The organism is Pseudomonas sp. App30 (genome assembly GCF_047947025.1).
In the GTDB taxonomy this organism is placed as follows: Bacteria; Pseudomonadota; Gammaproteobacteria; order Pseudomonadales; family Pseudomonadaceae; genus Aquipseudomonas.
The window spans coordinates 3,947,104-4,059,843 of sequence record NZ_CP133165.1 but is presented as its reverse complement, the minus strand read 5'-3'; the positions used below and the strand labels follow the sequence as shown (position 1 = coordinate 4,059,843).

Genomic DNA, 112,740 nt, shown 5'->3' with positions numbered 1-112,740 from the left:
AGCGGAAATTGCTCAGCTTTTAACCAGTTATCGTACAGAAGGTTTTCAGTGCACCTTTATGGTGCCTTAAGGATTGCTAGCGCTTCAAAACAGTGCGGCAAATCGGCGCATTTTGCCGAAAACAGGCCGAAATGCTTGGGTTTGGGGCAAAAAACCCATCTCGGGGCACTGGCATGCAAATTGCTCCCTTGTGAGGCAGGTTGCCTTGGCAGACTATTCGCGCCCGGCATCACCCAAATTACAGGGCTAACCACTACCAGCCCTTATTCACCCCGGAGGACAACATGTCGAAGTCGGTTCAACTCATCAAAGATCATGACGTCAAGTGGATTGATCTGCGCTTCACGGACACCAAGGGCACCCAGCACCACGTCACCATGCCAGCCCGTGACGCGCTGGAAGACGACTTCTTCGAAGTCGGCAAGATGTTCGACGGTTCCTCCATCGCTGGTTGGAAAGGCATCGAAGCCTCCGACATGATCCTGCTGCCGGACGACGAAACTGCCGTCCTGGACCCGTTCACCGAAGAGCCGACCCTGATCCTGGTCTGCGACATCATCGAACCTTCGACCATGCAAGGCTACGATCGCGACCCGCGCGCCATCGCCCACCGCGCCGAAGAATACCTGAAGTCGACCGGTATCGGTGACACCGTGTTCGCCGGCCCAGAGCCAGAATTCTTCATCTTCGACGAAGTGAAGTTCAAGTCCGACATCTCCGGTTCCATGTTCAAGATCTACTCGGAACAAGGTTCGTGGATGTCCGACCAGGACGTGGAAGGCGGTAACAAAGGCCACCGTCCAGGCGTGAAAGGCGGCTACTTCCCAGTTCCTCCGTTCGACCACGACCACGAAATCCGTACCGCCATGTGCAACGCACTGGAAGAGATGGGCCAGGTCGTTGAAGTTCACCACCACGAAGTGGCAACTGCTGGCCAGAACGAAATCGGCGTCAAGTTCAACACCCTGGTGAAGAAGGCCGACGAAGTCCAGACCCTGAAGTACGTTGTGCACAACGTTGCCGACGCCTACGGCCGTACCGCTACCTTCATGCCTAAGCCACTGTACGGCGACAACGGCTCGGGTATGCACGTACACATGTCCATCGCCAAAGATGGCAAGAACACCTTCGCTGGCGAAGGCTATGCCGGCCTGTCCGACACCGCCCTGTACTTCATCGGCGGTATCATCAAGCACGGTAAGGCCCTGAACGGCTTCACCAACCCGGCGACCAACTCGTACAAGCGTCTGGTCCCAGGCTTCGAAGCTCCAGTCATGCTGGCCTACTCGGCTCGCAACCGTTCGGCTTCGATCCGTATTCCTTACGTCAACAGCCCACGCGGCCGTCGTATCGAAGCACGCTTCCCGGATCCGGCTGCCAACCCATACCTGGCCTTCGCAGCACTGCTGATGGCCGGCCTGGACGGTATCCAGAACAAAATCCACCCTGGCGACGCCGCTGACAAAAACCTGTACGACCTGCCGCCTGAAGAGGCGAAAGAGATCCCACAAGTTTGCGGCAGCCTGAAAGAAGCCCTGGAAGAGCTGGACAAAGGTCGTGCGTTCCTGACCAAAGGCGGCGTTTTCAGCGACGACTTCATCGACGCTTACATCGCCCTGAAAAGCGAAGAAGAAATCAAGGTGCGCACCTTCGTGCACCCACTGGAATACGAGCTGTACTACAGCTGCTGATCCAGTGACGCTGGCGCAAGCCGCGTGATTTGAAAAAGGCCTCCTTCGGGAGGCTTTTTTTATGCCCGCCGGAACCCCCTGGCCGCTAGAATCGGCCCCTACCGTTCGTCACCAATAACAACATGAGTACGACAATGCGTAGAACCCTGCTGCTCACCGCCACCCTGTTCTCCAGCGCTGCCTTCGCCGCGCCGCCCGCCACCCTCGCGCCGCTGCTGGACAGCGTGCAACAACGCCTGGACATCGCCCCCAAGGTCGCCCTGACCAAATGGGACAACCACAAGCCGGTGCTCGACGCCCCGCGCGAGCGCGACGTGATCGCCGGCGCTGGCAAGCTGGCCGCCGAGTACAAGGTGGATGGCGCCCTGGCCGAACAGTTCTTCGCCGCGCAGATCGAGGCCAACAAGCTGGTGCAGTACGGCCTGCTGACCCAGTGGAACGCCAAAGGCGCCGCGCCTGATACGCCACGGGTAGACCTGGCCAAGGAGATCCGCCCGCAGCTGGACGTGCTGCAGAAGCAGCTGCTGGAGCGCCTGGCGGCGTTCGCGCCGTCGCGCGCCGACCCGCAGTGCCCACGCTGGGTGGCCAGCGCCATCGAGGCGCGCAAGGCTGATGCGCTGCAGCGCACGGCGCTGGTGCGGGCCACCGGCGAGTTGTGCGCCAGCCCTTCCTGACGCGCCCGTAGCAGCGGCCGCAGGCCGCGTCACAGGCACCGCTGGATGACAGGCAAACCCCAGCGCCCTCGGACGCAGCCTTCGGCAGCTGCTACGTGAGCCCGGCACGTTGCTACAAAGCCGAAACCATCCGTCGGCCATTCTGTTCTATGCTGGCACCTGGGCCGCAAGGCCGTTCCTTCCATGAACCGACAGGATGCGTTCATGCGCTCATGCCTTATCTGGGTACTGGTGCTGATGGCGTTGCCCGCTTTCGCGCAGATCTACAAATACACCGACGCCGAAGGCAACACCGCTTACTCCAACCAGCCGCCCGACGGCACCCGCTCGCAGACCGTGGAACTGCCACCGCTCAACAGCGTGGAACCGCAGGCCCCCATTGCGCCCATGGTGCCGGTGCCGCGCAGCCCTCGCAGCAACCAGCCCCAGCACGCCTACAACACCTTGCAGCTCACCGACATCCCCAGCGACGAAGCGCTGCGCGCCAACAACGGCACCTTCACCGTGGGCGTGCTGATCGACCCGCGCCTGCGCGACATCCACCGCTTGCGCCTGCTGCTCGACGACCAGCCCTACGGCCAGCCCACCAACGTGCCACGCCTGCAACTGGTGAACATCGACCGCGGCGACCACAGCCTGGCCGTGCAAGTGCTGTTCAATGACAAGGTGGTGCAGCAAAGCCCCACGGTCACCTTCACCCTGCAGCGCTACCACCTGCCACCCGCCGGAAAACGCCCATGAACCGCCTGCTGTCGGGCCTTGCATTGCTGGTGCTGAGCGCATCGGCCATGGCCCAGGTCTACACCTACATCGATGCCCAGGGTAACCGCGTCTACACCGACAAGCCCCACGCCAACGCCACCGTGGTGGACGTGCGGCCCAGCAACAGCATGAGCGCCACCCCGGTGCTGCCCACCCCGGCGCGCAAGCTGGCCAGGAAGCAGCCCGTGAGCCACTACGACATGCTGCGTATCCTCATTCCGGAACCGGACGCCAGCATCCATGACGCTTCCGGCAACATGATCGTGACCATCACCAGCGACCCGCCGCTGATGGCTAACCACGGCTACCGCCTGCTGATGGACGGCAACGTGGTCGCCGGCCCCGCGGTAAGCCCGGTGTTCGCGCTGAAGAACGTCGACCGCGGCACGCACCAGCTTGCAGCGGAGATCATCGACAACCATGAAACCGTGATCGAACGCACCCCGGCCCAGCCGTTCCACATGCAACGCATCTCGCTGATCCAGAAGCGCCGCAACAACCCCTGCAAGACCGAGGACTACGGCGTGCGCCCCGAATGCCCGCTCGCCGACAAGCCCGCCGACGACGAAGACAGCGAATGACACATCCAGCCGCTATAGTTTCCGCATCCGCTCTATTTTGGTGCGAATAGAACCGGTAAAGTCGGACGAACATCCCATTTTGGGTCAATCCTGAACGAGACCCTGCCCGCTGCGTCATTTAATGAGCAGTGAAAGCGCCATTTTCCGCCGGCCGCGCTTCTTTTCGGAGCTTTGGTTTAGTTCTTGCATTTTAAGGTGTATCAGCGGATTACCAGCCCGCGCCGCCAAGGACCCGCGCTCCTGCGGCAATGGGCCAAAAGAGGTCAACGACAGCTAATGACCATCAGTGATGCACTGCACCGACTGCTTCTGGACAACCTGACCACTGCCACCATCCTGCTCAACGCCGAGCTGCGCCTGGAGTACATGAACCCGGCCGCGGAAATGCTCCTGGCCATCAGCGGCCAGCGCAGCCATGGGCAGTTCATCAGCGAGCTGTTCACCGAGTCGGCCGAGGCCCTCAACTCCCTGCGCCAGGCCGTGGAACAGGCCCACCCGTTCACCAAGCGCGAGGCCATGCTCACCGCGCTCACCGGCCAGACCCTGACCGTGGACTACGCGGTAACGCCGATTCTCAACAACGGCCAGACCCTGCTGCTGCTCGAAGTGCACCCCCGTGACCGGCTGCTGCGCATCACCAAGGAAGAGGCCCAGCTGTCCAAGCAGGAAACCACCAAGATGCTGGTGCGCGGCCTGGCCCACGAGATCAAGAACCCGCTGGGCGGCATCCGTGGCGCCGCGCAGCTGCTGGCCCGGGAGCTGCCCGAGGAGAGCCTGAAGGACTACACCAACGTCATCATTGAAGAGGCCGACCGCCTGCGCAACCTGGTGGACCGCATGCTCGGTTCCAACAAGCTGCCGTCGCTGGCCATGACCAACGTGCACGAGGTGCTGGAGCGCGTGTCCAGCCTGGTGGAAGCAGAAGCCCAGGGCGGCATCACCCTGGTGCGCGACTACGACCCCAGCATTCCCGACGTGTTGATCGACCGCGAGCAGATGATCCAGGCCGTGCTCAATATCGTGCGCAACGCCATGCAGGCCATCAGCGGCCAGAACGAGTTGCGCCTGGGCCGCATCAGCCTGCGCACGCGCACCATGCGCCAGTTCACCATTGGCCACACCCGCCACCGGCTGGTGACCAAAATCGAAATTACCGACAACGGACCCGGTATACCGGCCGAGCTCCAGGAGACCATCTTCTACCCGATGGTCAGCGGGCGCCCGGACGGTACAGGCCTTGGCCTTGCCATTACCCAGAACATCATCAGCCAGCACCAGGGGCTGATCGAGTGTGAAAGCCACCCCGGCCACACCACTTTCTCGATCTTCCTGCCGCTGGAACAAGGAGCCGCTTCGTCATGAGTCGTAGTGAAACTGTCTGGATCGTCGATGACGACCGTTCCATCCGTTGGGTGCTGGAAAAGGCCTTGCAGCAGGAAGGCATGACCACCCAGAGCTTCGACAGTGCCGATGGCGTCATGAGCCGCCTGGCCCGCCAGCAGCCGGACGTGATCATCTCCGACATCCGCATGCCCGGCGCCAGTGGCCTGGACCTGCTGGCGCGCATCCGCGAATCGCACCCGCGCCTGCCGGTCATCATCATGACCGCCCATTCGGACCTGGACAGCGCCGTGGCGTCGTACCAGGGCGGTGCGTTCGAATACCTGCCCAAGCCGTTCGACGTGGACGAGGCCGTGGCCCTGGTCAAGCGCGCCAACCAGCACGCCCAGGAGCAACAAGGCCTGACCGAAGTGCCGACGCTGACCCGCACGCCGGAAATCATCGGCGAAGCGCCGGCCATGCAGGAAGTCTTCCGCGCCATCGGCCGCCTCAGCCATTCCAACATCACCGTGCTGATCAACGGTGAGTCGGGTACGGGTAAAGAGCTGGTCGCCCACGCCCTGCACCGTCACAGCCCGCGCGCGGCCTCGCCGTTCATTGCCCTGAACATGGCCGCCATTCCCAAGGACCTGATGGAATCCGAGCTGTTCGGCCATGAGAAAGGCGCGTTCACCGGCGCTGCCAACCTGCGCCGCGGCCGCTTCGAGCAGGCCGACGGCGGCACGCTGTTCCTCGACGAGATCGGCGACATGCCGGCCGACACCCAGACCCGCCTGCTGCGCGTGCTGGCCGACGGCGAGTTCTACCGCGTGGGCGGCCACACCCCGGTGAAGGTCGACGTGCGCATCATCGCCGCCACCCACCAGAACCTGGAAACCCTGGTACACGCCGGCAAGTTCCGCGAGGACTTGTTCCACCGCCTGAACGTGATCCGCATCCACATTCCGCGCCTGTCGGACCGCCGTGAAGACATCCCGACCCTGGCCAAGCACTTCCTCAGCCGCGCCGCCCAGGAGCTGGCCGTGGAGCCCAAGCTGCTGAAGGCCGAGACCGAGGAATACCTGAAGAACCTGCCGTGGCCCGGCAACGTGCGCCAGCTGGAGAACACCTGCCGCTGGATCACCGTGATGGCCTCGGGCCGTGAAGTGCACATCGGCGACCTGCCACCCGAGCTGCTGAGCCTGCCGCAGGACGCAGCGCCGGTGACCAACTGGGAGCAGGCCCTGCGCCAATGGGCCGACCAGGCCCTGGCCCGTGGCCAGTCCAGCCTGCTGGACAGCGCCGTGCCGAGCTTCGAGCGCATCATGATCGAGACCGCCCTCAAGCACACCGCCGGCCGCCGCCGCGACGCCGCCGTGCTGCTGGGCTGGGGCCGCAACACCTTGACCCGCAAGATCAAGGAACTGGGCATGAAGGTGGATGGCGGCGACGAGGACGAAGGCGACGACGCCTGACCCACCCCGTTACAGCAAAAAAAACCGCCAGCGACCCTGGCGGTTTTTTTTTACCCGTAGCAGCTGCCGAAGGCTGCGTCCCCAGCCAACCCGGTATTGCGCCCGGACGCAGCCTTCGGCAGCTGCTACGGGGTTGTGCATGGTGGCCCTGGCGTGCACCGCCGCAAGGCGTTTTTGCCCTTGGATCCAGCAAAAATGGCCTGAAAAACACCTCGCCGAAAATTGCCATTCATCGCCAAACCCGCGAAATACAAGGCTTGCGGCCGCCGGATCACAAATTCGCAACATCATGAGCGCATTTTTTCAAAAGCTGGCACGCGCTCTGCAATGTAGTAAGTGCAGGAACAGAAACACACGCCCAGTTTTGGGGTCCTTGGTACAGGCAGGCCGGGGAACCCTTCTTTACAGCCGGGACGCGCAGCACTCGACGAGGGTTGCGGTCCCACACCCGTTTTGGGGACCTTGGTACAGGCAGGCCGGGGATTCCCCTTCTTTACAACGGGGCGCGCAGCACTCGACGAGCGTTGCGCCCCCTCCCGTTTTGGGGACCTTGGTACAGGCAGGCCGGGGATTCCCTCTTTTATTCCTCCCGGAGGCTGAGCTTCAGCCTCCAGCGCCCATCCTCTTCTTCCCCACTGATATCACCGTGCAAGGGCCGCGCCGCCACCACGTTCAACAACAGGCCGTTCTCGCCTGGCTGGGTGCGCCAGTTGGCCTTCTTGCCGTTGATATCCACCTGGCCGTTGCGGGTCAGGCCGTGAGCCTCGAATTGCACCACCAGCGCCCCGTCCACCGTGGTGGTCTGCACCTTGGGTTCGCCCGTGAACCAGAACACCAGCGCCGCCGGTTGTGGCTCGATTTTCACCAGTTCCAGCACTTCGGGGTTGGTGAGCTTGCCGATCATCAGCCCCACCATCAGGCCGATAATCGCCAACGAGAACATCACCCGCGGGAACAGGCTCGGACGCGGGTCCGGTTCAGGGGTAGAATGCTGCCCGTCTTTCAGTTCGGAGCCGTGCATGTTTCACGTCATCCTTTTTCAACCAGAGATACCGCCCAATACAGGCAACATTATACGGCTGTGCGCCAACAGTGGCTGCCACCTGCACTTGATCGAACCGATCGGCTTCGAGCTCGATGACAAGCGCCTGCGCCGCGCCGGCCTGGACTACCACGAGTACGCCACGCTCAAGCGCCACGCCGACCTTGCCAGCTGCCTGGAAAGCCTGGGCAACCCGCGGCTGTTCGCGTTCACCACCAAGGGCTCCAAGCCGTTCCACGAGGTGAGCTTCGCCGACGGCGACGCCTTCCTGTTCGGCCCGGAAAGCCGCGGCCTGCCGCCCGAGGTGCTGGACCCGCTGGGCAGCGACCAACGCCTGCGCCTGCCGATGCGTGAAGGCTGCCGCAGCCTGAACCTGTCGAACACCGTGGCCATCGCGGTGTACGAGGCGTGGCGCCAGTTGGGCTTCGCCTGACCTTGTAGCCACAAAAAAGCGCCCCGAGGGGCGCTTTTTCGTTGCGGCAAGCCTTACTGCAGCGAAGGCTTCGGCGCGTCGCCGGCTTCCTGCATGCGTTGCAGCTCTTGCGCGTACAGGGCGTCGAAGTTGACCGGGGCCAGCATCAGCGCCGGGAACGAGCCACGAACAACCAGGCTGTCCAGGGTTTCGCGCGCGTACGGGAACAGGATGTTCGGACAGAAGGCACCCAGGGTGTGGCTCAGGGAGGCGTCGTCCAGGTTCTTGATCAGGAAGATACCGGCCTGCTGCACTTCAGCGATGAAGGCCACTTCCTCGCCGTTCTTGACGGTGACCGACAGGGTCAGCACGACCTCGTGGAAACCTTCTTCCAGCGCCTTCTGGCGAGTGTTCAGGTCCAGGGCAACGCTTGGCTCCCACTGCTGGCGGAAGATGGCCGGGCTTTTCGGCGCTTCGAACGACAGGTCACGCACGTAGATGCGCTGCAGGGAGAATTGCGGGGCGTTGGCTTCGTCGTTTGCCGCGCCGTTGTTCGGTTGATCAGTCATCGCAGATCCTTCTTACATTAAGGTCGTAACGTGGTTTGAATTCAGGCCTTGAGCAGCGCGTCGAGCTTGCCGGCGCGCTCCAGTGCGTACAGGTCGTCACAGCCGCCGACGTGCTGCTCGCCGATCCAGATTTGCGGGACCGAGGTGCGCCCGGCCTTCTGGGCCATGGCGGCGCGCACTTGTGGCTGGCCGTCGACGCGGATTTCTTCGAAGGCAACGCCCTTGCTTTCCAGCAGGGCCTTGGCCCGCATGCAGTAGGGGCACCAATCGCTGGAGTAGACGACGACGTGGCTCATTTCACTTTACCAGTGGAAGATTGTCAGCGCGCCAGCTGGAAACACCACCTGACAGTTTGGCCGCGGTATAGCCCGCCTTCAGCAGCTCGCGCGCGGTAGTGCCGGCGTGCTGGCCCAGGCTGTCGACGATGATCAGGGTCTTGCCCTTGTGCTTTTCCAGCTCGGCCATGCGCGAGGCCAGCTTGTCCTGGGGAATGTTCAGGGCGCCGACGATGTGGCCGCTGGCGTAGTCTTTCTTGGCGCGGATGTCGATGACCACGGCCTGCTCGGCATTGACCAGTGCAGTCAGTTCACGCGGGCTCAGGCTCTTGCCGCCACGGCTGGCTTCCAGCGCGAGCAGCATGATCAGCAGGATGGCGAAAGCGCCGACGAGCAGATAGTGATTTGTGGCGAATTGAAGCAGGTGATCGGCCATCAGCAGGTTCCAGGGCGTTAAAATGTCGGCCAGTATACACAGCCGTCAAAGTCGGCCAAAGCCCGCCGGGCGCAACCTTCACGGAACCGCCGGCGCAAGGGCCTTGTCTGTGCTTCATAAGTGCGATTGATGAAGGTTATTCGCAAGCCTTGGCGTCTATGCCCTAAAATACGCTTCTCCTTTTCCATCTGACATAGCCGCGAGTGGATCTATGACAACCACGCCTAAACCTTTGGTCCTGATCATCCTGGATGGTTTCGGTCACAGCGAAAGCCACGAATACAATGCTGTCTATTCGGCGAAGAAGCCCACGCTGGACCGCCTGACCCAGACCATGCCCAATGGCCTGATCTCCGGTTCCGGCATGGACGTGGGCCTGCCCGACGGTCAGATGGGCAACTCCGAGGTCGGCCACATGAACCTGGGCGCCGGCCGCGTGGTGTATCAGGACTTCACCCGCGTGACCAAGGCCATTCGTGACGGCGAGTTCTTCGAGAACCCGACCATCTGCGCCGCCGTGGACAAGGCCGTCGGCGCCGGCAAGGCCGTGCACATCCTGGGCCTGCTGTCGGACGGCGGCGTGCACAGCCACCAGGACCACATCGTGGCCATGGCCGAGCTGGCCGCCCAGCGTGGCGCCGAGAAGATCTACCTGCACGCCTTCCTCGACGGCCGCGACACCCCGCCCAAAAGCGCCGAGGCGCCGCTGGAGCTGATGGACAAGACCTTCGCCCGCCTGGGCAAGGGCCGCACGGCCACCATTATCGGCCGCTACTTCGCCATGGACCGCGACAACCGCTGGGACCGCGTCAGCGCGGCCTATGAGCTGATTGTCGACGGCACCAGCGAATACACCGCCGCCACCGCCGTGGACGGCCTCAACGCTGCCTACGAGCGCGGCGAGAACGACGAATTCGTCAAGGCCACGCGCATTGGCGACCAGGTGCAGGTGGAGGACGGCGACGCCGTGGTGTTCATGAACTTCCGCGCCGACCGCGCCCGGGAGATCACCCGCGTGTTCGTCGAAGACAACTTCGCCGACTTCCCGCGCAAGCGCCAGCCCAAGCTGGCCGGCTTCGTGGGCCTGACCCAGTACTCGGTGAAAATCCCGGCCCCGGCCGCCTTCGCCGCCGGCAGCCTGCACAACGTGCTGGGCGAATACCTGGCCAACAACGGCAAGACCCAGCTGCGCATCGCCGAGACCGAGAAGTACGCCCACGTGACGTTCTTCTTCTCCGGCGGCCGCGAAGAGCCGTTCCCGGGCGAAGAACGCATCCTGATCCCGTCGCCGAAGGTCGCCACCTACGACCTGCAGCCGGAAATGAGCGCCCCCGAGGTTACCGACAAGATCGTCGACGCCATCGAACACCAGCGCTTCGACGTGATCGTGGTCAACTACGCCAACGGCGACATGGTCGGCCACAGCGGCATCATGGAAGCCGCGGTGAAGGCCGTGGAATGCCTGGACACCTGCGTGGGCCGCATCGTCGAAGCCCTGGACAAGGTCGGCGGCGAAGCGCTGATCACCGCCGACCACGGCAACTGCGAGCAGATGGAAGACGAGTCCACCGGCCAGGCGCACACCGCGCACACCACGGAGCCGGTGCCGTTCATCTACGTCGGCAAACGCAAGGTGCACGTGCGCGAAGGCGGCGTGCTGGCCGACGTGGCGCCGACCATGCTGCACCTGCTGAACATGGCCAAGCCTGAGGAAATGACTGGCCACTCGATTCTGGTAGACGACTAAGCTCACTGCGCGGGGGCCGGTGCCAGCGCCCTGCCCCCGCGCCCTGGATGAAACGACCGGCAGTTGCCGCACGGACGTTTTTTTTGCAAGCCGCGGCGGGCATACTAGGCCCGTCTCCACACTGGTATCGCCCACCCCCATGCTTCGTGCACTGATAGCCCTAGCCCTAGCCGGCCTGCTGAGTACGGCCTACGCCGACGACCGTGAGCAAACCCAACAGCAGTTGGACGCCACCAAGCAGGACATCGCCGAGCTGAAAAAACAACTCAGCCAGGTACAGGAACAAAAGAACGGCGTGCAGAAAGACCTGCGCGGAACTGAAACGCAGATGGGCAAGCTGGAGAAGCAGGTGGAGGCCCTGCAAACGGAACTAAAAAAGACCCAAGGCGAGCTGGATCGCCTAGCCCAGCAAAAAGATCAACTCCAGCAAAGCAAGACTGAACAACAGCGCCTGATCGCCATCCAGGCCCGCGCTGCCTACCAGGGCGGCCGCCAGGAATACCTCAAGCTGTTGCTCAACCAGCAGAATCCGGAGAAATTCGCCCGGACGCTGACCTATTACGACTACATGAGCACCGCGCGCATGGCGCAGCTCAAGCAGTTCAACGAGACCCTGCGCCAGCTGGCCAATGTCGAACAGGACATCGCCGGCCAGCAGGCGGCGTTGCTGGCCCAGCAAAGCAGCCTGGACAGCCAGCGCCAGGACCTGGACAAGGTCCGCAAGGAGCGCCAGGCCGCCCTGGCCAAGCTCAACGACAGCTACAAGCAGCAGGACCAGAAGCTTTCCGCGCGCCAGCAGGACCAGGAAGACCTGGCCAAGGTGCTCAAGACCATCGAGGAAACCCTGGCCCGCCAGGCCCGCGAAGCCGAGGAAGCACGGCAGAAAGCCCTGCTGGCGGCCCAGGAGGCCGAGAAGCAGCGCCAGCGTGAAAACGCCCAGGCCAAGGCCGATGACGCGCCAAAACGTGCCAAAACCACGCCGGGTGCACTAGTCTCCAGTGGCGGCGCCAGCTACGGCGGGCCGTTTGCTGCAGGCCGGGGCAAACTTCCGTGGCCTGTCGATGGTCGATTGTTGGCACGCTTTGGTGAAACTCGCGGTGATGACGCCCGCACCAAGTGGGATGGTGTCATGATCAGTGCACCGGCCGGCACCCAGGTGCATGCCGTGCATGGCGGCCGCGTGGTGTTCGCCGATTGGCTGCGCGGTGCCGGGCTGCTGGTGATTCTCGACCACGGCGATGGCTACCTGACGTTGTACGGGCATAACCAGAGCCTGCTCAAGGGCGCCGGGGATGTCGTGAAGGCCGGCGAGGCTATCTCGACGGTTGGCAATAGTGGTGGGCAGGACACCTCGGCATTGTATTTTGCCGTTCGCCAGCAAGGTCGCCCCAGCGATCCTTCGCAATGGTGCCGCGGCTGAAGTCGGCACCACAACAAGGGCGTCAAGGCCGTCGTGAATGACGGCGCGCCAATGCCCCGAAAGGCGCAAAACCAGAATCAGGAGTTCGTTCGTCATGCTGCACTTGCCCCGCCTTACCTCGCTGGCCCTGACGATCGCCGTGGTGATCGGCGCCCCCCTCGCCCGTGCGGCGGAGCCTGCGCACCTGGCCGCCACCACCACGACCGCCCCGGCACCCGCCGCGGCCGCCGCCGACCCGGCCAAGGCACCGCTGCCGCTGGACGAGTTGCGCACCTTCGCCGAGGTGATGGACCGCATCAAGGCCGCCTACGTGGAGCCGGTGGACGACAAGACCCTGCTGGAAAACGCCATCAAGGGCATGCTCAGCAACCTTGACCCGCACTCTGCCTACCTGGGCCCGGAAGACTTCCAGGAGCTGCAGGAAAGCACCAGCGGCGAATTCGGCGGCCTGGGCATTGAAGTGGGCGCAGAAGACGGCGTGATCAAGGTGGTCTCGCCCATCGACGACACCCCGGCCACTCGCGCCGGCATCGAGGCCGGCGACCTGATCGTGAAGATCAACGGCCAGCCCACCCGCGGCCAGTCCATGACCGAGGCCGTGGACAAGATGCGCGGCAAGATCGGCGAGAAAATCACCCTGACCCTGGTGCGCAACGGCGGCAACCCGTTCGACGTGACCCTGGCCCGCGCTGTCATCCAGGTCAAGAGCGTGAAGGCGCAGCTGCTCGAAGACGGCTACGGCTACATCCGCATCACCCAATTCCAGGTCAAGACCGGCGAGGAAGTCTCCAAGGCCCTGGCCAAGCTGCGCAAGGACAACGGCAAGAAGCTCAACGGCCTGGTGCTGGACCTGCGCAACAACCCCGGCGGCGTGCTGCAGGCGGCCGTGGAAGTGGTGGACCACTTCATCAGCAGCGGCCTGATCGTGTACACCAAGGGCCGCATCGCCAACTCCGAACTGCGCTTCTCGGCCACCGGCCACGACGAAAGCGACGGCGTGCCGCTGGTGGTGCTGATCAACGGCGGCAGTGCCTCGGCCTCGGAAATCGTCGCCGGCGCCCTGCAGGACCACAAGCGTGGCGTGCTGATGGGCACCGACAGCTTCGGCAAGGGCTCGGTGCAGACCGTGCTGCCGCTCAACAATGACCGCGCGCTGAAGATCACCACGGCGCTGTACTACACGCCCAACGGCCGTTCCATTCAGGCCCAGGGCATCGTGCCTGACGTGACCGTGCGCCAGGGCAAGGTCACCAACGACACCGCCGACAACGAGAACTTCAAGGAAGCCGACCTGCAGGGTCACCTGGGCAACGGCAACGGCGGCAAGGATCGCCCGTCCGGCCAGGCGCCGATCGGCAAGCAGAAGGCCCGCCCGCAGGACGGCGACTTCCAGTTGAGCCAGGCGCTGTCGCTGCTCAAGGGCCTGAGCGTCACCCGTAACAAGTGATGCCTCTACGCGCTGTATTCCTCGCCCTGTTGTGCTGCCTGTCCGGCCTGGCCCACGCCACGCCGGGCAGCAGCGACGCCAAGCCCCGCAAGGCCTACTTCACGCTGATCATCGACGACCTGGGGCAGAACCTGCCCCGGGACCGTCGCGCCCTGGCGCTGCCCGGCCCGGTCACCCTGGCGGTGATGCCCGACACCCCGCACGCCGCCGACTTCGCCCGCGAGGCGCACAAGGCCGGCAAGACGGTGATCGTGCACATGCCCATGGACCCGGCCACCGGGCCGTTCGCCTGGCACCCCGACCTGCCCATGGACGAACTGCGCACGCGCCTGCAGGCGGCGCTCAAGGCCGTGCCCTACGCCGCCGGCATGAACAACCACGAAGGCAGCAAGATGACCTCGCAGCCCGAGGCCATGGCCATGCTCATGGGCGAGCTGCAGCAGCGCAACCTGTTCTTCGTCGACAGCCGCACCAGCGCCGCCACCGTGGCCGCGGCCAAGGCCCAGGAGATCGGCCTGGCGCACGTGTCGCGGGACGTCTTCCTGGATGACGTGCGCACCCCCGAGGCCGTGGCCAAGCAGCTGCACACGGCCATTGCCCATGCGCAGAAGTTCGGCTCGGTGGTAGTGATCGGCCACCCTTACCCGGTGACCATGGACGTGCTGGCCCGCGAGCTGCCCGACCTCAAGGGCCAGGGCATCGACTGGATTCCGGTGCGGCAGATGATTGCCGTGCGCTCGAACCGGGCGATGCCGGCGCATGGCAAGGGGGGCACCTATACCCCGGCTCCAGCGCCAGCGCCAGCGCCAGCACCCGCTCCAACACCCGTCCCGTAGCAGCAACTGTCTTGTGGGAGCTGGCTTGCCAGCGAGCTTTTAAGGCCCCAACAGCTCGCTGGCAAGCCAGCTCCCACAGGATGTAGCAGCTGCCGAAGGCTGCGTCCCGGGGCACCGCAATGATGGGCACGGACGCAGCCTTCGGCAGCTGCTACGGGGCGGGGTTAAAGGTAACGGGACATGATGTCGTCGACGATGCCTTCGCTGCGCATCTGGTCCAGCGCCTTCTGCAGGCGCGCCACCACCTCGTCCGGGGTGTCCTTGTTCAGCGCCAGGTACAGCTGCGCGCTGTTGAAGCGCAACACCGTCTTGAGCCCGCTCACCCCTTCCAGCCGCGCCAGGTAGCGCCCGGCCGGGTCACCGGTGGCCCACACGTCGATCTCGCCATCCAGCAGCTTCTGGGCGTTGTCCTGGTCACGCAGGGCGATCACCGGGTGCATGCCCTCGCGGGTCAGGGTCTCGGCGATAGCGTCGCCCTTGTACGCGCCTATCTTCAGGCGCCGGGCCTGGGCCAGGCTGTCGAGCTTGAGCTTGCTGTCGGCACGCGCCAGCAGAATCCAGTCGTCAGGCCCGATGGGGCCCACCCACTTGAACGCCTGCTCGCGCTCGGGCAGCCGCGCGGTGACGAACACGCCGTAGCCAGGGCTTTGCATGGTCAGCTTGTAGATGCGGTCCCAGGGGAAACGCAGGGTCATGCTGTAGGGGATTTCGGCGCGCTTGAACATCTCGCGCACCACGTCGGCGGCGATGCCCTGGATGTTCTCTTCCCGGGCGAAGTTCTTGCCGTTGGCGGCCATGTTGTACGGCGGGAAATTCTCGGTCAGCAGCACCATGGAGTAGTCGGCTGGCACCTCGGCGCGGGCGCCCAGGGCAAACGACAGGCTGACACTGGCGAGAAAGGCGAATGCAAAACGCTTCATGAGAGTCGAGCCCCAAATCCATGGCTGTCGAATACAACACTAAGGCAATTTGCCATTACCCACAAATCGTTAAACCTGTGGGAGCTGGCTTGCCAGCTCCCACAGCCTGTATCAGCGGACGACGATGCCCTGCTTGGCCATGAACGCCTTCGCTTCCGGCACGGTGTATTCGCCGAAGTGGAAGATGCTGGCCGCCAGCACGGCGCTGGCGTGGCCTTCAAGCACGCCGTCGGCCAGGTGCTGCAGGTTGCCGACGCCGCCCGAAGCAATCACCGGGATGCCCAGCGCGTCGCTGATGGCGCGGGTGACGCCCAGGTCGAAGCCGTTCTTCATGCCGTCCTGGTCCATGCTGGTCAGCAGGATCTCGCCGGCGCCCAGGCCTTCCATCTTCATCGCCCACTCCACCGCGTCCAGCCCGGTAGGCTTGCGGCCGCCGTGGGTGAAGATCTCCCAGCGCGGGGTCTCGCCCGGGCCGGAGACCTTCTTGGCGTCGATGGCCACCACGATGCACTGGGAACCGAAGTGCTGCGCGGCTTCACCGACGAACTCGGGGTTGAACACGGCCGCGGTGTTGATCGACACCTTGTCGGCACCGGCGTTGAGCAGGTTGCGAATGTCTTGCACGGTGCGCACGCCGCCGCCCACGGTCAGCGGGATGAACACCTGGCTGGCCATGCGCTCGACGGTGTGCAGGGTGGTATCACGGCCATCGACGCTGGCAGTGATGTCCAGGAAGGTGATTTCGTCCGCGCCCTGCTCGTCGTAGCGACGGGCGATTTCCACCGGGTCACCGGCGTCGCGGATGTTCTCGAACTTCACGCCCTTGACCACGCGGCCGTTGTCCACGTCCAGGCAAGGGATGATGCGTTTGGCCAGCGCCATGGGTCAGTCCTCAGCCTTTGTAGGAATCGCAGAACGCCTGGGCTTCGGCGACGTCCAGGGTGCCTTCGTAGATGGCACGGCCAGTGATGGCGCCAATGATGCCAGGGGCCTTGGCGTCCAGCAGGGCCTTGATGTCACCCAGGTTGTGGATACCGCCGGAGGCGATGACCGGGATCTTGGTGGCCGCGGCCAGGGCAGCGGTGAACGGCACGTTGCAGCCCTGCATCATGCCGTCCTTGGCGATGTCGGTGTAGACGATGGCGCTGACGCCGTCGGCTTCGAAGCGCTTGGCCAGGTCGATGACCTGCACGCTGCTGACTTCAGCCCAGCCGTCGGTGGCGACGAAACCATCCTTGGCGTCCAGGCCGACGATGACCTTGCCCGGGAAGGCCTTGCAGGCCTCGGCCACGAACTCGGGCTCTTTCACGGCCTTGGTGCCGATGATCACGTAGCTGACGCCGGCCTTCACGTAGTGCTCGATGGTTTCCAGCGAGCGGATGCCGCCGCCGATCTGGATCGGCAGGTTGGGGTAGCGCTTGGCGATGGCGGTGACCACTTCGCCGTTGACCGGCTGGCCTTCGAAGGCGCCGTTCAGGTCGACCAGATGCAGACGGCGGCAGCCGCCCTCCACCCACTTGGCAGCCATGCTCACCGGGTCATCGGAGAACACCGTGGAATCTTCCATGCGGCCCTGGCGCAGACGTACGCAGGCACCGTCTTTGAGATCGATAGCGGGGATAATCAGCATCTGGCAAACCTTCAATTCGATTTTTCAGCGATGCTCGAGATCAGTTTTTCTCGAGCGCCCACAGGTCGCTTTCAATGCTCTCGAAACGCTCCTTGAGGTGCGCCTGAACATCGAAAATCGCCCTGTTGTAATAGTGCGGAGCAATTTCACGGGTAAACAGCTCAAGAATCTCCGCCGCCTCGAACGACCCCAGGTCCAGTTCGAAACGGTCCTCCATGAAGCGCTTGATCTTCGTGGTGGCTTCGTTTTCCTGCTCGGGGGTGAGCGTGAGGATCGGCGGCTTCTTCTTGCTCATTACCAGCGGCCGTCCCAGGCGGCGAAGTTCTGCAGCAGCTGCAGGCCATGGGTATGGCTCTTCTCCGGGTGGAACTGCACGGCAAAGCGCGAACCTTCGGCCAGCGCGGCGGCGAAATCGACGCCGTAGTGCCCACGGCCCACTACCTGGCCAGCCTTGGCGGCGGCGATGTAGTAGCTGTGCACGAAGTAGAAGCGCGCCAGGTCCGGAATGTTGTGCCACAGCGGGTGGTCGACGCTCTGGGTGACTTCGTTCCAGCCCATGTGCGGCACCTTCAGGTGCGCGCCGTCTTCGTGCAGGTCCTTGCCGAAGAACTTCACGTTGCCGGGGAACAGGCCGATGCAGTCGACGCCGTCGTTCTCTTCGCTGTGGTCCAGCAGGGCCTGCATGCCCACGCAGATGCCCAGGAACGGGCGGTCCAGGCTGACTTCACGCACCAGGGCGTCGAAGCCCAGGCGCTTGATCTCGGCCATGCAGTCGCGAATCGCGCCCACGCCGGGGAACACCACGCGGTCAGCTTCGCGGATCACCGCGGCGTCGCTGGTGATCAGGACCTTGCCGGCACCCACGTGCTCCAGGGCCTTGGCCACCGAGTGCAGGTTGCCCATGCCATAGTCGATAACCGCTACCGTCTGCATTACAGGCAACCTTTGGTGGAAGGCATTTGCCCGGCCATGCGCTCGTCCAGGGTGATGGCCATGCGCAGTGCGCGGCCGAACGCCTTGAACACGGTCTCGATCTGGTGGTGGGTGTTGTGCCCACGCAGGTTGTCGATGTGCAGGGTGACGTTGGCGTGGTTGACGAAGCCCTGGAAGAATTCCTGGAACAGGTCAACGTCGAAGCCGCCGACTGAGGCGCGGGTGTAGGGCACGTGCATCTGCAGGCCTGGGCGGCCGGAGAAGTCGATGACCACGCGCGACAGCGCTTCGTCCAACGGCACGTAGGCGTGGCCGTAGCGGAAGATGCCTTTCTTGTCGCCGATGGCCTGGTTGAACGCCTGGCCCAGGGTGATACCCACGTCCTCGACGGTATGGTGGTCGTCGATATGCAGGTCGCCCTTGCACTCGATGTCCAGGTCGATCAGCCCGTGACGGGCGATCTGATCGAGCATGTGTTCAAGGAAGGGTACCCCGATATCGAATCGGGCCTTTCCGGTGCCATCCAGGTTGATCGAGGCTTTGATCTGGGTTTCCAGAGTGTTGCGCTCGACGGACGCCTTACGTTCGGCCATCACCAGCTCCGCAAAATCATTGGGCGAAAAAGGCAGACATTATAGGCCGGGCGGGCGCCAAACAGAAACAAAAGGCTGACATGAACTGACCGGTGCGTTTGTGGGAGCTGGCTTGCCAGCGAGCTTTTCAGGCTTTAAAAGCTCGCTGGCAAGCCAGCTCCCACAGGTTCAGGCTCCCTTCAGGGGGCCTGAAGATGTATCAGTGGAACAGCACGGCGGTTTTCTGCAGGGTCACGATCACGCCCCATGCCAGTGGAATACCCACCACCAGCCAGGCCAGCACGGCCAGCGGCTTGCTGCCCGGCGCGGCTTTCCACTCCAGCACGGTGCTGGCGTCGGCGCCCTTGTCATGGCCCAGCGCCTGCTCGGCGGCCAACTGCGCTTCAGTCATGAAGTGCTTGTCGGCCACCGGCCGCACCAGTGCGTTGCAGAGGAAACCCAGCACCAGCAGGCCGGCGAGGATGTACAGGGTGATGTCGTAGGCCGCGGCGCGCTCCACGCCGATGCTCAGCTGGTACTCGCGCAGGTAGTTCACCAGCACCGGGCCCAGCACGCCGGCAGCGGCCCAGGCGGTCAGCAGGCGGCCGTGGATGGCACCGACCATTTGCGTGCCGAACAGGTCGGCCAGGTACGCCGGCACGGTGGCGAAACCGCCGCCGTACATGGACAGCACCACGCAGAACGCTGCCACGAACAGGGCGATGTTGCCCAGGTGGCCGAGGTTCGGCACCAGCGCGTACAGCGCCACGCCCAGGGCAAAGAACACGAAGTAGGTGTTCTTGCGGCCAATGAAGTCCGAGCACGAGGCCCAGAAGAAGCGCCCGCCAATGTTGAACAGGCTGAGCAGGCCGGTGAAACCGGCGGCAATGGCGCCGATCTGGGCCAGTTGCGCCGCGCTGAGCTGGCTGAAGGTCAGGTCCAGGCCCAGCAGCTTGCCGCCGAACACTTCCTGCAACAGCGGCGAGGCCATGCCGAGGATGCCGATGCCGGCGGACACGTTCAGGCACAGCACCAGCCACACCAGGGCGAACTGCGGGGTTTTCCACGCCACGCTGACGTGCACATGGCGGTGGGTGATCATCGCGTTGCTGGCTTTCTTGACCGGTGCGGTCCAGCCTTCGGGCTTCCAGCCGGTAGGCGGCACGCGGTACGACAGCGCACCGCCGAGCATGAACACGAAGTAGATCGCCGCCATGGCCACGAAGCTCTGCCACACGCCGACGCTGCCAGGGGTAGCGAAGTGGCTCATCAGTGCCGCCGCCAGGGGCGCGCCCACCATGGCGCCGCCGCCGAAGCCCATGATCGCCATGCCGGTGGCCATGCCGCGCTTGTCCGGGAACCACTTGATCAGGGTCGATACCGGCGAGATATAGCCCAGGCCCAGGCCAATACCGCCGATTACCCCGGAGCCCAGCCACATCAGCGCGATTTGGTGGGTGTACACGCCCAGCGCCGAAATCAGCAGGCCGCCGCACCAGCAGATGGCCGACACGGTGCCGGCCTTGCGTGGCCCGGCGTGTTCCAGCCAACCGCCCCAGATAGCCGCCGAGCAGCCCAGGAAGATGAAGAACAGGGTGTAGATCCAGCCGAGCATGGAGATCGGCCAGTCACAGGTGGACGAGAACACCTGGTCGAAAAAGCCCATGTCGGCCGGGCAGGCGGTGGCCGCCGTGATGCCGATGGCCTTGGACAGTGGCAGCCAGAACACCGAGAAGCCATAGGCCATGCCGATGCACAGGTGAATGGCCAGGGCGGCCGGTGGCACCAGCCAGCGGTTGAACCCCGGCTTGGCGATGATGCGTTCCTTGGAGAAGAACGCCGGCCGTTCGGCCGCGACTCCCCCAGCAGTAATGGTGCTGCTCATTGTTGTACCCCTTTGATTTTTTTATGGTCCACGGCCCTCTTGGCCGCCCACGACCTTGAAGCACGCTGGCGTTCGATCGTTTTATCGGCAGCTGCAGGTTTTTCGCGACAAAAAGCCGCAACCTGACCGGTGAACGGCGAAAGATTACCATCGGATGGTTACAGTAGAAGCAATCTGATATCGCTTTTTGCGCCGAAACTGCGCTGCTCGTTCAGCCAGCCGGGTGTAGAAATATGCTGAAACAGGTACGCCCGGCGGCAAATCCCCACTTGCCCACTCGGTTACCCTGCCGCCTGGCCCGTGGCGCTATACTCGCGGGCTAAATTTGAATTCGACACTACAAGGACTCGCCCATGAAAGCGTTCGGCAAAATCCTGGGGCTGTGTATTCTCGGGCTGTTGCTGATCATTGTGGCGCTCGGTTTCGCCGTGACCCACTTCTTCGATCCCAACGACTACAAAGACGAGATCCGCAAGCTGGCCCGCGACAAGGCCCACGTCGAGCTGACCCTCAATGGCGACATCGGCTGGAGCCTGTTCCCCTGGCTGGGCCTGGAACTGCACGACGCCAGCATCGCCACCTTGCAGAACCCCACCACGCCGTTCGCCGACCTGCAGATGCTGGGCCTGTCGGTGCGCGTGCTGCCGCTGCTGCGCCGTGAAGTGCAGATGAGCGACGTGCGCGTGGAAGGCCTGAGCCTGACCCTGACCCGCGACGAAAACGGCCACGGCAACTGGCAGGACATCGGCAAGCCGCTGCCCAAGGCGCCTGCGCCCGGCGAGGTGGTGAACCCCAACATCGCCAACCCCGCCGCCGACACCCAGGGCGCCCCGGACAAGGCCGACCGCCCGGTGAAACTGGACATCGACAGCCTCACCGTGAACAACGCCCGCGTGCATTACAGCGACGCCAAGAGCGGCCGCGAGCTGAGCGCCGAGAGCATCCAGCTGAGCACCGGCGCGGTGCATGACGGCATCGACATTCCGGTCAAGCTCACCGCCTTCCTGGGCACCAACCAGCCCAACCTGCGCGCACGCACCGAAATCAATGGCGAGCTGCGCATGGAGCGCGCGCTCAAGCGCTACCAGTTCAGCGACATGAAAGTGGCCGGCGAAGCCAGCGGCGACCCGCTGCAAGGCAAGACCGTGACCTATTCGGCCCAAGGCAACCTGAACGTCGACATGGGCGCCAACGTGGCCGACTGGAGCAACCTGAAGCTGTCGTTCAACCAACTGCGTGCGCTGGGCGAGCTGAACGCCCGCGACCTGGGCACCGAGCCCAAGGTCAGCGGCGGCATTTCCATCGCCCAGATGGACCTGCGCGCGTTCATGGACGGCCTCAACCAGACCCTGCCGGCCATGGCCGATGGCAGCCTGACCCAATTCGAGATGGTCACCCGCCTGGAAGGCACGCCCAACAGCTTGGCGCTGAACAACCTGGCGGTGAAGCTGGACGGCAGCAGCCTGGTCGGCAACCTGGCGGTGACCGACTTCGCCAAACAAGCCATCACCGTGCAGCTCAAGGGCGACACGTTCAACGCCGACCGCTACCTGAAACCCACCAGTGCCGAAGCCTCCAGCGCCGGCGCAGCGCGCGACGCCGAGGTCAAGACCACCGAGGCCACGGCCATCGGTGGTGGCGGCGACAGCCCACTGCCCAGCGCCCCCACCCAGGGCGCCTGGAGCAACGACACGCTGTTGCCAGTGGAACGCCTGCGCAAGCTTGAGCTGTCCGCCGACCTGAGCTTCGGCCAGCTCACCCTGCACCAGTGGCCCATCGACGACGCCAGCCTCAAGGCCCAGGGCCAGGGCGGCCTGATTACCCTGGAAAACCTGTCCGGCGGGCTCTACGACGGCACCTTCAGCACCAAGGGCAGCCTCGACGTGCGCCCGGACAAACCGCTGGTGGCGCTGCAGACCCAGCTGAACAAGGTGCCGGTGGAGCACTTCATCAAGGGCAAGGACGGCAAGGCCGCCCCCGTGCGCGGCCTGATGACCCTCAACAGCAACCTGACCGGCACCGGCAACAGCCAGAAGGCACTGATCGACAGCCTCAACGGCACCGCCAACTTCGCCCTCACCGACGGCGTGCTGGTCAACGCCAACCTGGAACAGCAGGTGTGCCAGGGCATCGCCACCCTCAACCGCAAGGAACTGAGCAGCATCCCGCGCGGCAAGGACACGCCCTTCCAGGAACTCAAGGGCAGCGTGGTGGTGCGCAACGGCGTGGCCAGCAACCAGGACCTGAAGGTGCGCATCCCCGGCATTACCGTGAACGGCGACGGCGACATCGACCTGCGCGTGCTGGGCATGGACTACAAGGTGGGCGTGGTGGTGGACGGCGACAAGAGCGACATGCCCGACCCGGCTTGCCAGGTCAACGAACGTTTCGCCGGCATTGAATGGCCACTGCGCTGCCGCGGCCCGATCGAACTGGGGGCCAAGGCCTGCCGTATCGACCGCGAAGGCATGGGCAAGGTAGCTGCCAAGGTTGCCGGCGACAGGATCACCGAAAAACTGGAAGAAAAATTCGGCGACAAGGTCAGCCCCGAGCTGAAAAACACGCTGAAAGGTCTGTTCAAACGATGAACCCAGAGCAATTTTCCACCGCAGTACTGGAATGGTTCGACCGCAACGGCCGTCACGACCTGCCCTGGCAACAGGGCATCACCCCCTACCGGGTGTGGGTGTCGGAGATCATGCTGCAGCAGACCCAGGTCAGCACCGTGCTGAACTACTTCGACCGCTTCATGGCCTCGCTGCCCACGGTCCAGGCACTGGCCGAGGCGCCCGAAGACGAAGTGCTGCACCTGTGGACCGGGCTGGGCTACTACACCCGCGCGCGCAACCTGCAGAAGACCGCGAAGATCGTCGTCGAGCAGTACGGCGGCGAATTCCCCCGCGACGTTGAAAAACTGACCGACCTGCCCGGCATCGGCCTGTCCACTGCCGGCGCCATCGCCAGCATCAGCATGGGCCTGCGCGCGCCTATCCTGGACGGCAACGTCAAGCGCGTGCTGGCGCGCTACACCGCGCAAGAGGGCTACCCGGGCGAACCCAAGGTGGCCAGGCAGCTGTGGGCCAACGCCGAGCGCTACACCCCGCACACCCGGGTGAACAACTACACCCAGGCGATGATGGACCTGGGCGCCACCCTGTGCACCCGCACCAAGCCCAGCTGCCTGCTGTGCCCACTGGAAAAGGGCTGCCAGGCGCACATGCTGGGCCTGGAGATTCGCTACCCGGTGCCCAAGCCGAAGAAGGCCGTGCCGCTCAAGCACACGCTGATGCCCCTGCTGATGAACCGCGAGGGCGCCATCCTGCTTTACCGCAGGCCGTCCAGCGGCCTGTGGGGCGGGCTGTGGAGCCTCCCCGAGCTGGACCGCTACGAGGACATCGAGCACCTCACCGCCCAGCACGCCCTGGTGATGGCGGCGCCCAAGGCCCTGGAGCCGTTGACGCACACCTTCAGCCATTTCCAACTCGCCATCGCGCCGTGGCTGGTGCACGTCGAAGAGTCGGCCCACCACGTGGCCGAGGCCGACTGGCTCTGGTATAACCTCGCCACCCCGCCGCGCCTGGGCCTTGCCGCCCCGGTGAAGAAGCTGCTCAAACGCGCGGCCGATGCCTTGAATGCAGGAGAGTTGTCATGACCCGCACCGTAATGTGCCGCAAGTACAAAGAAGAGCTGCCAGGCCTTGAGCGCCCGCCCTACCCGGGTGCCAAGGGCCAGGACATCTTCGAACACGTTTCGCAGAAGGCCTGGGCCGACTGGCAGAAGCACCAGACGCTGCTGATCAACGAAAAGCGCCTGAACATGATGAACGCCGAAGACCGCAAATACCTGCAGGGCGAAATGGACAAGTTCTTCAGCGGGGAGGATTACGCCCAGGCCGAAGGCTACGTGCCGCCGAGCGAATGAGCCCGGAAATACGTAAGCGGAGGAATTAATTAAAAATTTTTTGCGATCGTGCTTGACGCAAGGTCGAAAAAGCCTTTTAATGCGCCCCGTTGCCCAGATAGCTCAGTCGGTAGAGCAGAGGATTGAAAATCCTCGTGTCGGCGGTTCGACTCCGTCTCTGGGCACCACCTTCCGCTTTCAGGTGGTGTACGCAGTACCTGAAAGCCACAAGAAACCCGCCTAGTGCGGGTTTTTTGTTGTCTGCGATTCTTCGATCTCGTATAAATGCCGACACACGGTGGGCGGCACCAGGCCCCGTTCTGGGCTAAGATTGCCGCTGTTTGGCCCTTTGCCATTACCGCTCCGCATTGGCTGCTGATGGACCCCAAACATGAGGCAGGATCGCCTGCCCTCATCAAACGACCACTGGTGGGCGCCCAAAGGACTGTCAGGCATGAAACATCGCATCTTCCACTCTACCGACCTCCCCGAACGCTTGCCCTCGCTGGCCGAGGAACTGGGCGTCACCCTCGACCGGCTGAAAGCGGTTTACCAATGGGGCATGAGCAACAACGTGCTGTTCGCCGAGGGCGAGGGTGAGCAGGCGCGCTACAGCATCTGCTCGGTGAATATCGAGACCACCATCGACGACCCCCTGGCCAAGCGCCTGTACCAGCGCCTGCGGCAGGACATCCCCACCACCCTGGTGCCGCGCTACGGCAAGAACTGGGCGACCCTCAAGGACCGCTGGCTGCGGGTGTGGGAGCAGACCTACAACATCATCATCAACAAGATCCCCAGCCACAACGTGCGCCTGGCCTGGCTGCGTCTAGGGGGTGCGAAGATCGGCAAGGGCTCGACCATCTGGCGCAACACCGAAGTGCTGGGCGTGGAAAACCTGGTCATCGGCAACGACAGCGTGATTGCCTGGCACTGCCAGATCGACGCGCGCGCCGGGCTGATCATCGGCGACCACGTGGCCATCGCCTCCCACGTGCTGATCATCGCCGGCAGCCATGACCTTACCGCCCCCGAGTTCTGGTCGGTGTCGGGGCCCATCCACATCGACGACTACGCCTGGATCGCCACCCGCGCCCTGATCGGCCACAGCGTGCGCATCGGCCGCGGCGCCGTGGTGACGGCCAACACCCTGGTGGCGAAGAATATCGCGCCCTACAAGATCGTCGGCGGCAGCGGCGCCAAGCCCATGGGCGAGCGCCCCCACGACCTGAACTACAAGGTAGGCGGCAAGGGCCTGTTCACCCTGATGTACTAATGTTTGGCAGCACTCCCCGTCTTCGGCTGGTATCGTGCACCGCCTGTGCAACCGAACGACGAGGAATTGACCATGAGCACCCAGGAAAAAATGACCGGGGACCTGTTTGAAGTAGACAAGCGCTTGTCGCTCAAGCCCGTCACCGATTTCAACAGCTACCTGCGCGCCGCCTTTGGCGACGGCACGTGCACCTGCGTGCGTTGCCTGGCCAGCAGTGGCGATGAAACCGGCTACGAGTTCCAGCACACCTTCAACCTCGAAGGCCAGGCGCTGAACCGCCGCTACGCGCTGACTGCCGGCAGCGACGTGCTGCTGGTGCTGAAAAAGGCCTGGCTGTCGTACACCAAGACCGAGCTGGGCAACGGCGCGATCCTGGACCTGGCCGCCATCAAGGGCTTCGTCGAGCCAGAGCTGCACAAGCGCCTGGTACCGCTGTTCCTGGCCAGCGGCCTGGTGAAGGACATCGACGGCAACCTGCACATCCAGCCCCAGGCTGCCTGATACCCCCACGCCTTTGTGGGAGCTGGCTCGCCAGCGAGCTTTTCGGGCCTCAACAGCTCGCTGGCAAGCCAGCTCCCACAGGACCTGGCGCTGCTTCCGGTTACGGTTGTGCGCTTGCGTGGTGCGCGCCGGCACGCCAGTATTCGCGTTCTGCCCAGTAACAGAACCAATACAATAATGAACCTGCTGAAACGCATCTGGCTCGACCACACCCTCAAGCGCGCCCTGCGCCAACACCGTTGCCGCGTAGACTGCGGCACCCGCGGCCTGCGCGGCAAGGTGAAGCTCACCCTGGAACGCCACGTAAAGCTGCACACGGTGAAAGTCTTCTCGAAGGAGCTGCGCATCGGCGCCTTCACCGACATCGTCAGCAATACCGAGCTGCGCGACGTCAGCAGCATTGGCCGCTACTGCTCCATCGGCACCAATTGCGTCATCGGCCAGAACCGCAAGCAGCACCCCATGCACTGGCTGTCCACCAACGTCGCGCTCATCGACCAACGCCTGGAGGCGCTGCCGTCGCCGCCGGCGCACTGGGACGTGACACCCACCACCATTGGCCATGACGTGTGGGTGGGGCGCGACGTGATCATCATGGAGGGCATCAGCATCGGCACCGGCGCGGTGATCGGCGCCCAGTCCCTGGTGACCCGCGACGTACCGCCCTACGCCATCGTCGCCGGCTCACCGGCGAAAATGATCCGCTTCCGCTTCGAAGAGCCACTGCGCGAGCAGTTGCTGGCAAGCCGCTGGTGGGAGCACGACCAGGCCGAGCTGGCGCAACTGCCCACCGAAGACCCGGAGGCGTTCCTGGCGGCGCTGGCCAGGCTGCCCCACAAGCCGCTCAGCGACGCGACGGTGCAGGTCAGCACTTCGCCGCTGCGGGTGTCGCGCTAGCCCCACGCGCGTGGGGATGGGTGCGGGTTACAGGCCTGGGAAGCGGTCGCCGACCTGGGCGGTGGCGTACCAGGCGATGATCGCTTCCATGCCAGGCTCGCCCTCGGCGACGGTCCAGGGCATGTAGTCCTCTTCGGGGATCGGCGTGTACTCGCCGTCCTTCACTTCGAAAATCACCGCGCCCTCGTCCAGCGACAACACCGCGTGCCAGACGCCGGCCGGGGTCTCGACCATCTTCGTCTCTTCGCCCAGCACCACGCGGTCGGTCACCTCGCCCGCGTCATTGAAATGCAGCACCACGAAACGCCCACGCAGCGAGTGCAACAGCTCGAAGGTGTGCGGGTGGCGGTGGGCGCGCACGTAGGTGCCCGGCTCCATGGCCACGGCCAGGCGCTGGGTGGGGTCGACCAATTGCGGGTGCATGTTGTGGTGGGCGCGCAGGCGTGGGGACTGCTGGGCGCGGGCAGTGAGCTCGTCGAGGAGCGCGGTGTTGATCTGCTTCATGGGGCTGGGCACGGTTCGAGTTGAAAGGCCCAGTATGCCTGCCGGTTAGTGAAATTCTCCTGAACGCCGCCCACAAAAAAGCCGCTGCCATTGCTGGCAGCGGCTTTTTTGTGGGCCTTGGACGCGGCCTTTGGCCGCTGCTACGGGTTACCTGTAGCAGCGGCCGCAGGCCGCGTCAGCAAGCACCGCACATCACTTGCCGAACGCCGCCTGGCCTTGCGGCAGGGCCTTGCGACGACGGTCAACCAGCAGGCCGGCCGCAACCACGGCAATGGTCAGCAGGCCGGTGGCAACGATCTCGATGCGGTGGTCGACACGAATGGCCATCACGGTCAGCACGCCCACGATGAACACGATCACCGCCCAGGTCAGCACCGGGAACGCCCACATCTTGAACTCGACCTTCTCGCCCTTCTGCTCACGCTGCTTGCGCATGCGCAGTTGCGACACGGCAATCACCAGGTACACCAGCAGCGCGATGGCGCCGGAGCTGGCCAGCAGGAAGTCGAACACTTCAGCCGGGGCAACGTAGTTAGCGAACACGGCCAGGAAGGCAGCAGCGGTGGACAGCAGCACGGCCCAGTACGGGGTGCCGCCTTTGCTGGTGCGCTGGGCCATCTTCGGCGCGTCGCCACGCTTGCTCAGCGAGTAGAGCATGCGCGAGGAGGTGTACAGCGCCGAGTTCAGGCAGCTGGTCACGGCAACCAGCACCACCACGTCAACGATCATCTTGGCGTTGGGGATACCGATCAGGTTCAGCACGGTCTGGTACGAACCGATGGCCGGCAGGCTTGGGTTGTTCCACGGCACCAGGGCCACGACCAGGAAGATCGACACGAGGTAGAACAGGAAGATCCGCCAGATCACCGAGTTGGTGGCCTTGGTGATCTGCTTGCCCGGATCCTTCGATTCGGCAGCGGCGATGGTGACGATCTCGGTACCCATGAACGAGAACATGGTGGTCAGCATGGCTGCAACCACGGCGCCCAGGCCGTTGGGCATGAAGCCTACGGTGTCGACGATGTGGCTGACACCGCTGACCTGGCTGCCCGGCACGAAACCGAACACGGCAGCAGCGCCCAGGATGATGAAGGCGATGATGGCGATTACCTTGATCAGCGCGAACCAGAACTCGAATTCACCGTAGTTCTTCACGTTGAGCAGGTTGGTACCGGTCAGCACCAGGGTAATCAGCAAGGTGAACACCCACACGGCGATGTCCGGGAACCAGGCATGCAGGATGCCGGCGGCGGCGTTGGCCTCCAGCGGGATTACCAGTACCCAGAACCACCAGTACAGCCAGCCGATGGTGAAACCGGCCCAGTGGCCGATGGCGCGGTCAGCGTAGGTGGAGAACGAACCGGTGTCTGGTTGCGCGATGGCCATCTCGGCCAGCATGCGCATTACCAGCACTACCAGCGTACCGGCAGCAGCGTAGGCCAGCAGCACGGCAGGGCCGGCCTCGGCGATCGCGTGGCCGGAACCCACGAACAAGCCGGCGCCGATAACGCCGGCGATGGACAGCATGGTGACGTGACGCTGTTTGAGCCCCGACCCGAGGTCGTTGTGGTTGTGCTTATTGCTCATAAAACTACCTATGCAAAGAATAGCGTTCGGTCCAGCAATTGGCGTTACACCTACCCGTGTTGTGGGAATGCAACATGCCGTTGAGGATTTTTGACGCAAATATTGCGCCAAAACCTTTCACCGGTGATGCCAAAGCGCTAGGACGGCCTTTTGAGCCCTATTGGTCAAGCCCTTGATCAAAATGACATTTCGGTACACCTGTAACCAAGGGTTACCGGCCTACACAATAACAGGACGAAATGTCGCACCAAAAACTGACTTCGGTAACACCAATGCACAATTTAAGTGCAACCAAAGGTGCAACCTGGCATGGCCTTTTACGACAAAAACGTGCAACCAACGGACGTCACTGGGCACAGTGCACACCGGTCGGTTTAATGAATGGTTACTTTCCATTGGCGGCCAAAACTGGCACCATCGCGCCTTTTTTCACGCGCACCCGCTTGCGCGCGGGCCCCATGGGCGTTGGTCGGCGACATGCCGCTACAGCCATGCGACACCCCGTGCCCGTGCCCACTGCCATAACGGCGGCGCCATGCTAGTTTGGCGCACCGCTTCAGGGCGGGAACGCAACCGTATAGATGAGGACCGCACATGGCCCAGGCCACGCCCGCGCTGGAAATCCGCAACCTGCACAAACGTTACGGACAGCTTGAGGTGCTCAAGGGCGTTTCGCTGAGCGCCCAGGAAGGCGCCGTGATCTCGATCCTGGGCTCGTCCGGCTCGGGCAAGTCGACCCTGCTGCGCTGCACCAACCTGCTGGAGAACCCCCATGAGGGGCAGATCTTCGTGGCCGGTGAAGAGCTCAAGCTCAAAGCTGCACGCAACGGCGAGCTGGTGGCGGCCGACAACCGCCAGATCAACCGCATGCGCAGGGAAATCGGCTTCGTGTTCCAGAACTTCAACCTCTGGCCGCACATGACCGTGCTCGACAACATCATCGAGGCGCCGCGCCGCGTGCTGGGCCAGAGCAAGGCCGAGGCCATTGAAGTGGCCGAGGCGCTGCTAGCCAAGGTCGGCATCGCCGACAAGCGCCACGTGTACCCCAACCAGCTGTCCGGCGGCCAGCAGCAGCGCGCGGCCATCGCGCGCACCCTGGCCATGCAGCCTAAAGTAATCCTGTTCGACGAGCCCACCTCGGCGCTGGACCCCGAAATGGTCCAGGAAGTGCTGACCGTCATCCGCAACCTGGCCGAAGAAGGCCGTACCATGTTGCTGGTCACCCACGAGATGAGCTTCGCCCGCCAGGTGTCCAGCGAAGTGGTGTTCCTGCACCAGGGCCTGGTGGAAGAACAAGGCACACCTGATCAAGTATTCGACAACCCAGTGTCGGCACGCTGCAAACAATTCATGTCCAGCAACCGTTAACGGAGCATCACGCATGCAGACTTACAAAAAATTGATCCTGGCCGTTGCCGCCAGCCTGGCGATGAGCGCCAACGTGATGGCCGACACCCTGAAGATGGGCATCGAAGCCGCCTACCCTCCCTTCAACAGCAAGGACGCCAGCGGCAACGTCGTGGGCTTCGACGCCGACATCGGCAAGGCCCTGTGCGCCAAGATGAAGGTCGAGTGCGAAATCGTCACCTCCGACTGGGACGGCATCATCCCAGCCCTGAACGCCAAGAAGTTCGACTTCCTGATCTCGTCCATGTCCATCACCGACGAACGCAAGCAGGCCGTTGACTTCACCGACCCCTACTACACCAACAAACTGCAGTTCATCGCCGCCAAGAACGTCGACTTCAAGGTGGACAAGGACGCGCTGAAAGACAAGATCATCGGCACCCAGCGCTCCACCCTGTCGGGCACCTGGCTGGAAGACAACATGCCGGACGTGCAGGTGAAACTGTACGACACCCAGGAAAACGCCTACCTGGACCTGACCTCGGGCCGCCTGGACGGCATTCTGGCCGACAAGTACGCCAACTACGAGTGGCTGAAATCGCCAGCCGGCAAGGACTACGAGTTCAAGGGCGAGCCTGTGGAGCAGAGCGACAAGATCGGCATCGCCGTGCGCAAGGGCGACGCCCTGCGTGAGAAACTGAACGCCGCCCTGAAGGAAATCAAGGCCGACGGCACCTACAAGAAGATCAACGACAAGTACTTCCCGTTCAGCATCGAATGACCTGCCCGACTGCCGCCGCGCCCGGTGCGCGGCGGCTGGTCCTCAAAAAAGCCTGCCCATGAACATTGATCTCCACGGATTCGGCCCGGCCCTGGCGGCTGGCGCGCTGATGACTGTCAAACTCGCGCTGTCGGCCCTGTGCCTGGGCCTGGTCCTGGGCCTGCTCGGCGCGCTCGCCAAGACCTCGCCCTACAAGGCGCTGCAAGCGCTGGGCGGCACCTATTCCACCATCGTGCGCGGCGTGCCCGAACTGCTGTGGGTACTGCTGCTGTACTTCGGCACCGTCAACATGATGGCCGCGCTGGGCGGCTGGCTGGGCATGCCCGAGCTGACCCTGAGCCCCTTCGCCGCCGGCGTCATCGCCCTGGGCCTGTGCTTTGGCTCGTACGCCACGGAAGTGTTCCGCGGCGCCATCATCGCCATCCCCAAGGGCCACCGCGAGGCCGGCCAGGCCCTGGGCCTGTCCAAGCTGCGCATCTTCACCCGCTTGATCCTGCCGCAAATGTGGCGCATCGCCCTGCCGGGCCTGGGCAACCTGTTCATGATCCTGATGAAGGACACCGCCCTGGTCTCGGTCATCGGCCTTGAAGAGATCATGCGCAACGCCCAGAACGCCGTCACCGACACCAAGCTGGCGTTCAACTTCTACATGGTGGCCGCGGTGATGTACCTGGGCCTGACCGTGCTGGCCATGATCGGCATGCACTTCATGGAAAAATACGCCGCACGCGGCTTCACGAGGGCCGCGCAATGAACTGGGAAGTAATCATCAAGTGGCTGCCCAAGCTCACCCAGGGCGCCACCGTGACCCTGGAGCTGGTGGCCATCGCCGTGCTGGCCGGGCTGATACTGGCCGTGCCGCTGGGCATCGCCCGCAGCTCGCGCAAGTGGTACGTCAGCGCCCTGCCCTACGGCTACATCTTCTTCTTCCGCGGCACGCCGCTGCTGGTGCAGCTGTTCCTGGTGTACTACGGCGCCGCGCAGTTCGACGCCGTGCGCCACAGCGCCCTGTGGCCCTACCTGCGTGACCCATTCTGGTGCGCCGCCGCCACCATGACCCTGCACACCGCCGCCTACATCGCCGAGATCCTGCGGGGCGCCATCCAGGCCATCCCCAAGGGCGAGATCGAAGCCGCGCGCGCCCTGGGCATGTCGCGCACCAAGGCGCTGCTGTTCATCATGCTGCCGCGCGCCGTGCGCATCGGCCTGCCGGCCTACAGCAACGAAGTGATCCTGATGCTCAAGGCCAGCGCCCTGGCCAGCACCGTCACCCTGCTGGACCTGACCGGCATGGCGCGCACCATCATCGCCCGCACCTACCTGCCGGTGGAAATCTTCTTCGCCGCCGGCGTACTGTACCTGCTGATCTCGTTCGTGCTGGTGCAAGGCTTCAAAGGCCTGGAGCGCTGGTTGCGCGTGGACGCCTGCCAAGGCCGGTAACCGCTACCCAATCCCCGTAGCAGCGGCCGCCAGGCCGCGTCCGGCCCCACCACCGAAGACGCCGCCTGGCGGCAGCTGCTACGAGGGTTACACCCCATGAACCTTGCCACCCACTTCCAGGCCCTCGACGCCTTCCTGCTGGCCCACCAGCCCCTCTGGCGCCCCAAGCCCTTCACCCAGCTCACCCTGCCGTGGGAAACCGCCCACCCGCAACTGGCCAGCTGGCTACGCGAGCGCACCCTGGAACAGGCCGAAGCCGAGCACAACCACCCCGAACTGCTCGACGCCCCCGCGCCCTACCCCGCCATCGCCGCCCAGGCCGCGGCCCTCAGCGACCTGCCCACGCTAGCCACCGGCGCCCTGCAACCCTGCCACCCGCGCCTCAACGTCGACGTGCCCGGGCGCAAATGGCAACAAATCGAAGCCTTCGCCGACGCCCTCACCTTCCAGCGGCCCACCCATGGCTGGCTGGACTGGTGCGCCGGCAAAGGCCACCTGGGCCGCCGCCTGCTGCAGCCCACGCAAAGCCTCACCTGCTACGAATACGACCCCGCCCTGGTCGACGCCGGCCAGGCCCTGAGCCAGCACCACCAGCTCAACGCCGACCACCGCCTGCAAGACGTCATGGCCGCCGACTGCCACCTGCCTGCGAGCACAACTGCCGTAGCCCTGCACGCCTGCGGCGACCTGCACGTACGCCTGCTGCAACGCGCCGCCGCCGACGGCTGCCCGCAACTGGCCATCGCCCCCTGCTGCTACAACCGCACCGCCGCCGACCACTACCAGCCGCTGTCCAGCGCCGCAGCCACCAGCGCCCTGCGCCTGAGCCGCGACGACCTCGGCCTGCCCCTCAGCGAAACCGTCACCGCCGGCGCCCGCGTCCGCCGCCAGCGCGACCAGTCCATGGCCTGGCGCCTGGCCTTCGACCTGCTGCAACGCCAGGCAAGCGCGGCAAATGCCTACCTGCCCACCCCCTCGCTGCCCAGCGCCTGGCTAGCCAAACCCTTCCCAAACTACTGCCGCGAACTGGCACAGCTGAAAGGCGTCCCGCTGCCTGTGGACATCCCCTGGGCAACCGCCGAAGCCAACGGCTGGCATCGCCTGGCCCAAGTGCGCAACCTGGAGCTGGTGCGCAACCTGTTCCGCCGCCCGCTGGAGCTATGGCTTACCCTGGACCGCGCCCTGTTCCTGCAGGAAAACGGCTACCAGGTAAGGCTGGGCGTTTTCTGCACACCCCAGCTCACCCCCCGCAACCTCATGCTGCTGGCAGAACGCCCAGAATCGTTTCAAAACTAACACACAGCCTGTGGATAACTCTGTGGGCAGAATCCCCAGCAAGCTAAGAAATTCGCTGGATCCAACGAAGTTTTCCAACTGGTCATTTTTTGTTCATCATTTATTCCGCAGCAAAAACAGCCATTTGCGCAAAGAGTGCAAAATCGGCACCGCGCCGGGGGGCGTTTGGTCTGTTCACCGGGGGATTGTGCATAAGCGTTTTTGGCGGTGGCAGCAGTTGCCATGAAAATAGTGCAAATTGGGGGTTGCCTAGGGCCGACGAGTCGCTATAATCAGCGCCCTCACATGCCGGTATAGCTCAGATGGTAGAGCAACTGACTTGTAATCAGTAGGTCCCGGGTTCGATTCCTGGTGCCGGCACCATACGCAGTATCGAAGAAGGCTCACCGCAAGGTGGGCCTTTTTTGTTTCTCCATAGCCCCCATGCCACACCGGGGTAGCTAGCTTGCCAGCACGCTTATACTCAAGCGCCCGCCATTAGCACTTTGCCCAAGAAATATTTGCCTACATACCCTTCATTGACCCCCGTCCGAGGGTGTCTATCATGCGCGTGATCATCAGCCGGCCGGGCCTGACTCAAGCAAGGTGATCACGTGATCGAACCTCCAGAAACAAAAAAACCTGCCAAAAATGGCAGGTTTTTTCGATGTTTCGAGTGTCCTCGGGGGGAGGCTTACGCCCGCGTTCCCGTGGCTAGTGTAAAAACTATAAGGACGTAGGTAAGCGATGTCAACGCAAGTTACCGAGAGACTCAGATTCGCGTTATCTCCTATGCGCATGCAAACCTACGAGACCTCTGCCCGTGCTGCGGGAAGGGCTGCGGATGAAGCACTGGCACTTTACGCATGGAACGCCCGAATAGGTGGCGCCCTACTGACGCCACTGCATATGTGCGAAGTCGTGATCCGTAACGCAGTTGCGGACGCGCTCGAAGCTGTGCACGGCTCGCGCTGGCCGTGGAACCCCGGGTTCGAGCGCAGCCTTCCGCGCCCACTCGGCCCGGGGTACAACGCCGTTGCGGATCTACAAACCACCAGAGCCAGGGCAAAATCGACGGGAGACGTCATTGCGAATCTCAAATTCGTATTCTGGGAAAAAACGTTCACCAGCAGGCACGACACCAAAATCTGGGACCCGTACTTGAGGCAGGTTCTTCCTAACCTCGACGAGCGCGCATCCCTATCAACGCATCGCAAACAGATCTTTGACAACCTCAATCAAGTGCGGCTACTCCGCAACCGCATTGCTCACCACGAACCTATCTTCATGCGGAATTTGCTTGATGATTTCCAGACTATTCAGCGGCTGGTAGAGGCTCGGTGCCGTACTTCATCGGAGTGGATGCTCGCCCAGCAGCAGGTGCTGGAGCTGCTTGCAATGAAACCTTTTTAAGTTGAAGCCTGGGGCGCGGCAAACTACTTGCCGCGCAACATGAAACTCGCGGGTCGTTTAAATGGGGCTGCAAAGCAGCAACCTTACAGGCGCCACTACACGAAATCAGGCCGCTCGACGATTTTTGCCCACACACGTGGACCTCAAGTTGCAAGAGCCGCCAAGGCAGCAAGATGTGGCTAGAACTTGAGGGGTCACGCCCCTCGTAAGGCCGCATCCGGCAGCTAGTACGGTCACTACCCATGTGATGGATGCTCTTACACATATGGCGCTCCTGCGCCAGATACCGTACCTCGCTACCCTGCAGCAACCTATCCGCTTTGCCGAATCTTGCGCCAGCCTGTGCCCGTCGGGCACTTCTAGCACTGCTGCAGCCCTGATCGCACATGGCTTTGCGGCATCCCCCCCTCGTGACAATCGGCGTGACAAACGCCGATGTCTCCAGCAACAGCGATGTAGATGATGGTGCCGCAGACCAGGGAATGGACTGCACCTGACTGGCAGTCAGGCATGCCCCGGTCATCGCATTGCTGCTTACACCTGGCTCAGGATCTCACGGCACTGGTCTCGTCAGCCAATGCAGCCTCCACCCGCCCATCGATAACGGTGCTCAGGAGGCCAGATCATGAGATTCCCTCGCTCCCGGACGTAAGGAGCCGTCGGTCCCGCGCTAGAGGACATCCCCACAGGTCGCAGGGGCCTTGATCCCTGATAACACTCAGCATTCTTGGCGGGATGACGTGGGGCGAGAGCTGGAGAGCAGAAGATGAGATTAACGATATGGCATGGGTAGGGTCGCACAAGGCGGCCATTACAGCACGATCAGGGCGCACTGTGATCGGTGGGAGACGCTCGTAAAGTGGTGTCGCTCCACAGAGGGGGCCGGCATCAATGATGCCTGGGAGATTCATCGAAAGGTGATGGACGACTATGCAGCACACCTGCGCGATCTGGTTAGGCGAGGCAAGCACGCCGTCAACATCGCACAAAACAGGCTATTCAGCGTTAACAGAACCATGGCAGCGCTTCGCGTTTCGAAAAGCTTAGATCTGTTTATAGTATCGTTGTTTATTACGATGAGTACGAGCTTGCTGAGACATAGCCCGCCACCTTCAAAGAGTGGATATAAAGTTTATGCGCATCAATTAAAACACTTTATTGAAGCAACCAGCCACCAACCATGATACATGGCGAATACCGGAAGGTCATTACTTCACGCAAAACACTGATAAACAGGGGGCAGGGTGATAAAAAACGTAATATGTGATAACATCCAAATTGAAATACCATATTGTGTCAGCAAGGATTAATCAGAAATGATAGAGTGGCTAACCGGTAATAAAGAATGGTTCTTCTCGGGTCTGGGAATTTTCATAGTCACATGCTTCTTTAGTGGTGTAACTGCGATCGCAACTTTATGGCTTAAAGGCCGAGGGGAAAGAAAAAAACGTAAACGCCTTCAGCTGACTGAAAAAACTGTAAAATTTGAAATCCCTATGGCAGAAGGCGAGATAGACAACGATTTACTATCAGTCTCTTATGAAGGAAAACAGTACAAACACTTATGTCACTATACCCTTACGGCATTGAATGTCGGCTCTGTGGCAATTGATGGCCAGAAGTTACTACTATCTATTCCAAAAGAATCTGTCGTATTGGAACAGGTGGTGCGACCAACCAATTCTTTTGTCAAAATAGGCATTGAGCGGACAAGTGACACAAACGAATTCCTATACACCATTGACCGACTGGAGCATGGCGATAGAGTAGTGATAACTATACTGGCTGATCTGGCAGGTTTTGAGTCGATCCACTGCTCTCCTAGAGGCGTGGATAGCATTGACTATTCGCGAGAAAAATCTGAGACGACTACTGACCTTGATGTATTTATCTATTTTGTTGCCGCAATTATTCTTGCGGGCACCGTTCCGCTTATCGGCGGCATTCTGCAAGCGGTGGTGGTTATCGCTGGATCTTCGCTTTTCGTTAGAATTGCCAAACTATATATATCAAAGAAAAAATCCGATAGTGAAGCCCTGGTGATTAACGGCGGAATCAACATGTCAGATTCTGCCGTATTTCAAATAAATCAACCAGCAACCTCTACCAAAGAATAATCTTCAAACCAAACCAAGATCATGAAGAATCAAAGTACTATTGAAACTATCGATGCCAAAAAATCAAAAAACAACACCCAAAAAACCACAAAAGCGGTTTTGCTTTTTGAAATAGTGCTTGGTACAGCTTAGCCTGAAGGGTGCTGCTACTACCCGCCATTGCTTGCAGCGACACCATTGAAGCACACATGGCGCGCGTAACCAGTAGCGGCATCCTAGATCTAAACTAATCCCCTCAGCGTTCTCAGGCCAGGACTGAAATCAGCCGCGGGGAGAAAAGATTTTTCCCTTAAACATCATAGGTGGATACCCCCTGCCTGGGTGAAGCAATTGGAGGGGGTAGCTTCATACATAGTAGGTAAAAGAGCCCGAGAGACCAACAACTGCTGCATCGTAACTCGTAGAGGCGGAATTCTTGCCGACCGCCGGTCCTATAGGTGTCCAAAGGTGCCAGCGGTTTCGCGGCGGCTTGTAAGCCCTGCGTGTAGATTGCCTGGCCACTCGCGCCGCAGATTGTCGACCAAGGCCGGTTCGGCATACGTACCCCATCAACGTGAATATGACCTTGTAAGCCGGGCGGTTTCGTACGTCACCCTATCGGACTAGCGAGCGTCACGGTCAGCGGAGATGCTGCCTAGACAGGAGGACACACCGGCATTCAATGTAGAAGGTAACTGCCACATGTCTTGACAGGTTGACCTGATTTAACTGATTTCGCACCGTACAAAAAGATTACATCTGGACATCATTCCTACTGGCAATGTAATGTCACCCTAGAGTCATAGGTCCATTTCTACCATGACCAAACTTCATCAAAGTGGCATATTTTCAAGGAGATGTTGATGCCAAAAGTAGTAAGCATGATCAATTGGAAAGGTGGGGTTGGCAAAACCACACTGACGCTTCACCTTGCTGCTGGATTGGCCTTAAGGCATAGCAAAAAGGTCCTACTGATTGATCTTGACCCCCAATGCAATTTATCTTTTTTGGCAATCGGAGCTAGCCCTTACATAAGTCATACGTACAAGAAGAATCTTTCAACACTCAAAACAATATTTGATGGGTATTTTGATCGAAACCCTGCAGACACCGCCGATGTAATTCTAAAGCAACGAGTTCGTTCCAGTGCTGGAAAAGTGTTCACCAACGTAGACGTGATACTTTCTCATCAAGAGCTAACCCTGCTGGACATGAAGTTGGCGCGGGAAAAACGCTCAGGAAAAGATCACCGAGAGGAGACAAAATTTGAGATTGAGAAAATCTCAATTATAAAAACCGTTATTGACTCCGTATCAGAAGAATACGACTACGTTCTCATTGACTGCCCTCCGAATGTAAACTTAGTTACGCAGAGTGCTTTTTTTGCAAGCGACTACTACGTTGTTCCAGCAATTCCTGACTTCCTTTCGACAGTTGGCATTGCATTGATCAACCAATACATGGACCAATTCAATAAAGACTACCAATCCATGTGGACTTACTCCGGGCTACCAGGCTCCTATTCCAACACCAAGTTCGGGGGAATCATTTTCAATATGGTAGACGAGTATGGTGAGCGCCCCAAAAAGGGCCACACAAAAATTATAAACAATACAAAATCAGAGCTAGGCAGCAATTCAGTTTTCAAAAATTACATAACGGACGGAGATGGCATTTCTACTGCATCAGAAATGAATTTACCAGTATACGCATTCAAAGACCTCCCACGCGCCCAACAAAACGCATCTAAACAAGCTGACTACATGGGTGAAGTGGTCGACGAGTTTATCACTAGAATCGTGTAAGGTGAAATAATGAAATCTCATGAGCTTGCAAAAAATTTAGATAGTATTGCCGCACTGTTAAAATCTCTGCCTAACAGCGAAATCGCTCAAACAATAAAATTCTTGCAGCAGTTAGTTGATGACGACAAGGGATTAAAAAAAGATAGGAGCAAAGGGCGCGAAGCCTACACTGCTTTGCCAGATGGCGTAATCGAAAAGTTACACAACATGACGCTGCCCGAGGCAGAAAAATACTTAGAAACAGACGTAGCATTCGTGTCAACCGCAAGCATTCTACGACTTTCCAGCGCATTGGGAATTCAAACATCTAAACGCCAAAATCGTACCGCTGTTATTAACTCCATAATACGTCACTTAGAAGCAAAAAAAATGGGGTCGATAATAAGGAATGAAATCGACATCGAGAGTGAAATACCTGTTATTAAAGAGTAGTCGTGGCAAGTCAGGCAACTGAGACCTAGCCAACTTAGATGCCTGACTTCAATCTAGCAACCAGTGGTAATGCCAAATATTCGTCGCCAGCAGTGGATCATCAAACACCTGTCAACACAAACACTTAACACAATGTTTCTTCACCTCACAATTATATATTAACGAACCATTCCATTAAGTCCAGACTAAAACAAACTAAATAACCAGGTATAATTAATACGGAAATCCGTCCCTCAGCCATTCCAAAACCACATTACCATCTGCCCGCCCTCACTGCTGACACCCAATGAGACGACCGGAGCCCGCTCAGATTTCAAGCCTCACTTCCACGGGCTCGTAATCCGTGCCGGACTCGCGCAGTGGGTCACCCGCCCGGCCGCCTTACTGGGCACAGTCAGCAGACTGTCCGAAGGCATGCGTGTTCCGGTAAGCACGCTGGAGGCTTGGCCACCGCTAAGGAGGCCAAGGGATGTGGAAGTTAATCCGAAACGTACTGAGCTTCTTGTGTTTAGCAAACCGTGCTTTTCAAGCGTGGAACTACCTGCGAGACAGCATTGACGAACTGCTGTAAATAAGCGTTGGGTTCGCCTCGGCTGTTGGTCAGGGTGGACTCATTGAATATTGTTACTGTGCAGCAGTTCACAATCGCATTCCTCCATACCGAATGTCACACATAATCACGTGGCCCAAGTACTCAATACCGTTAATGAGATATTGACTCGTGTCGCCAATCTCGCAGTCTTAATTCAAGCCTAGTAAGGCAAGATTGATTGCTACAGCAAAGCATGCTCTGGGGCGAAACACCACCCTTCCTCGCGCGCCTAAGCGTGGGCCACAGGACCAAAAATTTTCGTACCACCCGCGGCACACAGGCATCATCTACTATAATCGCTGTTCAAATTGCAACCGCCTTAGTTGTATTACAGGACAAGCAGGTTGACCCTCGCGCAAATGGAAGTTCTGAAAAGACGCCTTGTTTGTCGTAAGCACTATCTCCCCCCTACACGACTCTATTTTCCAAGCACCCCGCTCCCAATACCGCAGCCTTTATCGTGCTTTGGAGCACCGTGGGATCGGCAAAGCCTGCAGTAGGTGGGAGGGCGAGTGACAGTCCGAGTACGGTAAGGCTCCAGTGCAGAATTCCACACACCTGACTGAATGACATCAAGCGACCAAGCAATCGGAATGAACATACTGATAGTCGAGACTCCGATGCTGATTCCCATACCAGTTTTTACCCCACATGGCCGATACAGAGACATGAGCGTAACGCATCACTGCAGGATGTAGTCGCCCCAAGCCTACGAATGAATCTAGTACATCGGCGCTTTTTTTCAAAAACGTCGAGGGGACAGATGGCCAACGTACGCACCACTTGACTACTTAGCAGGCATATTGCCATGCTGCACATATTTTTGTGCCAATGGCTCCTAAAATCCTCGGTCAATCATGAGAATATCGATGACTAGCCAAACAGCAAACAGAAATACCTTTAGTTCGAAAAAAATCATGGAATAGCAAAAACAAAACCATTAGCAGCGGCGTAACCATTTTGAGAAAACGGCTATAGCTTTCCCATCCACATATAACCACCATCAACAGCACATAGTCCAAGGACAGATTTATGATAACTGGCATATTGATCCGCAATTTTAAAACCTACCAAAACATAAATTTTATCCCCGTTTCTAATGGAAGCATGTTTACCGCAATTGTTGGCGAGAACGGTTCAGGGAAAAGTTCAGTCCTAGAGGCTCTAGATAGCTTTTTCAACAACATAGAATGGAACTTCAATCACAGTCTATCAAAGGGTTTCGCGGAAAGGGAACCTTATATTTGCCCGATATTCCTAATTGAAAAGTCCACAATAGAATCCGAAAAAGAAGAAGACATAATCACACTGGAAAAGGTCAGCCAATGTGCTTGGACGGCTAGCAGCCAAGCATTTAACTCTTCGTCGAAACCGGTCAGCGAATTCTGCGCGCACCGAGAAAACCTAACAAGTCAAGGCTATAATAGTGACACACATTATTTAGTGCCCTTCGGGATAATGAAATCATCCCCTACCGGCTCCTCCGCTGTATATTTTTCCATCTTTGAATCTTTAGCCTCCTTTGAGGCGCTACAGAAGAGCGCTCACTGGGAGCAGTTTATACAATCTCTAACAACCTATATCCATGAAAGCTATCAGTACATATATATACCATCAGAAATCAACTTCAAAGAATATACAAAAATAGAAAGCTCCACGGTACAAGCATTACTAGGAACAAAAATAGAAGAAATAGTAAGGAACATTGTAAACAAATCAACAGTGACCGACATCAATCAAAAACTTAACGCGTTTCTCATAGAAGTATCAAAAACACTGGAAAACTATGAATATAAAAAACCAGCAAAAAAGCAAAATCTATTTAATCAATCCCACTTAACAGAAAAAATCATAGAGGCTTTTTTTGATAGCAAGATACTCACAAAAAAAGTTGGAAAGGAAATTGTTCCGGTTAATAACTTGAGCTCAGGAGAAAAACGACAGGCGCTAATCGATATAGCAAAGGCATTTCTGTTAGAGGCAAAAAGACCTAGAAACCAACTCCTGATTCTTGCCATCGATGAACCAGAGCTATCCCTACACATCTCAGCCTGCTTTGAACAGTTTGAGAAATTAAAAGCAATCTCTCAGGCGGGGGTACAAACTCTTGTCACTACCCACTGGTACGGGTTCATGCCGGTTATATCAGATGGCGTGGCGATATATTGCCCGAAATCTGAGAATGAGCTAGTCATGATAGATTTAAGATGTTTCCGGGAAGACATAGCCAAACTGCGTAAATCTAGCCAAGGAAAACTTCCATCCGATCTTGAACTAAAAGGTCTGAACGACCTTGTGCAGTCAATGATCGCATCTATAACAGGTCGAGACTACAAATGGATCGTCTGCGAGGGCTCTGGCGACAAAATATACTTAGACTTCTATCTGGCACGAAATAAATTATTTATTCTTCCAGTAGGAGGCTCCAAACACGTAAAGAAAGTGTTCAGATATTTGGAAATGGCGCTCGAGGAAAATAGAGATGATATTAACGGCAAAGTATTTTTACTTCTAGATACCGATAAAGCCTTTGAAAAATATGATGCTAGCGAGGGCATCGAGCAGATAAGGATTAAACGTATCCACAACGACGAGCACCAACGAAAAACCATTTTAAAGCCAACAAGCAACACTGAGTTTTATCCTCCAACGGTAATTGAGGACACGTTAAGACCAAGTGATTTTTTACTAACTCTCCAACAGTTCGAAGAGCATCCGAAATATGGGGAATCAGTTTCTTCAATTTTGGAGTTTTTGTCGTTCACGGATGACAGTTTACCAGCCTCTCTAGCATTCGACCTTACCGGCACACAGCAACGAAGTGTGGAAGAGCTCTTCAACATGGCGGGATTTAAGGTCAATTTCGCGTTAAAATATGCCGAGCATGCAAATCATCAAATAATACCGTCCTGGATGTCAGAAATAGTCAATTATCTTTTTACGCCTAAAAGAAAGTCGCGCCAACCCAAATAATGACGGTTGTTTTGCGGAGAGCTTTTTATCTCTCCGCATCAGCCAAGCTCAGTCAACAATTTTTCGCAGTATTTATGGTAGCGCCGATTCAAAAGAAATACCGCATTTTTAATATATTGTTAATTCCAGATGCTATTTGCGTTCAGCTGTAGGAAGCATAGTCGACTCTATTCTTCTCCAACCACAGCCCCCATCACCCTAGCCCGCTCCTTCCCCGACATCCGATAAAACGCCACCAACAACCGCGCCTCTTCATCATCCTCGCTATAAAAATACGAAGCCGGCAGCCGCAGCACCGCAGCAATCTGCCTAACCATCTCCGGGTTCGGCACGTGCTTGTCCTTCTCATACTGATTCATCCGCGCGCTAGCCGACGCCGGTTCAATCCCCGCCTCGATCCCCAGCTGCTCCTGGGAGATCCCTGCCGCCTTCCGCGCTTCCTTCAACCGCTTGCTGAACGTGCTCATTTTTTAGCCGCGTAAAGGCTAAGAGATTCTTAGATTCACGTTGACCGCATACTAAGACTTCCTTAGTATTCGGCAGAATCTGTGCTTTCTTGAGGGAAAGGACGCCTGGGCGCAGTCATGATGGAAGGCTGCGTCATTGCCTTTTTAGGCGAGAAGCGAGGCGGTTTGATGCCGGGCTTCCGCAAGGATTAGCTGCTGTGAATATCGATAAGTACCTACGCAAGCTGCAAAACGAGCTTCAGCAGTTCATCGGTTCTGGCGAGCCGGTGGAGGATGAGTTGCTTCAGGATTGGCAGACGATGCTGGGCATCGTGATCCTTGAAGTGGAGGCGTTAAGAGGGGCATTTCAGGGCGCGGCCGACGTGCATGATGGGATGGCGCTGATGGCCAAACTGTTGGATTCGGCGCATACGGATCAGCTGCCGGCGGACGAGGTTCGGTGCCTGATTGAACCCTTGCGGGAGCGGTTGGGTGCGGTGATTGAGGACGCTCGGCAGGCGCTTTAGGTCAGCGATTTGGCTGTGGATAACTTGGTCGCGGTGGGTGGGCTAGGCGCCTGTGGAAAATCTCTAAACGCGTGTTGTGGATAGTTTTACCAACAACGCAAAGCCTCCTAAAAGCTAGACCGAAACCAAGTTATCCACATGTATAACTCATTGATGTTAATAGTTTTTTCTGCACCACCGCAGCGCTCTTTTCGCGGGCAGAGCTCGCTCCCACACCGAAAGTGGTGGCCAAACGGGCTGTGGATAACTACCCCAAACATCACGCCTTGAGCCGCCGCCTCAACCCCATCAGCACCCCCGTCATCCACCACAAATGCCCCGCCACCGCTCCCCCCACCACCACGACCAAACAGAACGCCACCCGCGCCGAGTCGTACACCGCATACGCCCCCAGCCCTCGCTCGCGCGCCACTCCAAACGCGTGCCAAACGATCTCCAGCACATCCGGCAGGAACACCAGCACCACCATCAATCCCATCGCCGCCAACGGCAGGCACCGGCCGAACAGGGCGGCCTCGACCACGGCCAAGGGCTCATGCCGATCGTGAATCGGCACACTCAACCGAGTGGCGTGGTTGATCTCCTGGTACCAGGCGCCGTAGAGAATCGCTACCACGGCCATCAGCAGGCTGGCCGCCGAGATGGCGTCGCTCATGGCACGTACGCCGCCGGGGTGGCGCCCAGCTCTGCGCACAAGCGGTCGTAGGAGGATTTGGTGATTTCGTAGGTGGACACGCTGCCGCGCTTTTTGCTGACGGAGGCCAGGGTGCCGTCGAGGGTGGCGAGTTTTTTGTTGAGTTCTTCGATCACGTTGACGCTGCTCATGGTCACCAGGTACGGGCCGGTGGCGGTTTGGGCGGTGGCGGCTTCGAGTACCACTACCAGGGTGGCGTCGATGGCGTCGCGCAGCAGGTATTGGTATTTGGAGATGATGGAGCGCAGCAGGCCGCGGCTTTCGCTGGGGGTGGTCTGGAAGATTTTACTGACGGTCTGTTCGTCGGGGATGCGCCGGCCGAAGACGTTTTCCACCAGCAGGAAGAGACGGTATTCGTGGATGTCGGTGCCGCGCTTGAAGGCTCGCTGGCCGCGCATCATGCCCAGGTATTCCTGCAGGGCCGAGGTGGCGTAGCCGGCCATGGCGGTGGGAAGTGTGGCGGTGGGGGTGCCGATGATCTGAGCTATTTCGGTGAGTTCGGCGGGGGTTAGCGGCAGGTCGAATTCGATGCGCATGGGGTGGTTTCCTTTAGGTTCATGGAGGGAAAGCTGTGGGCTTTGTCGCGATGATCCGTAAGGGGATGCGCAGAAGAAGTAGGAAATTTCCGAAGCGGGTGAATGGTGGGGTTGGGGGGGTGTTTGAGGGCCAGCGCAGCCTGGCGGCAGCGGCTACGGGTTATTCGGCGACTACGCGGTTGCGGCCGCTGGCCTTGGCGCGGGGGACTGTCAGATATTTTGTGTACGAGCCGGTAACGGCCTGCCGTCAGGCAGGCCGTGCTCTTACCAGGTCGGCCTGATAAACCGATCACCGTACAGAATCGCGAATTGATTCATCGCACTCTTCCAATCCTGAGCCGCATTGCCCCAGTTTGCCGTGATATTTCGCAATCCCAGCCAGATAAGCTTCGTCGCCGCCTCGTCCGTAGGGAAGTGGCTTCGTGTCTTGATAATCTTGCGCAGCTGGGAGTTTATGCTCTCGATGGCGTTGGTGGTGTAGATCACCTTCCGTATGGCTGGTGGGAACACGAAGAACGGGATGACCCGGTCCCACGCCCGCCGCCAGGCTGCAACCACGGTGGGGTGTTGCTTGCCCCAAGGGCCGGCTTCAAAGTCGTTCAGCGCCTGCTCAGCTACCTCGGCGTTCAGCGCCTGGTAGATGGGTTTGAGCGCCTTGGTCAACTCGCGTCGCTTGTCCCAGGCCACGTAATCCAGGCTGTTGCGGATCAAGTGGACGATGCAGGTCTGCAGCGTCGTCTGCGGATAAACCGCCGCCAGCGCTTCTGGCATGCCCTTGAGCCCGTCGGTGACGGCGATCAGCACATCTTCCACGCCCCGCGTCTTGAGGTCGTTGAAGACCTTCATCCAGAACTTGGCGCCCTCGGTCGTCTCGATCCAGATACCCAGGATATCGCGGGTTCCGTCAGGCAAAACACCCAGCGCAAGGTAGACCGCCTTGTTGCGAACCAGTCCTTCTTCGCGGATTTTGACCCGCAGCGCATCGAAGAAAATAACCGGGTACATAGGCTCCAGGGGCCGCTGTTGCCACGCACCGATCTCAGCCATCACCTCGTCGGTTACCGAGCTGATGAAGTCAGGCGAAACGTCCGTGCCGTATTGCTCGGAGAGAAACGCACGGATTTCCCTGACCGTCATGCCACGGGCATACATGGCGATGATCTTGTCGTCGAAACCGGTGTAACGGCGCTCGTGCTTGGGAATCAGAATGGGGGCGAAAGTGCCGTCCCGGTCGCGCGGGATTTCCAGTCGGATGGGCCCATCACCGGTCAAGACCGTCTTGCCGGTTTTGCCGTTACGGTGATTGGTTTCATCCTCTGGGCGCTGCGCGCCCGGCGGATAGCCCAAGTGATGGCCGAGTTCGGCACTCAAAGCTCGTTCAATCAGGGCCTTCTTGAACGCCGCAGAGGCATCCTCGATAGCTTCGGCCGTCATTGGCCCGTCAGCGAACTGCTCCAGCAGCTCTTTCGGGATTTTTGGTAGCTCGCGGAGCGGGGTTTTCTTTTTGGTTGGCATGCATGCACCTCTTACTCATGTTATGCCCGAACACAAAATTTCTGACACTCCCTGGCGCGGTACAGCGCCCGGTCGCTACGCCCCATCGCCGCCTCCGCCCCACCATCCCCTTCGCGCAGGTCGCTGACGCCGATGCTCACTGTCAGCCCAATCACCTGCCCGCCATGCATCAACGGCGTTACCGCCAGCATTTCCTGCAAGCGCACGGCGAAGGCGCAGGCTTCGCGGCTGTGGGTGCCGCGTAGCAGCACGGCGAACTCTTCGCCGCCGATGCGCCCGGCGACGTCGGTCTTGCGCAGTTGGGCGCTGAGGATGCTGGCGAAGTGTTTCAGCGCCAGGTCGCCGGTGGCGTGGCCCCAGCGGTCGTTGATGTGTTTGAAGTGGTCGAGGTCGAGCATCAGCACGCAGGCGTTGTTTTGCTGGGCGTTGAGTTGTTGCATGAAGTGGCGGCGGTTGGGCAGTTGGGTAAGGAAGTCGATGCTGGCGTGGGCTTGCAGGTCGGCTTCCAGGCGCTTGCGCTCGGTGATGTCGGTGGTGGTGCCGATCATGCGCAGGGGGTTGCCGGCGGCGTCGCGGGCGACGACTTTGCCGCGGCTGTTGATCCATTTGTAGGTGCCGTCCTTGCAGCGGATGCGGTGTTCCACTTCGTAGGCGCTGGTGCGTTGCTGGAAGTGCGCCTGGATGGTGGCTTGCACGAAGGGCAAGTCGTCGGGGTGGACGCGGTTGTAGCTGTCGCGCAGGTGCGGGGTGAGTTCGTGGGGCTCGTAGCCCAGCAGGGCTTTCCAGCCGGCGGAGTAGTGGATCTGGTTGTTGGCGACGTCGCGGTCCCATACGCCGGTGCCGCTGTTGTCGATGGCCAGGGCCAGGCGGGCCAGTTGCTGGCGGGTGGCGGCTTCCTGCTGCTCGGCCAGCAGGGCGGCGGCGGCCAGTTGCACCAGGTCGTGCATCAGTTGCAGTTCACCGGGGTGCAGCTGCTGGCGGCCCAGCAGGATGAACGCGCCCAGGGGCTGGCCGGCGGCATCGAGGATGGGCGTGGTGCTGCGCGGCACTTCGGCGTCGCCGCGCGGCGCGGTGCCGCTGCTGGCGCGCAGCACGGGCTGGCCGTCGCGGGTGTGCATGAGCATGGCGCAGGCGACGGCGAACTGTCGTTGCGCCAAGCGCGTCAGGCCTTGGAAGCGCTCGTCTGCGGTCACGTCGGTCTGTGGGGGCTGTTCGCTATCAGCGTCCACGCTTGTCACCATGAAGAAGGCCTGGGGCCATCATCGCACAGGTTGGCGGGGGGCAACCGTCTGTCCGACGGGTGTGCTTGCCGTTGCGCCGGCTGGGGGTGGTAGAGTCCTGCGCATCAACTGCAAGGAGTTACCCGTGGCGAGCAAAACCTATATCGAGAGTTCCCTGTCGACCGGCGAACAGGTCGAGGCCATTTTCAAGCTGCACTGGCTGAGCTGGGTGAATGTGTGGTTCTGGGTGCTGCTGGCGGTGCTGACCGTGGGCATTTTGTCGCCGGTGGCCATCTACAAGTGGCTGAGCCTGCGCTGCCAGGAGAATGGCGTGACCAACAAGCGGGTTATCCACAAGCGCGGGATCATCAGCCGCACCACGGACGAGATGAAGCTGTCGTCGATCGAGACCGTGGACCTGGACCAGACGGTGATGGGCCGGTTGCTGGGCTTCGGCACGGTGCGCATCACCGGCCGCGGCATCAGCGACCTGGTGCTGAAAGGCATCGACGACCCGTTGCAGGTAAAACGCCAGATCGAAGGCGTCAGCAACCCCGTGCGTTAAACCCTCCCCCGTAGCAGCTGCCGAAGGCTGCGTCCAAGGCCAGCCCCCCATGCGCGGCGTATGGGACGCGGCCTGCGGCCGCTGCTACGGGGATGTGTAAATATAACGTGAATACGAATATGTTTTATTTACAATTTGTTACAATCCCTCTATCTTTCCGCACCCTCGTTCGCCCCTCTGCGGAAAACCCATGCTCACGTTCACCCCATCACGCCTGCATACCGCCCTGTTCTGTAGCACGTTCGTTACCTTGATGCCGCTGGCCCACGCGGCCGACATCACCTTGCCGTCCACGGCCGTGGACGCCGTTGCTGACGCCAAGACCCAGACCAAAGAGCTGCCGTCCTACAAGCTGACGGCGCCGTTGATCGACACCCCACGTTCGATCACGGTCATTCCGCAGGAAGTGATCAAGAAGAGTGGCGCCACCACCTTTACCGATGCCCTGCGCACGGTGCCGGGCATTACCTTCCTGGGCGGTGACGCGGCGGCCAACCCGTCGGCGGACCGGCCGGTGATTCGCGGCTTCGAGTCACGCAACTCGATCTTCGTGGACGGCATGCGCGACACCGGCGTGCAGAACCGCGAAACCTTCGATGTGGAGCGCATCAGCGTGATCAAGGGCCCGGACTCGGTGTACGCCGGGCGCGGCGCGGTGGGCGGCAGCATCGACATCGAGACCAAGACGCCGAAGCTGGTGGACTCGCTGGACGCCAGCGTTGGCGTGGGTACCGATTCCTACAAGCGCACCACCCTGGACGTGAACCGGGTGATCGACGACAGCACCGCCTTCCGCCTCAACGTGATGGGCCACGACGCCGACCAGCCGGGCCGCACCGATGTGTTCAGCAAGCGCTGGGGCATCGCGCCGTCCATCGCGTTCGGGCTGGGCCAGCCGACCACGGTCACGCTCAGCTATTACCACTTGTCCACCGACGACATGCCGGACTTCAGCGTGCCGTTCCACGCTGCCGGTGGCACCCCAGCGTCGGAGATCAGCCGCTCGCAGTTCTACGGCCTGAAAGACCGCGACTACCGCCGTGGCCAGACCGACACCGGCGAGATCCGCGTGGAGCACGAGCTGGACGACAACTGGAAGGTGAAGAACACCACCACCTACGGCCGCTCGACCCTGGATTACATCGCCACCAACCCGCAGTTCGTCAGCGCCACGTCCAACCAGTTGCAGCTGCAGGCCAAGAGCGGCAAGTACGCCACCAACACCCTGGCCAACCAGACCGAGCTGACCGGCCAGACCTCGCTGTTCGGCCTGGACAACACCGTGACCACCGGCATCGAGCTGAGCCACGAGAAGAGCCAGTACGAGGGCTACCTGGTGGCCGACAGCACCGGCAAGAACATCCGCACCGGCGGCAGCTGCGCGGTGGCCGGCAACTGCACGTCTATCGGCCAGTGGGACCCGGACATGGACTGGACCGGCACCTCGACGCTGAACGGTGACAGCTTCCCCGGCAAGCCCACCTATACCACCACCAACACGGCATCGGCCTACGCCTTCGACAGCCTGAAGCTGTCGGAACAATGGCTGCTGAACACCGGCGTGCGCCTGGATTACTACAACATCCAGGCCGAGCAGTCGGGCGCCGCCGACCTGCAGAACATCGCCAACCTGTTCAGCTACCAGGTGGGCCTGGTGTACAAGCCGGTCACCAACCTGAGCCTGTATACCTCTTACGGCACCTCGGCCAACCCGCCGGGCGCCAACGGTGGCCTGGGCGGTGGCAGCGACCAGCTGACCGCCACCAACAATGACCTGTCGCCGGAGCGCAGCCGCAACATCGAGGTGGGCGCCAAGTGGGACGTGCTGGACAGTCGCCTGTCGCTGACCTCGGCGGTTTTCCAGACCGACAAGACCAATGCCCGTGTCAGCGATGGCCTGGGCGGCATCGTCAACGCCGGTTCCCAGCGCGTGCGCGGCGTGGAGCTGGGCGCAGCGGGCGACCTGACCAGCAACTGGCGCGTATTCGGCGGCTATTCCTACCTGGACGCGGTAACCACCGACGCCGGCCCGTCCAACCCTACCGGCAACGGCCTGCCGATGGTGATGGTGCCCAAGCACAACGTCACGCTGTGGACCTACTACGACATCAACCCGGACTGGACCGTGGGCGCCGGCATGAAAGCCTCCAGCCTGACCTACGCCTCGGTCAGCGCGACGACGAAGAAATGGACCCCGGGCTACTCGGAATTCGACGCGATGACGTCCTACAAGATTTCCAAGTCCATGGACGTGCAGCTGAACCTGAAGAACCTGTTCGACCGCAAGTACTTTGCCTCCTCGTACCCCATCTACGCCACCTGGGCAGAGGGGCGTTCGGCGCAAGTGACGCTGAACTTCCACTACTGACCGCCGCTGTATGAAAACGCCACTCGCCTGAGTGGCGTTTTCATTTGTGCCTGGTGCAACTGGCCCTGCCCTGCCCGGTCTCTGTACTATGCGTGCTGTTTTGTGCGCCTTTGCTGCGTCAACCCCTCACTCATTCTGTTGGGTAACTGATCATGAAGCGTCTGCTTTCCCTGTTGTGTGTACTGGCTGGTTTCCACCTTTCCATCGCCATGGCCGATGCCCCTGCGTCGGCCCAGCAAACCACCCAGAGTTTCTACGCCTGGTACCTGAAGCGGCTCAGCGACGACAAGGTGCCGCTGGATGACAACCCGCAGCAGATGCAGCAGTACGTGGCCGACAGCCTGATCAAGTCGATCGACAAGCAGGCCAAGAGCGAGGACGGGCTGGACGAGGATTACTTCATCAAGTCCCAGGACTACGATGACTCCTGGCTGACCCATATCCAGGTCACCGAGACGGCCGCCAAGGGCGCGACCGCCCAGGAAAACGTGGTGCTGGGCACCACCCAGGACAACAGCCAGGTGCTGAAGGTGACGCTGGCCAAGGACAAGGACAGCTGGAAGATCACTGCGGTGGAGATTGTTCCTACCGAGCAGTGATGTGTCGGGTTGGCGGCGGTGCATGGGACGCGGCCTTTGGCCGCTGCTACGGGGCGGCGGGCCGTAGCAGCTGCCGCTAGGCGGCGTCTTGCGCAGGTGGTGTGTCAGGCGGGTCGCGGCGAGTGGGACGCGGCCTTTGGCCGCTGCTACGGGGCGGCGGGCCGTAGCAGCTGCCGCCAGGCGGCGTCTTGCGCAGGCGGTGTGCCAGGCGGGTCGCGGCGAGTGGGACGCGGCCTGCGGCCGCTGCTACGGGGGCGGTGTGTTAGGCGGGCTCAGTCTTCCTGGATCTGGTAGTGCTTGAACGACTTCACCACCGCGTCGAACGCCTGGCCATCGGCCTGCTGGTGCTGGGCATCGGTGCGCAGCCGCAGGGTGTAGTTGATGCCGTCGTCCGGGCCGGTGCTGCGGTATTCGACGATCACCCGGCGCACCGCCTGGCTGTCGCTCCACTGGGCCTGTTCGGCGGGCTGCGCGTCCAGCACCACGGGTGAGCGCTGCACGCCGCCCGGCTCCACTTCAGACAATTCGCTGTCCATCACCGCCCGGGTGCTGCCCAGCATGGCTGCGTCGTAACCGGCGTTGACGGTGATCTCGCGGTCGCCGCCCAAAGGGATCAGCACACCGTCATCCGTACCACTGCCCTGGTAGGCCGTGGGCACCCCAGGCATCACGCCAAAGCCGAAAGCAATATTTTGATACTCGATTTGGCCGTCGAGTTTCACCATACCGTCTACCATTTCCTGCTGGGCCGCGCTTAGGGCAATCATTTCCCCTGCACCTGCCGGCACTACCACGCCTACCATCAGGCTGGTGAACAAAGCCAGCGACGTGGCCCCCAAACGAAGATGCAAATGCAGCATGGCGCGGAACGTCCTGTGCGAATGAGGATCCGATAGTACCCCAGGCGCACCGAACACTGGCAATAGCCGCAGGGTAGAGCCCGTGCCATGAGCACCCGGCCACCGCCCGTCGAGCCGTGTATCGCGCGATTCATTTCGATGTAATGGAAGACCGGCAACAGATGACCGCCTCCCCTACCGCTCAAGATGTCGAACCCCACCCTGACGCCGCCCTGGTGTCCATTATCGCGCCTTGCTACAACGCGGAAAAATTCCTTGAAGCGTCGCTCAAGAGCATCTTCGAGCAGGACTACCCCAACTTCGAAGTCATCGTGGTGGACGACGGCTCCACCGACAACAGCGTGGCCATGCTCAAGGCGCTGCAGCAGACCTATGACTTCCAGTTGCACACCCAGCCCAACCAGGGCGTGAGCGCCGCGCTGAACACGGGCCTGCGCCATGCACGCGGCACCTACGTCGCCACCCCCGACCTGGACGACATCATGCTGCCCGACTCGGTGCGGGTGCGCGCTGATTACCTGGACGCCCACCCCGAAGTGGGGTGCGTGGGGGCGCTGATCATCTACATGGACAGCCAGGGCAATGACACCAAGCGCCAGCGCAGCATGCCGCTGCGCCGCCTGCACCTGGACGAGATCGTCAGCGGCGCCATCGTCATGGGCGCGCCGGTGTCGCTGTACCGCATGGCCGCCTTGAAGAAGGCCGGTTTCTACGACCCGGACATCAAGGTGCAGGATTTTCAGATCACCCTGCGGCTGGCCAGTGCCGGCTACGAAGTGCACCAGTTGCCCGTGCACGTGACCCGCTACCGACGCCACCCGCACAACCTGTCACGACGCTACCGGGTGTTGCTGGAAGCGGACCTGAAGGCGCTGGCGCCCTACTGTGCGCACCCGGGGTACCAGCAGGGGCGCACGGTGACGATCAACAAGGCGCTGAAATACGCCGTGGTGGCGAACAAGCGCGAGGCCTGGGGGCTGTTGTTGAGCATTCCCTTGCGGCAATGGAACAAAATTACGCTCCGGCGCTTGAAACGGCTGGTGTTCAGCCGCAACAAGCGTTGACCTGGCACGCGAACGAGTACGCGATGAAGTTTTTCAAGAAGCTCAAGGCTAACAAAGAGCGCAAGCGCATCCGCGCCCTGGACCCCATCCTGCAGGGCAACGAACGCCTGAAGCGCCGCTACCCGCGGTACACCATCGGCGTGGGCTCGTATGGCGAACCCGAAGTGGTCAAGTTCGGCAACGACACCACCTTCACGGTGGGCTCGTACTCTTCCATTGCCGAGGAAGTCACGGTGCTGCTGGGCGGCGGGCACCGTACCGACTGGGTCAGCAGCTTCCCCTTCCCGGCCTTCCTGCCGGGCCTGGAAGGCGCCGGCGAATACAATCCGTCCAAGGGCGACGTGGTGATCGGCAGCGACTGCTGGATCTGCCGCGGGGTCACCATTTTGTCCGGCGTGACCATCGGCCACGGTGCGGTGGTGGCGGCGGGCGCGATGGTGACCCGCGACGTGCCGCCCTACGCAGTGGTGGGCGGCAACCCGTGCAAGTTCATCCGCTGGCGCTTCGAAGAGCCTATTCGCGAGCGCCTGCTCGCCAGCGCCTGGTGGGACTGGCCGCTGGACGAGGTGAAGCAGGCAGCGCGCTACCTGTGCAGCAACGACATCGAAGCCTTCCTGGCCTACAGCGACAGCCGCCAGGCCCACAAACAACAAGCCCCGCTATAAGCGGGGCCTGTTGATCATGCGTTGCCAGCCAATCAGAAGATGTTGATTGGGTAGTCGACGAACACGCGTACTTCGTTACCGCTGACGTTGTAGGCGCTGACGTTGTCAGACACGCGCAGGATCGAGCTGCGCACGCGCAGGGTCAGGTCCTTCGCCGGGCCTTGCTGCACCACGTACTGCAGCTGGTTGAAGATTTCGCGCTCGGTACCACCGGTGGCGTCGCCCGCGGTGATGTTGTCGCCGCGCACGTAGGCGAACTTGTAGGTCAGGCCCGGCACGCCGTAGGCGCCGAAGTCCAGGCCGTAGGCCAGCTGCCACGAACGCTCGTCTTCACCGTTGAAGTCCGACCAGTAGGAGTTGGTCAGGTAGATGGACGTACCACCGTCGCCGACGCCGCCTTTACGCTGGTAGCCACCATAGCTGTAGCCAGTGCTGCCGGTGCTGCTCTGGTGCGCGACCATGAACGAGTGCGGGCCCACGGCGTAGGTGGCCGCCAGGCTCCAGATGGTGTTGGCGTCGCCGTCCAGGCCAGCCTTCGCGACCTGTTGCTTGTCGATCTCGGACTTGTAGCCGTTGAAGTCCAGGGTCAGGGACTGATCCTTCTGGATCGGCAGCACGTAGGTCATGCCCAGGTACTGCTTCTTCATCACGTTTTCGATGGTGGTGCCGTACAGCGACGCCTTGAAGTTGTCGTTGAAGGCATAGCTGCCCCCGTAGACGTTCAGGCTTTTCAGCTCGCCGCTGTCACGACCTTCGGCGCTCTTCTGCGCTTCTTCGGTGAAGTGACCGACGTTCAGCTCCAGGCCCTTGATCTCTTTCGAAGTGATCATGGTACCGGTGAAGCTTTCCGGCAGCAGGCGGCTGTTGTCGTAGCTCAGCACTGGCAGCGACGGCATCTGGTCGCCGTACTTCAGCACGGTGTTGGAGAAGCGGAACTTCACCGCGGCGCCGGCGCGAGCCAGGTCGCTGGCAGGCGAACCGTCGCTGCCCTGGCGGAAGAAGTCGATACCGCCAGCGCCGCTGCGGCTGTCGGATTGTTCCAGGTTCTTGGCGTACAGGCCAAAGGCGTCGACGCCCACGCCCACGGTGCCCTGGGTGAAGCCGGAAGTGAAGGTGCCAATGAAGGCCTGGCCCCACTCGGACTTGTCCTTGTTACCGTCTTTGTAATCACGATTGATATAGGCGTTGCGCACCAGCACCGACAGGTGGCTGTCTTCGACAAAGCCTTTTGCATCGTCTTGATCGCTGGCCATGGCCTGGGTGCTGCCGATCAGGCCAAGGGCGATCAGACCGATACTTTTGTTCAACATCTTGTTTTCCTTATTGCTGGTTAAGACGCCCCGCCCAGTAAGTTTTCCCCGACGCTAGACGCAAAGGCCCGCGTGCACGAATGCAACGCGGGCCTTATCGAATACTGGACAGGTGGCTGTTCGCCACAGGCGTTGGGCGGAATCCTAGCGGGGGGCCAGCGCAAGTGTCAATTTACAAGAAGTTCGGGGGTTATAACCAGATTTGCAACAGGAGGGGGAGGCTCCATGCCTCATGGCACTGCGTCGTCGTGACGACTTTGCAACTAGTGGTGGAAGGAGCCCAGCAGCGCTTCGAGTTCCGCCTGGCTGAGCAGGCCTGCCGGGTAGCGCTCGCTGAGCACCTGAAGGGGGTCTGCCTTTTGAATCTTGATACTGCCGTTGCATTTCAACCACTGCGCCACACGCTGCAGGGACTCTGCAGTGATAGACGATGGATGCGAAGCCGGCTCACTGACTGCGTTCATATCGACACCTTTTTCCCGGATCCGTGAGCGGCAAACTTACCCACGCTTTATGACAGTACGATTGACACGTACCGGCATTTAAGCCGTTGTATCCGATACAAAACCTGTGCCACGCAAGCCGGACATTTCCGCACAGATACAAAAAACCCGTCACATGACGGGTTCTTCATTTGACTCTTCGATCAGCCTTTAAACGGCGCCGGCTGTTGCTGAGTCAGGCAGTGAATATTGCCACCGCCCAGCAGCAGTTCGCGACCCGGTACCATGATCACCTCATGATCGGGGAAGATGCGCTGCAAGATGGCCTTGGCTTCGTCATCTTTGGGGTCGTCGAAGCTCGGCGCGATGATGCCGCCGTTGACGATCAGGAAGTTGACGTAGGAGCCTGCCAGGCGCACGGAAGGGTTGCGTTCCTGGGTACCAGCCACCGGATCGACGCCCGCGCATTCGTCTTCGGTTGCATACAAAGGGCCGGGGATCGGCATCTTGTGCACCACAAAGGTGCGGCCTTTGGCGTCCTTGGTGTGCTCCAGCACGCTCATGGCTGCGCGGCAGCGGCTGTAGTTGGGGTCATTGGAATCATCGGTCCAGGCCAGTAACACTTCGCCCGGGCGCACGTAACAGCAGAAGTTGTCGACGTGGCCGTCGGTTTCGTCGTTGTACAGGCCGTCGGGCAGCCAGACGATGGTGTCCACCGCCAGGTGGTCGCGCAGCACGCCCTCGATTTCCTCACGGGTGAGGTGCGGGTTGCGGTTGCGGTTGAGCAGGCATTCCTCGGTGGTCACCAGGGTGCCTTCGCCGTCCACATGGATGGAGCCGCCTTCGAGCACGAAGCCTTCGGTGTGGTAGCGGTTGCAGCGTTCGATCTCCAGCACCTTGCTGGCCAGCTGCTCGTCACGGTTCCACGGCGAGTACAGCCCGCCGTCGAAGCCGCCCCAGGCGTTGAAGCCCCAGTCCACGCCGCGCACTTCGCCCTGGTCGTTGATGACGAAGGTCGGGCCGGTGTCGCGCACCCAGGCGTCGTCGTTGCTGATTTCCACCACGCGGATGTTCGGCGCGTCCAGGCGTGCACGAGCGTTGTCGTACTGGCCGGCGGAGACGGCGACGGTCACCGGCTCGAAACGGGCGATGGCCTTGGCCAGGGCCACGTGGGCAGCCTGCACCGGCTTGCCGCCCAGGCGCCAGTTGTCCGGGCGCTCGGGCCAGACCATCCACACCTGGGTTTGCGGAGCCCATTCGGCAGGCATGTGGAAGCCGTCAGCGCGTGGGGTAGTGGTTAGCGTGGTCATGGCGGGTCAGACTCCTGGGCCCCTTCGGGGGCGTTCAGCAAATCGATAAATATCTGAATAAAGATAAAGTAAATTCAGGATTGTTGGAAGCTTGCGATTCTAAACCGAAAAATAATCGATATTAATCCGGATCAAAGGTCCTCAGACAATACTTTGTCCACGCAATCCACGAAGAAATCCACGCTCTGGCGGGTGGTGACCATCGGTGGCTTGATCTTGAGGATGTTCAGGTAGTCACCGGTAGGCTGCATAAAAATCCCCAGCTCGCGCAGGCGTTCGCACAGCTGCGCGGTTTCTTCGGTGGCCGGCTCCAGGGTCTCGCGGTTGCGCACCAGTTCCACTCCCAGATAGAAGCCCGAACCATGCACCGCGCCCACCAGTGGATGGCGTTCGATCAAGCCTTCCAGGCGCGCCTTGAAGTGGCCACCCACCACGCGGGCGTTGTCCCACAGGCCTTCCTCGGCCATCACATCCAGCACCGCCATGCCGACCTGGCAACTGACCGGGCTGCCGCCTGCGGAGGAGAAGAAGTAACCCTCGGCCTCCAGCGCCTCGGCGATTTCCCGGCGGGTGATTACCGCGCCCAAGGGGTGGCCGTTGCCCATGCCCTTGGCCATGGTGATGATGTCGGGCACCACGCCCTGCTCTTCGAAGCCCCAGAAATGCTCGCCCAGGCGCCCGTAGCCCACCTGCACTTCGTCGGCGATGCACACGCCGCCCAAGGCGCGTACCTTGGCGTAGACCTGTTGCAGGTAGCCCGGCGGCAGGGCGATGCCACCGGCATTGCCGTACACCGGCTCGCAGATGAATCCGGCGACCTGACGGTGCTCGGCGGTCAGCCTGGCGAGGGTTACATCGACATTGGCCACGTAGCTCGCCGCACTGCCCGCGCCGCGGAACGCACCACGGTAGGTATTGGGCGCGGTAACCGGGTGCACCCAATCGGGGCGCGTGCTCAAGGCCTGGGGGTTGTCGGCGATGGAGGTGGAAATGGCATCCGTGGCCACCGACCAGCCATGGTAGGCCTCGAGCACGCTGAGCATGTCGCGCCCACCGCTGGCGGCCCAGGCCAGGCGGATGGCCAGGTCGTTGGCCTCGGTGCCACTGTTCACCAGGAACACCCGGTCGAAGCCCTCGGGCGCCAGCGCCAGCAGCCGTTCGGAGAACTCGGCGATGGCGGCGTAGTGGAAGCGCGAGTTGGTGTTGAGCAGCGACCACTGCCGCGCGGCCACCTGGGCCATGCGCGGATGGCCGTGGCCCAGCACCGCGACGTTGTTGAGCATGTCCAGGTAAGAGCGGCCCTGCAGGTCGATCAGGTGGTTGCGCCAGCCGCGTTCGATCTGCGGCGGCGCCTGGTAATAATGCTTCTGCGAACGCGCGAAGCTGGCGTCACGGCGGGCCAGCAAGGCCTGGGGGTCAACCTGGGGTGGCGCATCGCAATCGAAGCCCAGCAACGGCCGCGGCGAGGGGCACAGCGCTTGCCAGGCCTGCGCGCGCGAGGGCGTGGCAAACAACGGCGGGCTGAGTTCCTCGGCGCTGCACAGCTGTACCAGCAGCATGCCGTTGGCCTGGCCCAAGGCCTGGCCACGGGCCAGGGGCGTGTCGGCAGCCAACTCGCTGTCCACGCCCCACAGGTGCAGGCTCACGCCTGCGCCCACCAGCCACAGCCCGGCGTCGGCCGCGCGGCGCAGCAAACCGGCGAACGGCGCCTGCACCGCGGTGCCGGCCGGCACGTGCAGTTCCACGTGCAGCGCGCAGGTGTCGGGCTCTTCGGCGCTGTCGATGCGGGTGCGCGACAGCCGGTACTGGCCGTACAGGGCGCTGGCCTGTGGATAGGCCATCAGCAGCCGCTCGTCGGCGCCGGGCTGCTGCCAGTTACCCTCGGTGAAGTGCTCGCTGAGCACGCCCAGGTCCACACGCTGGAACGCTGCGGGCTGCAGGCCGGGCAACAGCGGGGCGCAGCCACTCAGGTCGGGCAGCGTGGGCGCCAGCCCGACCGCTTGCAGGATGGCCGCCTCCATGAGGTCGAAGGGCACCGAGGTGGCGACGTCGAAGATCTGCCACTCATGGGCGATATTCTCGGCGATGTAGGCGTTGCCGGGGGCCACGCTCAACTGCTGTTCGCTGCTGAGCACCAGCACGGCCGCGCGGGCGACGATCATCGGCCACAGCGCCAGCCACTCGGCACGGGTCAGCGGGTTGTGAGCATGGTAGGCCTTGATGGCCGGCAAAATCGCGAAGGGGTCGCCGTCCACGTGGTGCAGCAGCGCCGAGCAGGTCACGCTCAGGTCGGCCACGCGCCAGGTGCGCACCAGGTCGCCGAAGTCGATCAGCCCGCTCAGGCGCCAATGGCGCTGGGCATCGCGGTGCCACACGCTGTTGTCGTCGGTAATGTCCAGGTGCACCGCCTGGCTGGGCAGCTCATCCTGCACCGCCAACAGCCGCTGCTCGGCCTGGGCCGCCGCTTCGGCCACCTGGCTGTGACGGTCCAGGTCGGCCAGCGACGGCAGCAGTTCGGCGATCAAGGCATGGGCGTGGCGCGGGTCCCATTGCAGGGTGCGAGCCAGCCCGGGGTGGTCGAAATCGGCCAGGGCCTGGTCGACGTGCGCGCACAACTGGCCGATTTCCGCCCGCAGCCCGGCACTAAAATGCCCCACGCGGGTCAATGGCTGGCCCTCGATGTACTCGAGCAGCCGCACTTGCAGCAACCGGCCATCGACCGCGGCGCTGAACAGGTCACGACCGTCGCGGGTCAGGCGCACCGCCGGCACGGGAACGCCCCTGGCCGCCAGGTGGGCCAGGGCGGCATGCTGGGCCTGCAGCTCGCTGGTTGCGTAATCGCCGTGACAGATCTTCAGCACGAAGCGTCCACTCCCGGTATCGACCAGGAAGTTAAGGTCCTGTTGGCTGCCTAATGGCGTCAATGCACCGTGCAGGCCGTAGTAGGCCTGCAACAGCCCCAGCGCCTGTGCGGCGCTGACAACGGGGCTGGGCTGGCTGGACCGGTGGAGCAACGTGGCGAGCGACATCAGGGCAACCTCTTGTAGTTTTAACCGTTTATAACGCCATTGCGCCTCGCGTTAAGCAAGCGCCTTGGAAAATTTGGCGGTTCATGGGCATTTGTGACTATTTGTCGATGAATCACGCTTGCACCGGGCAACCTCAGCCCACAAGCTATGCTGCAACCGCTCAATGTCAGTTTATGGAAGAAGGCAGATCGACATGCGAATTCTCATTACCGGAGGCGCCGGTTTCATTGGCTCGGCCCTCGTTCGCCATCTGATTGAAAACACTGGGCACGAAGTGCTCAACCTCGACAAGCTGACGTACGCCGGCAACCTGGAATCGCTGACCAGCATTGCCAGCAACAGCCGTTACGAATTCGTCCAGGCCGACATCGCCGACCAGGCTACCGTCAGCGCCGTGCTGGCGCGCTTCGAGCCCCATGCAATCATGCACCTGGCAGCCGAGTCCCATGTCGACCGTTCCATCGACGGCCCGTCGGACTTTATCCAGACTAACATCGTCGGCACCTACAGCCTGCTGGAGGCCACCCGCGCCTACTGGTCCAAGCTGCCGGCCGCCGAGAAGGAAGCCTTCCGCTTCCACCACATCTCCACCGACGAGGTGTACGGCGACCTGCACGGCGTCGACGACCTGTTCACGGAAACCACCCCGTACGCGCCCAGCTCGCCCTACTCGGCCAGCAAGGCGGCCTCCGACCACCTGGTCCGGGCCTGGCAGCGCACCTACGGGTTGCCGGTGCTGGTCACCAACTGCTCGAACAACTACGGGCCGTTCCACTTCCCGGAAAAGCTCATCCCGCTGGTCATCCTCAATGCCCTGAAAGGCAAGCCGCTGCCGGTGTACGGCGATGGCAAGCAGGTGCGCGACTGGCTGTACGTGGAAGACCACGCCCGCGCCCTGTTCAAGGTAGTGACCGAGGGCAAGGTCGGCGAGACCTACAACATCGGCGGCCACAACGAGCAGCAGAACATCGACGTGGTGCGCAGCATCTGCGCGCTGCTGGACGAACTGGCACCCAACCACCCGGCCGGCATCAGCCAGTACGCCGAGCTGATCACCTTCGTCAAGGACCGCCCGGGCCACGACCTGCGCTACGCCATCGACGCCAGCAAGATCGAACGCGAACTGGGCTGGGTGCCCGATGAAACCTTCCAGACCGGCCTGCGCAAGACCGTGCAGTGGTACCTGGACAACCAGGAATGGTGCCGTCGCGTCCAGGACGGCAGTTACCAGGGCGAACGCCTGGGCTCCACTGAACCAAAGGATCTGATCGCATGAGCAAGGGTATCGTACTGGCCGGTGGCTCCGGCACACGCCTGCACCCCATCACCCTGGGGGTTTCCAAGCAACTGCTGCCCATCTACGACAAGCCGATGATCTACTACCCGATCTCGGTGCTGATGCTGGCCGGCATCCGCGAGATCCTGCTGATCTCCACGCCCACCGACCTGCCGCAATACCGCCAGCTGCTGGGTGACGGCAGCCAGTTCGGCATCAGCATCAGCTACGCCGAGCAGCCTTCCCCGGACGGCCTGGCCCAGGCGTTCCTGATTGGCGAGGAGTTCATCGGCGACGACTCGGTGTGCCTGATCCTGGGCGACAACATCTTCCACGGCCAGCACTTCGGCGAGCAGCTGAAACGTGCTGCCAGCCAGCCCAAGGGCGCCACGGTATTCGGCTACTGGGTGAAAGACCCGGAACGCTTTGGCGTGATCGACTTCGACGAAGACGGCAAGGCGCTGTCCATCGAGGAAAAACCGGCGCAGCCCAAATCCAGCTATGCCGTGACCGGCCTGTACTTCTACGACAATGACGTGGTGCAGATCGCCAAGGACGTGAAACCGTCCCCACGCGGCGAACTGGAGATCACCGACGTCAACAACGCCTACCTGCAGCGCGGCGACCTGCGCGTGGAGCGTTTCGGCCGCGGCTTCGCCTGGCTGGACACCGGCACCCACGACAGCCTGCTGGAAGCCTCCCAGTACGTGCAGACCATCGAACACCGCCAGGGCCTGAAAGTGGCCTGCCTGGAGGAAATCGCCTACCAGAACGGCTGGATCGACCGTGAGCAACTGCTGGTGCGCGCCAAATACTTCGGCAAGACCGGCTACGGCCAATATCTGTACAGCATTGCAGGGGAAACCAGATGAATGTGATCGCCAGCGAAATACCCGAGGTCTTGATCATCGAGCCCAAGGTATTTGGTGACGAGCGCGGCTTTTTCTACGAGAGCTTCAACGCCAAGGCTTTCGAACAGGCCACCGGCATTACCGAAGCCTTCGTGCAGGACAACCACTCACGCTCGCAGAAGGGCGTGTTGCGCGGCCTGCATTACCAGATCGAAAACGCCCAGGGCAAGCTGGTGCGGGTCACCGCCGGTGAGGTACTGGACCTTGCCGTGGACATCCGCCGCAGCTCGCCTACCTTCGGCAAGTGGGTGGCCGTGCGCCTGAGCGCGCAGAACAGCCGCCAACTGTGGGTACCCAAGGGCTTCGCCCATGGGTTCGTGGTGCTCAGCGACTACGCCGAGTTCCTCTACAAGACCACTGACTACTACACCCCCTCCGCCGAGCGCTGCATTCGCTGGGACGACGAGACACTGGCCATCGACTGGGAACTGGACGGCATCGTCCCGCAGTTGTCGGCCAAGGACCAGCAAGGCAAATCCCTGCAAGAGGCTGACCTGTTCCCATGAGCCAGAAGATCCTCATCAGTGGCCAGTTCGGCCAGGTGTCGCGTGAATTGCAACAACGCCTGGGCCACCTGGGCGAGCTGCACGTGCTGGGCCGCGACAAGCTGGACCTGGCCCAGCCCGAAGCCATCCGCGAAGTGGTGCGCACGCTGCGCCCCACCCTGATCATCAACGCCGCCGCACACACGGCGGTGGACCAGGCGGAAACGGAAGAGGATCTGGCCTTCGCCATCAACGCCACCGCGCCCGGCATCTTCGCCGAAGAGGCCGCCGCGTTGGACATCCCGTTGATCCACTACTCCACCGACTACGTGTTCGATGGCCGCAAGGAAGGCGCCTACACCGAGGACGACGAGACCAACCCGCTGGGCGTCTACGGGCGCAGCAAGCTGGAAGGCGAGAAGGCCATTCGGTTCGTGGGCGGCAAGCACCTGATCCTGCGTACCAGCTGGGTGTATTCGCTGCACGGGCGCAACTTCCTGCTGACCATGCAGCGCCTGCTGCAAGAGAAGCCGGAGCTGCGCGTGGTGGCCGACCAGATCGGTGCGCCCACCTGGGCGGGCACCATCGCTGGCACCACCCAGACCCTCATCGAGCACTGGCTCAACGGCCAGGCCGGCCCGTGGGGCACCTACCACCTGACCGCCAAGGGTGAAACCTCGTGGTTCGGTTTCGCCCAGGAAATCGGCAAGCACCTGCTGGCGCAGGACAAGCCGTGCGCGACGCTGGAGCCTATTCCGTCCAGCGCCTACCCCACCCCTGCGGTGCGCCCGTTGAATTCGCGCCTGGACTGCAGCCGCCTGGAACAACAGTGGAACCTGCACCTGCCCAACTGGCGCGAAGCGCTGATTGAGTGCCTGGCTCCCCTGGCATGACGCATAATGCGCCGGACACCCTCCGGCGCATTTGTTCCTGACATGACTCCCTCGCTTCCCCGCCGCCCCCGTTGGCGCAGCCTCGCCTTGCTGGCCCTGTGCCTGGCCCCGCTGCTATGGCCGTTGCAGCACCTTGCCGAACGCTATTACCGCAGCGAACTGGCGAGCCAGAACCGGCAGACCCTGGACCTGTACGTGGCCAACCTGCTGGGCACCCTGCACCGCTACGAAACCTTGCCGCAGATCCTCGGCGACCTGCCGTCGCTGCGCGCCACCCTGGCCGAGCCAGGCAACCCGCAGGTGGTGGACCACGCCAACCGGCTGCTCAAGGACATCAGCGAACAGACCGGCGCCGAGGTGATGTACCTGCTGGACCCCAGCGGCAACACCCTGGCAGCGTCCAACTGGGAGAAGAAAGACAGCTTCGTGGGCCGCAACTTTGCCTTCAGGCCTTACTACAGCGACGCCATCGCCGGGCGCCTGGGCCGCTTCTTCGGCATGGGCACCACCTCGGGCAAGCGCGGCTACTTCTTCGCCGCCGCCGTGCACGAGGGCGACAAGGTAGTCGGCGCGCTGGTGGTCAAGGTCGACCTGGACCACACCGAAAACCTGTGGGGCAACACCCCAGAACAGCTGATGCTGACGGACCAGCACGGCGTGGTGATCCTGACCTCCAACCCCGAATGGCGTTTCCGCGCCACCCGGCCGCTGACGGACGAGGAACACCAGGCCATCGCCTCCATCCAGCCCTACCCCACCCAGGAGCCGCAGCCCCTGAGCCTGGGCGACAAGGCCTGGCTGATGCAGACCCACCCCATCGCCGAGACAGGTTGGAACGCCAGCATCCTCGCCCCGCGGGCGCTGGTCGACCGCCCAGTGCGCACGGTGCTGGCCATCGGCGGCGCAGCCCTGCTGGTGTTGATGCTGTTGCTGGGGCTGATGATGCAGCGCCGGCGCAACTACCTTGACCGCATTGCCTTCGAGGCCAAGGCCCGGGGTGAGCTGGAGGTACGGGTAAGCGAGCGGACCCGCGACCTGGAGGCGCTCAACAGCCGCCTGCGCCAGGAAGTGCTGGAACGCGAGCAGGCCCAGCAGGAACTGGTGCGCGTGCAGGACGAGGTGGTGCAGGCCGGCAAGCTGTCGGTGCTGGGCACCATGTCGGCCAGCATCAGCCACGAACTCAACCAGCCGCTGGCGGCCATCCGCAGCTACGCCGAGAACGCTGAAGTGCTGCTGGACCACCAGCGCACCGAAGACGCCCGCGGCAACCTCAAGCTGATTGGCGAGCTGACCGGGCGCATGGCCTCGATCATCGCGCACCTGCGTGCCTTCGCCCGCCGCGACCGCCATGCCCTGGAAAGCGTGGCCCTGCAACCCGCCCTGGATGATGCCCTGGCGTTGCTGGCCAAGCGCCGGCGGGCGATGGCGGTGGAGCTGTTCCGCGACCTGCCCGATGCGCCATTGTGGGTGCAGGCCGGGGAAACGCGGCTGCGCCAGGTGCTGAGCAACCTGCTGGCCAACGCCCTCGATGCCCTGACCGAAAAAGCCACGCCCCGCTGCCTGTGGATCAGCGCCGAGCAGACCGCCGACGGCGTGGAACTGCTGATTCGCGACAACGGCCCCGGCTTTACCCGTGAGTCCATGGCCCGCGCCCGCGAACCCTTCTTCACCACCAAGACCCGCACCCAGGGCCTTGGCCTGGGGCTGGCCATCTGCGATACCCTGATGCGGGCGCTGGGCGGCGAACTGCTGCTGGCCAACCACCCCCAGGGCGGCGCACTGCTGACCCTGCGCCTGCGCAGCGCACCACCCGGCGTCAACCTGCAACCACCCGAGGACCCTTCCGCATGAGCACGGCCCCCGCCATCGACAGCCAGACCCAGGTGGTGCTGGTGGACGATGATCCGCACCTGCGCCAGGCCCTGAGCCAGACCCTGGACCTGGCCGGCTTGAAGATCCTGCCCCTGGCCGACGCCAATGGCCTGGCCGAGCGCATCGAACGTGACTGGCCGGGGGTGATCGTCAGCGACATCCGCATGCCGGGTCTCGACGGCCTGGAGTTGTTGCAGCAGCTGCATGCCCAGGACGCCGAGCTGCCGGTGCTGCTGATCACCGGCCACGGCGATGTGCCGCTGGCCGTGCAGGCCATGCGCGCCGGCGCCTACGACTTCCTGGAAAAACCCTTCGCCAGCGACGCCCTGCTGGACAGCGTGCGCCGCGCCCTGGCCCTGCGCCGCCTGGTGTTGGACAACCGCAGCCTGCGCCTGGCCCTCAGCGACCGCCACGCCTTGAGTGCGCGGCTGCTGGGGCAATCCCCGTCCATGCTGCGCCTGCGCGAACAGATCGGCGCACTGGCGCCGACCAAGGCCGACGTGCTGATTCTGGGCGAGACCGGGGCGGGCAAGGAGGTGGTGGCGCGCGCCCTGCACGACCTGTCCAGCCGCCGCAACGGCCCGTTCGTGGCCATCAACGCCGGGGCGCTGGCCGAATCGGTGGTGGAAAGCGAGCTGTTCGGCCACGAGCCCGGCGCCTTCACCGGCGCGCAGAAACGCCGCATCGGCAAGTTCGAATTCGCCAACGGCGGCACGCTGTTTCTCGACGAAATCGAGAGCATGAGCCTGGACGTGCAGGTCAAGCTGCTGCGCCTGCTGCAGGAGCGCGTGGTGGAACGCCTGGGCGGCAACCAGCTGATCCCGCTGGACATCCGCATCATCGCCGCCACCAAGGAAGACCTGCGCCAGGCCGCCGACCAGGGACGCTTCCGCGCCGACCTCTACTACCGCCTGAACGTGGCGTCGCTGCGCATTCCAGCGCTGCGCGAGCGCGGCGAAGATGCGCTGGTGCTGTTCGAGCACTTCGCCACGGCCGCCAGCGAGCGCCATGGCCTGCTGCCCAACCAGCTGTTGCCTGGCGAGCGCGCGTTGTTGCTGCGCCACAGCTGGCCGGGCAACGTGCGCGAACTGCAGAACGCTGCCGAACGCTTCGCCCTGGGGCTGGACCTTGAGCTGGACAACAGCGCGCCCGCGCCAGCCGCCCAGCAAGCGCCGATGACCGGCAACCTCAGCGAGCAGGTGGAAAACTTCGAACGCGCGCTGATCGCCGCGGAAATGGCCAGGCCCCACGGCTCGCTGCGCAGCCTGGCCGAAGCCCTGGGGGTACCGCGCAAGACCCTGCACGACAAACTGCGCAAGCACGGCTTGAACTTCGCCGCTGGCGATGAGGGCGAGGCATGAACATGAACCAGGACTGCACCGAACTACAAGCCGTGCTGCACGGCGACATTCCCTTGACCCGGGAAATGGGCATGGAGGTCCGCAGCTGGCAAGGCTCGACCTTACGCCTGCATCTGCCGCTGGCACCCAACGTCAACCACAAAAGCACCATGTTCGGCGGCAGCCTCTACTGTGGCGCCGTGCTGGCAGGCTGGGGCTGGCTGCACCTGCGCTTGCGCGAGGCGGGCATCGAGGGCGGGCATATCGTGATCCAGGAAGGTCAGATCAGCTATCCGTTGCCAGTGACCGGCGACGCCGAGGCGGTGTGCGAGGCGCCGGACGAAAAAGCCTGGAAACGCTTCGTGGCCACCTGGAATCGCCATGGCCGTGCCCGGCTGGAGCTGCGCACATTCGTGGTGAACCAGGGCAGCAATCAACCCGCGGTGCAGTTCACCGGGCAGTACGTGCTGCACCGGTGACACGGTCCCGTAGCAGCAATTGCTTTTGTGGGAGCTGGCTTGCCAGCGAGCTTTTCGGTCTTCAACAGCTCGCTGGCAAGCCAGCTCCCACAGAGGCGTAGCCGCTACGCGACTCTGCAGAGCCGCAACAGCGTCTCACGCCACGGCGCCGCAGCCGGCAACGCCAGGAAAAAGGTATTGAGCAGCGACTCGCGCGCAGGGTAAGTGAACGGCTGCCCCTCCACATCCAGCACCTCGCCACCCGCGCCTTCCAGCACGCCCTGGGCGGCGGCAGTGTCCCACTGCGACGTCGGCGCCAGGCGCGGGTAGCAGTCGGCGGCGCCTTCGGCCAGCAGACAGAACTTCAACGAACTGCCGACATTGGCCAGCGCCAGCTCGCCCAGGCTTGCCGCCAGGCCCGTCAGCAGGCGCTCTTGATCAGGGCTGGAATGGCGCCGGCTGGCCACCACGGTAAAGGCTTCACCCGCCGGCGGCTGGGTGCGCACCTGGATCGCCTCGGGCGCTTCGCCCGCACGCGCACGCCAGGCGCCCAGGCCAGCCCCGCCGTAGTAGCAGCTGCCATTGGTGGGCGTGGACACCACGCCGAACACCACCCGGCCTTGCTCGACCAGCGCGATATTGACGGTGAACTCCTCGCTGCCGGCGATGAATTCCTTGGTGCCGTCCAGCGGGTCCACCAGCCACCAGCGCGTCCAGCCCTGGCGCTCGGCCAGGGAGATGCCACAGTCTTCTTCCGACAGGATCGGAATCGATCCATCCAGCGCGGTCAGCCCGGCGACGATCACATGGTGGGCGGCAAGGTCCGCCGCGGTCACCGGCGATTCGTCAGCCTTGGCAGTCACCGCCACATCGGCGCGCCAGAACGGCAGGATCGCTTCGCCAGCCTGGTGGGCCAGCGCGATGACGCCCGGCAACAGCGGATGAGGATAGGTCATAGGGTAAAGGCTCCACGCTGGATCAGCAGGTCACGGGCCAGGTACAGCGCGGCGAGCGCGCGGCCCTCGGAAAATTGCGGGTGGGTGGCCAACGTGGACAGCTCGCGCAGGTTGACCTGGTCGACGCGCATGGGCTCGGGCTCGTCGCCCTCCAGGCGTTCTTCATACAGGTCGGTGGCCAGCACCACCTGGATTTTCTGGCTCATGTAGCCGGGCGACAGCGACAGCTCGGTGAGGTGCTCCAGCTGGTGCGCGCCAAAGCCGGCTTCTTCCTTGAGCTCGCGGTTGGCTGCGGCCAGCACGTCCTCGCCCGGCTCGATCAGGCCCTTGGGCAGCGACAGCTCGTAGGCGTCGGTGCCACCGCAGTACTCCTCGACCAGCACCGCGTGCTCGGCGTCGACCATGGCCACGATCATCACCGCGCCGTAACCGTTGCCGCGCCCCACCAGGCGCTCATAGGTGCGCTCCACGCCGTTGGCGAACCGCAGCTGCACCTCCTCGACCCGGAACAAACGGCTACTGGCGACTATTTCGCGGGCGAGTACGGTGGGTTTCTGGCGCATGGGGCGGCTCCTTGGCGTGAACGGGTTACTATACCGTGGCTTGGCGCGGCACAGGCCATTCTTGTCCACCCACTGCTTGAGAATCTTTCGTATGCATTCCATAACCTGGCGCGATATCGACACCGTCCTCCTGGACATGGACGGCACCCTGCTGGACCTGCATTACGATAATCACTTCTGGCTGGAGCATTTGCCCCAACGCTACGCCGAGACCCACGGCGTGAGCCGCGCCATGGCGGAACTGGAAATGCGCCCGCTGTTCGAGCGCAACGCCGGCACCCTGAACTGGTACTGCCTGGATTTCTGGAGCAACGAGCTGCGCCTGCCGGTGCGCGAACTGAAGCTGGAAACGGCGCACCTGATCGCCATGCGCCCTTATGCCGATACGTTCCTGGCCGCCGTGCGCCAGGCCGGCAAACGCGTCATCCTGATCACCAATGCCCACCGCGACTCGCTGTCGGTGAAGCTTGAGCGCGTGGCGCTGGCGCCGTATTTCGAGCGGCTGATCAGCTCCCATGACTACGGCTTCCCCAAGGAGAGCCAGAACTTCTGGAGCGCGCTGCAGGACGACATCGGCTTCGACCCGGCGCGCAGCCTGTTCATCGACGACACCCTGCCCATCCTGCGCAGCGCCCGCGCCTTTGGCGTCGGCCACCTGTTGGCGGTGCGCGAGCCGGACAGCCGCAAGGGCCGCAAGGACACCGAAGAATTCGCCGCAGTGGACGATTACCGCGAATTGTTGCCGGGGTTGTAATCACCCCGGACGCAGCCTTCGGCAGCTGCTACGGGCTCGGTAACGCCGCCTCCCCCTGTAGCAGCGGCCTCAAGGCCGCGTCAAACGCACCACCATCGACCTCATCGATCACCGCATTGCCCCTAACAATTAGACGCAACCGAAGCCCAAGCCTAGGCTTTCCCCACACACTCAAGCGGTACGCCTCCATGGACACCCTGCAACCGGCCAGCCTGACCTACAGCTACCAGAGCCTCGACCTGCACGAAATCGCCGACACCGCGCTGGCCGAAGAGGTCGCCCTGGCCATCGCCTACAACGGCATCAGCCAGGCGGTGATGCTGGTCAGCCCCACGGACCTTGAAGACTTCATCGTCGGCTTCAGCATCGGCAGCGGCATCATCAGCTCGGCGGACGACATCTACGACCTCAAGCTGAGTGGTTGCGGCTCGGCGCAGCAGGCCGAGGTGGAGATTTCCAGCCGGGCGTTCTGGAACCTCAAGGACCAGCGCCGCCAACTGGCCGGCACCAGTGGCTGCGGCTTGTGTGGTGTGGAGGCGGTGGAACAGGCGCTGCCTGAACTCAAGGTGTTGGCCGGCGGCGCCCTGCCCCCGGCGCAGTGGCTGGACGGCCTGCGCCAGCGCATCAGCGCATTCCAGCCGCTGGGCCAGCATTGCGGCGCAGTGCACGCGGCGCTGTTCATGAATGCCGAGGGCGAGTTGCTGATGGGCCGCGAGGACATTGGCCGTCACAACGCGCTGGACAAGCTGATCGGCGCCTTGATCCGCCAGCAGGTGGCCACCAGCGGCGGCCTGGCGATTGTCACCAGCCGCTGTAGCCTGGAACTGATCCAGAAGGTGCTGCGGGCGGGCATCCAGACCCTGGTCAGCCTGTCCTCCCCTACCGGCCTGGCGGTGCAGTGGGCGCGCCGGCACAACTTGAACCTGATTCATCTTCCGCAGAAAAGCGGCCCGCGGGTGTACAGCGTTTCGAAGCCTTGAACACTGCGGTATTATTCAGGAAAGCCATGTAGCAAAACCAACAAAAAAGGCCTTTTCACTGCTGAAAAGGCCTCCCCGAAGTACATATGACCGGCCGAAATTCATAAAGTTTCATCATGAAAACAATGACTTGTTAAATTGTGTACAAGTCGTGTTATTCGTCGGTTTCATGTTGTCAGCTTGCTTACAGAGCCTCAGGATCGCGCCGTCATTCCACTGAGACTTTGTCTATGAAGTACACCTCGATTCTCTTGTTGTCCCTGAGCCTGGTCAGCGGCTTCGCCTCCGCCGGCGGCACCGCAGAAGCAGGTATTGGTGGCGCATTGGGTGGGGTGCTGGGCGCAGCCGTCGGCCAGCAACTGGGTGGCAGCACCGGCGCTGCCATCGGCGCCGGCCTGGGTGGCGCCGGTGGCGCGGCCGTGGGCGCCAACAAGCACAGCCGTGGCCAAGCCGCCATTGGCGGTGGCCTGGGTGCCGCAGGCGGCAACGTGCTGGGCCACAGCATGGGCGGCAGCACCGGCGGCCTGATCGGCGCGGCAGCCGGCGGTGGCGCCGGTGGCGCGCTGGGCAACTACATGGGCAATGAAAGCAACCGCGAGGCCCACAGCCGCGGCTACGACGACCGTCGTCACTACCGTGGCCACGACCGTCGCTGGGACCACCACGACCGTCGCCACTGGCACCGCCGCTAATACGGCGTCGCCTGAATCGCGACTGAAGTCGGCTCCTACCACGGTCAGCGTAGGAGCCGACTTTAGTCGCGATGCAGGCGACGCGGTGTTGGGTCAAGCCAGGCGTTGCAGGGCGTCGCGCAGCGCCGGCGGGATCGGCACCGGCTGGTTGCTGGCCCGGTCCACGAACACATGCACGAAACGCCCCGCCGCACAGGCGTCCGCGTCGCCCGCCTTGAACACCGCCAACTCGTACTGCACCGAACTGTTGCCCAGCTTGCCCACGCGCAGGCCGATCTCGATGCGCTCGGGGAAGGCGATGGACGCGAAGTAGTCGCAGGACGAGCTCACCACAAAGCCCACCACCCCGCCGTCGTGAATATCCAGGCCGCCCTGTTCGATCAGGTAGGTGTTCACCGCCGTGTCGAAAAAGCTGTAGTAGGTGACGTTGTTGACGTGCCCGTACACGTCGTTGTCGTGCCAGCGCGTGATGATCGGCTGGAAGTGCCGGTAATCCTCGCGCTGGGGCATTGCTTCATTCATCCGTGGGTCGCCTGTGCAAAAGTACCGCCCTCGCGGGCCAGCCGGCTGATCAGTTCAGCCGGTTGCCAATGCTCGCCGAAACGCCCCTTGAACTCCAGCAGGCGCCGTTCGATCTCGGCCAGGCCCTGCTTGTCGGCCCAGGCCATGGGACCGCCGCCTTCCTTGGGGAAGCCGTAGCCGTTGAGGTACACCAGGTCGATGTCGTGGGCGGACTGGGCGATGCCTTCCTGTAGAATCTTCGCGCCTTCGTTGACCAGCGCCAGCACGCAGCGGTCGACGATTTCCTCGGCGCCGATGGCCCGGCGGTCGTAGCCCATGCCGTGGCTAACGCCTATCACCAGGGCGTCGACCTCGTCGTCGTGCTCGGCCTGGCGGCTGTCCTGCTCGTAGTGGTAGTAGCCATCGCCGCTTTTCTGGCCGAAACGGCCCATTTCACACAGGCGGTTATCGATCTGCACCTCGGGCTCGTTCATGCCCTGGCCAGACAGCTGCCGCGCGCGCCATTCCAGGTCGATGCCGACCACGTCGTACATGCGGAACGGCCCCATGGCGAAGCCGAAGCCCTGCAGCGCCGAGTCCACTTCAAACGGCAGCGAGCCCTCGAGCAGCATCATCCGCGCTTCCTTGGCATAAGGGTGCAACATGCGGTTGCCAATGAAACCGTGGCAGTTGCCCGAGACCACGCTGACCTTGCCCATGCGGTCGCCCAGGGCCAGGCCCGCCTGCAGCACCTCGGGCGAGGTCCTGGCGCCGCGCACCACTTCCAGCAGTTTCATGATGTGCGCGGGGCTGAAGAAGTGCAGGCCCAGCACCTGCTCGGGGCGGCTGGTGGCCGAGGCAATGGCGTCGATGTCCAGCGCCGAGGTGTTGCTGGCCAGGATGGCGCCGGGCTTCAGTACGCGGTCCAGCTCGCGGAAGATCTGCTGCTTGAGCTCGAGGTTTTCGTACACCGCCTCGATCACCAGGTCGACGTCGAAGATGGCCGGGTAGTCGGCGACCTTGGCGATGCGCGCCAGGCGCCGCGCTGACTCGGCGGCATCGATGCGCCCCTGCTCGACATTGTGTGCCCAGGTGTGCCCCACGATCTCCAGCGCCTGGTTGAGCATCTGCGGGTTGCTGTCCATCCATTTCACCTGGATGCCGGCGGCGGCCAGGCACATCACAATGCCCCGGCCCATGGTTCCGGCCCCGATAACGGCGGCGCGCTGGATGTCGTAGGTGCTTTGGCTCATGGCAGATCCTCTGATGAAGGTAGCTGGGCAATCCCCAAACCATAGAACAGCACGGCCCGGTTTTGAACTTTATTCGTGTGATGAGGCTTATTCAGCGGCTGAATTCATCAAACACCCGGAAACAGTACCGCCATGCAACGGCGGGGTGAAATGCCGATAGTGGGTGCCTTGATTTTCTATCCCTGGAGCTTCCCATGCAGGACGCACACCGTCTTCCTCGCCCTCGCGTCACCTTACTGTTTCCCGCCCTGTTGCTGGGCTTCGCCGCCACTGCCGCTGCCGTTGAGCGCAAGGCGTTCGAAACCCCGGAATACGCCGCCCAGCCGGCGCTGGCAGTGGTCAAGGCGTCAGCCCTGTATGCCCGCGGCGGCACTGGCGAAGGGGTGATCGTCGGCCTGATCGACTCGGGCCTGAACCTGGACCTGCCCTCGTTCACCGGGCGCATTGCCGACCCGGGCTACGACTACGTGGCCAAGCAAAGCGGCACCATCGACCGGGTCGGCCATGGCACGCAAATGGCCGGCGTGCTGGCGGCCAACAAGGACGCCCAGGGCATGCACGGCATTGCCTACCGGGCCCAACTGGTGCCCCTGCGCTTCGGCGATGACAACGAGCCTTTTTTCTTTGACGAGGAAATCGCCAAGTCCTGGCGCTTCGCCTTCGACAAGGGCGCGCGCATCCTCAGCAACTCCTGGGCGAACGCGGTGCCGGCGTCGGAGATTACCGAGGCGCGCTACAAGCAGATCATGGAAGCGTCGCTGCTTGGCGCCCGCGAACTGGTGGCCAAGGGCGCGGTGTTCGTGTTCCCCACGGGCAATGAGCTCAAGCGCGAACCATTGGCCGAGCCAGGGCTGCCGCTGGCCATGCCAGAGCTGGAGAAAGGCTGGCTGGCCGTGGTGGCGTTGAAGGCCGACGGCACGGCCATCAATGCCAAGTCCAATTACTGCGGGGTGGCGCGGGCCTGGTGCATTGCCGTGCCGGGCGGCGATGCCGGTGCAGGGTTGCTGACCACGGGCAAGGACGGCAGGTTCGTCGAGACCGCGGGCACCTCGCCGGCGGTGGCGTTAGCGGCCGGTGCGTTGGCGGGGCTGCAGAGCCGCTATCCGGACAAGAGCCCACAGCAGTTAAGGGACTTGTTGTTGAGCACGGCCAACAAGCGCGGGATCTATGCCAACAGTGAGGCGTATGGGCAGGGGTTGATGGACTTGGATGCGGCTTCGCGCTTGTAGGACGCAGCCTTTGGCAGCTGCTACGGGGCGGGGTACAGGAAATGAAAAAGCCGCCCCGGGGGGCGGCTTTTTGGGTCGGGCAGCTATTACAGCTGTGGACCGGCAGTGCGGATGGCGTCGCTGACGTCGAACTTCTTGAAGTTCTCGATAAACAGCTTGGCCAGGCCTTTGGCTGCTTCGTCGTAGGCGGCCTGGTCAGCCCAGGTGTTGCGTGGGTTCAGCAGCACGGTATCCACGCCCGGTACGGCCTTCGGCACGTCCAGGTTGATGGTGCCCAGGTGCTCGGTCTCGGCACCGATCAGGGCGCCGCTCTGGATGGCCGCGATCACGCCACGAGTGGTCGGGATGTTGAAGCGCTTGCCAACGCCGTAGCCGCCGCCGGTCCAGCCGGTGTTGACCAGGTAGACCTTGGAGTTGAAGCCACGGATACGCTTGATCAGCAGTTCGGCGTACTCACCAGCCGGGCGCGGGAAGAACGGCGCGCCGAAGCAGGTGGAGAAGGTCGACTTGATGCCGGCACCCGAGCCCATTTCGGTCGAACCCACCAGCGCGGTGTAGCCCGACAGGAAGTGGTAGGCAGCCTGCTCTTCGCTGAGGATGGACACTGGCGGCAGCACGCCGGTCAGGTCGCAGGTCAGGAAGATAACGGCGTTCGGCTCGCCACCGAGGTTCTTCGGCGCGCGCTTCTCGATCAGCTCGCGCGGGTAGGCGGCGCGGCTGTTCTGGGTCAAGCTGTCATCGGCGTAGTCGGCCTTCTTGGTGACCGGGTCCAGGACCACGTTCTCCAGGACGGCGCCGTGCTGGATGGCTTTCCAGATGACCGGCTCGTTCTTCTCGGACAGGTCGATGCACTTGGCGTAGCAGCCGCCTTCGATGTTGAAGACAACGCCTTCGCCCCAACCGTGCTCGTCGTCGCCGATCAGGTAACGGCTTTCGTCAGCCGACAGGGTAGTCTTGCCGGTGCCCGACAGGCCGAAGAACAGGGTTACGTCGCCCTCTTCGCCCATGTTGGCCGCGCAGTGCATTGGCAGCACGTCAGCAGCCGGCAGCAGGAAGTTCTGCACCGAGAACATGGCTTTCTTCATTTCACCGGCGTAGCGCATGCCGGCGATCAGGACTTTCTTGGCCGCGAAATTGATGATCACGGTACCGTCGGAATTGGTGCCGTCACGCTCCGGTTCGCACACGAACCAAGGGGCGTTCATGACCTGCCATTCCTGCTTGGCGCCCGGGTTGTAGTGTTCCGGGTTGATGAACAGGCAACGGCCGAACAGGTTGTGCCAGGCAGTCTCGGTGGTCATCTTGACGGCCAGGTAGTGCGCTTCGTCAGAGCCTACGTGAACGTGGGAGACAAACCGCTCGCGCTCGCCCAGGTAGGCGGCAACGCGGTCCCACAGGGCGTCGAACTTGTCGGCCGGGAACTTGCGGTTGATTGGGCCCCAGGCGATTGCGTCCTGGGTGGAGGATTCTTCAACGATGAAACGGTCAACCGGCGAACGACCGGTACGGTGACCTGTTTTCACGACCAGCGCGCCAGTATCGGCAAGCTCGCCTTCACCGCGCTTCAGGGCTTCTTGTACCAGCTCATCGATGCTCAGATCGGTGTACACGGTGTTATTAGCTTGCGTCATGAGGTTCCCCGTCGGCCCAGGGCCGAGTACTCCAAACGTTTTGTAGTAGAGACAAAAAAACTACTACAGCTCTAAAAGTGGGCCGGATTATGCCAGAAACGTCCGGAAATAGTAGAGGCCTCCTGTCGAAACGGCGGCAACCCGGCGGCACTTACGCGATCTGGTTCTACTTAAACGTTTCAGTGACGGGTATCTGACGGCACTTCAAGACCACCGCCGGCGAAAAGCTGTGTAACTTCAGTGCTATCAAAGAGATAGCGTTGGCTACAAAACTGGCAATCGATCTCGATCACGCCGCCACGCTCGGCCACCAGGGCCTGGGCATCGGCTTCCCCGAGGCTGACCAGCGCGCGGGAAGAACGCTCGCGCGAGCAGCTGCAGCGGAAGCGCAGGGGCTGCACGTCGAACAGGCGCACGGCCTGGTCGTGGTACAGGCGGTGCAGGATGGTCTCGTTGTCCAGGCCCAGCAGTTCCTCGGCGGTGAGGGTGCCGGCCAGCACGGTTGCGTCCTGCCAGCTGGCTTCGCGCTCTTCGGCGTCCTTGAGTTTGTCGGCCGGCAGTTGCTGCAGCAGCATGCCGCGGGCGCGCGAACCGTTGGCGTTGAGCCAGAAGCGCGTGCCCAACTGCTCGGAGATCTTGAAGTAGTTGGTGAAGCATTCCGACAGGTCGGCGCCGTCCAGTTCGACGATGCCCTGGTAGCGCTGGCCCTTGTTTGGGTCTACGGTCATGGCCAGCATGCCGTTGGGCATCAGGTCGGCCAGGGTGGCGCCCGGGTTGATGGCGTCGGCTTCGTAACGCGCCAGGCCGCGGATGTCGCGCTCGCTGGAGCATTCGATCATCAACAGCGGCACCGGGCCTTCGGAACGCGCCTGCAGAATCAGCAGGCCGTCGAACTTCAGGGTACCGACCAGCAACGCAGCGGCAGCCATGAACTCACCCAGCAGTTGGGCAACCGGTTCCGGGTAGGGATGCTTGGCCAGCACTTCGGCGTAGCTGCGCTCAAGCGAAACCATCTCACCACGAATGTCGCATTCGTCGAAGATGAAACGTTGGGTGTAATCGGTATCCGGTGTGTCGTGCATAGGGGTCTGGGTATCTGATAATAGTGACAAGATGTGTACAAGGGCCTATAAAAGCCCGTTTTAGAGCACCAGCCTGGTGCGGATCGCTCTGTCTGACATAGAGGTATCTTATGAACAAACCCGCACTGTTCCAAGCAAGGTGGAACGTACGAGGCCTTCTGCTATGTAATCTAATCGCGTTCGGGCTGATCGGGCTGTGGTTGCTGCCCGCCGGCCACGCGCTATTCACATCTTTCGACGAATGGCTGTTCCACCTGCTCAACCAGCCCCTGGCCGACCACGTGGTGTGGCGTTCGATCTGGGCCGTGTCGAGCATGCGCCCGTTCGACATCATTGTCGGGCTGATCCTGCTGTCGCTGCTGATCCGTGGCAATTGGGTGATCGAGGCCATTCACACCCGCCGGGCCACCCTGGCCTTCGTGTCGATGCTTATACTGCTGTTGGTGATTCGCGCCCTGTTCGACAAGGTCTGCGACGCCATGGGCTGGCAACATCACAGCCCGTCGCTGGTGCTGAGCGATGCCATCCGCCTGAGCGACCTGTACCCGCACATCGACTCGCACCTGGAGCTCAAGGACGGTTCGAACCAGAGCTTCCCGGGTGACCACGCCTCCGTGCTGCTGATCTGGGGCATGTTCATGAGCATTTTCGCCCGTCGCTTCGGCCAGTACCTGGTGATTTGGGGCCTGGTGCTGCTGTTTTCAATGCCGCGCCTGGTCGCTGGCGCCCACTGGGGCCAGGATGACTACATCGGCGGCGTGGCCATGGCCCTGCTGGCACTGGGCTGGGGCTACTACACGCCGTTCGCCGCTGGTATCTCGGGCTGGCTGCTGCGCGTGACCCAACCGCTGTTCCGCGTGCTGCAGCGCCTGCCGCTGTTCAAGTGCCTGAGCGTGGTCAGCGCCTAGGACTCACTGTGAAACTGATGGAGCTGCCGACGCTGTTTCTTGGTCGGCCGCCCATCGGTGGTCACACCCAGCGAGCCAGCCTTGCGCAGCTGCGCCGCTTCCTCGCGCTTGGCCACGCTCTGTGGCGTCTCTTCATAGAGTAGCTGAGCCTCGGGCGCACCCTTGCGCACCACCGACAGCGCCTTCACCACCACGGTCCGCTCGTCGAAGCCGGTCCGCAGCTGGAATTCATCACCTACCCTGGGCTCCTTGCCCGGCTTGCAGCGCTCGCCACGGCAATGCACCTTGCCACTCTCGATGGCGGCCTTGGCCAGGGCACGCGTCTTGTAGAACCGCGCCGCCCACAGCCATTTATCCAGACGAACCTTGTCGTCTTCTTCCTGTTTTTGTGCCACAGCAAACCCTCGACTCAGGAATTTAATGGAACTGTACTACCGTGCCTGTCGGATGCAAGGTCAGACGCTATGGGCTTAAAGTCCAGGCTCCGGCAATGGATCGCCAACAGGACCGTGCAGATGAACGAAATCTTCAGCTTGTCACTCAATATCTATCGCCATTTGCGCCGGTTTCTGCGTGAATACCGCGCTTTGCGAGACGGGTCGTTCCGCGGCCGCCCCACGGCGGCTATGCTGCGATCAGAAACCTTTTACCCTCGGTTGCCCCATTGAAGACATTTGATCATTTGACCGTTATCGGCCTGCGCGAGTGGGTGGCGCTTCCCGACCTGGGAGTCGCCGGCCTGCGCGCCAAGATCGATACCGGTGCCAGCACCTCCAGCCTGCACGCCACGGAGATAGAACCGTTCGAGCGTGATGGCGAGCAATGGGTGCGCTTCAACGCGCACCTGGGCTCGGTGGTGCAACTGCGTCACCGGCGCTGCGAGGCGCCGCTGGTGGCGATGAAGACCATCAAAAGCTCCAACGGCCACGCCCAGACCCGCTACGTCATCCGCACCACCCTGGCGCTGGGCGATCGGATCTGGCAGGTCGAGTTCACCCTGGCCTGCCGCAAGGCCATGCGCTACCGCCTGCTGTTGGGCTCCAAGGCCCTGGTGCATGGCCAGTTGGTGGTCAACCCAGGCGTTACCTACGTTCAAGACAAGCCGGCTTTTCCGGCCTCTACTACCTCTTCCACAGGTGTTGCATGAAGATCGCTGTGCTGTCGCGGAACCCGCGTCTGTATTCCACCCGCCGCCTGGTTGAAGCCGGGGTCGCGCGCGGGCACGAAATGGTAGTGATCGACACCCTGCGCGCCTACATGAACATCGCCAGCCACAAGCCGCAGATCCACTACCGCGGCAAACCGCTGGAAGGCTTCGATGCGGTGATCCCGCGCATCGGTGCCTCGGTGACTTTCTACGGCTGCGCGGTGTTGCGCCAGTTCGAAATGATGGGCGTGTTCCCGCTGAACGAATCGGTGGCCATCGCCCGCTCCCGGGACAAGCTGCGCTCGCTGCAGCTGCTGTCACGCCGCGGCATTGGCCTGCCGGTGACCGGCTTCGCCCACTCCCCTGACGACATTCCCGACCTGATCCAGATGGTCAACGGCGCCCCGCTGGTGATCAAGGTGCTGGAAGGCACCCAGGGCATTGGCGTGGTGCTGTGCGAGACCACCAAGGCGGCCGAGTCGGTGATCGAGGCCTTCATGGGCCTTAAGCAGAACATCATGGTGCAGGAGTACATCAAGGAAGCCGGCGGCGCCGACATTCGCTGCTTCGTGGTGGGCGACAAGGTGATTGCCTCGATGAAACGCCAGGCCAAGCCCGGTGAGTTCCGCTCCAACCTGCACCGCGGCGGCAGCGCCAGCCTGATCAAGATCACCCCCGAGGAGCGCATGACCGCCATCCGCGCCGCCAAGGTCATGGGCCTGAGCGTGGCGGGCGTGGACATCCTGCGCTCCAACCACGGGCCGCTGGTGATGGAGGTGAACTCTTCGCCAGGCCTTGAGGGTATCGAGGTGACTACCGGCAAGGACGTGGCCGGGATGATTATCGAGCACCTGGAAAAGAACGGCGGGCCGAACCTTACGCGTACCAAGGGTAAGGGCTGACCGGACGCAGCCTTCGGCAGCTGCTACGCGAATGCGGATAACCCATGGACCGCGTCGCCTGCATCGCGGCCAAGGCCGGCTCCTACCGCGAACAGTGTAGGAGCCGACTTTAGTCGCGATGCGTTGGGTGGTGTGCGCTTCCCGTAGCAGCGGCCGCAGGCCGCGTCCGAGCGCCGAACTCAGACCGCGTCGCGGGGCAGCATCAGCCCTAGCGGCAGCCGCACCCGCGCTTCCAGGCCGCCGCCCGAGCGGTTGCGCAGCTCCACGTTGCCGCCATGCATGGCGGCAATGCGCTTGACAATCGCCAGGCCCAGGCCAGTGCCCTTGCCGCTGCGGGCGCGGTCACCGCGAATGAACGGGTCGAAGATACTCGCCAGTTCGTCCTCGGGAATGCCCGTGCCACGGTCCAGCACGCTCAACACCACGTACGGCGCGCTGTTGTCGCCCGACACGTAGGCTGCCACTTCCACGCCATCGCCCGCATGATGCAGCGCATTGCCGATCAGGTTGGTGAGCAGGCGTTTCATGGAAATACGCCGCAACGGGAACGGCGGGATCGGTTCCAGGCACAGGCGCACGCGCTCCTGCGGCTGGTTGAACGGCGCCACGGTCTCTTCCACCAGCTGCGCCAGGTCGACCTCGACGATGGCTTCATCGCGCCCATCGCGAATAAACGCCAGGAACTGGTCGAGAATGGCGTCCATGTCCTCGATATCGCGCTGCATGTCGGCGGCCAGGTCGCTGGACGGGTCCATGAACTCGGTGGACAGGCGCAGGCGGGTCAGGGGCGTGCGCAGGTCGTGGGACACCCCAGCCAGCATCAGTTCGCGCTCGCGCCCGGCCTGTTCCACGTCCTCGGCCATCTGGTTGAACGCGCGGTAGACCTCGGTCATCTCGCTGGGGGTATCGCTGATCGGCAGGCGCACGCTGCGGCCCTGGCCCAGCTGGCGCGCCGCGAACACCAGGCGCTTGAGCGGCTGGCTGAGCTGGCGCACGAAGATCCACGCCGACGCGGTGGACAGCAGGCCGATAGCCAGGAACCAGCCCAACACGCTCCAGATTTTCTGCCCACGCAGCGGGTGCGGGTACAACGGCACCTTCAACCAGCCCGCGCCCAGGCTGGGCGCGCGTACCCACAGTGCCGGCGGCGCATGCACGCGCAGGCGTACCTCGGTGTCGGCGCCCAGCTCGGCCTGCATCTGGCGCTGGTAGATCTCGCTGTAGGGCCAATGCTGTTCGCCTTCGGGCACCCCACCACCCACCACGCGGATCAGGCCGGCGGCATCGGCGATGCGCTCGCGGTCGTCTTCATCGGCCGCCCAATAGGCGCGCAGCGTAAGCGCCACGCCGTGGCTGTACTGGCGGTCCACCAGCACGTCCTCGTTCATCAGCAGATAAACCAGGGTAAGCGCCTTGGAGAACAGCACGACAGCCAGCACCAACCACAACGTGCGGGCAAAGAAACTCTGGGGGAACCAAACGGGGGTCTTCATATACAGCAGCCATAAAACTTGCAGGAACGAGCACCGCTCGCACTGATTGCGGATGGCGAGCCCTTAGGGCCCGCTCCTACAAATGCCCGTCACTTGCTCTTGCCGTCCGGCACGAAGACGTAGCCCACGCCCCAGACGGTCTGGATATAGCGCGGCTTGGATGGGTCGGGCTCGATCATGCGCCGCAGGCGCGAGATCTGCACGTCGATAGAACGCTCCAGGGCGTCCCACTCGCGGCCGCGGGCCAGGTTCATCAGCTTGTCGCGGGTCAGCGGCTCGCGGGCGTGCATGACCAGCGCCTTGAGCACGGCGAACTCGCCGGTGGTGAGCATGTTCACCTGGTCGCCGCGCTTGAGTTCGCGGGTGGCCAGCGACAGCGAATAGTCGCCGAAGGTGACCACTTCGTCCTCGCTGGCGGGCGCGCCAGGCACCGGGGCCACGCGGCGGAACAGCACGGCCTTGATGCGGGCAACCAGTTCACGCGGGTTGAACGGCTTGCCCAGGTAGTCGTCGCAGTGCTCCAGGCCGGCGATGCGGTCCTGGTCGTCACCCTTGGCGGTGAGCATGATCACCGGGATCGGGTTGACCTTCTCGCGGCGTAGGCGCGCGGCGGCCGTGAGGCCATCCTCACCAGGCAGCATCAGGTCCATGACCACCAGGTTATAGGACTCACGGGCCAGCAGCCGGTCCATTTCCTTGGTGTCGCCCACGGCGCGGACGTTGAAGTCGGTGTTTTCGGTGAGGAAGCGCACCAGCCGATCCCGGATGACCTGATCGTCGTCAACAATCAGAATCTTTGGTGCTTGTGCAGTACTGCTCATGGCTTACTCCTGTGATCTCGGCACGTATTATGGCGCAGGTGCCGAATCAGTGTGCTGTGTGCATTGTTAGCAGATTTTACCTGGGTTGCCATTACAGACGCGCCGACAGGTGATTTTGCCAGCATCCCCCAAGCCGGCATCGCTGGTTATAATGCGCCCCTTTTATGCCGGGCGCGCCCGGCAGTCCTGTTCGCCAGCCCCGGCCGGCGGCTCTGCATTCACAATTGCTCAGGTGGTCTCATGGACAGCATCAACAGCCGCATCGCCGCAGAACTCGGCGTACGCCCGCAACAGGTCGAAGCGGCCGTGGCACTTCTGGATGAAGGCTCGACGGTGCCTTTTATCGCCCGCTACCGTAAAGAAGTGACCGGCAGCCTGGACGACACCCAACTGCGTAACCTGGAAGAGCGCCTGCGCTACCTGCGCGAACTCGACGATCGCCGCGCCAGCATCCTGGCCAGCATCGAGGAACAAGGCAAGCTGACCCCCGAACTGGCCCGCGACATCAACCTGGCCGACACCAAGACCCGCCTCGAAGACCTGTACCTGCCGTATAAGCAGAAGCGCCGCACCAAGGGCCAGATCGCCCTGGAAGCCGGCCTTGGCGAACTGGCCGATGGCCTGCTGGCCGACCCGATGCTGGCCCCGGAAACCGAGGCCGCGCGCTTCGTCAACGCCGAAAAAGGCGTGGCCGACACCAAGGCGGCCCTGGAAGGCGCCAAGTACATCCTGATGGAGCGCTTCGCCGAAGACGCCCGCCTGCTGGACAAGCTGCGCAGCTTCCTCAAGCAGGAAGCCACCCTCAGCGCCCGCGTTGTCGCTGGCAAGGAAGAGGAAGGCGCCAAGTTCCGCGACTACTTCGAGCACGACGAGCCGCTCAAGAGCATGCCGTCGCACCGCGCCCTGGCCATTTTCCGTGGCCGCAACGAGGGCGTGCTCAGCTCCACCCTGAAGGTGGGCGAGGAGCTGCCGGGCACCCTGCACCCGTGCGAGATGATGATCGGCGAGCATTTCGAGCTGAAAAACCAGAACCGCCCTGCCGACAAGTGGCTGGGCGAGGTGGTGCGCTGGACCTGGAAGGTCAAGCTGTACACCCACCTGGAGACCGACCTGTTCGGCGAGCTGCGCGATGGCGCCGAGGCCGAGGCCATCAACGTCTTCGCCCACAACCTGCACGACCTGCTGCTGGCCGCGCCGGCCGGCCCGCGCGCCACCCTGGGCCTGGACCCGGGCCTGCGCACCGGCTGCAAGGTCGCCGTGGTCGATGCCACCGGCAAGCTGCTGGACACCGCCACCGTGTACCCGCACGTGCCGCACAACAAGTGGGACCAGACCCTCGCCGTGCTGGCCGCCCTGTGCGCCAAGCACTCGGTGGACCTGATTGCCATCGGCAACGGCACCGCCAGCCGTGAGACCGACAAGCTGGCCGCAGAACTGATCAAAAAGTACCCTGGCCTGAAAATGACCAAGGTCATGGTTTCCGAAGCCGGCGCTTCGGTGTACTCGGCCTCGGAACTGGCCGCCAAGGAATTCCCCGACCTCGACGTGTCCATCCGTGGCGCCGTGTCCATTGCCCGCCGCCTGCAGGACCCGCTGGCCGAGCTGGTGAAGATCGACCCGAAATCCATCGGCGTCGGCCAGTACCAGCATGACGTCTCGCAGCTGAAACTGGCGCGTGGCCTGGACGCCGTGGTCGAGGACTGCGTGAACGCCGTGGGCGTGGACGTCAACACCGCCTCGGTGGCGCTGCTGGCGCGCATTTCGGGCCTCAACAGCACCCTGGCGCAGAACATCGTTGCGCACCGCGACGAGCACGGCGCCTTCAAGACCCGCGCCGCGCTGAAGAAAGTCAGCCGCCTGGGCGAGAAGACCTTCGAGCAGGCCGCAGGCTTCCTGCGCGTAATGAACGGCGACAACCCGCTGGACGCCTCGGCGGTCCACCCCGAAGCCTACCCGCTGGTGCAGCGCATCGCCGCCGAGACCGACCGCGACATCCGCTCGCTGATCGGCGACAGCGGCTTCCTCAAGCGCCTGGACCCGAAGAAGTTCACCGATGAAACCTTCGGCCTGCCCACCGTCACCGACATCCTCCAGGAACTGGACAAGCCGGGCCGCGACCCGCGCCCCGAGTTCAAGACCGCCGAGTTCCAGGAAGGCGTGGAAGACCTGAAGGACCTGCAGCCGGGCATGATCCTCGAAGGCGTGGTGACCAACGTGACCAACTTCGGTGCTTTCGTCGATATCGGCGTGCACCAGGACGGCCTGGTGCACATCTCGGCGCTGTCCGAGAAGTTCATCAAGGACCCGCGCGAAGCGGTGAAGGCCGGCGACGTGGTCAAGGTCAAGGTCATGGAAGTCGACATTCCCCGCAAGCGCGTGGGCCTGTCGATGCGCATGAGCGACACCCCGGGCGAGAAAGTCGACGGTGCCCGTGGCAGCCGCCCGGGCGCGGCGCCACGCCAGCAAGGCGCGCCTGCACGTGCGAAAGAGCCAGCGGCAGCCCCGGCCAACAACGCCATGGCCTCGCTGTTCGCCAACGCCAAGCAGCTGAAGAAACGCTGATGGACATCCCTGAAGCGCTGGTCCACAGCGCCTTCAGCCAGCTGCTGGGGTGCCGCCTGCACAGCCTTGAAAAAGGCGAGGCGCAGGTGGCCCTGGCGCTGGAGCCGCACCTGCGCAACCGCGGCCAGGTGATGCATGGCGGCGCGCTGTTCAGCCTGGTGGACATCACCATGGGCCTGGCGTGCTCCAGCCATCACGGCTTCGACCAGCAGAGCGTGACGCTGGAATGCAAGATCAACTATATGCGCCCGGTGGCCGAGGGCGAGGTGCTGTGCGTCGCCCGCATCGTCCACGGCGGCCGTCGCACCCTGGTGGTCGACGCCGAAGTGCTTCAGGGCGACAAACTGATGGCAAAAGCGCAGGGGACCTTCGTGGTTCTCTAGCGGTTTGTATCCTGAATGGGTTAATTTCGGCACTGCGTATGCGGTGCCGGAATCGACTCGCTGGATACAAATGGAACGTCAGGCGAAAAATCTGACACCAATAACTGTACCAGGCGACAACGCCGGTTCCTTTCGTCACCCTTGTAGACCGTCAACTCTACCCCCATATTGGGGCGACTGACGCGTGAAGGAATCCAACTTGAGCGAAATTCTCAACCGCCGCCTGCGCCTTTTGCGCGAGCGTGCCAACCTGACCCTGCTTGAGCATTGCCTGCACGGCATCGAGCGCGAATGCCTGCGCGTCACTGCCCAGGGCCGTCTGGCACAGACGCCGCACCCCGAGGCCCTGGGCGCTGCCCTGACCAACGAGCAGATCACCACGGACTACTCCGAGTCGCTGCTGGAGTTCATTACCCCAGCCCTGGCCGACCCGGCGCAGACCCTGCAAAGCCTGGAGAAAATCCACCGCTTCGCCTATTCCAAGCTGGGCAACGAGTTCCTCTGGAGCCCTTCGATGCCCTGCCCGCTGCCGGCCGAGGAAGACATTCCGATCGCCTACTACGGCACCTCGAACATCGGCCAGCTCAAGTACGTCTACCGCCAGGGCCTGGCCCTGCGCTACGGCCGCACCATGCAGTGCATCGCCGGCATCCACTACAACTTCTCGCTGCCCGAGCAGCTGTGGCCACTGCTGCGCGAAGCCGAAGGCGCCGTTGAAAGCGACCGCGACTACCAGTCCTCGGCCTACATCGCGCTGATCCGCAACTTCCGCCGCTACAGCTGGCTGCTGATGTACCTGTTCGGAGCCTCGCCGGCCCTGGACGCCGGTTTCCTGCGTGGCCGCGGCCACCAGTTGGAACAGCTGGACGCCGACACCCTGTACCTGCCGTACGCCACCAGCCTGCGCATGAGCGACCTGGGCTACCAGAGCAATGCCCAGGCCGGCCTGACGCCGTGCTACAACGACCTGGCCAGCTACACCGACAGCCTGCGCAAGGCCGTGGCCACGCCGTACGCGCCGTACGTGGAGATCGGCACTCACAAGGATGGCGAGTGGGTGCAGTTGAACACCAACATCCTGCAGATCGAGAACGAGTACTACTCCAACATTCGCCCCAAGCGCGTGACCTACACCGGCGAACGGCCGATCCAGGCGCTGATGGCCCGCGGCGTGCAATACGTGGAAGTGCGCTGCCTGGACATCAACCCTTTCCTGCCGACCGGCATCGACCTGCCCGAGGCGCGCTTCCTCGATGCGTTCCTGCTGTACTGCGCCCTGCAGGACAGCCCGCTGCTGGAAAGCAACGAATGCGGCGGCGCCACCAACAACTTCCTCAGCGTGGTCAAGGAAGGCCGCAAGCCAGGCCTGCAGCTGGTACGTGACGGCCAGCCGGTGGAGCTCAAGCAATGGGCCGCCGAGCTGCTGGACCAGATCGCGCCGCTGGCGGAACTGCTGGACGAAAGCCACGACAGCGACGAACACGCCAAGGCCCTGGCCGCCCAGCGCGCCAAGGTCAGCGACCCATCGCTGACGCCGTCGGCGCAGGTGCTGGCGAGCATGGCCGAGCACAAGGAAAGCTTCGCGCAGTTCTCCCTGCGCCAGAGCCAGGTGCACGCGGAATTCTTCCGCAGCCAGGCCTTGAGCGTGGAAGAGCAGGCGAAGTTCGAGGATATGGCACGCAAGTCCATCGCCCAGCAGGCGGAGCTGGAACAGACCGAGGTGGGGGATTTCGACACCTTCGTGGGCTCGTACCAGGCGAGCATCCTGGGTATCAGCAACTGACATCGCGGCCAAGGCCGGCTCCTACCACGATCAGCGTAGGAGCCGGCCTTGGCCGCGATGGTTTTAAAGCGCTTTTTCGAAGATCTTCGAATTACGCTGGTAGTTGTACAGCGACGCCCGCGCCGCCGGCAGGCGCTCCACGCCGCTAGGCTCGAAGCCACGCTCGCGGAACCAGTGGGCGGTGCGGGTCGTCAGCACGAACAGGGTCTTCAGGCCCATCTCCCGCGCACGGTGCTCGATGCGCTCCAGCAACTCGTCGCCACGGCCGCCATGGCGGTATTCGGGGTTGACCGCCAGGCACGCCAGCTCGCCGGCTTCGGAGTCGGCAATGGGGTACAGCGCCGCACAGGCGATGATCATCCCTTCGCGCGCCACCACACTGAACTGCTCGATCTCACGCTCCAGCACCTCGCGGGAACGGCGTACCAGGATGCCCTGCTCTTCCAGCGGGCTGATCAGGTCCAGCAGGCCACCAACGTCTTCAATCGCCGCCTCGCGCACCTGCTCGAACTGCTCCTGGGCCACCAGGGTGCCGCCACCGTCACGGGTGAACAGCTCGGTGAGCAGCGCGCCGTTCTCGGCATAGCTGACGATATGGCTGCGGCCCACGCCGCCCTTGCACGCCTGGGCGGCGGCATCGAGCAGTTCGGCCTGGTAGTTTTCCATGCCCAGGCGCTCCAGGTGCGCGGGCACCTGCTGTGGGCGCAGCTCACGCACCAGCTTGCCATTGGCGTCGATCAGGCCGCGATCAGCGCCAAACAGCAGCAGCTTGTCGGCGCCCAACTCGATGGCGGCGCTCATGGCCACGTCTTCGCAGGCGATGTTGAACACCTCGCCAGTAGGCGAGTAGCCCAAGGGTGGCAGCAGCACGATGGAGCGCTCGTCCAGCAGGCGGTTAATGCCCTTGCGGTCGACGCGGCGCACTTCGCCGGTGTGGTGGTAGTCGATGCCCTCGACCACGCCGATCGGGCGGCCGGTGACCAAGTTGCCGCCAGCCACGCGCAGGCGGGCGCCTTGCATGGGCGAGGAAGCCATGTCCATGGACAGGCGCGCCTCGATGGCGATGCGCAGCGCGCCCACGGCGTCGACCACGCATTCCAGCGTGGCCGCGTCGGTGATGCGCAGGCCGCGGTGGTAGTGCGGGGTCAGGCCACGGGCGGCCAGGCGGCTTTCGATTTGCGGGCGCGAGCCGTACACCAACACCAGGCGCACGCCCAGGCTGTGCAGCAGCACCAGGTCATGGACGATGTTGCCGAAGTTGGGATGGTCGATGCCATCGCCGGGCAGCATCACCACGAAGGTGCAGTCGCGGTGGGCGTTGATGTAGGGAGACGCGTGACGGAGCCAATTGACGTATTCGGGCATAACTTCAAAAGCCTGTGGAAGAGTGGACGAGCAACGTGGGAACGCACAGCTGGCTGCTGGTTATCGTCGTAACAGGCTTGGCAACACGCGGGCTCTCCTCTCTTGCAATACGAATGGGCACGGCAGCCGTTTAGGCCGGCTGCAGGCAGTAATGTTCAATCAACTGACGTAGTAGACGCACTGTGGGCTCAAGACGTGACATTTCCAGGAATTCTCCCGGCTGGTGCGCGCAGGCGATGTCGCCGGGCCCCAGAATCAGGGTCTCGCAGCCCAGGCGCTGAAGATAAGGCGCTTCGGTGCCGAATGCCACCGCTTCCGCCCGGTGGCCGGTCAGGCGCTCGGCCACCCGCACCAGTTCGCTGTCGGCAGCCTGCTCGAAGGGCGGCACTTCGCTGAACAGCGGCGCGTAGTCGATCTTCACCTGGTGCAGCTCGGCCAGGGGCTCGAGCTTCTGACGAATGGCGGCGCGCAGCACTTTGGGGTCCATGCCCGGCAGCGGTCGCAGGTCGAATTCCAGCGAGCACTGGCCGCAGATGCGGTTGGGGTTGTCGCCGCCATGGATGCAGCCGAAGTTCAGGGTAGGCTGCGGCACGCTGAACTGCGGGTTGTTGTATTCCACCTGCCACTGCTTGCGCAGGCCCATCAGCTCGCTGATGGCGCCGTGCATGGCTTCCATGGCGCTGTGGCCCAGGCTTGGGTCGGAGGAATGGCCGCTGCGGCCAAGAATGTCGATGCGCTCCATCATCACGCCCTTGTGCAGGCGGATCGGCTTGAGCCCGGTAGGCTCGCCGATCACCGCCGCGCGGCCCAGGGGCCAGCCGGCGGCGGCCAGGGCCTTGGCGCCGGCCATGGAGCTTTCCTCGTCGCAGGTGGCGAGGATCAGCAGCGGCTGCTTGAAGTCATGAGCCAGCAGCGGCAGCACCGCCTCGATGATCAGCGCGAAGAAGCCCTTCATGTCGCAGCTGCCCAGGCCCACCCAGCGTCCATCCACTTCGGTGAGCTTGAGCGGGTCGGTCTGCCAGAGTTTTTCGTCGTAGGGCACGGTGTCGCTGTGGCCCGACAGCACCAGGCCGCCAGGGCCGGTGCCACGGCTGGCCAGCAGGTTGAACTTGCCCGGCGACACCTCGCGGATGTCACAGGCGAAACCCAGGTCGCCCAGCCAAGTGGCCAGCAGGTCGATCACCGGCTTGTTCGACTGGTCGAGGCTGGCCTGGGTGCAGCTCACGGAGGGCGCGGCAATCAGCGCGGCGAACTGCTCTTTGAACGATGGCAACGGCATGGGCTTTCTCCAGGTTCCGAGCCCCATCATAGAGCCATTGAGCACCGAGAATAAACCGCCGGGATGCTAGTCCTGTACACTGCACGGCCTTAGCAGTCATCTGCGCTCCTATCAGAACAGCGCCTGGATTCTCCCGCCATGCAAAAAGAAACCGAAATCAAACTGCGCGTCAGCCCCGAAACCCTGGCTGAACTGCGCGAACACCCGTTGCTGAAAAAGCGCAACAAGAGTGGCTGGGAACGCCGTGAGCTGTTCAATCAGTATTTCGACACCCCCACCGGCGAGCTGGCCGGCGCCAAGGTTGCCCTGCGCCTGCGCAAGGACGGCGATGAAATCATCCAGACCCTGAAAACCCGCGGCCAGAGCGTTGCCGGCCTGTCCGAGCGCAACGAGTACAACTGGGACCTGGCCAAGGCCAAGCTGGACCTGAAGAAACTGGACGGCGAATGCTGGCCGGAAGAACTCGCCGAGCTGGACAAGAAAACCATCAAGCCGGTGTTCACCACCGACTTCGTCCGCGAACGCGCGGAAATCGCTTGGGGCCGCGGCAAGGCCAAGGTGGTGATCGAGGCGGCCCTGGACCTGGGCAAGGTCATCGTCGGCAAGCAGTCCGAAGAGATCTGCGAGCTGGAGCTGGAGCTGCGCGAAGGCGAGCCGGCCGCCCTGCTGGAACTGGCCGCGGAACTGGCCATCAAGCTGCCGCTGATGCCTTGCGACATCAGCAAGGCCGAGCGCGGCTACCGCCTGGCCGAGCCGGGCAGCTACGCCCTGAGCCTGCCGGCGCCTGAACTGAACGCCGAAATGACCCTGGACGACGCCTTCACCGCTTTGGCCTGGCACCTGCTGGGCAGCAGCCAGCGCCTGGCCGAGCAGTACCGCTTCAACGGCCACTGGCGCCTGCTGCAGGACTGGGTGGCGCAACTGATCGAACTGCGCGCCCTGGCCGGTAGCCTCGGCCAGGCTGCCCCGCGCAGCACCACCCACGAGCTGCGTGTGAGCCTGGACGCCCTGCTGGAAGACTGGCGCCCACTGGTGCAGGCTGGCCAGGAAGACGAGGACGTGCGCCAGGCCGCCCCAGAGCAGTTCATCGAAGAGCTGCAGGACACCCGCTGGGGCCTGTTCTCGCTGAACACCTCGCGCTGGCTGATGGCCCGCGCCTGGACCGTGGAGCGCAACAACCGTGGCAACCGCCAGGGCGCCGCGCAGCTGATCAACTGGCTGAGCCACTTCCTCGCCGAAGAAGCCGCCGCGTTGCAGCTGGGCCGTTACCAGCAACAGCCTGAAGACCTGGCCGAGCAGCTGCCGCGCATCGAGCGCATCCAGGCCTGGCTGCACCACGCGCGCAACGTGCTGGACCTGCCGGAAGTGGACCGCCTGTACGGTGAGCTGAACAAGCTGCACCAGCTGGCCGATACCGACATCAGCGACGAAGTGCTGGAAGCGCGCGTGCACCAGGCGCTGACCGTCACCCAGTGCCGCGCCTGGAAGCAGATCCTGCGCAAATAACCCGTAGCAGCGGCCCAAAGGCCGCGTCACCAGCGCCGCGGTATGCCTGACGTACCCCGTTGACGGTGACGCAGCCTTCGGCAGCTGCTACGGGTTAGCGCAGCACTGGCAGGCTGGTGGTGGACTTGATCTCGGATAATGCCACGGTCGAGTTCACCTCCTGGATGCCCGGCACCAGCGACAGTTTTTCGAAGAAGAACCGCTCGTAGGCCTCGATGTCCGGGGTCACGATGCGCAGCAGAAAGTCCACCGACCCCATCAGCACATAACACTCCAGCACTTCCGGAAAACCGCGAATCGCGTCGGTGAATTCAGTGAAGTTGGAACGGCCGTGGGCGTTGAGTTTCACCTCGGCGAAAATCTGCGTGTTGAGGCCGATTTTCTTGCGGTCCAGCAGCGTCACCTGCCCGCGAATCACCCCCTCTTCCTTCAGCCGCTGTATCCGTCGCCAGCACGGCGACTGCGACAACCCCACCTGCTCGGCAATCTGCGCACTGGAAAGCGAAGCGTCCTCCTGCAGCAGGGCAAGGATGCGCCGATCGTAGTTATCCAGCTCGTTGTGCATAAAATTATTCCATTTCAACGTTTTTTCGAATCGCATGATTCGCCTATCGCCATTATGCGACTGATTGAGGCAAGAAATACCCCGCTCATCATGGAAAACTGTGCCCATCGTTCCAGGAGCCCAGCCATGACCGCCCACGAAGCCCATTTGCCTGCCCGCAGCGACACCTGGAGCCCAAACCAGGCCACCACTTGCGTGCGCTACCAGCTGGTCGCCGAGGCCGAGCCCGACAGCCTGTGCCGCGTGCTGAACCTGTTCGCGATGCAGTACCTGACCCCGCTGGCCCTGAACGTGGTACGCGATGGCGACCTGCTGCACGTCGACCTGAGCATCGACGGGCTCAGCTGGCATCGCGCCGAAGTCATCGGCAACAAAATACTCAACCTCATCTGCGTGCTGTCGGTGGAGCTGCAGCCAGCGGCCAGCCAGGGCTTCGCCGCAGCTGGCTGAAGGCCTGCAAGGCCTTGAAACTTTTTCCCCGCGGCACCGGCAACATCATCGGGTTTCCCCGGTCTACCTTTGACGCTCAGGCGCACTTTTCCTGCCTGGGCGTTGTAGACCGATTCAAGGAGCCCGCATGTCCGTCGTCACCGTCATTGAGGACCGCTGGCTGGATCTGAACGAACTGTTGCGCGACCTGGTGGACCAGGGTTTCATCAGCCAGGATTCGGCTGAACACGCCATGGCCGCACGCCGGGCGTTGCACAACACCCAGCTGCACCCGCTCGAATTCATCGCCAGCCAGCAACTGGACGACCGCAGTCGCCCAGGCAAGGCGCTGGAACTGGAACAACTCACCTTGTGGCTGGCGCAGCAGGCCGGCCAACCCTACCTGCGCATCGACCCGCTGAAAATCGACGTGGCAGCGTTGACGCCCCTGATGTCCTACGGCTTTGCCCAACGGCACCGAATTCTCGCCGTGGACGTGTCGCGCACCACCGTCACTGTGGCCAGCGCCCAGCCGTACGTGAGCACCTGGGAAGCCGACCTGACCCATGTGCTCAAGCGCAAGATCAAACGCGTGGTGGCCAACCCGGTGGAAATCCAGCGCCTGACCGTGGAGTTCTACCGCCTGGCACGCTCGGTCAGCGGAGCCAACAGCACCGACCAGCGTGGCGCCAGCCCGGGCAACTTCGAACAGTTGCTGAACCTGGGCGCCAGCGACCAGGAGCCCGACGCCAACGACGCGCACATCGTCAACATCGTCGACTGGCTGTTCCAGTACGCCTTCCAGCAGCGCGCCAGCGATATCCACATCGAACCACGACGCGAGCAGGGCACGGTGCGTTTCCGCATCGACGGCATCCTGCACAACGTGTATCAATTCCCGCCCCAGGTGACCATGGCCATCGTCAGCCGCCTGAAAAGCCTGGGGCGGATGAACGTCGCCGAAAAACGCAAACCCCAGGACGGCCGGGTCAAGACCAAGACCCCGGACGGCGGCGAGGTGGAACTGCGTTTGTCGACGCTGCCCACCGCGTTTGGCGAGAAGATGGTGATGCGCATCTTCGACCCCCAGGTGCTGCTCAAGGACTTCCATGCGCTGGGCTTCGGCGCCGAGGACCTGCGCCGTTGGGAAGACATGATCAGCCAACCCAACGGCATCATCCTGGTGACCGGCCCCACGGGGTCGGGCAAGACCACCACCCTGTACACCACACTCAAGCGGCTGGCCACGCCCCAGGTCAACCTGTGCACCATCGAGGACCCGATCGAGATGGTGGAGCCTGCGTTCAACCAGATCCAGGTGCAAGCCAACATCAACCTGACCTTCGCCAGCGGCGTGCGCGCGCTGATGCGCCAGGACCCGGACATCATCATGATCGGCGAGATCCGCGACCTGGAGACCGCCGAGATGGCCGTGCAGGCCGCGCTTACCGGGCACCTGGTGCTCTCGACCCTGCACACCAACGATGCCCCCAGCGCCATCAGCCGGCTGCTCGAGCTGGGCGTGCCCCATTACCTGATCAAGGCGACGCTGCTGGGGGTGATGGCCCAGCGCCTGGTGCGCACCCTGTGCCCGCACTGCAAGGCCCCCCAGCCTCTAGGCGAGGAAGACTGGCAGACGTTGACCCGGCCCTGGCAGGCGCCGTTGCCGGCCACCGCATACCGCGCCATCGGCTGCAACGAATGCCGGGACACCGGGTTTCGCGGCCGTGCCGGGGTGTACGAGATCATGCAGATGACCGACACGGTGAAGGCGCATATTCAGGCCGAGACCGACCTGGCAGCGCTCAAGCGCCGGGCCGTGATGGAGGGCATGCGTACCTTGCGCCTGTCTGGCGCGCAGAAGATCGCTGCAGGGCTGAGCACCGTCGAGGAAGTGCTGAGGGTGACACCAAGAAATGATTTGAAATAGAACCGTCGCTATCGGGAACTCCGCTTCAGCCTTGAGAATCCAAATCATGAACAAATCCTGTCGGAGTCACCCATCATGCGTCTCAAAACTGCCGTCGTAACGCTCGCCCTGCTCTCGGTACCGGTCGGCTCCGCCATGGCCGGGGATTTCCTGAGAGACGTACTGTCCTCTGGTGCAACCACCGGTTCCACTTACCTCACGTTCCGCCACCACAAGCTGATCGTCGCCGCCCAGGACGACGCCGGCAGCTACGTCGCGAGCAACGGCAGCATCAAGGGCCCGTACCTTGAGGCCGCGATGCAGCAGGTGCGCACCGACAACCCAGGCCTGAAGGCATCGGACATGGAATTGGCCAACGCCATCCTGATCAAGGGCGCCGAGCCAGCCGGCGAATAAGCCCCGCTCTGTGGGAGCTGGCTTGCCAGCGAGTTGTTGCGGCCAAAAAGCTCGCTGGCAAGCCAGCTCCCACTATTAGCAGCCGCTGCTACGGGGTTCGGTAGTCGTCTACCGGCACGCAGGCGCAGTACAGGTTTCTATCCCCGTATACATTGTCGACCCGGTTCACCGCTGGCCAGTATTTATGCGCCTGCGTGTGATTGCTGGGGGTTATTGCCTGGGCGATGGGGTACGGGCGCTCCCACGGCGCGGTGATGTCGGCCAGGGTGTGTGGGGCGCGCTTGAGCGGGTTGTCCTCGGCCGGCCAATGGCCGTTGGCGACCTGGGCGATTTCCGCACGAATGCTGAGCATGGCCTCGACGAAGCGGTCCAGCTCGGCCTTTGACTCGCTCTCGGTAGGCTCGATCATCAGCGTGCCCGGCACCGGGAACGACATGGTCGGCGCATGGAAGCCGTAGTCCATCAGGCGCTTGGCCACGTCTTCCTCGGTGATGCCGGTCTGCGCCTTCAACGGCCGCAGGTCGAGGATGCACTCGTGCGCGACGCGGCCATTGCGCCCGCTGTACAGCACCGGGAAAGCCCCACCCAGCTGTTGTGCCAGGTAGTTCGCCGACAGGATCGCCACCTCGGTGGCGTCCACCAGCTGCGGCCCCATCATGGCGATGTACATCCAGCTGATGGGCAGGATGCTGGCGCTGCCCCAGGGCGCGGCGCTGACCGCGCCGTTGTTCGGCAGCGGCCCGTCGATGGGCACCACCGGGTGGTTGGCGACGAACGGCGCCAGGTGTGCGCGCACGCCGATCGGACCCATGCCCGGGCCACCGCCGCCGTGGGGGATGCAGAAGGTCTTGTGCAGGTTCATGTGCGACACGTCGGCACCAATGTCGGCAGGCCGCGCCAGGCCCACCTGGGCGTTGAGGTTAGCGCCGTCCATGTAAACCTGGCCGCCGTGCTGGTGGATCACCTGGCAGATCTCGACGATGCCTTCCTCGTACACCCCGTGGGTGGAGGGGTAGGTGGCCATCAGGCAGGAAAGCTTGTCGCCGGCGGCCTGGGCCTTGGCCTTGAGGTCGTCGAGGTCGACGTTGCCGGCCTCGTCGCATTCGACGATCACCACCTGCATGCTGGCCATCTGCGCCGAGGCCGGGTTGGTGCCGTGGGCCGACGCCGGGATCAGGCAGATGTTGCGCTGCCCCTGGTGGCGGCTCTCGTGGTACTTGCGGATGGCCAGCAGCCCCGCGTACTCGCCCTGGGCGCCGGAATTGGGCTGCATGCAGATGGCATCGAAACCGGTGATGGCGCACAACCACTGCTCCAGCTCATCGATCATGGCCTTGTAGCCGCGCGCCTGCTCGGTGGGCGCGAAGGGGTGCAGGTTGGCGAACTGCGGCCAGGTGATGGGGATCATTTCGCTGGTGGCGTTTAGCTTCATGGTGCAGGAACCCAGCGGGATCATCGACTGGTTCAGCGCCAGGTCCTTGTTTTCCAGCTGCTTGAGGTAGCGCAGCATCTCGGTTTCGCTGTGGTGCAGGTTGAACACCGGGTGGCCGAGGTAGCCGGACTCCCGCTCAAGCGCCGCCGGAATGCCCGCGGTCAGGCTTTCAGCGTCCAGCGCCGCCACTTCCAGCCCGTGGTCGGCGCCCAGCAGGATGTCCCATAACAGCCGCACCGTGGCCTCGTCGCAGGTTTCGTCGAGGCTCAGCCCGACGTGGCCGCGCCCCAGGATCCGCAGGTTCACCCGCGCCGCCTGGGCACTGTCGATGATCGCCGTCTGCGCGCCGCCAACGTCCAGGGTGAGGGTGTCAAAATAGTGCTGGTTGACCCGGCTGATGCCTTTGCGCTCAAGCCCTGCCGCCAGGATTTGCGTGAGCCGGTGCACGCGCTGGGCGATGCGCCGCAAGCCAACAGGGCCGTGGTACACGGCGTAGAACGCGGCAATGTTGGCCAGCAGCACCTGGGCGGTGCAGATGTTGGAGTTGGCCTTCTCGCGGCGGATGTGCTGCTCGCGGGTTTGCAGGGCCATACGCAAGGCGACGTTGCCGCGGGCGTCTTTGGAGACGCCGATGATGCGCCCCGGGATCGCGCGCTTGTACTCGTCGCGGCTGGCGAAATACGCCGCGTGGGGCCCGCCATAGCCCATGGGCACGCCGAAGCGCTGGGTGGAGCCCAGCACCACGTCGGCGCCCATCTCCCCTGGGGGCGTGAGCACCAGCAGGCTCAGCAGGTCGGCGGCCACGCAGGCAATGGCCTGGCGAGCGTGCAGGTGCTCGATCAAGGGGCGCAGGTCACGCACCTCGCCATGGGTGTCGGGGTATTGCAGCAAGGCGCCAAACACGTCGTGGCTGGCGAGGTTGTCCACGGCATCGATGACCAGCTCGATGCCAAAGCCTTCGGCACGGGTCTGCACCACCGAGATGGTCTGCGGGTGGCAGTTGCTGTCGACAAAGAAGCGCGGGCTCTTGGACTTGCTGACCCGCCGCGCCAGCGCCATGGCCTCGGCAGCGGCGGTGGCTTCGTCCAGCAGCGAGGCGTTGGCCAGTTCCAGCCCGGTGAGGTCGATGATCATCTGCTGGAAATTGAGCAGCGCCTCCAGGCGGCCCTGGGCGATTTCCGGTTGATACGGGGTATAGGCGGTGTACCAGCCAGGGTTTTCCAGCACGTTGCGCAGGATGACTGCGGGAGTGAGGGTGCCGTGGTAGCCCAGGCCGATGAGGCTGGTCCACACCTCGTTCTGCTGGGCATGGCCGCGCAGTTTCGCCAGCGCAGCGGTTTCGTCCAGCGCCGGCGGCAGGTCCAGGGGGCGGTTGAAGCGGATGCCGGGCGGCACCGTCTGTTCGATCAGCTGGTCACGGCTGGCCAGGCCCAGGGCTTCGAGCATGGCGCGCTGTTCCGCGGCATCGGGGCCGAGGTGGCGGCGAGGGAAGGCGTCGGGGTCTTGCAGTTCGCGCAGCGTTGGCAACCGGGACATGGCGGCTCTCTTTTCCGAGACATGACGGGCCTCGATGGGTCGAGGCCTGTTCAGTCTAGAAAGAGAATGCCGCCCGTGCCGGGAACTTGGTTACTCGCCGATGGCGGCTTTGTAACCAGCGGCGTCCAGGAGCTTGTCCAGCTCGGCCGGGCTGCTTGGCTTCAGTTTGAAGATCCAGGCGCTGTAGGGTTCTTCGTTGAGCAATTCAGGGCTGTCGGCCAGTTCTTCGTTGATGGCGATCACTTCGCCCGATACCGGCGAGTAGATGTCGGAAGCAGCCTTCACCGATTCAACCACGCCAGCGGCATCGCCTGCGGCGAACACTTTGCCCACTTCGGTCAGTTCCACGAATACCACGTCACCCAGGGCTTCCTGGGCGTGGTCGGAGATACCCACGGTCACGCTGCCGTCGGCTTCCAGGCGCGCCCACTCGTGGCTTTCGGCAAAACGCAGGTCAGCAGGAATATTGCTCATGATTTTATTGTCCTCAACAGGTCGGCGGCAGGCCCGCGCAAAAGTCAGATCAGGGTTTTGCCATGGCGCACGAACGTGGGTCGTACTACCCGTACCGGGTACCACTTGCCACGGATTTCCACCTCGGCACGGTCAGCGGTGGCCATCGGAACGCGCGCCAGGGCGATCGATTTGCTCAACGTAGGTGAGAAACTACCACTGGTGATCTCCCCTTCGCCAATTTCTGCGATACGAACTACCTGGTGGGCACGCAATACACCACGCTCTTCCAGCACCAACCCGACCAGTTTTTCCCTCGCGCCCTGGCCGCGTTCAGCCTCCAGCGCCTGGCGGCCGATGAAGTTTCGCCCGGCCGGCTCCCAGGCGATGCTCCAGGCCATGTTCGACACCAGGGGCGAATGCGCCTGGTCGATATCTTGGCCGTAGAGGTTCATGCCCGCCTCCAGACGCAACGTATCCCGGGCTCCCAGGCCGATCGGGGCAATGCCGGCGCCTACCAGGTCGTTGAAAAACGCAGGCGCCTCGACGGCGGGCAGGACGATTTCCAGGCCATCTTCACCGGTGTAGCCGGTGCGGGCAATGAACCAGTCGCCGTCGGGCAGGCCCTGGAATGGCTTGAGCTGATTGATCAGGTTGGAGCGCGCCTGGCTCACCAGCTGCGCGACCTTATGCCGCGCCTGCGGGCCCTGGATGGCGAGCATCGCCAGCTCGGGGCGCTCGCTGACGCGCACGTCGAAACCGCCGGCAACCTTGCCGATCCAGGCCAGGTCCTGGTCACGAGTGGCGGCGTTGACCACCAGGCGGTAACCGTCGTCCAGCAGGTAGACAATCATGTCGTCGACGATGCCGCCGCGCTCGTCGAGCATGGCGCTGTACAGCGCCGCGCCGGTGCCTTCAAGGCGCGCGACGTCGTTGGCCAGCAGGTGCTGGAGGAAGGCCTGGGCCTGGGGCCCGGCGATGTCGATGACGGTCATGTGCGATACATCAAACACGCCACAGTCGCGGCGCACCTGGTGGTGTTCCTCGACCTGCGATCCATAGTGCAGGGGCATGTCCCAACCGCCAAAATCGACCATCTTGGCGCCGAGCGCCAAATGCAGGTCATAGAGAGGCGTACGCTGTCCCATGGGTTTCTCCTTCCGGGCTTGGCGAAGGCGCGCATACTGGGCAAACCACCCGCAAGGCTCTGGAACAGAGCTTTGCGGGGTGCCTATAAGACCAGATCACAATGACCGGCCGCGCCGAATGCCGCGCATTGTAGCCGCAAGGCGCGGCCCTGACACCTCTGGGCAGAGGCGCCATCAGGTTTGACCGATACGCCGTGCCGAACGTCGAATCAGCCCGATCACCGGCAACAGGCCCACCAGCACCAGGGTCAGGGCAGGCAGCGAAGCGCGGGCCCACTCCCCTTCGCTGGTCATCTCGAACACCCGCACGGCGAGGGTGTCCCAGCCGAATGGCCGCATCAACAGCGTAGCGGGCATTTCCTTGAGCACGTCGACGAACACCAGCAGCGCCGCGCTCAGTGCACCCGGTAGCAGCAGCGGCAGGTACACCCGGCTGAACAGCCGTACACCGCCAACGCCAAGGCTGCGGGACGCTTCAGGCAGCGACGGGCGAATTTTCGCCAGGCTGCTTTCAAGCGGGCCGTAGGCCACGGCCATGAACCGCACCAGATAGGCCAGCAGCAGCGCCGCCAGGCTGCCCAGCAGCATGGGCCGGCCGGCCAGCGGAATGACCAGTGCCTTGTCCAGGTAACTGAAGGCCAGCATGATCGACACCGCCAACACCGAGCCCGGCAGCGCGTAGCCCAGGTTGGCCAGGCCCACGCCCGCGCCGATGGCCCGGCCAGGCGCCTGGCGCCGCGCAAATGCCAGCAGCAGGGCCACGGCCACAGTCGCTAGCGCCGCCAGCACGCCCAGGTACAGCGTGTGCACAACCAGCCCCAGGTAACGCTCGTCCAGGTCGAAACGACCGCGCTGCCAGCACCACACCAGCAATTGCGCCACCGGCACCACGAACGCACAGGCGAACACCAGCCCGCACCAGCAGGTCGCCGCAACAGCCTTCCAGCCGCTCAGGCGGTAGCGCAGGTGCCCACGCGCACGCTCGCTGCCGGCATGGGCAGCGCCACGGGCGCGGCGCTCGCCGTACAGCACCAGCACCACCGCCACCAACAGCAGGCTGGCCAGTTGCGCAGCGCTGGACAGGCTGAAGAAGCCGTACCAGGTCTTGTAGATGGCGGTGGTGAAGGTGTCGAAGTTGAACACCGCCACGGCGCCGAAATCGGCCAGGGTTTCCATCATCGCCAAGGCAATGCCGGCGCCGATGGCGGGCCGCGCCATGGGCAGGGCTACGCGCCAGAACGCCTGCCAGGGCGTGTGCCCCAGCACTCGCGCCGCCTCCATCAGGCCACGACCCTGGGCCAGGAACGCCGTGCGCGCCAGCAGGTACACGTACGGGTAGAACACCAGCACCAGCACGATGATCACGCCGCCGGTGGAACGCACCCGCGGCAGCCGCAGGCCGCTGCCGAACCATTCACGCAGTAGCGTCTGCACCGGCCCTGCGAAGTCCAGCAGGCCCACAAAAACGAATGCCAGCACATAGGCGGGGATCGCGAACGGCAGCATCAGCGCCCAGTCCAGCCAGCGCCGGCCTGGGAACTGGCACAGGCTGGTGAGCCAGGCCAGGCTCACGCCCAGCAGGGTCACGCCGATGCCGACGCCAGTCAGCAGGGTCAGGGTGTTGCCCAGCAGGCGTGGCAACTGCGTGGCCCACAGGTGCTGCCAGATGCCAGCGTCGATGCTCTGCCAGGACAACAGCAGCACACTGAGCGGCAACAGCACCAGCGCTGCCATGGCGAAGACCGGCAGGTACCAGCGGCGCTGGTTCACGGGCCGGTCAGTTCCAGCCGGCACGGTCCATCAGGCGAATGGCCTCGGCCTGGCGCTTGCCCGCCACCTCGACCGGCAAGGTGTCGGCCTTGAACGTACCCCAGCCCGCCACTTCCGCCGAAGGCTCGACGCTGGGGTTGGCGGGGAATTCCTGGTTGGTGTCGGCGAAGATCTTCTGCGCCTCGGGGCCGGTCATCCACTCGACCAACGCCTTGGCCGCCTCGGGGTGCGGCGCGTGGCGCGTCAGGCCGATGCCCGACAGGTTCACGTGCACGCCACGGTCTTCCTGGTTGGGCCAGAACAGCTTGATTGGCAGCTGCGGGTCCTGGCGGTGCAGGCGCCCGTAGTAGTAGGTGTTGACGATGCCCACGTCGCACTGGCCAGCCTTGATGGCCTGCAGCACGGCGATGTCGTCGGAGAACACGTCGGTGGACAGGTTGTTGACCCAGCCCTTGAGGATGGCCTCGGTCTGCGCCTCGCCGTGGGTCTCGATCAGCGTGGCGGTCAGCGACTGGTTGTAGACCTTCTTCGCCGTGCGCAGGCACAGGCGGCCTTCCCATTGCTTGTCGGCCAGGGCCTCGTAGGTGGACAGGTCGGCGGGTTTGACCCGGTCGGTGGAGTAGGCGATGGTTCGCGCGCGCAGGCTCAGGCCGGTCCACTCATGGCTGGCGGCGCGGTACTGCGGCGGGATGTTGGTGTCGATGACCCCCGATTGCAGCGGCTGCAGGATGCCCATCTGCTCGGCCTGCCAGAGGTTGCCGGCGTCCACGGTCAGCAACAGGTCGGCGGTGGCGTGCTCGCCCTCTGCCTTGATGCGCTGCATCAGCGGCGCTTCCTTGTCGGTGATGAACTTGATCGGCACCCCGGTCTTGGCGGTGTAGGCGTCGAAGACCGGCTTGATCAGCTCGTCGATACGCGAGGAATACACCACCACTGCATCGGCGGCGCGAGCTTCATGGGCGAACAGGCTGAGGGCCAGGGCAATGAAAACGCGCTTGGAAGGCAGCATGGAAATAGACCCCGAAATCGAATGTGGGGCAAATGGTAGAGAAACGCATTTGCCATCTCAATCGAAGTCGAAAGCAAGAAGTTTCCAGATGTTTCCCAGAAGTTCCCATGTTCCCGTAGCAGCTGCCGAAGGCGGCGTCCGGATTCACCGCGGTGTGCCGGGCACAACGCGGCGCCATGGACGCGGCCTGCGGCCGCTGCTACAGGGGTTTTGCCAGCGCTGGCAGGTCGCCGCTCAAACCCAGCGCCTGGCGCACGAACAGCGCCTTGGCTTCGGGCATTTGCTCGACCCACTTCAGGCCGCTGTTGCGCAACCAGCGCACCGGCAGCGGGTCGGCCTGGAACAGCCGTTCGAAGCCTTCCATGGCCGCCATCAACGCCAGGTTGTGGGGCATGCGCCGACGTTCGTAGCGGCTGAGCACGCGCACGTCGGCCAGGCGTTCGCCACGGCCGTTGGCATGCAGCAGCTCTTCGGCCAGCACCGCAGCATCGAGGAAGCCCAGGTTCACGCCCTGCCCCGCCAACGGGTGAATGGTGTGGGCGGCGTCGCCGATCAGCACCAGGCCTTCTGCCACGTAGCGCTTGGCGTGGCGCTGGCGCAGCGGCACGCACAGGCGCTTGTCGGCGTGCTCCACCTTGCCCAGGCGGCCTTCGAAGGCACGCTCCAGTTGGGCGCAGAAGGCATCGTCATCCAGCGCCATCAGGTGCTCGGCTTCCTTGGGCGTGGTCGACCAGACGATCGAGCACCAGTGCTGTTGGTCGGCATGCTCCAGCGGCAGGAAGGCCAGCGGGCCGTCGTCGGTGAAGCGCTGCCAGGCGGTGCGCTGGTGCGGTTGCGCGCAGCGCACGCTGGTGACGATGGCGTGGTGCAGGTAATCCCACTCGCGAGTTTCGCAGCCGGCCAGGCGGCGCACGGCGGAATGGGCGCCGTCGGCAGCCACCACCAGCGGCGCGCGCACGGTGCGGCCGTCGGCCAGGGTCAGCAGCCAGTCGTCACCGGAGCGGCGCAGCTGTTCCAGGCGCGCGTTGGCCAGCAGGCCGATGTCGCTGTCGTGCAGTTGCTCCAGCAGCGCATCCTGGACCACGCGGTTCTCGACGATGTGGCCGAGGGTTTCGGCATGCACACTGGCGGCGCTGAAGTGAATGTGGCCGGTGCCGCTGCCATCCCACACGCTCATGTCGCCGTAGGCGCAGGCGCGACGGCGGGCAATGCCCTGCCAGGCACCCAGGCGCTCAAGCACCCGCTGGCTGGCGGCCGAAAGGGCGCTGACGCGCGGTTCGAACGGCGCCTGGGCGTCGAACGCCTTGACGCTGAGAGGGCTGCCGTCGACCACCAGGATTTCCAGGCCGCTGTTCTGCAACGCCAGGGCCAGGGCGCTGCCCACCATGCCGGCGCCGACTACTACCAGATCTGCACGCATTTCCATGCTTCAAGCCTGTTCCACGGGGTTGATGGGGGAGTAAAACGACGCGGCCATGCTCAACCCTGCATATCTGCGCGGGTGCCCAGGCCCATGGCCTGGCGGGCGAACCAGCGCTTGGCCGGCGGTAGCAGGTCCAGGCCCAGCAGGCCCAGGTTGCGCCCGGCGGCCACCAGCGGCTGGGAGGAACCGAACAGGCGGGTGACCTTGTCGGAGAAGCCCACGGTCAGGTCCTGGTCGGCGCGCTGGCTGGCGCGGTAGCGCTGCAAGGTGGCGAAGTCGCCCAGCGGCGCCTGGCTGGCCAGCAGGGTGTCGGCCAGCGCCTGCACGTCCCGCAGCGACAGGTTGAAACCCTGGCCGGCGATGGGGTGCAGGGCGTGGGCGGCGTTGCCGAGCACCACCAGGTGTGGCCGTACCTGCTCTTCGGCTTCTACCAGGGTCAGCGGGTACAGGTGGCGCACGCCGACCTGCTGTAAGGTGCCCAGGCGATAGCCGAACACGCCTTGCAGTTCCTTGAGGAACGCGCGCTCGTCGATCTCGGCCAGGCGCTGGGCGTCCATGCCCAGGCGGGTCCACACCAGCGCGCAGCGGTTGTCGGGCAGCGGCAGCAGGGCCATGGGGCCGTCGTCGGTGAAGCGTTCGAACGCCAGGCCTTCATGGGGCTGGCTGGGGCTGATGTTGGCGATCAGCGCGCTCTGGTCATAGGGCCGGCGGCGCACGCCGATGCCCAGCTGCTCGCGCAGGCCGGAACGGCCGCCATCGGCCAGCACTGCCAGGTCGCAGTCCAGGCTGGTGTCGTCGTTGAGGGTCAGGCGGTAGCCGTCCTCGCGCACCTGAAGGCGGGTGACCTCGGCGGGCACACGCCAGCTCACCACCTCTGGGTCCAGCGCCTGCCACAGGCATTGGCCCAGCCAGGCGTTCTCCACCACGTAGCCCAGGGCCGGCACGCCTTCTTCCAGCGCGGTCAGGCGGGTGACACCGAAGCGCCCGCGGTCGGACACATGGATTTGCCGGATCGGCTCGGCGCGGCGGTGAATGTGCTGCCACAGGCCCAGGCGCTCGTAGATCTGCCGGGTGCCGAACGACAGCGCCGAAGAGCGTGCGTCGTAGCTGGGCTGGTAGCTGTCGCCAGGGGCGAACGGCTCGATCAGCATGATCTTCCAGCCGCGCGCCTTGGCGCCGGCCTGCAGGGCCAGGGCCAGGCTGGCGCCGACCAGGCCGCCGCCGATGATTGCCAGATTGACGCGGTTCATGCGGCCTCGGTACGTGCTTGAGCCATCAAGGCTTCGATTTCGGCGACGGTCTTGGGCACGTCGCCGGTCAGGATGTCGCAACCACTGCGGGTTACCACCACGTCGTCTTCGATGCGCACGCCAATGCCGCGCCATTTCTTCGCCACGCGGGTGTTGTCGGGGCTGATGTAGATGCCCGGCTCCACCGTCAGGGTCATGCCCGGCTCCAGCACGCGCCATTCGCCGCCCACGCGGTAGTCGCCGACGTCGTGCACGTCCATGCCCAGCCAGTGGCCGGCACGGTGCATGTAGAAGGCGCGGTAGGCCTCGGTGACGATCAGTTCATTGACCTCGCCTTCCAGCAGGCCCAGCTCCACCAGCCCTTGGGTGATCACCCGCACGGTGGCCTCGTGGGCCTCATTCCAGTGGCGGTCCGGGCCGATGGCGGCAAAGGCTGCCTCCTGGGACTTGAGCACCAGCTCGTAGATGGCCTTCTGCTCGGGCGAGAACACGCCGCTGACCGGGAAGGTGCGGGTGATGTCGCTGGCGTAGCAGTCGATCTCGCAGCCAGCGTCGATCAGCACCAGGTCGCCGTCCTTGAGCAGCGCGTCATTCTCCTGATAGTGGAGGATGCAGCTGTTGCGGCCCGAGGCGACGATGGAGCCATAGGCCGGCATCTTCGCCCCGCCCTTGCGGAATTCGTAGTCCAGTTCGGCTTCCAGGCTGAACTCGTGCAGGCCGGCGCGGCACGCCTGCATGGCGCGCACATGGGCACGGGCAGAGATCTGCGCGGCATGGCGCATGACCTTCACCTCGTTGGCCGACTTGTACAGGCGCATGTCATGCAACAGGTGGTCCAGCGCCACGAACTCTTCGGGCGGCTGCGAACCCAGGTCGGCCTTGGAGCGAATGACGTTGATCCACTCCATCAGGTGCCGGTCGAATTCGGTGTTGCTGCCCATGGCCGTGTACACCCGGTCGCGGCCTTCGATCAGGCCGGGCAGGATGTCGTCGATATCGGTGATAGGGAAGGCATCGTCGGCGCCGTAGTCACGAATGGCGCCTTCCTGGCCGGCCCGCAAGCCATCCCACAGCTCACGCTCGGGGTTGCGCTCGCGGCAGAACAGCACGTATTCGCCGTGCTCGCGGCCGGGGATCAGGGCAATCACCGCCTCGGGCTCGGGGAAGCCGCTCAGGTACTGGAAGTCGCTGTCCTGGCGATACACGTGCTCCACGTCGCGGTTGCGAATGGCCACGGCAGCCGCCGGCAGGATGGCGATGCTGTTGGGCTCCATCTGCGCCATCAGAGCCTTGCGCCGACGCGCATATTCCGACTTCGGGATGTGGATTACTGGCACAGGTGGGCCCCTTTTCGCATCAGTGCAGGGAAGGCTTGGCAGCCGCCACTGGCTTGGCGCATTCGGTGAACAGCAGCATCGGCGCCACGCGCAGGTATTCCATCACTTCCATGTAGTCGCTTTCGGCGTCTTCGGATTCTTCCAGCGCTTCCTGCACCTGGGAAATGGCGTCCATGTCCTGGAGGATTTCCTGGGCTTCCTGGCTCAGGTTCTTGCCACCCGAGTGCAGGCCGAAGCCGGTGAGGAAGCCTTGGCACCATTGGCCCAGGGCGGTGGCACGCTCGGTCAGCGGCGCGTCGTCGCTAGGCAGCAGGATGACGATGGTCACGTCTTCGCCGGTGAGCTCGCCTTGGACCATGGCCTGCAGGCCAACCAGCGCGTTGCGCACGTTCTCGGCAGGTTCGGTGTCCAGCGACAGCGCGGCGTCCGCCAGCCAGCCTTCGGCGTCGAAGTCGGCGCCAGCGCAGCTACGGCCCAGCAGCAAGCCATGCAGCTCGGCAGGGGAAACGGGGTGACCGCCAGCGTTGAGCAGGTCGGCAAAGCCTTGATACGGGGATTTCTGAATAGACATGGCAACTAGGCGCCAGGCGGCGCAATGACTAGAATGAAGACCTTGTATCCTAGCACCGGCAGGCGCGCCAAGACCATCGACGCGGCCAACTCGTTAACGTGCAAGGCCTTGCGCCACTCACTGATTGTAGCGAACGGGACCCCATGGAACAGAACGACCTGCAAGCGCTGATGGGCCGACTCGAGCAATTGATCGACCGAGTCGAGCAACTAAAACGCCAAAACGGACTCCTACTAGCTCAGGAAAAATCCTGGCGCGAGGAGCGCGCACACCTCATAGAAAAAAACGAAATCGCCCGGCACAAGGTCGAATCGATGATTTCGCGCCTCAAGGCCCTGGAGCAAGACTCATGAGTTCAAGCAATAGCGTCACTGTTCAGATCCTCGACAAGGAATACTCGATCATCTGCCCCCCCGAGGAGCGCAGCAACCTGGTCAGCGCCGCGCGCTACCTGGACGGCAAGATGCGCGAGATCCGCAGCAGCGGCAAGGTCATCGGCGCCGACCGCATCGCCGTGATGGCTGCACTGAACATTACCCATGACCTGTTGCACAAGCAGGAAACCCCCGACATCGCCGCCAGCGGTTCCACCCGCGAACAGGTCCGCGACCTGCTCGAACGCGTCGACCTGGTGCTCGCCACTGATCAGGATGAAACCCGGGGCTGAAACATTCTGGTTGTTTCGGGTATACTTGCGCCGCTCCCTGGAGTGCTTGCCAGTCGGTCATGTCCCTGAGCCGATACGCACAACCACGGGGGTTGCACGCTGAGGCCGGTGCGCATGTCCGCTTGACGGAAAGCCTTAACGCCTCCTGCAATCTCCACCTTGAACTTTCGGGTTCAAGGGCTACACCGACAGCGGTTCGTCGGGGAGTCTCGCATTACTTGCCCCTGCCAGGCCTTGCCGGCATGGGTATCCGCCCCGCCGCCCCGCGCGGCCCGGGCGCTTCTGGATGGCCTTCGCCATGACCGAATCCGCACCACTTTCACGCCCTCAATTGCGCCGCCTGCTGCGCGATGCCCGACGGGCACTGACCCCTGCGCAACAACGTGAAGCCGCCCGCGGGCTGTACCGCCAGCTGGCCCAGCACCCGCTGTTCCGGCGCGCCCGCCACGTGGCCCTATACCTGCCCAACGACAGCGAAATAGACCCACGCCTGCTGCTGGCCGAAGCCCAGCGCCGGGGCAAGAAAACCTATTTGCCGGTGCTCAGCGCCTGGCCACGGACCAAAATGGTGTTCCAGCAGGTGCGCGCAGGTGAGGCATATCGTCGCAACCGCTTCCGTATTCCCGAACCGCACATCAACCCGGCGCGCCAACGGGTGATCTGGGCGCTGGACCTGATCCTGCTGCCGCTGGTGGGCTTTGACGAAGTGGGCGGCCGGCTGGGCATGGGCGGTGGCTTCTACGACCGCAGCCTGGCCTACCGCAGCCGCCGCGGTGCGTGGCACAAGCCGGTGCTGCTGGGCCTGGCCCATGAGTGCCAGAAGGTGGAGCGGCTGGCGCAGGCCAGTTGGGACGTGCCGTTGCAGGGCACCGTGTCGGATAAACGCTGGTACCTGGCGTAACCCTGCAGGCACAAAAAAAGGCCCATCGGCATGCCGATGGGCCTTTTTTCACGCTGCAATCAGCGGTACTGGACGGGCGCGTTCACTTCCACAGGGGCATTGGCCTTGCGGTCCCACAGGGTCTGCGCGTAACCCGTGGTCACGACACCCAAACCGAACAAAATGACCAAAATCCATAGCAAATCCGGTTTGCGGCGCATCAATTGCCCCCCTCAGGCAAGTCGTGATGAAGTCGGGCGCTTTGGCTTGAAGATGGCCCGGTAATTATGTGAAGCGTAAAATGCGCGCATTCTGCGGCAACATGACGCGACACGCAACGCTGGCGCCAACCGACTGTCGGGTTGTATTGAAAACGCCACACTGACAATTTTTGTTTCAAATTTGGAGCAGCAAAGATGGCCTATTGGCTGATGAAATCAGAGCCCGACGAGCTCTCCATCAAGGACTTGGCCCGCCTGGGCGATACCCGCTGGGATGGGGTGCGCAACTATCAGGCACGCAATTTCCTGCGCGCAATGGCCGTGGGCGACGAGTTCTTCTTCTACCACTCCAGCTGCCCGGAGCCGGGCATCGCCGGCATCGCCCGCATCAGCGCGGCGGCCTATGAAGACCCCACGGCCCTGGACCCGGCAAGCGCCTACCACGATGCCCGCGCCAACGCCGACAAGAACCCCTGGAGCGCGGTGGACGTGAGCCACGTCGAAACCTTCGCCAAGGTGCTGGGCCTGGGCTACCTCAAGCAGCAAACGGCGCTGGCCGAGTTGCCGCTGGTACAAAAGGGCAGCCGGCTGTCGGTGATGCCAGTGACCGCCGAACAATGGGCGGCGGTGCTGGCGCTGCGCTGAGGCTTACTGCACGATCAGGTTGTTGAACAGCAAGTCCTCGACCATGGGCTTGCCCTCTTCGCTGGTCATGACCTGTTGCACCTGCTTGAGCGCTTCCTGGCGCAGCTTTTCCTTGGACTCGACGTTGCTCATCGAGTCCACGGTCTGCTGGGAGAACAGCGCCACCAGCTGGTTGCGGATCAGCGGGTCCTGGTGTTTCACCGCGGCTTCCGCCTCGGGGCCGGTCACGCGCAGGGCCACGTCGGCCTTGTACACGTGCAGGCGCGGGCTGCCGTCCAGCGCGTAGTTGCCCACAAAGGGCGGGCTCAGGGTGATGTAGCTCACTTTCGGTGGGCCGCCCTCTTCCTTGCCTTCCTCGGCCATGGCCGCCGACACGGGCAGCGTCAGGGCCAACGCCATCAAGATCCACGCTTTCACAAATTCGTTCCTCATTCTGTTGGCGCAAGCATAACAAGATAACCCACGGGCCGGCGCTTATGGACGCCTATCAGCTGGGGGCATGCTCGTTGACCGCACATTCGTCACACCTACACTTATCGGCCACAACCTGCAAAGGAATAGCCCGATGAAAGCTGTGCTGTGCAAAGCCTTCGGCCCCGCCGAGACCCTGGTATTGGAAGACATCGCCAGCCCGGCGATCAAGAAGAACGAAGTGCTGGTGGAGGTGCACGCCGCCGGGGTCAACTTTCCCGACACGCTGATCATCGAGGGCAAATACCAGTTCAAGCCACCCTTCCCCTTCGCCCCCGGCGGTGAGGCGGCAGGCGTGGTGCGCGCGGTAGGCGAGAACGTCAGCCACCTGAAGGTGGGCGACCGGGTGATGGGCCTGACCGGCTGGGGCAGCTTCGCCGAGGAAATCGCCGTGCCCGGCTACAACGTCATGGCGATTCCCGACGGCATGGACTACCAGACCGCCGCGGCTTTCAGCATGACCTACGGCACCTCCATGCACGCCCTCAAGCAGCGCGCCAACCTGCAACCGGGCGAAACCCTGCTGGTGCTGGGCGCCTCCGGTGGCGTGGGCCTGGCGGCGGTGGAAATCGGCAAGGCCATGGGCGCCCGCGTGATTGCCGCGGCCAGCAGCGCCGACAAGCTGGCGGTGGCCAAGGCCGCCGGTGCCGACGAACTGATCAACTACAGCGAAACCAGCCTCAAGGATGAGATCAAGCGCCTGACCGGCGGCAACGGCGTCGACGTAATCTACGACCCGGTGGGCGGCGACCTGTTCGACCAGGCCGTGCGCTCCATCGCCTGGAACGGCCGCCTGCTAGTGGTGGGCTTCGCCAGCGGGCGCATCCCCGAGCTGCCGGTGAACCTGGCACTGCTCAAGGGCGCAGCCGTGGTGGGGGTGTTCTGGGGCTCGTTCGCCCAGCGCCAGCCGCAGGACAACGCGGCCAACTTCAAGGCGCTGTTCCAGTGGTTTGCCGAGGGCAAGCTCAAGCCGCTGGTTTCGGCCACCTACCCCCTGGCTGAAGCAGGTGCTGCCATCCACGCGCTGGCCCATCGCCAGGCCGTAGGCAAGCTGGTAATCGCCGTGCGGTGAGTCGTTCCCGTTCAGGAAACGATTCTGAATGGTGCCTTCCCCTTGATGAGGTTGAACTGAGCGCCGCAACCGCCTGGTTGCAACCTCATCGAAAGGGAGTTCACCATGAGTGTCTTTACTGTGTATTTCTGTGGTACCAGCGCCACCTGCTTTGACAACCACCACCCCAACTACTGGAACGGCGAGCTGGTTTCCACCCTGGCCGCCAATAGCCTGGGCCGCGAGTTCGCCGACTGGATCATCGTCGACGGCCCCGGCAGCGGCAACCTGCAAGCCGACACACTGACCGTCGAGTCCCAGGACCATCCCTACGCCGGCCCGGCATTCGGCAAGGGCTGGGAGACCAACGTGCGCCATGCCTTGAACATGATCAAGGGCGAGTTCGAATGGCAGCGCGACAAACTTAACGAAGCCGATTACCAGGCGCTCAAGAAGGCCGGGGTGCCTATCCAGGATGTCCAGGTCAAGGGCAGCTTCTGGGCGCGGATATATGACTACGGCGACCGCAACCCCACCCCACAGCAGCTGCAACAACAGATCGTCAACCAATTCCGCAAGGGCGGCAAAATACCCAGCCAGGTCAACCTGGTGGGCTGGAGCCGCGGTGGCATCAGCTGCCACATGCTGGCCAACGCCATGCTCAAGGACCCGGCCCTCAAGCATATCCCGGTGAATATCTTCGCCATTGACCCAGTGCCGGGGTTGTTCAACTTTCAGCCAGAGCGCGTCAACCTGGGCAGCAATGTGCGCGAATACGTCGGGTTTTACGCCCGGGACGAACGCTCGAAGGGCTTCGCTTGCGTCATCCCCAAGGTCACCGGCAACACCAGGGTCGGCGTCTACCCGATGCCAGGGCGGCACGCCACCCTGGTGGGCAATGCCGCCGAAGACGGCGTGGCGGGCGCCAAGGCGTTGCCTGAGCCGGGGATGGTGGTGCGGCACCTGGCAGAAACCTGCCTGCAGCGCTGGGGCGTCGAACTGCAAAAGTGCCTGAAGCTGGACGCGGCAGCGCTCAAGCAGGCCCACGACACCATGCATATCCACGACGCCTGGTACGCCAACATGCGCAAGTACAGCTACACGTATGTCACCGAAGCCGACAAGAACGAGCGTGCAGTCAGCCATGGCACCCAGTGGGCGCCCTTCTCGGCCATCGGCGGCGCGCCCTTCACGCCGGCCATCGGCCTGGCCGCGCCAGTGGCAGCGGTGCAGGGCATGTACAAGGAACTGATACCACCGGCGGCCGGCGCCTAACCCTCGCGCGAATGGCAGCGCTTGATGCGCGCCTCCAGGTTGCGGTCGGGCATTTCGTGGCTGCGCAGGGCGCTGATGGTCTGCTGCACGTAGTCCAGGGTGCTGCCGAACCGGCCGCTGGCGCTTTCCAGGATGTGGCTCAAGAGGTTGTCGGGCAGGTTGCCCGCGTAGCTGGGCAGGTGCCGCTCAAGCACGAAGCCCAGCGCCTGCACCTTGGTGCCGTCTTCAAGGCGGCAATTGAGCCAGTGCGGTCGGTAGGACGGATAGGGCATCTCCCGCTGCCACAGCGCCAGCAACGAATCCTGCAGTTGTTCCTGCGGCAGGCGGTAGGCAAAGCCGCTGCAGGAACCGCCGCGGTCCAGGCCGAACACCAGCCCGGGGCGTTCCGGCGTGCCGCGGTGCTCGTGGGACCACAGGTACAGGCCGCGGTGGTAACCATGCACCCGTGCACGGCGGCGCTCCACCGCGCTGCACTCCGGCCGCCAGATCAGCGAACCGTAGGCAAACAGCCAGACCGGCCCGCCCTTATGGCGCGCCATGGTGGTTTGGAGGGAGTGCACCAGTTGCTCGTGGGTCAATTGCGGCCCGAGGTCGAGCGAAGGTGGGTAGACCTCGTTGAAGTGTGCAGTTTCGATAGCCGACATAGTCGTCGCCTGATA

General features: G+C 62.9%; 107 protein-coding genes, 2 tRNA genes and 1 other RNA gene. 63 read left to right on the top strand and 47 right to left on the bottom strand.

Annotated features, from left to right (window positions below):
• The first annotated feature begins 284 nt into the window (after positions 1-284).
• The 6 genes from glnA (at position 285) to ntrC (ending at position 6,503) form a co-directional block, all read left to right on the top strand.
• On the top strand, positions 285-1,691 hold the full coding sequence (gene glnA, locus RAM80_RS19025; RefSeq protein WP_416422002.1) for a glutamate--ammonia ligase: 1,407 nt from the start codon (positions 285-287) through the stop codon (positions 1,689-1,691).
• A gap of 134 nt (positions 1,692-1,825) precedes the next feature.
• On the top strand, positions 1,826-2,365 hold the full coding sequence (locus RAM80_RS19020; protein WP_416422001.1) for a chorismate mutase: 540 nt from the start codon (positions 1,826-1,828) through the stop codon (positions 2,363-2,365).
• Between the two features lie 204 nt (positions 2,366-2,569).
• Entirely contained in the window at positions 2,570-3,106 is a 537-nt protein-coding gene (locus tag RAM80_RS19015; RefSeq protein ID WP_416422000.1) for a DUF4124 domain-containing protein, read from the top strand.
• Positions 3,103-3,708, top strand: a complete 606-nt coding sequence (locus tag RAM80_RS19010) for a DUF4124 domain-containing protein (RefSeq protein ID WP_416421999.1) — start codon at positions 3,103-3,105, stop codon at positions 3,706-3,708. The genes RAM80_RS19015 and RAM80_RS19010 overlap by 4 nt, the downstream gene beginning before the upstream one ends.
• Before the next feature lie 276 nt (positions 3,709-3,984).
• Positions 3,985-5,070 (top strand): nitrogen regulation protein NR(II), encoded by a 1,086-nt coding sequence (glnL, locus tag RAM80_RS19005; protein WP_416421998.1) that lies wholly within the window; start codon positions 3,985-3,987, stop codon positions 5,068-5,070.
• A complete protein-coding gene (gene ntrC, locus RAM80_RS19000) occupies positions 5,067-6,503 on the top strand; it encodes a nitrogen regulation protein NR(I) (RefSeq protein ID WP_416421997.1) in 1,437 nt (478 codons plus the stop codon). The genes glnL and ntrC overlap by 4 nt, the downstream gene beginning before the upstream one ends.
• A 580-nt stretch (positions 6,504-7,083) precedes the next feature.
• Here ntrC and RAM80_RS18995 read toward each other — a convergent pair.
• A complete protein-coding gene (locus RAM80_RS18995; RefSeq protein WP_416421996.1) occupies positions 7,084-7,524 on the bottom strand; it encodes a hypothetical protein in 441 nt (146 codons plus the stop codon).
• Between RAM80_RS18995 and trmL the strand changes: the two genes are divergently transcribed.
• Complete coding sequence (trmL, locus tag RAM80_RS18990; protein WP_008367899.1) at positions 7,523-7,978, top strand: tRNA (uridine(34)/cytosine(34)/5-carboxymethylaminomethyluridine(34)-2'-O)-methyltransferase TrmL; 456 nt, start codon at positions 7,523-7,525, stop codon at positions 7,976-7,978. The genes RAM80_RS18995 and trmL overlap by 2 nt on opposite strands.
• 53 nt (positions 7,979-8,031) lie before the next feature.
• On the opposite strand, the gene secB is transcribed toward trmL, so the two are convergent.
• The 3 genes from secB to RAM80_RS18975 are packed head-to-tail and all read right to left on the bottom strand — an operon-like array spanning position 8,032 to position 9,237.
• Positions 8,032-8,526 (bottom strand): protein-export chaperone SecB, encoded by a 495-nt coding sequence (gene secB / locus RAM80_RS18985; RefSeq protein WP_416421995.1) that lies wholly within the window; start codon positions 8,524-8,526, stop codon positions 8,032-8,034.
• Positions 8,527-8,567: 41 nt separating this feature from the next.
• Positions 8,568-8,822: a glutaredoxin 3 gene (grxC, locus tag RAM80_RS18980; protein ID WP_416421994.1), complete on the bottom strand. Its 255-nt coding sequence runs from the start codon at positions 8,820-8,822 to the stop codon at positions 8,568-8,570.
• 1 nt (position 8,823) lies between these two features.
• Positions 8,824-9,237 (bottom strand): rhodanese-like domain-containing protein, encoded by a 414-nt coding sequence (locus RAM80_RS18975; RefSeq protein ID WP_416421993.1) that lies wholly within the window; start codon positions 9,235-9,237, stop codon positions 8,824-8,826.
• A 211-nt stretch (positions 9,238-9,448) separates the two neighbouring features.
• On the opposite strand from RAM80_RS18975, the gene gpmI reads away from it, so the two are divergent.
• The 4 genes from gpmI (at position 9,449) to RAM80_RS18955 (ending at position 14,687) form a co-directional block, all read left to right on the top strand.
• Positions 9,449-10,984, top strand: a complete 1,536-nt coding sequence (gene gpmI / locus RAM80_RS18970) for a 2,3-bisphosphoglycerate-independent phosphoglycerate mutase (protein ID WP_416421992.1) — start codon at positions 9,449-9,451, stop codon at positions 10,982-10,984.
• Positions 10,985-11,123: 139 nt separating this feature from the next.
• On the top strand, positions 11,124-12,404 hold the full coding sequence (locus tag RAM80_RS18965) for a murein hydrolase activator EnvC family protein (protein ID WP_416421991.1): 1,281 nt from the start codon (positions 11,124-11,126) through the stop codon (positions 12,402-12,404).
• Positions 12,405-12,498: 94 nt separating this feature from the next.
• Positions 12,499-13,851 carry a S41 family peptidase gene (locus RAM80_RS18960; protein WP_416421990.1) on the top strand — a complete coding sequence of 451 codons (1,353 nt, stop codon included), beginning with the start codon at positions 12,499-12,501 and terminating at the stop codon, positions 13,849-13,851.
• Complete coding sequence (locus RAM80_RS18955; protein ID WP_416421989.1) at positions 13,851-14,687, top strand: divergent polysaccharide deacetylase family protein; 837 nt, start codon at positions 13,851-13,853, stop codon at positions 14,685-14,687. The genes RAM80_RS18960 and RAM80_RS18955 overlap by 1 nt, the downstream gene beginning before the upstream one ends.
• A 164-nt stretch (positions 14,688-14,851) precedes the next feature.
• On the opposite strand, the gene RAM80_RS18950 is transcribed toward RAM80_RS18955, so the two are convergent.
• The 7 genes from RAM80_RS18950 to RAM80_RS18920 form a co-directional block, all read right to left on the bottom strand.
• A complete protein-coding gene (locus RAM80_RS18950; protein WP_416421988.1) occupies positions 14,852-15,607 on the bottom strand; it encodes a substrate-binding periplasmic protein in 756 nt (251 codons plus the stop codon).
• Between the two features lie 111 nt (positions 15,608-15,718).
• Entirely contained in the window at positions 15,719-16,489 is a 771-nt protein-coding gene (hisF, locus tag RAM80_RS18945; RefSeq protein ID WP_416421987.1) for an imidazole glycerol phosphate synthase subunit HisF, read from the bottom strand.
• A 10-nt stretch (positions 16,490-16,499) separates the two neighbouring features.
• Complete coding sequence (gene hisA / locus RAM80_RS18940; protein ID WP_416421986.1) at positions 16,500-17,237, bottom strand: 1-(5-phosphoribosyl)-5-[(5-phosphoribosylamino)methylideneamino]imidazole-4-carboxamide isomerase; 738 nt, start codon at positions 17,235-17,237, stop codon at positions 16,500-16,502.
• A gap of 40 nt (positions 17,238-17,277) precedes the next feature.
• Positions 17,278-17,532: a DUF2164 domain-containing protein gene (locus RAM80_RS18935; RefSeq protein ID WP_416421985.1), complete on the bottom strand. Its 255-nt coding sequence runs from the start codon at positions 17,530-17,532 to the stop codon at positions 17,278-17,280.
• Positions 17,532-18,170: an imidazole glycerol phosphate synthase subunit HisH gene (hisH, locus tag RAM80_RS18930; RefSeq protein ID WP_416421984.1), complete on the bottom strand. Its 639-nt coding sequence runs from the start codon at positions 18,168-18,170 to the stop codon at positions 17,532-17,534. The genes RAM80_RS18935 and hisH overlap by 1 nt, the downstream gene beginning before the upstream one ends.
• On the bottom strand, positions 18,170-18,763 hold the full coding sequence (gene hisB / locus RAM80_RS18925) for an imidazoleglycerol-phosphate dehydratase HisB (RefSeq protein ID WP_008367877.1): 594 nt from the start codon (positions 18,761-18,763) through the stop codon (positions 18,170-18,172). Before hisB ends, hisH begins: the two co-directional genes overlap by 1 nt.
• 199 nt (positions 18,764-18,962) lie before the next feature.
• Positions 18,963-20,627 carry an OFA family MFS transporter gene (locus tag RAM80_RS18920; protein ID WP_416421983.1) on the bottom strand — a complete coding sequence of 555 codons (1,665 nt, stop codon included), beginning with the start codon at positions 20,625-20,627 and terminating at the stop codon, positions 18,963-18,965.
• Positions 20,628-20,980: 353 nt separating this feature from the next.
• Here RAM80_RS18920 and RAM80_RS18915 point away from each other — a divergent pair, with 353 nt between their 5' ends.
• The 7 genes from RAM80_RS18915 to RAM80_RS18885 all read left to right on the top strand — a co-directional run bounded on the left by RAM80_RS18915 (position 20,981) and on the right by RAM80_RS18885 (position 27,201).
• On the top strand, positions 20,981-23,215 hold the full coding sequence (locus RAM80_RS18915; RefSeq protein WP_416421982.1) for an AsmA family protein: 2,235 nt from the start codon (positions 20,981-20,983) through the stop codon (positions 23,213-23,215).
• Positions 23,212-24,279, top strand: coding sequence for an A/G-specific adenine glycosylase (gene mutY / locus RAM80_RS18910; RefSeq protein WP_416421981.1), 1,068 nt, complete (start codon positions 23,212-23,214; stop codon positions 24,277-24,279). The genes RAM80_RS18915 and mutY overlap by 4 nt, the downstream gene beginning before the upstream one ends.
• Positions 24,276-24,548: an oxidative damage protection protein gene (locus tag RAM80_RS18905; protein ID WP_008367870.1), complete on the top strand. Its 273-nt coding sequence runs from the start codon at positions 24,276-24,278 to the stop codon at positions 24,546-24,548. Before mutY ends, RAM80_RS18905 begins: the two co-directional genes overlap by 4 nt.
• A 91-nt stretch (positions 24,549-24,639) precedes the next feature.
• A tRNA-Phe gene (locus RAM80_RS18900) sits at positions 24,640-24,715 on the top strand.
• 266 nt (positions 24,716-24,981) lie between these two features.
• On the top strand, positions 24,982-25,803 hold the full coding sequence (locus RAM80_RS18895; RefSeq protein ID WP_416421980.1) for an acyltransferase: 822 nt from the start codon (positions 24,982-24,984) through the stop codon (positions 25,801-25,803).
• A gap of 72 nt (positions 25,804-25,875) precedes the next feature.
• A complete protein-coding gene (locus RAM80_RS18890) occupies positions 25,876-26,304 on the top strand; it encodes a hypothetical protein (protein ID WP_416421979.1) in 429 nt (142 codons plus the stop codon).
• A gap of 177 nt (positions 26,305-26,481) precedes the next feature.
• Positions 26,482-27,201: a CatB-related O-acetyltransferase gene (locus RAM80_RS18885; RefSeq protein ID WP_416421978.1), complete on the top strand. Its 720-nt coding sequence runs from the start codon at positions 26,482-26,484 to the stop codon at positions 27,199-27,201.
• A 27-nt stretch (positions 27,202-27,228) separates the two neighbouring features.
• On the opposite strand, the gene RAM80_RS18880 is transcribed toward RAM80_RS18885, so the two are convergent.
• Complete coding sequence (locus RAM80_RS18880; protein WP_416421977.1) at positions 27,229-27,705, bottom strand: WbuC family cupin fold metalloprotein; 477 nt, start codon at positions 27,703-27,705, stop codon at positions 27,229-27,231.
• A gap of 192 nt (positions 27,706-27,897) precedes the next feature.
• The gene (gene gabP, locus RAM80_RS18875; RefSeq protein ID WP_416421976.1) at positions 27,898-29,292 is read right to left on the bottom strand and encodes a GABA permease; all 1,395 of its coding nucleotides are present in this window, start codon (positions 29,290-29,292) and stop codon (positions 27,898-27,900) included.
• A 594-nt stretch (positions 29,293-29,886) separates the two neighbouring features.
• On the opposite strand from gabP, the gene RAM80_RS18870 reads away from it, so the two are divergent.
• The 11 genes from RAM80_RS18870 to RAM80_RS18820 all read left to right on the top strand — a co-directional run bounded on the left by RAM80_RS18870 (position 29,887) and on the right by RAM80_RS18820 (position 43,446).
• Entirely contained in the window at positions 29,887-30,660 is a 774-nt protein-coding gene (locus tag RAM80_RS18870) for an ABC transporter ATP-binding protein (RefSeq protein WP_416421975.1), read from the top strand.
• Between the two features lie 13 nt (positions 30,661-30,673).
• On the top strand, positions 30,674-31,420 hold the full coding sequence (locus tag RAM80_RS18865; RefSeq protein ID WP_416421974.1) for an ABC transporter substrate-binding protein: 747 nt from the start codon (positions 30,674-30,676) through the stop codon (positions 31,418-31,420).
• Positions 31,421-31,478: 58 nt separating this feature from the next.
• Positions 31,479-32,174: an ABC transporter permease gene (locus tag RAM80_RS18860; protein WP_416421973.1), complete on the top strand. Its 696-nt coding sequence runs from the start codon at positions 31,479-31,481 to the stop codon at positions 32,172-32,174.
• Entirely contained in the window at positions 32,171-32,860 is a 690-nt protein-coding gene (locus RAM80_RS18855) for an ABC transporter permease (RefSeq protein WP_416421972.1), read from the top strand. Before RAM80_RS18860 ends, RAM80_RS18855 begins: the two co-directional genes overlap by 4 nt.
• Before the next feature lie 96 nt (positions 32,861-32,956).
• Positions 32,957-34,156, top strand: a complete 1,200-nt coding sequence (locus RAM80_RS18850; protein WP_416421971.1) for a methyltransferase — start codon at positions 32,957-32,959, stop codon at positions 34,154-34,156.
• Between the two features lie 287 nt (positions 34,157-34,443).
• Positions 34,444-34,519: transfer RNA gene (locus tag RAM80_RS18845), tRNA-Thr, on the top strand.
• A 408-nt stretch (positions 34,520-34,927) separates the two neighbouring features.
• The gene (locus RAM80_RS18840; RefSeq protein WP_416421970.1) at positions 34,928-35,548 is read left to right on the top strand and encodes a hypothetical protein; all 621 of its coding nucleotides are present in this window, start codon (positions 34,928-34,930) and stop codon (positions 35,546-35,548) included.
• Positions 35,549-36,864: 1,316 nt separating this feature from the next.
• Positions 36,865-37,665, top strand: coding sequence for a hypothetical protein (locus tag RAM80_RS18835; RefSeq protein WP_416421969.1), 801 nt, complete (start codon positions 36,865-36,867; stop codon positions 37,663-37,665).
• An 842-nt stretch (positions 37,666-38,507) separates the two neighbouring features.
• A complete protein-coding gene (locus RAM80_RS18830; RefSeq protein WP_416421968.1) occupies positions 38,508-39,449 on the top strand; it encodes a ParA family protein in 942 nt (313 codons plus the stop codon).
• 9 nt (positions 39,450-39,458) lie between these two features.
• Positions 39,459-39,881, top strand: coding sequence for a hypothetical protein (locus tag RAM80_RS18825; protein ID WP_416421967.1), 423 nt, complete (start codon positions 39,459-39,461; stop codon positions 39,879-39,881).
• 1,624 nt (positions 39,882-41,505) lie between these two features.
• Positions 41,506-43,446: an ATP-dependent nuclease gene (locus RAM80_RS18820; protein WP_416421966.1), complete on the top strand. Its 1,941-nt coding sequence runs from the start codon at positions 41,506-41,508 to the stop codon at positions 43,444-43,446.
• A gap of 167 nt (positions 43,447-43,613) precedes the next feature.
• On the opposite strand, the gene RAM80_RS18815 is transcribed toward RAM80_RS18820, so the two are convergent.
• Complete coding sequence (locus tag RAM80_RS18815) at positions 43,614-43,913, bottom strand: helix-turn-helix domain-containing protein (protein ID WP_416421965.1); 300 nt, start codon at positions 43,911-43,913, stop codon at positions 43,614-43,616.
• A gap of 197 nt (positions 43,914-44,110) precedes the next feature.
• Between RAM80_RS18815 and RAM80_RS18810 the strand changes: the two genes are divergently transcribed.
• Complete coding sequence (locus tag RAM80_RS18810; protein WP_416421964.1) at positions 44,111-44,419, top strand: hypothetical protein; 309 nt, start codon at positions 44,111-44,113, stop codon at positions 44,417-44,419.
• Between the two features lie 259 nt (positions 44,420-44,678).
• Here RAM80_RS18810 and RAM80_RS18805 read toward each other — a convergent pair whose 3' ends face one another.
• The 4 genes from RAM80_RS18805 to RAM80_RS18790 form a co-directional block, all read right to left on the bottom strand.
• Positions 44,679-45,074 (bottom strand): hypothetical protein, encoded by a 396-nt coding sequence (locus tag RAM80_RS18805; protein ID WP_416421963.1) that lies wholly within the window; start codon positions 45,072-45,074, stop codon positions 44,679-44,681.
• Positions 45,071-45,649 (bottom strand): hypothetical protein, encoded by a 579-nt coding sequence (locus RAM80_RS18800; RefSeq protein ID WP_416421962.1) that lies wholly within the window; start codon positions 45,647-45,649, stop codon positions 45,071-45,073. The genes RAM80_RS18805 and RAM80_RS18800 overlap by 4 nt, the downstream gene beginning before the upstream one ends.
• Positions 45,650-45,913: 264 nt before the next feature.
• Entirely contained in the window at positions 45,914-47,164 is a 1,251-nt protein-coding gene (locus RAM80_RS18795; RefSeq protein ID WP_416421961.1) for an IS256 family transposase, read from the bottom strand.
• 20 nt (positions 47,165-47,184) lie between these two features.
• Complete coding sequence (locus RAM80_RS18790; protein ID WP_416421960.1) at positions 47,185-48,393, bottom strand: GGDEF domain-containing protein; 1,209 nt, start codon at positions 48,391-48,393, stop codon at positions 47,185-47,187.
• 136 nt (positions 48,394-48,529) lie between these two features.
• Here RAM80_RS18790 and RAM80_RS18785 point away from each other — a divergent pair, with 136 nt between their 5' ends.
• From RAM80_RS18785 to RAM80_RS18775, 3 genes are all read left to right on the top strand, one after another.
• Positions 48,530-48,949 (top strand): PH domain-containing protein, encoded by a 420-nt coding sequence (locus tag RAM80_RS18785; protein WP_416421959.1) that lies wholly within the window; start codon positions 48,530-48,532, stop codon positions 48,947-48,949.
• Between the two features lie 190 nt (positions 48,950-49,139).
• Complete coding sequence (locus tag RAM80_RS18780) at positions 49,140-51,317, top strand: TonB-dependent receptor (protein ID WP_416421958.1); 2,178 nt, start codon at positions 49,140-49,142, stop codon at positions 51,315-51,317.
• 152 nt (positions 51,318-51,469) lie between these two features.
• Complete coding sequence (locus RAM80_RS18775) at positions 51,470-51,916, top strand: DUF3828 domain-containing protein (RefSeq protein WP_416421957.1); 447 nt, start codon at positions 51,470-51,472, stop codon at positions 51,914-51,916.
• A gap of 272 nt (positions 51,917-52,188) precedes the next feature.
• On the opposite strand, the gene RAM80_RS18770 is transcribed toward RAM80_RS18775, so the two are convergent.
• On the bottom strand, positions 52,189-52,683 hold the full coding sequence (locus RAM80_RS18770; protein WP_416421956.1) for a hypothetical protein: 495 nt from the start codon (positions 52,681-52,683) through the stop codon (positions 52,189-52,191).
• Positions 52,684-52,937: 254 nt separating this feature from the next.
• On the opposite strand from RAM80_RS18770, the gene RAM80_RS18765 reads away from it, so the two are divergent.
• Together RAM80_RS18765 and RAM80_RS18760 are read left to right on the top strand one after the other, a co-directional pair.
• A complete protein-coding gene (locus RAM80_RS18765) occupies positions 52,938-53,840 on the top strand; it encodes a glycosyltransferase family 2 protein (RefSeq protein WP_416421955.1) in 903 nt (300 codons plus the stop codon).
• Positions 53,841-53,863: 23 nt separating this feature from the next.
• A complete protein-coding gene (locus tag RAM80_RS18760) occupies positions 53,864-54,505 on the top strand; it encodes a CatB-related O-acetyltransferase (protein WP_416421954.1) in 642 nt (213 codons plus the stop codon).
• Positions 54,506-54,537: 32 nt separating this feature from the next.
• On the opposite strand, the gene RAM80_RS18755 is transcribed toward RAM80_RS18760, so the two are convergent.
• The 4 genes from RAM80_RS18755 to RAM80_RS18740 form a co-directional block, all read right to left on the bottom strand.
• Positions 54,538-55,815 carry an OprD family porin gene (locus tag RAM80_RS18755; RefSeq protein ID WP_416421953.1) on the bottom strand — a complete coding sequence of 426 codons (1,278 nt, stop codon included), beginning with the start codon at positions 55,813-55,815 and terminating at the stop codon, positions 54,538-54,540.
• Between the two features lie 263 nt (positions 55,816-56,078).
• Positions 56,079-56,279 (bottom strand): hypothetical protein, encoded by a 201-nt coding sequence (locus RAM80_RS18750; protein WP_416421952.1) that lies wholly within the window; start codon positions 56,277-56,279, stop codon positions 56,079-56,081.
• A 182-nt stretch (positions 56,280-56,461) separates the two neighbouring features.
• Positions 56,462-57,568: an agmatine deiminase gene (gene aguA / locus RAM80_RS18745; protein ID WP_416421951.1), complete on the bottom strand. Its 1,107-nt coding sequence runs from the start codon at positions 57,566-57,568 to the stop codon at positions 56,462-56,464.
• Positions 57,569-57,699: 131 nt separating this feature from the next.
• Positions 57,700-60,597 carry an aminotransferase gene (locus RAM80_RS18740; RefSeq protein WP_416421950.1) on the bottom strand — a complete coding sequence of 966 codons (2,898 nt, stop codon included), beginning with the start codon at positions 60,595-60,597 and terminating at the stop codon, positions 57,700-57,702.
• A gap of 193 nt (positions 60,598-60,790) precedes the next feature.
• Between RAM80_RS18740 and rfbB the strand changes: the two genes are divergently transcribed.
• Genes rfbB through RAM80_RS18705 form a run of 7 tightly spaced genes read left to right on the top strand, consistent with a single transcriptional unit; the run spans position 60,791 to position 67,853 of the window.
• Entirely contained in the window at positions 60,791-61,873 is a 1,083-nt protein-coding gene (gene rfbB / locus RAM80_RS18735; protein WP_416421949.1) for a dTDP-glucose 4,6-dehydratase, read from the top strand.
• Positions 61,870-62,745: a glucose-1-phosphate thymidylyltransferase RfbA gene (rfbA, locus tag RAM80_RS18730; protein WP_416421948.1), complete on the top strand. Its 876-nt coding sequence runs from the start codon at positions 61,870-61,872 to the stop codon at positions 62,743-62,745. Before rfbB ends, rfbA begins: the two co-directional genes overlap by 4 nt.
• Positions 62,742-63,290, top strand: coding sequence for a dTDP-4-dehydrorhamnose 3,5-epimerase (gene rfbC, locus RAM80_RS18725; RefSeq protein ID WP_416421947.1), 549 nt, complete (start codon positions 62,742-62,744; stop codon positions 63,288-63,290). Before rfbA ends, rfbC begins: the two co-directional genes overlap by 4 nt.
• On the top strand, positions 63,287-64,162 hold the full coding sequence (gene rfbD / locus RAM80_RS18720) for a dTDP-4-dehydrorhamnose reductase (RefSeq protein ID WP_416421946.1): 876 nt from the start codon (positions 63,287-63,289) through the stop codon (positions 64,160-64,162). The genes rfbC and rfbD overlap by 4 nt, the downstream gene beginning before the upstream one ends.
• Positions 64,163-64,204: 42 nt before the next feature.
• Positions 64,205-66,013 (top strand): sensor histidine kinase, encoded by a 1,809-nt coding sequence (locus RAM80_RS18715; protein WP_416421945.1) that lies wholly within the window; start codon positions 64,205-64,207, stop codon positions 66,011-66,013.
• The gene (locus tag RAM80_RS18710) at positions 66,010-67,395 is read left to right on the top strand and encodes a sigma-54-dependent transcriptional regulator (protein WP_416421944.1); all 1,386 of its coding nucleotides are present in this window, start codon (positions 66,010-66,012) and stop codon (positions 67,393-67,395) included. The genes RAM80_RS18715 and RAM80_RS18710 overlap by 4 nt, the downstream gene beginning before the upstream one ends.
• A gap of 2 nt (positions 67,396-67,397) precedes the next feature.
• Complete coding sequence (locus tag RAM80_RS18705) at positions 67,398-67,853, top strand: thioesterase domain-containing protein (protein ID WP_416427522.1); 456 nt, start codon at positions 67,398-67,400, stop codon at positions 67,851-67,853.
• 104 nt (positions 67,854-67,957) lie between these two features.
• Here RAM80_RS18705 and cysQ read toward each other — a convergent pair whose 3' ends face one another.
• Both cysQ and nudE read right to left on the bottom strand, forming a co-directional pair.
• On the bottom strand, positions 67,958-68,788 hold the full coding sequence (cysQ, locus tag RAM80_RS18700) for a 3'(2'),5'-bisphosphate nucleotidase CysQ (protein WP_416421943.1): 831 nt from the start codon (positions 68,786-68,788) through the stop codon (positions 67,958-67,960).
• Positions 68,785-69,351, bottom strand: a complete 567-nt coding sequence (nudE, locus tag RAM80_RS18695; protein ID WP_416421942.1) for an ADP compounds hydrolase NudE — start codon at positions 69,349-69,351, stop codon at positions 68,785-68,787. Before nudE ends, cysQ begins: the two co-directional genes overlap by 4 nt.
• Before the next feature lie 91 nt (positions 69,352-69,442).
• Here nudE and yrfG point away from each other — a divergent pair, with 91 nt between their 5' ends.
• The 3 genes from yrfG to RAM80_RS18680 all read left to right on the top strand — a co-directional run bounded on the left by yrfG (position 69,443) and on the right by RAM80_RS18680 (position 71,777).
• Positions 69,443-70,105, top strand: a complete 663-nt coding sequence (gene yrfG, locus RAM80_RS18690) for a GMP/IMP nucleotidase (protein ID WP_416421941.1) — start codon at positions 69,443-69,445, stop codon at positions 70,103-70,105.
• A 188-nt stretch (positions 70,106-70,293) separates the two neighbouring features.
• A complete protein-coding gene (gene fdhD / locus RAM80_RS18685) occupies positions 70,294-71,085 on the top strand; it encodes a formate dehydrogenase accessory sulfurtransferase FdhD (RefSeq protein ID WP_416421940.1) in 792 nt (263 codons plus the stop codon).
• Between the two features lie 230 nt (positions 71,086-71,315).
• Positions 71,316-71,777 carry a hypothetical protein gene (locus tag RAM80_RS18680; RefSeq protein ID WP_416421939.1) on the top strand — a complete coding sequence of 154 codons (462 nt, stop codon included), beginning with the start codon at positions 71,316-71,318 and terminating at the stop codon, positions 71,775-71,777.
• 93 nt (positions 71,778-71,870) lie between these two features.
• Here RAM80_RS18680 and RAM80_RS18675 read toward each other — a convergent pair whose 3' ends face one another.
• The gene (locus RAM80_RS18675) at positions 71,871-72,299 is read right to left on the bottom strand and encodes an acyl-CoA thioesterase (protein WP_416421938.1); all 429 of its coding nucleotides are present in this window, start codon (positions 72,297-72,299) and stop codon (positions 71,871-71,873) included.
• Positions 72,296-73,531: a 3-hydroxyacyl-CoA dehydrogenase NAD-binding domain-containing protein gene (locus tag RAM80_RS18670; protein WP_416421937.1), complete on the bottom strand. Its 1,236-nt coding sequence runs from the start codon at positions 73,529-73,531 to the stop codon at positions 72,296-72,298. The genes RAM80_RS18675 and RAM80_RS18670 overlap by 4 nt, the downstream gene beginning before the upstream one ends.
• A 194-nt stretch (positions 73,532-73,725) precedes the next feature.
• On the opposite strand from RAM80_RS18670, the gene RAM80_RS18665 reads away from it, so the two are divergent.
• Complete coding sequence (locus tag RAM80_RS18665; RefSeq protein WP_416421936.1) at positions 73,726-74,760, top strand: S8 family peptidase; 1,035 nt, start codon at positions 73,726-73,728, stop codon at positions 74,758-74,760.
• 86 nt (positions 74,761-74,846) lie between these two features.
• On the opposite strand, the gene RAM80_RS18660 is transcribed toward RAM80_RS18665, so the two are convergent.
• Positions 74,847-76,391 (bottom strand): phosphoenolpyruvate carboxykinase, encoded by a 1,545-nt coding sequence (locus RAM80_RS18660; RefSeq protein WP_416421935.1) that lies wholly within the window; start codon positions 76,389-76,391, stop codon positions 74,847-74,849.
• A gap of 179 nt (positions 76,392-76,570) precedes the next feature.
• On the bottom strand, positions 76,571-77,473 hold the full coding sequence (hslO, locus tag RAM80_RS18655) for an Hsp33 family molecular chaperone HslO (protein WP_416421934.1): 903 nt from the start codon (positions 77,471-77,473) through the stop codon (positions 76,571-76,573).
• Positions 77,474-77,583: 110 nt separating this feature from the next.
• On the opposite strand from hslO, the gene RAM80_RS18650 reads away from it, so the two are divergent.
• Positions 77,584-78,381, top strand: a complete 798-nt coding sequence (locus RAM80_RS18650; protein WP_416421933.1) for a phosphatase PAP2 family protein — start codon at positions 77,584-77,586, stop codon at positions 78,379-78,381.
• Here the strand turns inward: RAM80_RS18650 and RAM80_RS18645 are convergent.
• Positions 78,378-78,776, bottom strand: a complete 399-nt coding sequence (locus tag RAM80_RS18645; RefSeq protein ID WP_416421932.1) for an RNA-binding S4 domain-containing protein — start codon at positions 78,774-78,776, stop codon at positions 78,378-78,380. The two genes, RAM80_RS18650 and RAM80_RS18645, sit on opposite strands and share 4 nt — an antisense overlap.
• A gap of 269 nt (positions 78,777-79,045) precedes the next feature.
• On the opposite strand from RAM80_RS18645, the gene RAM80_RS18640 reads away from it, so the two are divergent.
• Positions 79,046-79,528, top strand: a complete 483-nt coding sequence (locus tag RAM80_RS18640) for an ATP-dependent zinc protease (protein WP_416421931.1) — start codon at positions 79,046-79,048, stop codon at positions 79,526-79,528.
• Positions 79,525-80,430 (top strand): 30S ribosomal protein S6--L-glutamate ligase, encoded by a 906-nt coding sequence (gene rimK / locus RAM80_RS18635; protein WP_008372889.1) that lies wholly within the window; start codon positions 79,525-79,527, stop codon positions 80,428-80,430. Before RAM80_RS18640 ends, rimK begins: the two co-directional genes overlap by 4 nt.
• 179 nt (positions 80,431-80,609) lie before the next feature.
• On the opposite strand, the gene RAM80_RS18630 is transcribed toward rimK, so the two are convergent.
• Both RAM80_RS18630 and ompR read right to left on the bottom strand, forming a co-directional pair.
• Positions 80,610-81,923 carry an ATP-binding protein gene (locus tag RAM80_RS18630; protein WP_416421930.1) on the bottom strand — a complete coding sequence of 438 codons (1,314 nt, stop codon included), beginning with the start codon at positions 81,921-81,923 and terminating at the stop codon, positions 80,610-80,612.
• Positions 81,924-82,012: 89 nt separating this feature from the next.
• The gene (ompR, locus tag RAM80_RS18625) at positions 82,013-82,744 is read right to left on the bottom strand and encodes a two-component system response regulator OmpR (protein ID WP_416421929.1); all 732 of its coding nucleotides are present in this window, start codon (positions 82,742-82,744) and stop codon (positions 82,013-82,015) included.
• Between the two features lie 240 nt (positions 82,745-82,984).
• Between ompR and RAM80_RS18620 the strand changes: the two genes are divergently transcribed.
• From RAM80_RS18620 to gshA, 3 genes are all read left to right on the top strand, one after another.
• Complete coding sequence (locus RAM80_RS18620) at positions 82,985-85,306, top strand: Tex family protein (RefSeq protein ID WP_416421928.1); 2,322 nt, start codon at positions 82,985-82,987, stop codon at positions 85,304-85,306.
• On the top strand, positions 85,306-85,689 hold the full coding sequence (locus RAM80_RS18615) for a PaaI family thioesterase (protein WP_416421927.1): 384 nt from the start codon (positions 85,306-85,308) through the stop codon (positions 85,687-85,689). The genes RAM80_RS18620 and RAM80_RS18615 overlap by 1 nt, the downstream gene beginning before the upstream one ends.
• Positions 85,690-85,888: 199 nt before the next feature.
• Positions 85,889-87,472 (top strand): glutamate--cysteine ligase, encoded by a 1,584-nt coding sequence (gshA, locus tag RAM80_RS18610; RefSeq protein ID WP_416421926.1) that lies wholly within the window; start codon positions 85,889-85,891, stop codon positions 87,470-87,472.
• A gap of 63 nt (positions 87,473-87,535) precedes the next feature.
• Here gshA and argA read toward each other — a convergent pair whose 3' ends face one another.
• On the bottom strand, positions 87,536-88,837 hold the full coding sequence (gene argA / locus RAM80_RS18605) for an amino-acid N-acetyltransferase (protein WP_416421925.1): 1,302 nt from the start codon (positions 88,835-88,837) through the stop codon (positions 87,536-87,538).
• A 130-nt stretch (positions 88,838-88,967) separates the two neighbouring features.
• A complete protein-coding gene (gene argE, locus RAM80_RS18600; protein ID WP_416421924.1) occupies positions 88,968-90,116 on the bottom strand; it encodes an acetylornithine deacetylase in 1,149 nt (382 codons plus the stop codon).
• A gap of 138 nt (positions 90,117-90,254) precedes the next feature.
• Between argE and RAM80_RS18595 the strand changes: the two genes are divergently transcribed.
• A complete protein-coding gene (locus RAM80_RS18595; protein ID WP_416421923.1) occupies positions 90,255-91,622 on the top strand; it encodes an inorganic triphosphatase in 1,368 nt (455 codons plus the stop codon).
• 94 nt (positions 91,623-91,716) lie between these two features.
• Here RAM80_RS18595 and RAM80_RS18590 read toward each other — a convergent pair whose 3' ends face one another.
• A complete protein-coding gene (locus RAM80_RS18590) occupies positions 91,717-92,187 on the bottom strand; it encodes an Lrp/AsnC family transcriptional regulator (protein WP_416421922.1) in 471 nt (156 codons plus the stop codon).
• Between the two features lie 126 nt (positions 92,188-92,313).
• On the opposite strand from RAM80_RS18590, the gene RAM80_RS18585 reads away from it, so the two are divergent.
• The 3 genes from RAM80_RS18585 to RAM80_RS18575 all read left to right on the top strand — a co-directional run bounded on the left by RAM80_RS18585 (position 92,314) and on the right by RAM80_RS18575 (position 94,942).
• Positions 92,314-92,637: a hypothetical protein gene (locus RAM80_RS18585; protein ID WP_416421921.1), complete on the top strand. Its 324-nt coding sequence runs from the start codon at positions 92,314-92,316 to the stop codon at positions 92,635-92,637.
• Positions 92,638-92,764: 127 nt separating this feature from the next.
• Positions 92,765-94,546 (top strand): GspE/PulE family protein, encoded by a 1,782-nt coding sequence (locus RAM80_RS18580; RefSeq protein ID WP_416421920.1) that lies wholly within the window; start codon positions 92,765-92,767, stop codon positions 94,544-94,546.
• Between the two features lie 75 nt (positions 94,547-94,621).
• Positions 94,622-94,942, top strand: coding sequence for a DUF2388 domain-containing protein (locus RAM80_RS18575; RefSeq protein ID WP_416421919.1), 321 nt, complete (start codon positions 94,622-94,624; stop codon positions 94,940-94,942).
• A gap of 88 nt (positions 94,943-95,030) precedes the next feature.
• Here RAM80_RS18575 and gcvP read toward each other — a convergent pair whose 3' ends face one another.
• From gcvP to RAM80_RS18530, 9 genes are all read right to left on the bottom strand, one after another.
• Positions 95,031-97,910, bottom strand: coding sequence for an aminomethyl-transferring glycine dehydrogenase (gcvP, locus tag RAM80_RS18570; RefSeq protein ID WP_416421918.1), 2,880 nt, complete (start codon positions 97,908-97,910; stop codon positions 95,031-95,033).
• Between the two features lie 90 nt (positions 97,911-98,000).
• Positions 98,001-98,384 carry a glycine cleavage system protein GcvH gene (gcvH, locus tag RAM80_RS18565; protein ID WP_416421917.1) on the bottom strand — a complete coding sequence of 128 codons (384 nt, stop codon included), beginning with the start codon at positions 98,382-98,384 and terminating at the stop codon, positions 98,001-98,003.
• Between the two features lie 44 nt (positions 98,385-98,428).
• On the bottom strand, positions 98,429-99,511 hold the full coding sequence (gene gcvT, locus RAM80_RS18560; RefSeq protein ID WP_416421916.1) for a glycine cleavage system aminomethyltransferase GcvT: 1,083 nt from the start codon (positions 99,509-99,511) through the stop codon (positions 98,429-98,431).
• A 174-nt stretch (positions 99,512-99,685) separates the two neighbouring features.
• Positions 99,686-101,245 (bottom strand): ABC transporter permease, encoded by a 1,560-nt coding sequence (locus RAM80_RS18555; RefSeq protein ID WP_416427521.1) that lies wholly within the window; start codon positions 101,243-101,245, stop codon positions 99,686-99,688.
• A gap of 43 nt (positions 101,246-101,288) precedes the next feature.
• On the bottom strand, positions 101,289-102,290 hold the full coding sequence (locus RAM80_RS18550) for an extracellular solute-binding protein (protein ID WP_416421915.1): 1,002 nt from the start codon (positions 102,288-102,290) through the stop codon (positions 101,289-101,291).
• 199 nt (positions 102,291-102,489) lie between these two features.
• A complete protein-coding gene (locus RAM80_RS18545; RefSeq protein WP_416427520.1) occupies positions 102,490-103,710 on the bottom strand; it encodes a 2-octaprenyl-3-methyl-6-methoxy-1,4-benzoquinol hydroxylase in 1,221 nt (406 codons plus the stop codon).
• Between the two features lie 59 nt (positions 103,711-103,769).
• A complete protein-coding gene (gene ubiH / locus RAM80_RS18540; protein WP_416421914.1) occupies positions 103,770-104,963 on the bottom strand; it encodes a 2-octaprenyl-6-methoxyphenyl hydroxylase in 1,194 nt (397 codons plus the stop codon).
• Positions 104,960-106,300 (bottom strand): Xaa-Pro aminopeptidase, encoded by a 1,341-nt coding sequence (pepP, locus tag RAM80_RS18535; RefSeq protein WP_416421913.1) that lies wholly within the window; start codon positions 106,298-106,300, stop codon positions 104,960-104,962. The genes ubiH and pepP overlap by 4 nt, the downstream gene beginning before the upstream one ends.
• Before the next feature lie 19 nt (positions 106,301-106,319).
• On the bottom strand, positions 106,320-106,871 hold the full coding sequence (locus RAM80_RS18530; protein ID WP_416421912.1) for a YecA family protein: 552 nt from the start codon (positions 106,869-106,871) through the stop codon (positions 106,320-106,322).
• A gap of 143 nt (positions 106,872-107,014) precedes the next feature.
• Between RAM80_RS18530 and RAM80_RS18525 the strand changes: the two genes are divergently transcribed.
• The 4 genes from RAM80_RS18525 (at position 107,015) to RAM80_RS18510 (ending at position 108,439) form a co-directional block, all read left to right on the top strand.
• A complete protein-coding gene (locus RAM80_RS18525; RefSeq protein WP_081719218.1) occupies positions 107,015-107,224 on the top strand; it encodes a TIGR02449 family protein in 210 nt (69 codons plus the stop codon).
• Entirely contained in the window at positions 107,221-107,538 is a 318-nt protein-coding gene (locus RAM80_RS18520; protein WP_416421911.1) for a cell division protein ZapA, read from the top strand. The genes RAM80_RS18525 and RAM80_RS18520 overlap by 4 nt, the downstream gene beginning before the upstream one ends.
• Before the next feature lie 31 nt (positions 107,539-107,569).
• Positions 107,570-107,748: non-coding RNA, 6S RNA (ssrS, locus tag RAM80_RS18515), on the top strand.
• 88 nt (positions 107,749-107,836) lie between these two features.
• Entirely contained in the window at positions 107,837-108,439 is a 603-nt protein-coding gene (locus RAM80_RS18510; RefSeq protein WP_416421910.1) for a 5-formyltetrahydrofolate cyclo-ligase, read from the top strand.
• Between the two features lie 59 nt (positions 108,440-108,498).
• Here RAM80_RS18510 and RAM80_RS18505 read toward each other — a convergent pair whose 3' ends face one another.
• Complete coding sequence (locus RAM80_RS18505; RefSeq protein ID WP_416421909.1) at positions 108,499-108,639, bottom strand: hypothetical protein; 141 nt, start codon at positions 108,637-108,639, stop codon at positions 108,499-108,501.
• A 195-nt stretch (positions 108,640-108,834) separates the two neighbouring features.
• Here RAM80_RS18505 and RAM80_RS18500 point away from each other — a divergent pair, with 195 nt between their 5' ends.
• Positions 108,835-109,284 (top strand): EVE domain-containing protein, encoded by a 450-nt coding sequence (locus RAM80_RS18500; protein ID WP_416421908.1) that lies wholly within the window; start codon positions 108,835-108,837, stop codon positions 109,282-109,284.
• A 3-nt stretch (positions 109,285-109,287) separates the two neighbouring features.
• Here RAM80_RS18500 and RAM80_RS18495 read toward each other — a convergent pair whose 3' ends face one another.
• Positions 109,288-109,701 carry a flagellar basal body-associated protein FliL gene (locus tag RAM80_RS18495; protein ID WP_416421907.1) on the bottom strand — a complete coding sequence of 138 codons (414 nt, stop codon included), beginning with the start codon at positions 109,699-109,701 and terminating at the stop codon, positions 109,288-109,290.
• 148 nt (positions 109,702-109,849) lie between these two features.
• Here RAM80_RS18495 and RAM80_RS18490 point away from each other — a divergent pair, with 148 nt between their 5' ends.
• Positions 109,850-110,827 (top strand): NADPH:quinone oxidoreductase family protein, encoded by a 978-nt coding sequence (locus tag RAM80_RS18490; protein ID WP_416421906.1) that lies wholly within the window; start codon positions 109,850-109,852, stop codon positions 110,825-110,827.
• Between the two features lie 105 nt (positions 110,828-110,932).
• The gene (locus RAM80_RS18485) at positions 110,933-112,081 is read left to right on the top strand and encodes a hypothetical protein (protein WP_416421905.1); all 1,149 of its coding nucleotides are present in this window, start codon (positions 110,933-110,935) and stop codon (positions 112,079-112,081) included.
• Here RAM80_RS18485 and RAM80_RS18480 read toward each other — a convergent pair.
• Positions 112,078-112,725, bottom strand: a complete 648-nt coding sequence (locus RAM80_RS18480) for a gamma-glutamylcyclotransferase (protein WP_416421904.1) — start codon at positions 112,723-112,725, stop codon at positions 112,078-112,080. The genes RAM80_RS18485 and RAM80_RS18480 overlap by 4 nt on opposite strands.
• Positions 112,726-112,740 lie beyond the last annotated feature (15 nt).

Bases quoted from the DNA above. Each gene is read 5' to 3' on its own strand.
- RAM80_RS18915 (WP_416421982.1), top strand. From the start codon at position 20,981: ATGAAAGCGTTCGGCAAAATCCTGGGGCTGTGTATTCTCGGGCTGTTG.
- RAM80_RS18505 (WP_416421909.1), bottom strand. From the start codon at position 108,639: ATGCGCCGCAAACCGGATTTGCTATGGATTTTGGTCATTTTGTTCGGT.
- RAM80_RS18815 (WP_416421965.1), bottom strand. From the start codon at position 43,913: ATGAGCACGTTCAGCAAGCGGTTGAAGGAAGCGCGGAAGGCGGCAGGG.
- gcvT (WP_416421916.1), bottom strand. From the start codon at position 99,511: ATGGGACAGCGTACGCCTCTCTATGACCTGCATTTGGCGCTCGGCGCC.
- RAM80_RS18620 (WP_416421928.1), top strand. From the start codon at position 82,985: ATGGACAGCATCAACAGCCGCATCGCCGCAGAACTCGGCGTACGCCCG.
- RAM80_RS18775 (WP_416421957.1), top strand. From the start codon at position 51,470: ATGAAGCGTCTGCTTTCCCTGTTGTGTGTACTGGCTGGTTTCCACCTT.
- RAM80_RS18840 (WP_416421970.1), top strand. From the start codon at position 34,928: ATGCGCATGCAAACCTACGAGACCTCTGCCCGTGCTGCGGGAAGGGCT.
- RAM80_RS18855 (WP_416421972.1), top strand. From the start codon at position 32,171: ATGAACTGGGAAGTAATCATCAAGTGGCTGCCCAAGCTCACCCAGGGC.
- fdhD (WP_416421940.1), top strand. From the start codon at position 70,294: ATGGACACCCTGCAACCGGCCAGCCTGACCTACAGCTACCAGAGCCTC.
- RAM80_RS18615 (WP_416421927.1), top strand. From the start codon at position 85,306: ATGGACATCCCTGAAGCGCTGGTCCACAGCGCCTTCAGCCAGCTGCTG.
- RAM80_RS18750 (WP_416421952.1), bottom strand. From the start codon at position 56,279: ATGAACGCAGTCAGTGAGCCGGCTTCGCATCCATCGTCTATCACTGCA.
- RAM80_RS18555 (WP_416427521.1), bottom strand. From the start codon at position 101,245: ATGGCAGCGCTGGTGCTGTTGCCGCTCAGTGTGCTGCTGTTGTCCTGG.
- RAM80_RS18880 (WP_416421977.1), bottom strand. From the start codon at position 27,705: ATGAAGCAGATCAACACCGCGCTCCTCGACGAGCTCACTGCCCGCGCC.
- mutY (WP_416421981.1), top strand. From the start codon at position 23,212: ATGAACCCAGAGCAATTTTCCACCGCAGTACTGGAATGGTTCGACCGC.
- RAM80_RS18950 (WP_416421988.1), bottom strand. From the start codon at position 15,607: ATGAAGCGTTTTGCATTCGCCTTTCTCGCCAGTGTCAGCCTGTCGTTT.
- RAM80_RS18500 (WP_416421908.1), top strand. From the start codon at position 108,835: ATGGCCTATTGGCTGATGAAATCAGAGCCCGACGAGCTCTCCATCAAG.
- RAM80_RS18480 (WP_416421904.1), bottom strand. From the start codon at position 112,725: ATGTCGGCTATCGAAACTGCACACTTCAACGAGGTCTACCCACCTTCG.
- ubiH (WP_416421914.1), bottom strand. From the start codon at position 104,963: ATGAACCGCGTCAATCTGGCAATCATCGGCGGCGGCCTGGTCGGCGCC.
- RAM80_RS18545 (WP_416427520.1), bottom strand. From the start codon at position 103,710: ATGCGTGCAGATCTGGTAGTAGTCGGCGCCGGCATGGTGGGCAGCGCC.
- RAM80_RS18590 (WP_416421922.1), bottom strand. From the start codon at position 92,187: ATGCACAACGAGCTGGATAACTACGATCGGCGCATCCTTGCCCTGCTG.
- secB (WP_416421995.1), bottom strand. From the start codon at position 8,526: ATGACTGATCAACCGAACAACGGCGCGGCAAACGACGAAGCCAACGCC.
- RAM80_RS18870 (WP_416421975.1), top strand. From the start codon at position 29,887: ATGGCCCAGGCCACGCCCGCGCTGGAAATCCGCAACCTGCACAAACGT.
- RAM80_RS18595 (WP_416421923.1), top strand. From the start codon at position 90,255: ATGCAAAAAGAAACCGAAATCAAACTGCGCGTCAGCCCCGAAACCCTG.
- RAM80_RS19015 (WP_416422000.1), top strand. From the start codon at position 2,570: ATGCGCTCATGCCTTATCTGGGTACTGGTGCTGATGGCGTTGCCCGCT.
- hisH (WP_416421984.1), bottom strand. From the start codon at position 18,170: ATGCAGACGGTAGCGGTTATCGACTATGGCATGGGCAACCTGCACTCG.
- RAM80_RS18975 (WP_416421993.1), bottom strand. From the start codon at position 9,237: ATGGCCGATCACCTGCTTCAATTCGCCACAAATCACTATCTGCTCGTC.
- glnA (WP_416422002.1), top strand. From the start codon at position 285: ATGTCGAAGTCGGTTCAACTCATCAAAGATCATGACGTCAAGTGGATT.
- gcvH (WP_416421917.1), bottom strand. From the start codon at position 98,384: ATGAGCAATATTCCTGCTGACCTGCGTTTTGCCGAAAGCCACGAGTGG.
- rfbC (WP_416421947.1), top strand. From the start codon at position 62,742: ATGAATGTGATCGCCAGCGAAATACCCGAGGTCTTGATCATCGAGCCC.
- RAM80_RS18550 (WP_416421915.1), bottom strand. From the start codon at position 102,290: ATGCTGCCTTCCAAGCGCGTTTTCATTGCCCTGGCCCTCAGCCTGTTC.
- RAM80_RS18710 (WP_416421944.1), top strand. From the start codon at position 66,010: ATGAGCACGGCCCCCGCCATCGACAGCCAGACCCAGGTGGTGCTGGTG.
- argE (WP_416421924.1), bottom strand. From the start codon at position 90,116: ATGCCGTTGCCATCGTTCAAAGAGCAGTTCGCCGCGCTGATTGCCGCG.
- grxC (WP_416421994.1), bottom strand. From the start codon at position 8,822: ATGAGCCACGTCGTCGTCTACTCCAGCGATTGGTGCCCCTACTGCATG.
- RAM80_RS18860 (WP_416421973.1), top strand. From the start codon at position 31,479: ATGAACATTGATCTCCACGGATTCGGCCCGGCCCTGGCGGCTGGCGCG.
- hisA (WP_416421986.1), bottom strand. From the start codon at position 17,237: ATGCTGATTATCCCCGCTATCGATCTCAAAGACGGTGCCTGCGTACGT.
- RAM80_RS18715 (WP_416421945.1), top strand. From the start codon at position 64,205: ATGACTCCCTCGCTTCCCCGCCGCCCCCGTTGGCGCAGCCTCGCCTTG.
- yrfG (WP_416421941.1), top strand. From the start codon at position 69,443: ATGCATTCCATAACCTGGCGCGATATCGACACCGTCCTCCTGGACATG.
- RAM80_RS18995 (WP_416421996.1), bottom strand. From the start codon at position 7,524: ATGCACGGCTCCGAACTGAAAGACGGGCAGCATTCTACCCCTGAACCG.
- RAM80_RS18835 (WP_416421969.1), top strand. From the start codon at position 36,865: ATGATAGAGTGGCTAACCGGTAATAAAGAATGGTTCTTCTCGGGTCTG.
- RAM80_RS18520 (WP_416421911.1), top strand. From the start codon at position 107,221: ATGAGTTCAAGCAATAGCGTCACTGTTCAGATCCTCGACAAGGAATAC.
- RAM80_RS18905 (WP_008367870.1), top strand. From the start codon at position 24,276: ATGACCCGCACCGTAATGTGCCGCAAGTACAAAGAAGAGCTGCCAGGC.
- rfbB (WP_416421949.1), top strand. From the start codon at position 60,791: ATGCGAATTCTCATTACCGGAGGCGCCGGTTTCATTGGCTCGGCCCTC.
- RAM80_RS19010 (WP_416421999.1), top strand. From the start codon at position 3,103: ATGAACCGCCTGCTGTCGGGCCTTGCATTGCTGGTGCTGAGCGCATCG.
- rfbA (WP_416421948.1), top strand. From the start codon at position 61,870: ATGAGCAAGGGTATCGTACTGGCCGGTGGCTCCGGCACACGCCTGCAC.
- argA (WP_416421925.1), bottom strand. From the start codon at position 88,837: ATGCCCGAATACGTCAATTGGCTCCGTCACGCGTCTCCCTACATCAAC.
- RAM80_RS18780 (WP_416421958.1), top strand. From the start codon at position 49,140: ATGCTCACGTTCACCCCATCACGCCTGCATACCGCCCTGTTCTGTAGC.
- RAM80_RS18660 (WP_416421935.1), bottom strand. From the start codon at position 76,391: ATGACGCAAGCTAATAACACCGTGTACACCGATCTGAGCATCGATGAG.
- RAM80_RS18770 (WP_416421956.1), bottom strand. From the start codon at position 52,683: ATGATTGCCCTAAGCGCGGCCCAGCAGGAAATGGTAGACGGTATGGTG.
- RAM80_RS18765 (WP_416421955.1), top strand. From the start codon at position 52,938: ATGACCGCCTCCCCTACCGCTCAAGATGTCGAACCCCACCCTGACGCC.
- RAM80_RS18805 (WP_416421963.1), bottom strand. From the start codon at position 45,074: ATGAGCGACGCCATCTCGGCGGCCAGCCTGCTGATGGCCGTGGTAGCG.
- trmL (WP_008367899.1), top strand. From the start codon at position 7,523: ATGTTTCACGTCATCCTTTTTCAACCAGAGATACCGCCCAATACAGGC.
- nudE (WP_416421942.1), bottom strand. From the start codon at position 69,351: ATGCGCCAGAAACCCACCGTACTCGCCCGCGAAATAGTCGCCAGTAGC.
- RAM80_RS18960 (WP_416421990.1), top strand. From the start codon at position 12,499: ATGCTGCACTTGCCCCGCCTTACCTCGCTGGCCCTGACGATCGCCGTG.
- RAM80_RS18485 (WP_416421905.1), top strand. From the start codon at position 110,933: ATGAGTGTCTTTACTGTGTATTTCTGTGGTACCAGCGCCACCTGCTTT.
- hisF (WP_416421987.1), bottom strand. From the start codon at position 16,489: ATGGCGCTGGCCAAACGCATCATCCCTTGCCTGGACGTGGACAACGGC.
- ompR (WP_416421929.1), bottom strand. From the start codon at position 82,744: ATGAGCAGTACTGCACAAGCACCAAAGATTCTGATTGTTGACGACGAT.
- RAM80_RS18755 (WP_416421953.1), bottom strand. From the start codon at position 55,815: ATGTTGAACAAAAGTATCGGTCTGATCGCCCTTGGCCTGATCGGCAGC.
- RAM80_RS18575 (WP_416421919.1), top strand. From the start codon at position 94,622: ATGCGTCTCAAAACTGCCGTCGTAACGCTCGCCCTGCTCTCGGTACCG.
- RAM80_RS18630 (WP_416421930.1), bottom strand. From the start codon at position 81,923: ATGAAGACCCCCGTTTGGTTCCCCCAGAGTTTCTTTGCCCGCACGTTG.
- RAM80_RS18920 (WP_416421983.1), bottom strand. From the start codon at position 20,627: ATGAGCAGCACCATTACTGCTGGGGGAGTCGCGGCCGAACGGCCGGCG.
- RAM80_RS18850 (WP_416421971.1), top strand. From the start codon at position 32,957: ATGAACCTTGCCACCCACTTCCAGGCCCTCGACGCCTTCCTGCTGGCC.
- RAM80_RS18955 (WP_416421989.1), top strand. From the start codon at position 13,851: ATGCCTCTACGCGCTGTATTCCTCGCCCTGTTGTGCTGCCTGTCCGGC.
- hslO (WP_416421934.1), bottom strand. From the start codon at position 77,473: ATGCACGACACACCGGATACCGATTACACCCAACGTTTCATCTTCGAC.
- RAM80_RS18800 (WP_416421962.1), bottom strand. From the start codon at position 45,649: ATGCGCATCGAATTCGACCTGCCGCTAACCCCCGCCGAACTCACCGAA.
- RAM80_RS18650 (WP_416421933.1), top strand. From the start codon at position 77,584: ATGAACAAACCCGCACTGTTCCAAGCAAGGTGGAACGTACGAGGCCTT.
- RAM80_RS18825 (WP_416421967.1), top strand. From the start codon at position 39,459: ATGAAATCTCATGAGCTTGCAAAAAATTTAGATAGTATTGCCGCACTG.
- RAM80_RS18965 (WP_416421991.1), top strand. From the start codon at position 11,124: ATGCTTCGTGCACTGATAGCCCTAGCCCTAGCCGGCCTGCTGAGTACG.
- RAM80_RS18795 (WP_416421961.1), bottom strand. From the start codon at position 47,164: ATGCCAACCAAAAAGAAAACCCCGCTCCGCGAGCTACCAAAAATCCCG.
- RAM80_RS18760 (WP_416421954.1), top strand. From the start codon at position 53,864: ATGAAGTTTTTCAAGAAGCTCAAGGCTAACAAAGAGCGCAAGCGCATC.
- RAM80_RS18490 (WP_416421906.1), top strand. From the start codon at position 109,850: ATGAAAGCTGTGCTGTGCAAAGCCTTCGGCCCCGCCGAGACCCTGGTA.
- glnL (WP_416421998.1), top strand. From the start codon at position 3,985: ATGACCATCAGTGATGCACTGCACCGACTGCTTCTGGACAACCTGACC.
- RAM80_RS18740 (WP_416421950.1), bottom strand. From the start codon at position 60,597: ATGTCGCTCGCCACGTTGCTCCACCGGTCCAGCCAGCCCAGCCCCGTT.
- rfbD (WP_416421946.1), top strand. From the start codon at position 63,287: ATGAGCCAGAAGATCCTCATCAGTGGCCAGTTCGGCCAGGTGTCGCGT.
- RAM80_RS18890 (WP_416421979.1), top strand. From the start codon at position 25,876: ATGAGCACCCAGGAAAAAATGACCGGGGACCTGTTTGAAGTAGACAAG.
- aguA (WP_416421951.1), bottom strand. From the start codon at position 57,568: ATGACCACGCTAACCACTACCCCACGCGCTGACGGCTTCCACATGCCT.
- RAM80_RS18525 (WP_081719218.1), top strand. From the start codon at position 107,015: ATGGAACAGAACGACCTGCAAGCGCTGATGGGCCGACTCGAGCAATTG.
- RAM80_RS18510 (WP_416421910.1), top strand. From the start codon at position 107,837: ATGACCGAATCCGCACCACTTTCACGCCCTCAATTGCGCCGCCTGCTG.
- RAM80_RS19020 (WP_416422001.1), top strand. From the start codon at position 1,826: ATGCGTAGAACCCTGCTGCTCACCGCCACCCTGTTCTCCAGCGCTGCC.
- cysQ (WP_416421943.1), bottom strand. From the start codon at position 68,788: ATGACCTATCCTCATCCGCTGTTGCCGGGCGTCATCGCGCTGGCCCAC.
- RAM80_RS18665 (WP_416421936.1), top strand. From the start codon at position 73,726: ATGCAGGACGCACACCGTCTTCCTCGCCCTCGCGTCACCTTACTGTTT.
- gabP (WP_416421976.1), bottom strand. From the start codon at position 29,292: ATGAGCAATAAGCACAACCACAACGACCTCGGGTCGGGGCTCAAACAG.
- RAM80_RS18580 (WP_416421920.1), top strand. From the start codon at position 92,765: ATGTCCGTCGTCACCGTCATTGAGGACCGCTGGCTGGATCTGAACGAA.
- RAM80_RS18885 (WP_416421978.1), top strand. From the start codon at position 26,482: ATGAACCTGCTGAAACGCATCTGGCTCGACCACACCCTCAAGCGCGCC.
- rimK (WP_008372889.1), top strand. From the start codon at position 79,525: ATGAAGATCGCTGTGCTGTCGCGGAACCCGCGTCTGTATTCCACCCGC.
- RAM80_RS18585 (WP_416421921.1), top strand. From the start codon at position 92,314: ATGACCGCCCACGAAGCCCATTTGCCTGCCCGCAGCGACACCTGGAGC.
- RAM80_RS18935 (WP_416421985.1), bottom strand. From the start codon at position 17,532: ATGAGCAAGAAGAAGCCGCCGATCCTCACGCTCACCCCCGAGCAGGAA.
- RAM80_RS18670 (WP_416421937.1), bottom strand. From the start codon at position 73,531: ATGAGCCAAAGCACCTACGACATCCAGCGCGCCGCCGTTATCGGGGCC.
- hisB (WP_008367877.1), bottom strand. From the start codon at position 18,763: ATGGCCGAACGTAAGGCGTCCGTCGAGCGCAACACTCTGGAAACCCAG.
- RAM80_RS18865 (WP_416421974.1), top strand. From the start codon at position 30,674: ATGCAGACTTACAAAAAATTGATCCTGGCCGTTGCCGCCAGCCTGGCG.
- gpmI (WP_416421992.1), top strand. From the start codon at position 9,449: ATGACAACCACGCCTAAACCTTTGGTCCTGATCATCCTGGATGGTTTC.
- RAM80_RS18705 (WP_416427522.1), top strand. From the start codon at position 67,398: ATGAACCAGGACTGCACCGAACTACAAGCCGTGCTGCACGGCGACATT.
- RAM80_RS18820 (WP_416421966.1), top strand. From the start codon at position 41,506: ATGATAACTGGCATATTGATCCGCAATTTTAAAACCTACCAAAACATA.
- RAM80_RS18830 (WP_416421968.1), top strand. From the start codon at position 38,508: ATGCCAAAAGTAGTAAGCATGATCAATTGGAAAGGTGGGGTTGGCAAA.
- ntrC (WP_416421997.1), top strand. From the start codon at position 5,067: ATGAGTCGTAGTGAAACTGTCTGGATCGTCGATGACGACCGTTCCATC.
- RAM80_RS18680 (WP_416421939.1), top strand. From the start codon at position 71,316: ATGAAGTACACCTCGATTCTCTTGTTGTCCCTGAGCCTGGTCAGCGGC.
- gcvP (WP_416421918.1), bottom strand. From the start codon at position 97,910: ATGTCCCGGTTGCCAACGCTGCGCGAACTGCAAGACCCCGACGCCTTC.
- RAM80_RS18530 (WP_416421912.1), bottom strand. From the start codon at position 106,871: ATGTCTATTCAGAAATCCCCGTATCAAGGCTTTGCCGACCTGCTCAAC.
- RAM80_RS18895 (WP_416421980.1), top strand. From the start codon at position 24,982: ATGAAACATCGCATCTTCCACTCTACCGACCTCCCCGAACGCTTGCCC.
- RAM80_RS18675 (WP_416421938.1), bottom strand. From the start codon at position 72,299: ATGAATGAAGCAATGCCCCAGCGCGAGGATTACCGGCACTTCCAGCCG.